Origin of the sequence: Providencia sp. PROV116, assembly GCF_028482485.1 — a bacterium.
In the GTDB taxonomy this organism is placed as follows: Bacteria; Pseudomonadota; Gammaproteobacteria; order Enterobacterales; family Enterobacteriaceae; genus Providencia; species Providencia rettgeri.
The window spans coordinates 57672-138861 of record NZ_JAMPQO010000018.1 but is presented as its reverse complement, the minus strand read 5'-3'; the positions used below and the strand labels follow the sequence as shown (position 1 = coordinate 138861).

At 39.7% G+C, this 81190-nt stretch carries 80 protein-coding genes, 1 tRNA gene and 1 pseudogene (1 of these 82 running past the window's edge); 30 read left to right on the top strand and 52 right to left on the bottom strand.

What is annotated here, in order from left to right; genetic code table 11:
* A pseudogene (locus PSE72_RS13335) lies at positions 1-531 on the bottom strand (signal recognition particle-docking protein FtsY); the annotation flags it as partial.
* A gap of 276 nt (positions 532-807) precedes the next feature.
* Between PSE72_RS13335 and rsmD the strand changes: the two are divergent.
* On the top strand, positions 808-1389 hold the full coding sequence (rsmD, locus tag PSE72_RS13330) for a 16S rRNA (guanine(966)-N(2))-methyltransferase (protein ID WP_164529175.1): 582 nt from the start codon (positions 808-810) through the stop codon (positions 1387-1389).
* Between the two features lie 10 nt (positions 1390-1399).
* Complete coding sequence (locus PSE72_RS13325) at positions 1400-1696, top strand: DUF1145 family protein (protein WP_004908141.1); 297 nt, start codon at positions 1400-1402, stop codon at positions 1694-1696.
* 5 nt (positions 1697-1701) lie between these two features.
* On the opposite strand, the gene PSE72_RS13320 is transcribed toward PSE72_RS13325, so the two are convergent.
* Positions 1702-2055, bottom strand: a complete 354-nt coding sequence (locus tag PSE72_RS13320) for a DUF2500 domain-containing protein (protein ID WP_115167944.1) — start codon at positions 2053-2055, stop codon at positions 1702-1704.
* A 121-nt stretch (positions 2056-2176) separates the two neighbouring features.
* Between PSE72_RS13320 and PSE72_RS13315 the strand changes: the two genes are divergently transcribed.
* The 3 genes from PSE72_RS13315 (at position 2177) to PSE72_RS13305 (ending at position 6509) form a co-directional block, all read left to right on the top strand.
* Entirely contained in the window at positions 2177-2806 is a 630-nt protein-coding gene (locus tag PSE72_RS13315) for a lysoplasmalogenase (RefSeq protein WP_004908138.1), read from the top strand.
* A 175-nt stretch (positions 2807-2981) separates the two neighbouring features.
* Positions 2982-5381, top strand: coding sequence for a zinc/cadmium/mercury/lead-transporting ATPase (locus PSE72_RS13310; protein WP_115167945.1), 2400 nt, complete (start codon positions 2982-2984; stop codon positions 5379-5381).
* Between the two features lie 198 nt (positions 5382-5579).
* Positions 5580-6509: an Rpn family recombination-promoting nuclease/putative transposase gene (locus PSE72_RS13305; protein WP_272690981.1), complete on the top strand. Its 930-nt coding sequence runs from the start codon at positions 5580-5582 to the stop codon at positions 6507-6509.
* Between the two features lie 51 nt (positions 6510-6560).
* Here PSE72_RS13305 and tusA read toward each other — a convergent pair whose 3' ends face one another.
* Positions 6561-6809 carry a sulfurtransferase TusA gene (tusA, locus tag PSE72_RS13300; protein WP_004908132.1) on the bottom strand — a complete coding sequence of 83 codons (249 nt, stop codon included), beginning with the start codon at positions 6807-6809 and terminating at the stop codon, positions 6561-6563.
* A gap of 168 nt (positions 6810-6977) precedes the next feature.
* Here tusA and PSE72_RS13295 point away from each other — a divergent pair, with 168 nt between their 5' ends.
* On the top strand, positions 6978-7646 hold the full coding sequence (locus PSE72_RS13295; protein WP_004908130.1) for a 7-cyano-7-deazaguanine/7-aminomethyl-7-deazaguanine transporter: 669 nt from the start codon (positions 6978-6980) through the stop codon (positions 7644-7646).
* 91 nt (positions 7647-7737) lie between these two features.
* Here PSE72_RS13295 and glpC read toward each other — a convergent pair whose 3' ends face one another.
* The 3 genes from glpC to glpA are packed head-to-tail and all read right to left on the bottom strand — an operon-like array spanning position 7738 to position 11868.
* Positions 7738-8931, bottom strand: coding sequence for an anaerobic glycerol-3-phosphate dehydrogenase subunit GlpC (gene glpC / locus PSE72_RS13290; protein ID WP_109911654.1), 1194 nt, complete (start codon positions 8929-8931; stop codon positions 7738-7740).
* The gene (gene glpB, locus PSE72_RS13285; RefSeq protein ID WP_115167947.1) at positions 8928-10223 is read right to left on the bottom strand and encodes a glycerol-3-phosphate dehydrogenase subunit GlpB; all 1296 of its coding nucleotides are present in this window, start codon (positions 10221-10223) and stop codon (positions 8928-8930) included. Before glpB ends, glpC begins: the two co-directional genes overlap by 4 nt.
* Complete coding sequence (gene glpA / locus PSE72_RS13280; protein ID WP_115167948.1) at positions 10213-11868, bottom strand: anaerobic glycerol-3-phosphate dehydrogenase subunit A; 1656 nt, start codon at positions 11866-11868, stop codon at positions 10213-10215. The genes glpB and glpA overlap by 11 nt, the downstream gene beginning before the upstream one ends.
* Positions 11869-12303: 435 nt before the next feature.
* Between glpA and glpT the strand changes: the two genes are divergently transcribed.
* Both glpT and glpQ read left to right on the top strand, forming a co-directional pair.
* On the top strand, positions 12304-13653 hold the full coding sequence (gene glpT / locus PSE72_RS13275) for a glycerol-3-phosphate transporter (RefSeq protein WP_109911651.1): 1350 nt from the start codon (positions 12304-12306) through the stop codon (positions 13651-13653).
* Between the two features lie 103 nt (positions 13654-13756).
* Entirely contained in the window at positions 13757-14830 is a 1074-nt protein-coding gene (glpQ, locus tag PSE72_RS13270; RefSeq protein ID WP_213942885.1) for a glycerophosphodiester phosphodiesterase, read from the top strand.
* 99 nt (positions 14831-14929) lie between these two features.
* Here the strand turns inward: glpQ and epmA are convergent, their stop codons facing one another.
* Positions 14930-15907 (bottom strand): elongation factor P--(R)-beta-lysine ligase, encoded by a 978-nt coding sequence (gene epmA / locus PSE72_RS13265; RefSeq protein ID WP_004908119.1) that lies wholly within the window; start codon positions 15905-15907, stop codon positions 14930-14932.
* 715 nt (positions 15908-16622) lie between these two features.
* Between epmA and frdA the strand changes: the two genes are divergently transcribed.
* From frdA to frdD, 4 genes are read left to right on the top strand one after another with little or no spacing between them, the layout of a single operon-like run.
* Positions 16623-18419: a fumarate reductase (quinol) flavoprotein subunit gene (gene frdA / locus PSE72_RS13260; protein WP_004258614.1), complete on the top strand. Its 1797-nt coding sequence runs from the start codon at positions 16623-16625 to the stop codon at positions 18417-18419.
* Complete coding sequence (locus PSE72_RS13255; RefSeq protein WP_004258616.1) at positions 18412-19146, top strand: succinate dehydrogenase/fumarate reductase iron-sulfur subunit; 735 nt, start codon at positions 18412-18414, stop codon at positions 19144-19146. The genes frdA and PSE72_RS13255 overlap by 8 nt, the downstream gene beginning before the upstream one ends.
* 14 nt (positions 19147-19160) lie before the next feature.
* On the top strand, positions 19161-19556 hold the full coding sequence (gene frdC, locus PSE72_RS13250) for a fumarate reductase subunit FrdC (protein WP_004258617.1): 396 nt from the start codon (positions 19161-19163) through the stop codon (positions 19554-19556).
* A gap of 15 nt (positions 19557-19571) precedes the next feature.
* Entirely contained in the window at positions 19572-19925 is a 354-nt protein-coding gene (gene frdD / locus PSE72_RS13245; protein WP_004258620.1) for a fumarate reductase subunit FrdD, read from the top strand.
* A 63-nt stretch (positions 19926-19988) separates the two neighbouring features.
* On the opposite strand, the gene tetR is transcribed toward frdD, so the two are convergent.
* Entirely contained in the window at positions 19989-20588 is a 600-nt protein-coding gene (tetR, locus tag PSE72_RS13240; RefSeq protein WP_217007806.1) for a tetracycline resistance transcriptional repressor TetR, read from the bottom strand.
* A gap of 81 nt (positions 20589-20669) precedes the next feature.
* Between tetR and tet the strand changes: the two genes are divergently transcribed.
* Both tet and PSE72_RS13230 read left to right on the top strand, forming a co-directional pair.
* Positions 20670-21866: a Tet(A)/Tet(B)/Tet(C) family tetracycline efflux MFS transporter gene (gene tet, locus PSE72_RS13235; RefSeq protein WP_272690980.1), complete on the top strand. Its 1197-nt coding sequence runs from the start codon at positions 20670-20672 to the stop codon at positions 21864-21866.
* Between the two features lie 78 nt (positions 21867-21944).
* Positions 21945-22526, top strand: coding sequence for a TetR/AcrR family transcriptional regulator (locus PSE72_RS13230; protein ID WP_198641661.1), 582 nt, complete (start codon positions 21945-21947; stop codon positions 22524-22526).
* Positions 22527-22665: 139 nt separating this feature from the next.
* Here the strand turns inward: PSE72_RS13230 and PSE72_RS13225 are convergent, their stop codons facing one another.
* From PSE72_RS13225 to PSE72_RS13205, 5 genes are all read right to left on the bottom strand, one after another.
* Positions 22666-23850 (bottom strand): MFS transporter, encoded by a 1185-nt coding sequence (locus PSE72_RS13225; RefSeq protein ID WP_272690979.1) that lies wholly within the window; start codon positions 23848-23850, stop codon positions 22666-22668.
* Between the two features lie 51 nt (positions 23851-23901).
* Positions 23902-24684, bottom strand: a complete 783-nt coding sequence (locus PSE72_RS13220) for a helix-turn-helix transcriptional regulator (RefSeq protein WP_198641663.1) — start codon at positions 24682-24684, stop codon at positions 23902-23904.
* A 321-nt stretch (positions 24685-25005) separates the two neighbouring features.
* Complete coding sequence (locus PSE72_RS13215) at positions 25006-25599, bottom strand: hypothetical protein (RefSeq protein WP_336298879.1); 594 nt, start codon at positions 25597-25599, stop codon at positions 25006-25008.
* 15 nt (positions 25600-25614) lie between these two features.
* Complete coding sequence (locus tag PSE72_RS13210) at positions 25615-26808, bottom strand: MFS transporter (RefSeq protein ID WP_213942887.1); 1194 nt, start codon at positions 26806-26808, stop codon at positions 25615-25617.
* A gap of 39 nt (positions 26809-26847) precedes the next feature.
* On the bottom strand, positions 26848-27609 hold the full coding sequence (locus PSE72_RS13205) for a hypothetical protein (RefSeq protein WP_109911642.1): 762 nt from the start codon (positions 27607-27609) through the stop codon (positions 26848-26850).
* Between the two features lie 206 nt (positions 27610-27815).
* Between PSE72_RS13205 and PSE72_RS13200 the strand changes: the two genes are divergently transcribed.
* A complete protein-coding gene (locus PSE72_RS13200) occupies positions 27816-28025 on the top strand; it encodes a helix-turn-helix domain-containing protein (RefSeq protein ID WP_004908101.1) in 210 nt (69 codons plus the stop codon).
* A 111-nt stretch (positions 28026-28136) separates the two neighbouring features.
* On the opposite strand, the gene sugE is transcribed toward PSE72_RS13200, so the two are convergent.
* The gene (gene sugE, locus PSE72_RS13195; RefSeq protein ID WP_004908099.1) at positions 28137-28451 is read right to left on the bottom strand and encodes a quaternary ammonium compound efflux SMR transporter SugE; all 315 of its coding nucleotides are present in this window, start codon (positions 28449-28451) and stop codon (positions 28137-28139) included.
* A 269-nt stretch (positions 28452-28720) separates the two neighbouring features.
* Here sugE and PSE72_RS13190 point away from each other — a divergent pair, with 269 nt between their 5' ends.
* From PSE72_RS13190 to PSE72_RS13180, 3 genes are all read left to right on the top strand, one after another.
* Entirely contained in the window at positions 28721-29629 is a 909-nt protein-coding gene (locus tag PSE72_RS13190; protein WP_198641666.1) for an EamA family transporter, read from the top strand.
* A gap of 339 nt (positions 29630-29968) precedes the next feature.
* The gene (gene cstA / locus PSE72_RS13185; RefSeq protein ID WP_004908095.1) at positions 29969-32062 is read left to right on the top strand and encodes a pyruvate/proton symporter CstA; all 2094 of its coding nucleotides are present in this window, start codon (positions 29969-29971) and stop codon (positions 32060-32062) included.
* A gap of 249 nt (positions 32063-32311) precedes the next feature.
* Positions 32312-32509 carry a YbdD/YjiX family protein gene (locus tag PSE72_RS13180; RefSeq protein WP_004908094.1) on the top strand — a complete coding sequence of 66 codons (198 nt, stop codon included), beginning with the start codon at positions 32312-32314 and terminating at the stop codon, positions 32507-32509.
* 78 nt (positions 32510-32587) lie between these two features.
* Here PSE72_RS13180 and efp read toward each other — a convergent pair whose 3' ends face one another.
* Positions 32588-33154: an elongation factor P gene (gene efp / locus PSE72_RS13175; RefSeq protein WP_004258667.1), complete on the bottom strand. Its 567-nt coding sequence runs from the start codon at positions 33152-33154 to the stop codon at positions 32588-32590.
* A gap of 43 nt (positions 33155-33197) precedes the next feature.
* Here efp and epmB point away from each other — a divergent pair, with 43 nt between their 5' ends.
* Entirely contained in the window at positions 33198-34226 is a 1029-nt protein-coding gene (epmB, locus tag PSE72_RS13170; protein WP_004908091.1) for an EF-P beta-lysylation protein EpmB, read from the top strand.
* A 44-nt stretch (positions 34227-34270) separates the two neighbouring features.
* Here epmB and PSE72_RS13165 read toward each other — a convergent pair whose 3' ends face one another.
* The 4 genes from PSE72_RS13165 to PSE72_RS13150 all read right to left on the bottom strand — a co-directional run bounded on the left by PSE72_RS13165 (position 34271) and on the right by PSE72_RS13150 (position 37701).
* On the bottom strand, positions 34271-34615 hold the full coding sequence (locus PSE72_RS13165) for a DUF4156 domain-containing protein (RefSeq protein ID WP_004908089.1): 345 nt from the start codon (positions 34613-34615) through the stop codon (positions 34271-34273).
* A 418-nt stretch (positions 34616-35033) separates the two neighbouring features.
* Positions 35034-36677: a chaperonin GroEL gene (gene groL, locus PSE72_RS13160; RefSeq protein ID WP_109911639.1), complete on the bottom strand. Its 1644-nt coding sequence runs from the start codon at positions 36675-36677 to the stop codon at positions 35034-35036.
* A gap of 51 nt (positions 36678-36728) precedes the next feature.
* Positions 36729-37022, bottom strand: a complete 294-nt coding sequence (locus tag PSE72_RS13155) for a co-chaperone GroES (protein ID WP_004908085.1) — start codon at positions 37020-37022, stop codon at positions 36729-36731.
* 163 nt (positions 37023-37185) lie between these two features.
* Positions 37186-37701, bottom strand: a complete 516-nt coding sequence (locus PSE72_RS13150) for an FxsA family protein (protein WP_004908083.1) — start codon at positions 37699-37701, stop codon at positions 37186-37188.
* A 436-nt stretch (positions 37702-38137) separates the two neighbouring features.
* Between PSE72_RS13150 and aspA the strand changes: the two genes are divergently transcribed.
* The 5 genes from aspA to PSE72_RS13125 all read left to right on the top strand — a co-directional run bounded on the left by aspA (position 38138) and on the right by PSE72_RS13125 (position 42952).
* Positions 38138-39562, top strand: a complete 1425-nt coding sequence (aspA, locus tag PSE72_RS13145) for an aspartate ammonia-lyase (RefSeq protein ID WP_004908081.1) — start codon at positions 38138-38140, stop codon at positions 39560-39562.
* Positions 39563-39706: 144 nt separating this feature from the next.
* Positions 39707-41029, top strand: coding sequence for an anaerobic C4-dicarboxylate transporter (locus PSE72_RS13140; protein ID WP_004258703.1), 1323 nt, complete (start codon positions 39707-39709; stop codon positions 41027-41029).
* Between the two features lie 634 nt (positions 41030-41663).
* Positions 41664-41957 (top strand): helix-turn-helix domain-containing protein, encoded by a 294-nt coding sequence (locus tag PSE72_RS13135; RefSeq protein ID WP_115167949.1) that lies wholly within the window; start codon positions 41664-41666, stop codon positions 41955-41957.
* 220 nt (positions 41958-42177) lie between these two features.
* Entirely contained in the window at positions 42178-42750 is a 573-nt protein-coding gene (gene dicD, locus PSE72_RS13130; RefSeq protein WP_419182204.1) for a division control transcriptional repressor DicD, read from the top strand.
* A gap of 126 nt (positions 42751-42876) precedes the next feature.
* Positions 42877-42952 (top strand) — tRNA-Phe (locus tag PSE72_RS13125).
* A gap of 60 nt (positions 42953-43012) precedes the next feature.
* Here PSE72_RS13125 and PSE72_RS13120 read toward each other — a convergent pair.
* From PSE72_RS13120 to PSE72_RS13110, 3 genes are all read right to left on the bottom strand, one after another.
* Positions 43013-44584, bottom strand: a complete 1572-nt coding sequence (locus PSE72_RS13120) for a fimbria/pilus outer membrane usher protein (RefSeq protein ID WP_272690978.1) — start codon at positions 44582-44584, stop codon at positions 43013-43015.
* 86 nt (positions 44585-44670) lie between these two features.
* The gene (locus PSE72_RS13115; protein WP_115167985.1) at positions 44671-45201 is read right to left on the bottom strand and encodes a fimbrial protein; all 531 of its coding nucleotides are present in this window, start codon (positions 45199-45201) and stop codon (positions 44671-44673) included.
* Positions 45202-45876: 675 nt separating this feature from the next.
* Positions 45877-47448 carry an AbgT family transporter gene (locus tag PSE72_RS13110; RefSeq protein ID WP_004907990.1) on the bottom strand — a complete coding sequence of 524 codons (1572 nt, stop codon included), beginning with the start codon at positions 47446-47448 and terminating at the stop codon, positions 45877-45879.
* Between the two features lie 457 nt (positions 47449-47905).
* On the opposite strand from PSE72_RS13110, the gene PSE72_RS13105 reads away from it, so the two are divergent.
* Entirely contained in the window at positions 47906-48286 is a 381-nt protein-coding gene (locus PSE72_RS13105; RefSeq protein ID WP_115167986.1) for a DUF1992 domain-containing protein, read from the top strand.
* Positions 48287-48463: 177 nt separating this feature from the next.
* Entirely contained in the window at positions 48464-48871 is a 408-nt protein-coding gene (locus tag PSE72_RS13100) for a DUF2628 domain-containing protein (RefSeq protein WP_115167987.1), read from the top strand.
* A gap of 81 nt (positions 48872-48952) precedes the next feature.
* On the opposite strand, the gene PSE72_RS13095 is transcribed toward PSE72_RS13100, so the two are convergent.
* The 20 genes from PSE72_RS13095 to PSE72_RS13000 all read right to left on the bottom strand — a co-directional run bounded on the left by PSE72_RS13095 (position 48953) and on the right by PSE72_RS13000 (position 64781).
* Positions 48953-49654 (bottom strand): helix-turn-helix domain-containing protein, encoded by a 702-nt coding sequence (locus PSE72_RS13095; RefSeq protein ID WP_115167988.1) that lies wholly within the window; start codon positions 49652-49654, stop codon positions 48953-48955.
* 80 nt (positions 49655-49734) lie between these two features.
* On the bottom strand, positions 49735-50040 hold the full coding sequence (locus PSE72_RS13090) for a type II toxin-antitoxin system RelE/ParE family toxin (protein ID WP_115167989.1): 306 nt from the start codon (positions 50038-50040) through the stop codon (positions 49735-49737).
* Positions 50033-50275 (bottom strand): type II toxin-antitoxin system ParD family antitoxin, encoded by a 243-nt coding sequence (locus PSE72_RS13085; RefSeq protein ID WP_004907981.1) that lies wholly within the window; start codon positions 50273-50275, stop codon positions 50033-50035. The genes PSE72_RS13090 and PSE72_RS13085 overlap by 8 nt, the downstream gene beginning before the upstream one ends.
* Positions 50276-50349: 74 nt before the next feature.
* Positions 50350-50685 carry a tRNA-binding protein gene (locus tag PSE72_RS13080; protein ID WP_115167990.1) on the bottom strand — a complete coding sequence of 112 codons (336 nt, stop codon included), beginning with the start codon at positions 50683-50685 and terminating at the stop codon, positions 50350-50352.
* A gap of 195 nt (positions 50686-50880) precedes the next feature.
* On the bottom strand, positions 50881-51207 hold the full coding sequence (locus PSE72_RS13075; RefSeq protein ID WP_004907976.1) for a DMT family transporter: 327 nt from the start codon (positions 51205-51207) through the stop codon (positions 50881-50883).
* 21 nt (positions 51208-51228) lie between these two features.
* Positions 51229-51657 (bottom strand): DMT family transporter, encoded by a 429-nt coding sequence (locus tag PSE72_RS13070; RefSeq protein WP_115167991.1) that lies wholly within the window; start codon positions 51655-51657, stop codon positions 51229-51231.
* A gap of 61 nt (positions 51658-51718) precedes the next feature.
* Positions 51719-52411: a hypothetical protein gene (locus PSE72_RS13065; protein ID WP_109912643.1), complete on the bottom strand. Its 693-nt coding sequence runs from the start codon at positions 52409-52411 to the stop codon at positions 51719-51721.
* 14 nt (positions 52412-52425) lie between these two features.
* Positions 52426-53070 carry a phosphate propanoyltransferase gene (locus PSE72_RS13060; protein ID WP_115167992.1) on the bottom strand — a complete coding sequence of 215 codons (645 nt, stop codon included), beginning with the start codon at positions 53068-53070 and terminating at the stop codon, positions 52426-52428.
* A complete protein-coding gene (locus tag PSE72_RS13055) occupies positions 53067-53504 on the bottom strand; it encodes a BMC domain-containing protein (protein ID WP_004907968.1) in 438 nt (145 codons plus the stop codon). The genes PSE72_RS13060 and PSE72_RS13055 overlap by 4 nt, the downstream gene beginning before the upstream one ends.
* 13 nt (positions 53505-53517) lie before the next feature.
* On the bottom strand, positions 53518-54468 hold the full coding sequence (gene cutD / locus PSE72_RS13050) for a choline TMA-lyase-activating enzyme (RefSeq protein WP_042851506.1): 951 nt from the start codon (positions 54466-54468) through the stop codon (positions 53518-53520).
* Between the two features lie 93 nt (positions 54469-54561).
* On the bottom strand, positions 54562-57993 hold the full coding sequence (gene cutC / locus PSE72_RS13045) for a choline trimethylamine-lyase (RefSeq protein WP_115167993.1): 3432 nt from the start codon (positions 57991-57993) through the stop codon (positions 54562-54564).
* Positions 57994-58051: 58 nt separating this feature from the next.
* Positions 58052-59182 carry a 1-propanol dehydrogenase PduQ gene (locus PSE72_RS13040; protein WP_115167994.1) on the bottom strand — a complete coding sequence of 377 codons (1131 nt, stop codon included), beginning with the start codon at positions 59180-59182 and terminating at the stop codon, positions 58052-58054.
* Between the two features lie 7 nt (positions 59183-59189).
* Complete coding sequence (locus PSE72_RS13035; protein ID WP_004259057.1) at positions 59190-59447, bottom strand: EutN/CcmL family microcompartment protein; 258 nt, start codon at positions 59445-59447, stop codon at positions 59190-59192.
* A gap of 26 nt (positions 59448-59473) precedes the next feature.
* A complete protein-coding gene (locus PSE72_RS13030; RefSeq protein WP_115167995.1) occupies positions 59474-61108 on the bottom strand; it encodes an acetaldehyde dehydrogenase (acetylating) in 1635 nt (544 codons plus the stop codon).
* A 70-nt stretch (positions 61109-61178) separates the two neighbouring features.
* A complete protein-coding gene (locus tag PSE72_RS13025; RefSeq protein ID WP_004259063.1) occupies positions 61179-61457 on the bottom strand; it encodes a BMC domain-containing protein in 279 nt (92 codons plus the stop codon).
* A gap of 15 nt (positions 61458-61472) precedes the next feature.
* Positions 61473-61757 (bottom strand): BMC domain-containing protein, encoded by a 285-nt coding sequence (locus PSE72_RS13020; protein WP_004907958.1) that lies wholly within the window; start codon positions 61755-61757, stop codon positions 61473-61475.
* Positions 61758-61777: 20 nt separating this feature from the next.
* Positions 61778-62056, bottom strand: a complete 279-nt coding sequence (locus PSE72_RS13015) for a BMC domain-containing protein (RefSeq protein WP_004249182.1) — start codon at positions 62054-62056, stop codon at positions 61778-61780.
* A gap of 715 nt (positions 62057-62771) precedes the next feature.
* A complete protein-coding gene (locus tag PSE72_RS13010; RefSeq protein ID WP_004907954.1) occupies positions 62772-63290 on the bottom strand; it encodes a FidL-like protein in 519 nt (172 codons plus the stop codon).
* Positions 63287-64129 (bottom strand): transcriptional regulator, encoded by an 843-nt coding sequence (locus tag PSE72_RS13005; protein ID WP_115167996.1) that lies wholly within the window; start codon positions 64127-64129, stop codon positions 63287-63289. Before PSE72_RS13005 ends, PSE72_RS13010 begins: the two co-directional genes overlap by 4 nt.
* A 79-nt stretch (positions 64130-64208) precedes the next feature.
* Complete coding sequence (locus PSE72_RS13000; RefSeq protein ID WP_115168321.1) at positions 64209-64781, bottom strand: TetR/AcrR family transcriptional regulator; 573 nt, start codon at positions 64779-64781, stop codon at positions 64209-64211.
* A gap of 301 nt (positions 64782-65082) precedes the next feature.
* Between PSE72_RS13000 and PSE72_RS12995 the strand changes: the two genes are divergently transcribed.
* The gene (locus PSE72_RS12995; RefSeq protein ID WP_115167997.1) at positions 65083-65640 is read left to right on the top strand and encodes an NADPH-dependent FMN reductase; all 558 of its coding nucleotides are present in this window, start codon (positions 65083-65085) and stop codon (positions 65638-65640) included.
* A gap of 241 nt (positions 65641-65881) precedes the next feature.
* Here PSE72_RS12995 and potD read toward each other — a convergent pair whose 3' ends face one another.
* From potD to potA, 4 genes are all read right to left on the bottom strand, one after another.
* Positions 65882-66931 (bottom strand): spermidine/putrescine ABC transporter substrate-binding protein PotD, encoded by a 1050-nt coding sequence (gene potD / locus PSE72_RS12990; protein ID WP_109912650.1) that lies wholly within the window; start codon positions 66929-66931, stop codon positions 65882-65884.
* A 159-nt stretch (positions 66932-67090) separates the two neighbouring features.
* Positions 67091-67879 (bottom strand): spermidine/putrescine ABC transporter permease PotC, encoded by a 789-nt coding sequence (gene potC, locus PSE72_RS12985; protein ID WP_004907946.1) that lies wholly within the window; start codon positions 67877-67879, stop codon positions 67091-67093.
* On the bottom strand, positions 67876-68739 hold the full coding sequence (gene potB / locus PSE72_RS12980) for a spermidine/putrescine ABC transporter permease PotB (protein WP_115167999.1): 864 nt from the start codon (positions 68737-68739) through the stop codon (positions 67876-67878). The genes potC and potB overlap by 4 nt, the downstream gene beginning before the upstream one ends.
* Positions 68726-69835, bottom strand: a complete 1110-nt coding sequence (gene potA / locus PSE72_RS12975; RefSeq protein ID WP_004907942.1) for a spermidine/putrescine ABC transporter ATP-binding protein PotA — start codon at positions 69833-69835, stop codon at positions 68726-68728. Before potA ends, potB begins: the two co-directional genes overlap by 14 nt.
* An 859-nt stretch (positions 69836-70694) precedes the next feature.
* On the opposite strand from potA, the gene PSE72_RS12970 reads away from it, so the two are divergent.
* Positions 70695-72341, top strand: coding sequence for a fumarate hydratase (locus tag PSE72_RS12970; protein WP_109912651.1), 1647 nt, complete (start codon positions 70695-70697; stop codon positions 72339-72341).
* Positions 72342-72482: 141 nt separating this feature from the next.
* On the opposite strand, the gene PSE72_RS12965 is transcribed toward PSE72_RS12970, so the two are convergent.
* The 6 genes from PSE72_RS12965 to PSE72_RS12940 all read right to left on the bottom strand — a co-directional run bounded on the left by PSE72_RS12965 (position 72483) and on the right by PSE72_RS12940 (position 78369).
* Positions 72483-73448, bottom strand: a complete 966-nt coding sequence (locus PSE72_RS12965; RefSeq protein WP_109912652.1) for a fimbrial protein — start codon at positions 73446-73448, stop codon at positions 72483-72485.
* Positions 73449-73460: 12 nt separating this feature from the next.
* Complete coding sequence (locus PSE72_RS12960) at positions 73461-73937, bottom strand: fimbrial protein (RefSeq protein ID WP_004907936.1); 477 nt, start codon at positions 73935-73937, stop codon at positions 73461-73463.
* Positions 73938-74022: 85 nt separating this feature from the next.
* Positions 74023-74751 carry a fimbrial biogenesis chaperone gene (locus PSE72_RS12955; RefSeq protein WP_004907935.1) on the bottom strand — a complete coding sequence of 243 codons (729 nt, stop codon included), beginning with the start codon at positions 74749-74751 and terminating at the stop codon, positions 74023-74025.
* Between the two features lie 11 nt (positions 74752-74762).
* Positions 74763-77258, bottom strand: a complete 2496-nt coding sequence (locus PSE72_RS12950) for a fimbria/pilus outer membrane usher protein (RefSeq protein WP_004907932.1) — start codon at positions 77256-77258, stop codon at positions 74763-74765.
* A gap of 77 nt (positions 77259-77335) precedes the next feature.
* Complete coding sequence (locus tag PSE72_RS12945) at positions 77336-77893, bottom strand: fimbrial protein (protein ID WP_004907930.1); 558 nt, start codon at positions 77891-77893, stop codon at positions 77336-77338.
* 239 nt (positions 77894-78132) lie between these two features.
* Complete coding sequence (locus PSE72_RS12940; protein WP_004907928.1) at positions 78133-78369, bottom strand: helix-turn-helix domain-containing protein; 237 nt, start codon at positions 78367-78369, stop codon at positions 78133-78135.
* Positions 78370-79660: 1291 nt separating this feature from the next.
* Between PSE72_RS12940 and PSE72_RS12935 the strand changes: the two genes are divergently transcribed.
* Positions 79661-80656, top strand: coding sequence for a nitrilase family protein (locus PSE72_RS12935; protein ID WP_115168322.1), 996 nt, complete (start codon positions 79661-79663; stop codon positions 80654-80656).
* A gap of 81 nt (positions 80657-80737) precedes the next feature.
* A protein-coding gene (locus PSE72_RS12930) for a LysR family transcriptional regulator (RefSeq protein ID WP_109912654.1) crosses the window boundary here: on the top strand, positions 80738-81190 show its 5' end (the start). It continues 453 nt past the right edge of the window; 453 of the gene's 906 nt are visible here — the first part of the coding sequence; the start codon lies at positions 80738-80740; its stop codon lies off the right edge, out of view.

Here is an 81190-nt window from a genome sequence, read left to right as displayed (position 1 = left end):
GGCGGCTTGAATTGCAGCTAACTCTGCTTGGCGACGCTGCTCTTCCGCTTCCTCTGCCGCTTGAATCGCAGTTAACTCAACTTGACGCTGACGTGCCATTTCTTCTTCAGCAAGACGCATTGCTTCCGCTTCTTGGCGTTCACGCTCGGCTTTTTCTTCCGCCAGTTTTTTCTCTTCGGCTTCTTGGCGTGCTTGTTCCGCTTGCTCTTCGGCAGCTTGAAGCTCTGCTAGTTTAGCTTCCCGCTCACGTTCTGCTTGCTCGGTTGCCGCATCAATCGCAGCTTGTTGTGCTTCATACTGACGCTGAGCTTCATCTTCTGCCGCTTTAATAGCAGCTTGCTCAGCTTGATGTTGACGTTCCGCTTCGGCTGTTGCGGCATCAACCGCAGCTTCATGGGTTGATTGGTTTTCGACGTCATTAACCACATCATTTTGTTGAGTTTGTTGTTGCTCTTGTTGCTGGGTTTCTTCTTCATTTTTACGCCCAAACCCCAACCATGAAAAAAAACCTTTTTTCTTGTCTTTAGCCATTTGCCACTACACTCCTCGCGGTAAAAATATGGCACTCGATAATCAAATCGCAATAAAATTATATGCAGTCTACCATTTCATCGCTCAGCAACACATATCTGAAAGAAAAATCCTGTCAATTTAATCTGAATTTTCGTGTTAAAACTGTGAAAATGAAGCACTATAATTGAAATACAGCCAATCAGAGATAACAACACTGCAACTTATCGCCTGACAGGTATACAATAGTAACAATCAAATTTAAGTACATAAACCCGTTAAGCAGCAATAAACATTATGGCAAAAAAACCACAATCCCCCTCTTTAGGGCAAATTCGTATTATCGGTGGAAAATGGCGCGGAAGAAAGCTGCCAGTTCGTGATAGTGAGGGCTTACGCCCAACTACAGACAGAATTAAAGAAACGTTATTTAACTGGTTGATGCCAATCATTCGAGATGCGCGTTGCTTAGATTGCTTCGCAGGCAGTGGCTCACTGGGCTTTGAAGCACTTTCTCGTTTTGCAGAAACAGTCACCTTTATTGAGCTCGATAAACACAACGCCCAATTATTGACTGAAAATAAAACTCGCTTACAAGCTGATAACGCAACCGTAGTGAATCACAACAGCCTAAATTTTTTAAGCCAAGCAGGTACACCTTTTGATGTCGTTTTCATTGACCCACCATTTCGCAAAGGACTGCTCAATGAAACCATTCAATTGTTAGAAAAAAATCAATGGTTAGCTGAAGAAAGCTGGATATACGTTGAGTCAGAAGCGGAGTCACCACTTACTGACATTCCAGCTAACTGGCAACTTCATCGCGAAAAAATAGCTGGGCAAGTCGCATATCGCCTTTTTATTCGAACTTCACTTTAGGGACAAAAACATGTTTATCAATATTGGACGCCTGCTCATGATTTGCGTTTGGGGTTTTATGGTCTTTAACCTCGTCCATCCATTCCCTAAGCCATTGAAATATTTTATGGATATTGCAATGGTGTTCATGGTATTTATGCATGCACTGCAAACTATTTTCCTAAAAGCAACGCTTCCTAAAGGGGAAAAAATCTCTGGTTTAGTTCAACTACGCATTTTCTTTTTTGGCGTATTCGAAATGTTAGCCATGCAGAAAAAAACCAAAGCCGCTTTAGAAGAAGCAAAGAAAAGGCAATCAGACCAGTAAAAACTTTATGATGCAGGCTCGAAACGAATAAACCGAGTTCCTTGCATCGTGAGTTTTCCTTCACTGCCTAACGCTACGCTTTGGTATTGTTCTTCTGTCACAATCGTTTTGATAATTTCGCCGCTTGAGCGCGTTTTGAAATAAATTTCATAGCGGAAGGTTTCAGGGGAAACAACATCTCGTTCACGAGAACGCATGTTAGGATAAGGGTAATCCTTTTTGTTATCCACCTTGACCAAATAGCTCACCGGCAAAGAGTTATCATTAATTTCATTTTGCTTGCGTTGGTCAAAAAAACGCTTAGTAGCAAGAACCGCAATAACCGCTAAAACAATAATCAATAGTATGGGCTTGTTCATAATGTATGCTTTTCACTTAAAAAATCCGTCATGATAGTTTATCTTATTTAACTAAACAGGACACGTTTCTAAGTTGCCAGACCACTGCCGTGTCATTCATTGAACATATAAGGATGTGTATATGATTAGTTGGCCATTCCTCGCAGTACTCTTTTCTGGTTGGTTATATGTCGATGCCGCCTACCGAGGACCTGGGTGGCAACGTTGGTTATTTCGCCCGATCACACTGCTGCTTTTATTACTTTGGGGGTGGAGTTCCGATGATCTTAACCTGCAAAACTACCTCATTCTTGCTGGATTGCTAGTTTCTCTTGTTGCAGATCTTTCTCGTATGCTTTCAAGTGAGCACTTACTAGCTTCTGTCGCATTGATGTTCTTAAGTTATTTGATTTACACCATCAGCTTCGGAATGCAACTAAATTTCGGGCTCTATCTACCTTGGCTAGCCGCCCCCCTGATTGTCGCTGCCATTACTTTAGTATTTATTTGGGGCAAACTTGAAAATCTTCAAGCCATTGTTTTTGCATCACTAATAATGTGTATGATTATGGCATGGGTTGCTGGTGACCAATATTTTGGTCTCGGTCGTGAATATAATTTTTCAATCATGGTTGGTGCATCTCTGCTATTTCTTTCTAACTGTGTTTGGCTAATTGCTCGATTCCGTCTTCCATTTAAAGCTTCAAAAGCTGTTGTTGCAGCGCTCTATTTCCTTGGGCAGTTCTTTATTGTGCGGGCAATTTACTTGTAATTACTACCTACTTGTAATTACTACCTGCAAAGACTAAGCCAATTGATTAAAAGTGCTATTTGAGAATTTTATCAATTGGCTCCCCCTTTTTGGTTTGACTCTGGAGTAGACTCCAGAGTGTAGACTTATCAACAATGAATGATAAAACGGATCATTGTTTGATAAGGGGGGGCTTATGCACTCACACTCTCATAAAGAAAATCATGTACATAGCAGTTCTTGTTGCTCTAGTAAAAGTACTTGCTCATCTGCTATCGCTGAAAATGACAAAAAAGTGAGTAACGACTCACATACTTCCGAGCACAGTACAGTGAAGAAAAACCCTGATGACGATGAAGAAGCTCATCATCATATCGGGGGCCATTCTGCGCATGAGCATGCAGTAAATGACAATCATCATGAGGGACATAACCACCAGCATGGTAATAGCTGTGGTTTAACTCCGGATGTCGCGAATGAAGTTGAGCCTACCCAAGCGGCTAGCCAGCGCTTTAGCTGGATAATCCGTGGTATGGATTGCCCAAGTTGCGCAAATAAAATTGAAACTGCAGTTAAGCAAATCAGTGAAGTAAAACAAGCCAAAGTATTATTTGCCACAGAAAAACTTGTGGTTGATGCCAACACAGATATTAGTGTGGCAGTTCGCTCTACCGTTGAAACTGCGGGTTATGAATTACTTGAAGTCGGTAGCAATAGTGCGGCAGCAGCTCCACCAAGCTTAATTAGTGAAGCTAAGCCTGTCATTATTTTAGCGATTTTAATGGCTATTAGTTGGGGGATTGAATTTATCAATCCACAGTTGGGTAATATTGCCTTTATTTTAACCACCCTGTTTGGGTTATACCCAATTGCCCGTAAATCATTACGCTTAATGCGAACGGGTTCACCTTTTGCCATCGAAACATTGATGACGGTTGCCGCAATAGGCGCAATCTTTATTCAAGCAACAGAAGAAGCCGCAATGGTTATCTTACTGTTTATGTTAGGCGAAATGTTGGAATCTTATTCTGCCGGAAGGGCCAGACGAGGTGTTAGCGCCTTAATGGCACTGGTTCCAGAAGATGCCGTTTTAATCAAAAATGGGCAAAAAACGACGATTCCCGTTGCACAATTGCAACCAGGAGACATTATTGAGATTGCACCAGGTGGGCGTTTACCTACAGATGCCGTGTTAGTATCTGGTTTTGCCAGCTTTGATGAAAGTGCATTAACGGGTGAATCTGTACCTGTCGAACGTAATATTGGAGATAAAGTGGCTGCAGGCTGCTTATCTGTTGATAGAGCCGTTCAAATGCAGGTGGTATCAGAGCAGGGTCAAAATGCGATTGACCGCATTTTACAGCTGATTGAAGAAGCAGAAGAACGTCGCGCACCAATAGAACGTTTTATTGATCGCTTTAGCCGTGTATACACACCAATCATCATGCTGATTTCCGCATTAGTGATTGTTATTCCACCTATTTTCTTCAGCGCACCATGGGAAACATGGATTTATCGCGGGTTAACACTGTTATTGATTGGTTGCCCTTGTGCATTAGTGATTTCAACCCCTGCAGCAATCACCTCCGCGTTAGCTACAGCCACACGGCGCGGTGCTTTAATTAAAGGGGGAGCCGCATTGGAGCAACTGGGAACTATCACGACCATTGCTTTAGACAAAACGGGCACACTGACAGAGGGTAAACCTCATGTCACTAACTTAGTCCCTGTTGAAGGCTTGTCAGAAAGTGAATTAGTACAAATCACCGCATCTGTTGAAGTGGGTTCACATCATCCCCTAGCAAAAGCGGTAGTAAATAAAGCTGGAGCGTTATCCCTAAGCATTACTGAAGCCCAAGAGCGTAAAACCTTATCAGGCAAAGGTGTTGAAGGTGTACTGAATGGTAAACGTATACTGGTAAGTGCACCAAACCGCCTTGATACGCCATTAAACAGTGAGTGGCAAAGTAAAGTAGAAACCTTAGAAGCAGAAGGGAAAACGGTTGTTGTCACACTCGAAAATAACCGTGTGATTGGTTTAACCGCACTGCAAGATACATTGCGCAAAGATGCTGCGGATACGATGAGCATGCTAAAAGCGCTCAACGTGAATGCCGTGATGCTGACAGGTGATAACCCTCGAGCAGCAAGTGCTATTGCAGGCCAATTAGGCATGGAATACCGCGCAGGGTTATTACCGGAAGATAAAGTCACTGCGGTTATGGAGCTTAACCGAAACCACAGCACGATGATGGTCGGTGATGGCATTAATGATGCTCCAGCAATGAAAGCGTCTAGTATCGGTGTTGCCATGGGCAGTGGTACGGATGTGGCATTAGAGACTGCCGATGCCGCGTTAACTCATAACCGTTTAACTGGGCTCGCAGAGATTATTGCGCTATCTCGCGCAACACGAAAAATCATTCGTGAAAATATTGCGATTGCCTTAGGGTTAAAAGCCGTATTCCTCATCACCAGTTTGTTGGGAATTACCGGGCTTTGGGTCGCCGTTCTTGCTGACTCCGGTGCAACAGCACTCGTAACAGCAAACGCAGTGCGCCTATTACGCGTTAAATTACCTCAAGTGAAAAAGTAATTTATATCAACTGATTTAAACGCCACAATAAGTGGCGTTTTTTCTTTTACAACCTTTCCAATAAACACTGTTATTACAATATGTTAAATACAATTTTAACTTAAGAATTAGGACTAACTTTTTCTCCATCAACCCCAGATTCCACTAAAATGCATTTTGAAAATCACTCTTTTGGCAAGGTATTAGCGGGTATTGGGTATGGTAAAAAATCACAGTTCAACGCCACATGACGCTGCATTTAAAGGGTTTATGTCTAAACTTGATAATGCACGTGACTTTTTTGATATTCACTTACCCAGCCATATTAAGCAATTATGTGATTTCAAAACATTAGCGATAACAAATTCTTCTTTCATTGATAACCAGCTACGAACTCGTCTTTCGGATATGCTCTACACTGTCGAGACACAGCAAGGTGAAGGCTATATTTATATGTTAGTTGAACACCAATCAACACCCGATAAGCTAATGGGTTGGCGGATGATGCATTATTCGTTCCTTGCCATGAATCAACATTTACAACAAGGCCATCATGATTTGCCACTGGTTGTGCCAGTTTTATTTTATCATGGAAAGGTAACGCCTTATCCATATGATGCTAAGCCGTGGACACACTGTTTTCCGTGGCCAGAAATTGCATCAAACTTATATAGTCAACCATTTCCGCTCGTCGATATTACTGTCATTGATGATAATGAATTCGTAAACCATCGCAAAGTTGCGGTTATGGAACTCGCGATGAAGCATAGGGACTTAAGAGATAACATAGAAAAAGTCACGCAGCTGCTAGCTGAAGCGATGAATCAAAATTATCATCATAGCGATGACATCATCACTATTTTCAATTACTTATTTATTACTATGGATTCACCTCACTTTGAAATAGTGGTTAACCAACTTATTGATCAAATTGAAAATAACCAAGAGGCGATTATGAACATTGCGCAACGATTAAAAAATCAAGGAATACAAGAAGGCATTGATATTGGTGTAAATAGAGGCATAGATATTGGAGCAAACAAAAAACAACATGAAGTTGCTCTGAAAGGTTTACAACTCGGTACAAGTATTGAGCTTATCTGTCAGCTCACTGGGTTAACTCATCAGGAAGTATTAAATCTACAATAAATCCCCCTGCCTTTTGGCAGGGATGGATACAATACAGTTAGCTAATGGCGGTTAACTCGATTTTTTACGTAACAAATAACGATACGGAGCATTCTCAGCCTCTACCGCTAATAAATCATGCTCCATAAAGCGGCAGAAACCAGGGATATCGCGTGTGGTTGCTGGGTCATCAGCAATAATTAACAACGTTTCCCCATCAGCCATATTACGAACTGTTTTGCGCACTAACATCACAGGCTCTGGGCATCGTAACCCTAGCGTATCAAGGGTTTTCGTTGGATTAGCAAATAAATCAGACATTAAAAAACACTTCTAAAAGGAATCAATAGACTAATTATATAATAAAACGCTCATTGATAAATGAACAGTTTTGCTTTTGTTGCGCAACGAGCGTATGATGCGCTGTTCCCAAATGTTGGGATGTATTTCATGGGTTCCCTCACCCCATTGTGACTAAAAAGGTACAATATGTTTAATTTTACTGCGCAGCAAAAAGCCACTGCGTTAATTTGGCTTTCGTTATTTCATATTTTAATCATTACCTCTAGTAACTACCTCGTGCAGTTGCCAATTAATATTTTTGGCTTCCATACCACTTGGGGTGCTTTTACTTTTCCATTTATTTTCCTTGCTACTGACTTAACCGTACGTATCTATGGTGCACCGCTGGCTCGCCGAATTATAACTGCGGTCATGTTGCCTGCATTACTGATTTCCTACGTTATTTCAGCGTTGTTTTTCCAAGGTGAATGGCAAGGTTTTACCGCTTTATCTGAGTTCAACCTATTCGTTGCTCGTATCGCCGCGGCAAGCTTTATGGCTTACGTACTTGGGCAAATATTAGATGTCAGCGTATTCAATAAGTTGCGCCAAAATGCACGTTGGTATGTGGCACCTGCCTGCGCTATGTTCTTTGGTAACTTAATTGATACTATCGCATTCTTCTTTATTGCATTTTTCCGCAGTAGCGACCCCTTTATGGCCGCAAATTGGGTCGAAATCGCGTTAGTTGACTATGTTTTCAAGTTACTTATTTGCATGCTATTTTTCTTACCTGCTTATGGTGTGCTTTTGAATTTTATCTTGAAATATTTCTTTGCAAACTCAGATAAAAAACAGTTAGTCAATCAGCACTAAACAAAAAAGGAGATAGCTAAATGCTATCTCCAAATAAGTTTAACTGAGCTAAAACAAAGAATAACAACCCTACAATTCAATTAATTACATGCTATAACGCTCTTGCTAGGAGTGAAATCGGGTGCTCACACTTCTTACTTGTCGACATCTCAATTTGCCACTTACAGGTTTCACAGTCAGTAATCACCATATCAGCGCCACTTTCTTCGATTTGGCGGAATAATCCTGCGCCAATCCCTTGAGAAACTTCATAGTTTTCTTTTTTGAAACCATATGTTCCAGCAATACCACAACATTGTGAATCCAGCACAATCAGCTCAACACCTGGTACACGTTTAATTAACTCTAACGTGTAGGAAGTCCAACCCATTTTTTCCATGTGGCATGGTGTGTGATAGGCCACTTTTAACGGTGTGTGTTTGAGCTTCAATTCACGCCCTTCTTCAAGTAGGCGATAGATATAACGTGTTGCCAGCTCAATGTTGTCACGCATCGCTGAAGTGTCGACGTCTAAAACATGGGTATATTCATCACGGATAGTAAAGGTACAGGTTGATGATGTCGCCACCACAGGTACATGTTTCTCAAGAATCGTTTCTTGTAATGATTCAAGATTAACATTCGCTTGGCGTTTCGCTTGTTTCATGAACCCATTGGCAATTAACGCAACACCGCAACATTTTTCGCGTTTAAGTAATTGAACGCCAATATTCATCCCATTGAAGACTTTGATCAGGTCTTTCCCAAGTTGAGGATGGTTATAGTTCACATAGCAACCATGGAAGAATGCAACTTGTTCTTCATATTTGGCTTGTTCAGCAGCTTGTTTTGCATACCAACGACGGAAAGTCCCAAACGAATATTTAGGTAATTCACGGCGATGGTCGATTTTCAATGCTTTATCAAGAATTTGACGAACCGGTTTTAACCCTGTAATGGTATTCACCACGGGTGCAAATGGTGTCGATAACGAGCCCATTAAATCCGTGTGGCTTAATATTGCATCACGAATTTTAGGTTTTTGCTGGCTATAAGTATTACGTGCGCGTGCGATAATATCACCGATTTTTACATCAGATGGGCAAGCCACTTCGCAACGCTTACAGTTAGTACAATATTTAAGCGCCTCGTCATATAACATCGGGTCTTTTAAGCGTAAACGCTCACCGTCAGGCCCTGCTTGTTTAGGCCCTGGATACAATGGATTAACTTTTGCGACAGGGCAATAAGTGGTACACACCGTGCATTTTATACAGCTTTCAAAGCTTGCATCTTGAATACTCATTGTGCCACCTCCGCCTGCATCGCTTTATTTTTACTCATTTCATTGATTATTTGATTCGCTACATATAATGCGCTAATCATTGATACGCCCGCACCACAACCTTGAGTAAGAGGATCAAAACCGCCTAATACGGCACCTGCTACATAAAGATTAGAAATGGCTTTTCCCTCTTTTTGTGCGCGTAGTTTTTCATCGGTTTTCACGCCAAAAGCCATATAAGGCTGGGAAGCGAAAAACTCTTTATTGGTCCATTTTGCACGTTCTGAAATTTCACACAGATCCAATTGCATCAAAGGCTCATAGACACGGTCAAATTCGGCTACCAACCCATTATTGAAAAAACTCCCTGTCGCTAGAACGAAATGCTTAGCTTTTAAAGAGATATCACCATGATTGCGAGTTTGTACCGAATCAATTACCCCATCGATACAATTCACTGAAGTGACTTTATCACCAGGCATCACAATACCGCCTTGGCGACGAAATTGACGCAATAGCAACTCATGTAAACGAATACCTAATAATGATGGCGGTAAAGTCGGCAGTAAGAATAAGGGTTTACCTAACCGTTTTTGTAACTCAATTAATGGCTCATCACTATCAAGTCCTACACAAGCAGGCATGAATATGGTGTCGGCATCAGCCACTAACGGGAGAATTTCTTCAACCATTTGCGCCATATTCTCCGGCCTATCCAACCAACGAGCGACATTAATTGCCCTAAATTCACTCGGATTTTCTCTCAAACGGTCAAGTAAAGGTAAATGAACATAATGAGAACTGGCTTCTATCCCATCACGCTGTAGTTCATCCGCCACCATTTGTGGTTGGAAATCTAAAAACCCTTCGATACCAACAACTGCAATTTTCCCCATTGCCATTTTTTGATGTAAGCCCACCGTTGGGACAGATTCAGGGCTGAGCCACGTCATGCGCTTATGGCCTAAAGGTGTAATGCGATAATGATTTTCTTCACAAGCGCCTTTTAAATGGACTCCTGCTTGCTGCAATATTGACTGTGCCATATGCGCTAGCTCAGTAACTTGCGATTTTCCAATTAAACTATAAGGGTGAGCTGGCGACTGTTCCTTTAACGCATCAAGCATTTCTAATGGTTTTTCAGCAGCTTGCCCATCCGGTAAGTGTGTGAGTAAATCTAATGAACCTGAAGAAAAATGCAGCGCATTTTGCCCAGCGCTAACAATTGCACAAGACAGGCCTGATTGTGTTAAACGAATACCACAAAGTAACCCTGCGAGGCCGCCGCCCATTACCACAGCATCATATTTCATTATCAGCCTCCTTTTGTGCATCCTTGCCTAGTATCGCTTCGTTCATGCCACATAATCCATGATATACCCAACTGGTAAATTCACTTTCACGCAGTGCATCCCCCCAAGCAATTGGACGTACACCTTTCCATCGCTCATTCAGGAAGTGGCCCAGTTGTTGCTCTGTTTCATGAGGCGTTGTGACATTAAAACGATTGAGTAAGCCCGCAGCCCGGCAAGCACATAATTCACCTTGGCAAGTTCCCATCCCCACTCGGGTACGACGCCTTAAATCAAGCAAGTTATTGACCGTCAATGAATTAACAGCATAACGTACTTCACCGGCAGTAACGGCTTCGCACTCACAGACTAAACTTTTATCGAGCCTATCCGTACTGAGAATGGCAGAAGCTCTGTCGCCATGACGGTAAACTGCTGAGCCACGAATAGGAGCAGGAATAGAAACAACGTTACGTAAGGCTTCTTCTGCGCTGTGCTGCGAGCCCGGTAACGGCGCTTCTGCGGTTGTACATTTGGCGCTATGACCCAGTTTTTCGCAAACTTTATCTGTAGCCCATTCCGCCATCAGGCGATAAGTCATCAACTTGCCACCCGTAATGGTGATGAAACCTTCTAAGCCATCACGTTTAGCGTGGTCTAACAACACAATACCACGGCTCACATTACGCCCTGATGGGTCATCATCACTGGCAACTAATGGTCGAACGCCTGCATACGCACGTAAAATGCGCGTTGTCGCAAGTGCAGGAGACAGCATTGAACCTTCGCGAATAAGAATATCCACCTCTTCAGGGGTGACATACATATTATCAATTTGATCATATTCAATATGAGTCGACGTAGTGCCAATCAGGGAAATCGTATCGCCGGGAACCAAAATATCGGCATCTGCAGGTTTACGGCAGCGGTTTATCACCATGTTATTCAAGCGGTGGCCTAAAATTAATAGTGCGCCTTTTGCAGGGAACATTTTAATTTTTAATTCGCCATACTCTGCGATTTTTTGCCCCCAAATTCCGCCTGCATTAACGACAATTTCTGCATAAATATCATACTGTTTCTTGGCATGGTGATCATAAACCGTCACGCCACGTACAGTATCACCATTCCGAATCAAACCAATGACTTCGTGATAAGTTAATACTTTCGCGCCATGCTCTCTGGCATCTAACATATTTGCTGCAGTCAAACGAAATGGGTCAACCGTGCCATCAGGAACACGAACCGCACCGATTAGATGTGGGTTAACGGAAGGTTCAAGGCGAATAGCCTCTTTAGGGTCAATCGCCGTCGCATCAATACCTGCAGCGTGGCAAGCCGTAATGAATTGTTGCTGATACTCTAAGCTGTCTTCGGGGAGGGTAATAAACAAACCATCTGTTCGCTCAATACAGTGATGCGCGATACGCTTTAAAATCTTGTTCTCTTCTATACATTCTCTGGCAGACTCACCATCAGTGACTGCATAGCGCGCGCCACTATGAAGTAATCCATGGTTACGCCCGGTCGCACCAGTCGCAATATCATGCCTTTCGAGTAAAACGGTTCTTAGACCTCGGCGAGCGCAGTCACGAGCGACCCCTGCACCTGTTGCGCCACCACCAATAATGATGACATCCGTTTCAGTCACAGATGAGCCATTCATGTCGCATTCCTCACATTAATAAACGTTTCTATAATAGATAAGTATAGGTTCTATTTTTATAATCTATTATTAAATATAGCCCAGAAACGCGATCAATGTTTGATAAGGAACAAAAACGAAAGCAATAGATCCATTTTCAGTGTTTTAAAGAACAAAATCGTGATGGAAATCACAAAATAATTAACATTTCTAGTTCCATTCCATTCACAAATGTCATTTACTATGCAACCTCATAAACAAAATCAATAATTGTGCGTTGGATTACAGATAAATTGTTTTTTAACGACTACAATTTAGAGCAATTAAGAAAATAAAGACTCTTAAATTACTCGATTATTTTCGTTTTTGTTACTTCACCAATAATAAACACTCAATATTTCTCTGAAGTAGAGAATGGAAGTGTAAATAAAAATTAGCATGCCATCGGAGGCGTATATGTTAAGCATTTTTAAACCAGCACCTCATATACAGAGGCTGCCAGCTGATAAGGTAGATCCTGTCTATCGTAAGCTTCGCTGGCAGATCTTCATGGGTATTTTCTTTGGTTACGCAGCGTATTATCTAGTCCGAAAGAACTTTGCGTTAGCGATGCCATATCTTGTTGAACAAGGTTTCTCTAAAGGTGACCTTGGTTTTGCATTATCAGGGATCTCAATTGCTTACGGATTTTCTAAATTTATTATGGGGTCGTTTTCCGACCGTGCAAACCCGCGTTATTTCTTACCAGCAGGTTTGATTCTCGCCTCCGCGGTGATGTTAGTCATGGGCTTCGTGCCATGGGCAACATCGAGCATCATGGTAATGTTCGTATTACTGTTCCTTTGTGGTTGGTTCCAAGGTATGGGTTGGCCTCCTTGTGGACGTACCATGGTTCACTGGTGGTCACAAAAAGAACGTGGCGGTATCGTTTCGGTTTGGAACTGTGCGCACAACGTCGGTGGTGGTATCCCTCCATTACTGTTCATGTTAGGTATGGCATGGTTTAACGACTGGAAAGCTGCGCTGTATATGCCTGCATTGGCTGCTATCCTTGTTGCAATCATTGCATTTGCGTTAATGCGCGACACCCCGCAGTCTTGTGGTCTTCCTCCAATTGAAGAGTACAAAAACGACTATCCAACTGACTATAAAGCATCAGATGAGCAAGAGTTAACTGCAAAAGAAATCTTCATGAAGTATGTTTTCCCAAACAAACTGTTATGGATGATTGCGATTGCTAACGTGTTCGTTTACTTACTGCGTTATGGTGTTTTGGACTGGTCTCCAACTTACCTGCGTGAAGTTAAACACTTCGCAATGGACAAATCTTCATGGGCTTACTTCTTATATGAATACGCAGGTATCCCAGGTACGTTACTGTGTGGTTGGATGTCGGATAAAGTCTTCCGTGGTAACCGTGGAGCCACTGGTGTGTTCTTCATGGTTCTGGTAACCATTGCAACTATCGTGTTCTGGATGAACCCAGCTGGTAACCCAAATGTTGATATGGCATGTATGTTGATCATCGGTTTCCTAATCTATGGTCCTGTTATGTTGATTGGTTTGCACGCCCTTGAACTTGCACCGAAAAAAGCAGCAGGTACAGCCGCAGGATTCACAGGCTTGTTCGGCTACCTCGGTGGTTCTGTAGCAGCAAGTGCTATCGTTGGTTATACCGTAGACTACTTCGGTTGGGACGGTGGCTTCGCTGTCATGATCGGTGGTTCAGCATTAGCGGTTGTTCTACTGTTTATCGTCATGTTGAGCGAAAGCAAACATAAACGTGAATTAGCAAACTCACAATAAACATTCATCAAATGTTCATTGTTAATCGCTAGACTCGTGGGCTATATCAAAAAATGATGTAGCCCATTTTTTTACCCAAATAAAGTGCCAAGGAGATATAATCATGAGCTTTCCATTAAAAACATTGGTGGCTAGTATGGTTTTAGTGATGTCAGTGTCTGCTGTAGCTCAAGCTTCAAGTAAAGTTGTCATTGCACATCGTGGTGCAAGTGGTTACTTACCGGAACATACCCTACCTGCAAAAGCAATGGCTTACGCACAAGGTGCTGATTTTCTTGAGCAAGATTTAGTTATGACGAAAGATAACGAGCTCGTGGTCTTACATGACCATTATCTCGATCGCGTGACAGATGTTGCTGAACGTTTCCCTGAACGCGCCCGTAAAGATGGCCGTTACTATGCGATTGACTTTACCCTTGATGAAATCAAATCACTCAATTTTACGGAAGGATTTGATATTGTTGATGGTAAAAAAGTGCAAAGCTATCCGAACCGCTTCCCAATGGGCAAATCAGACTTCCGCGTTCACACCTTCCAAGAAGAGATTGAATTTGTTCAAGGACTAAACAAATCAACGGGTAAAAATATTGGTATCTACCCAGAAATTAAAGCCCCTTGGTTCCACTTACAAGAAGGCAAAGATATCACCAAAAAAACACTCGAAGTCCTTAAAGAGTATGGCTATACCACCAAGGATTCCAACGTTTATCTACAGTCATTTGACCCTAATGACCTAAAACGTATCAAAAATACCTTGATGCCAGAAATGGGGATGGATATTAAATTAATTCAATTGATTGCTTACACCGATTGGAACGAAACTCAAGAGCAAAAACCTGACGGAACTTGGGTTAATTACAATTATGATTGGATGATGAAACCGGGTGCAATGAAAGAAATTGCGACCTATGCAGATGGTATTGGCCCTGATTATCATATGCTAATTAGTGAAGAATCCACGCCAACTAATATCAAAGTGAATGGCATGGTTAAAGAAGCTCATGATAACAAAATGGCAGTGCATCCGTTCACTATCCGTGTTGATAAGCTGCCAAAATACGCCAAAGATGGGCAACAGCTTTATGACATTATTTATAACCAAGCCGATGTCGATGGCGCCTTCACAGACTTCCCTGACTTAGGGGTTAAGTTCTTAGAACAGCAGAAACAAAAATAGTTTTCTGGGACAAAATAAGAATGCAGCCATTTGGCTGCATTCAGACTGCTGACAAACATATTATGTTTGGCAGCAAGTCTAATCGGTTTTGAAAATAAATTACGCGATAGTGACAGGGAATGCGATCACATCACTGATTTTATCTGCATTTAAAGCAATCATAATCAGCCTATCAACCCCAACAGCGACACCAGAACAATCAGGTAAACCATGCTCTAAAGCCGCGAGCAAGTGCTCATCAATAGGTGCAGTAGGTAGCCCCATTGCCGCTCGCTTACGGTTGTCTTGTTCAAATCGCTGGCGTTGTTCGCTTGCATCAGTGAGTTCATGAAAACCATTTGCTAGTTCCATTCCCTTATAATACACCTCAAAACGCTCAGCAACACGATGATCTTCCGTGCTAATTACGGCAAGAGACGCTTGGGTTGCAGGGAAATGATACACGACTGCAGGCTTTTCTTTACCAATATGAGGCTCAACGCCCATGGTAAATAGCAGTTGAAGTAAGGTATCTTTATCTTCTTCCTGATCCGCAATATTGCTCAAATCTAAACGGGCTGCAACCTCACGTAATTCACTTTTTTCAGCAGATAACGGGTCAATATCCAAATAGCGTAAAAACGCTTGTTGGTATGAAAGTAGCTCTGCACTCTCACATTCTAAAACTTGTTGCAGTAGGTCATCCACTTCATTGATCAAGCGATACATATCAAAATGCGGGCGGTACCACTCTAACATGGTAAATTCAGGGTTATGATGTCGCCCTGCTTCTTCATTTCTAAAGCTACGACCTAACTGATAGATAGGACCACTACCGGCCGCTAATAAACGTTTCATGTGGTATTCAGGGCTGGTCATTAAATATAAATTAATACCTTGCGCTGCACCAGGGCCCACAAAACGCGTTTCAAATGGAACAAGATGAATGTCAGTGACTGTTGCCTGACTCATTGCGGGGGTTTCGACTTCAAGTACACAACGATCAGTAAAAAAACGTCTGATTTCCGCAATTATTTTTGCGCGCTGTAACAGGTTAGCGATGGGGGCGGTTGGCTGCCAATTCGCTATATCACTCATTAAGATGACTCCAAAATAAACTTAGTCGTGCAGTGTACCCACCTCACAGGCAACACACAATGCATTTACACTGATAATGCATATTTATCTGAACGTAAATACTTGCAACTGTCGGCATGATGAGTAAGTAGAGATAGCCTGAAACATGATTAATTCTTATATTATGTGACATATCTGTTACTAAAAAAGCGAAACGATTCGCTTTCTCAATCTATTTTAAAATTTTCTGTTCAAAATTAAATTTATTCTAAATAATAAATAGTGAGACTCCTCGCAAATTAGCATTCAATATGAATTAAACTCTTCAGCTATAATAATAGTATTAATCACTTATTATTGATAAAACCTGAGTAATTCACTTGGTTTTATACACTAAAAGTCTATGTAAATTTAATGATAATCATTTGAAATTCCTTTTTATTCGGTGTTAACAGCCTAGAAAATCCAGTAATGTAAAAACAATTTATAAAAAGAAGATCTATCTCACACTTTATCGCTAAATTTGGCCAAAACACCCCTCTATATCAAATTTATCTTGAGGACTATTCGCTATAATTCACAGCATGATAAGTCATTATTAGCTATTATATTATTTACTATTAAAAAACAGATATTTCGTAGTTTAGCTTTAAGTTGAACTGAAAATGACGTAGCTAATTATCAAAAGTATTTAAAAGAATTTATCAATTTTACACTTGAACAATGGAGAAGCGCAGTGCAAACCTTCAATGCCGATTTAGCGATTATCGGGGCCGGGGGCGCAGGCTTACGTGCAGCAATTGCTGCCGCTGAAGCAAATCCCAATATCAAGATTGCTCTGGTCTCAAAAGTATACCCAATGCGTAGTCACACTGTGGCCGCAGAGGGGGGATCAGCAGCAGTTACTCAGGCTCATGACTCCTATGACTATCATTTTAATGATACTGTAGCTGGTGGGGACTGGCTGTGTGAGCAAGATGTTGTCGACTATTTTGTCGAACACTGCCCAACAGAAATGACCCAACTAGAGCTATGGGGCTGCCCGTGGAGCCGTAAACCAGATGGTTCAGTTAACGTTCGCCGTTTTGGTGGAATGAAAATTGAGCGTACGTGGTTTGCTGCTGATAAAACTGGCTTCCACATGCTCCATACCCTGTTCCAAACTTCATTAAAATATCCACAAATTCAACGTTTTGACGAACATTTTGTTCTCGATATCATTGTTGATGAAGGCCAAGTCCGTGGTCTTGTCGCGTTAAATATGATGGAAGGAACAAAAGTCCAGATCCGTGCTAATGCCATCGTGATGGCAACTGGCGGTGCTGGACGCGTTTATCGCTACAATACCAATGGCGGTATTGTAACCGGTGATGGTATGGGTATCGCATTCCGCCATGGCGTGCCGCTGCGTGATATGGAATTTGTTCAATATCACCCAACTGGGTTACCGGGTTCAGGTATCTTAATGACCGAAGGTTGTCGTGGTGAGGGCGGGATCCTTGTCAATAAAGACGGCTATCGCTATCTGCAAGACTACGGAATGGGGCCTGAAACTCCACTGGGTAAACCTGAAAATAAATATATGGAACTGGGTCCACGTGACAAAGTTTCCCAAGCGTTCTGGCACGAATGGCGTGCAGGCCGTACGATCAGCACTCATCGTGGTGATGTCGTCTATCTGGATCTACGTCACCTTGGCGCAGAAAAACTGCATGAGCGTTTACCATTTATTTGTGAATTGGCGAAAGCCTACGTAGGTGTTGACCCAGTAACAGACCCAATTCCTGTTCGCCCAACCGCTCACTACACCATGGGTGGTATCGAAACGGATCAACGCACAGAAACACGCATCAAAGGCCTATTTGCTGTCGGTGAGTGTTCTTCTGTTGGCTTGCACGGTGCAAACCGTTTAGGTTCTAACTCATTAGCTGAATTAGTTGTATTTGGTCGTCTGGCAGGTGAAGAAGCCGCTCGCCATGCTGCTGAAGCAACACCAGCCAATGCAAATGCTATCGAAGCCCGTACTCGTGATATCGAAGCTGACCTCAGCAAACTCATGAACCAAAAAGGGAAAGAGAGCTGGTCGAAGATCCGCGACGAAATGGGTATTTCAATGGAAGAAGGCTGCGGTATCTACCGTACCCCTGAATTAATGCAAAAAACCGTTGATAAAATTGCTGAGCTGAAAGAACGCTTCAAACACGTCGAAATTACCGACCATAGCAGCGTATTTAATACTGACCTACTGTACACCATTGAATTAGGCTTTGGCCTTGATGTGGCGGAATGTATGGCTCACTCTGCAATCAACCGTAAAGAATCACGTGGTGCACACCAACGTCTCGATGAAGGCTGTACTGAGCGTGATGATGTTAATTTCCTTAAACATACTTTGGCATTCTATAACCCAGAGGGCTCCCCTCGTTTAGAATACAGTGACGTGAAAATCACGAAATCTCAGCCAGCTAAACGTGTTTACGGTGCCGAAGCTGAAGCTCAAGATAAGGCGAAGAAGGAGCAAGCTAATGGATGATATGAAACACCTAAAAATGGAGATCATGCGTTACAATCCGGAAACGGATAGTGAGCCCCATTTGGTGACGTATGATGTCCCTTACGACGAGCAAACTTCTTTGTTAGATGCGTTAGGCTATATCAAAGATAACCTCGCTCCAGACCTGTCTTACCGTTGGTCTTGTCGTATGGCGATTTGTGGTTCTTGCGGCATGATGGTGGATAAAGTACCTAAACTGGCGTGTAAAACATTCCTGCGTGAATACCCGCAAGGTATGAAAGTTGAGCCATTAGGTAACTTCCCAATCGAGCGCGACCTTGTTGTTGATATGACTCACTTTATTGAGCGTTTAGAAGCGATCAAACCGTATATTATCGGTAATGACCGTAAACCTTCTGAAGGCCCAAATAAGCAAACGCCTGCACAGATGGCCAAATACCATCAATTTTCAGGCTGTATCAACTGTGGTCTGTGCTATGCAGCTTGCCCACAATTTGGACTGAACCCAGAGTTCATCGGCCCAGCCGCGATCACATTGGCAGAGCGCTACAATTTAGATAACCGAGACCATGGTGCGAAAGAACGCATGACCTTGTTAAACGGTGACAATGGTGTCTGGAGCTGTACGTTTGTAGGCTACTGTTCTGAAGTCTGTCCTAAGCATGTCGACCCTGCTGGTGCTATTCAGCAAGGGAAAGTTGCCAGCGCGCAAGACTTTGTTATCGCCATGCTGAAGCCACGATAAGGAGAATTGAAGTCATGACTACGAAACGTAAACCCTATGTCAGAGAAATGAAGGGCGACTGGTGGCAAAAGCTGGGTTTTTACCGCTTTTACATCATGCGTGAAAGTACCTCCGTCCTTCAGGTCTGGTTCAGTATTTTAGTCCTGTATGGGGTATTTGCGCTGAAAAGCGGTCCAGAATCATGGGCTGGCTTTGTTGGGTTCTTAAGTAACCCAATCATTCTTATCATTAACATTATTACATTGGCTGCGACATTGCTGCATACCACGACGTGGTTCAACCTTGCGCCAAAAGCCGTCAGTATTATTGTGAAAGATAAGAAAATGTCTGATGAGCCTATCGTTAAAGGCTTCTGGGCTCTCACGATTGTTGTTACGGCGGCAATCTTAGCAATCGCATTGTTATTTTAATCTAAGGAGAATCTGATGAATCTAACGCCTAAACGTTCCGATGAGCCGATTTTCTGGGGGTTATTTGGTGCAGGTGGTATGTGGAGTGCTGTAATTGGCCCTGCAATCATCATTCTGTTAGGAATTTTAATTCCTCTCGGTGTGGCACCAGAAATGCTGAGCTATGAGCGCATTATGGCATTTAGCCAAAGCTTTATCGGCCGCGTTTTCTTATTACTGATGATTATTTTGCCAGTTTGGTGTGGTATGCACCGTATCCACCATACGCTGCACGACTTTAAAATCCATGTCCCTGCGACAAAATGGGTTTTCTACGGTGGCTCAGCAATCATTAGTGTAATTGCAATTATTGGTGTATTTACTCTGTAAATAATGCAATCACACATTATTTTAATAAAAGGTATGACAGCACATTGTCATACCTTTTCTTTTTTAGGGCTTAAAGCCTCGAATAAGTGATTCTAAACCAAACAAAAATGCTTCTGTTCCATCATCATTATCCATGATTTGAATAGCTTCTTTTAATAACAATGGCATCGCTCCGTCTTGTTCAACATCTCTCTCACCCATTGCTGCCAAATGTTCTTGCTGCTCAAGTACTGAACCTAATGTAAAGTGCCCCACTGCACTCACTGCGTAAAGGCCACTTTTTAATGAAAAACCGCTATCAATCATAAACTGCAATTGTTTTTCCACCGTGGCGTATTGCTCTGCACTAGGCCGCGTGCCTAAATGTACCTTTGCCCCATCACGGTAGCTAAGTAAGGCACGACGAAAATTTAATGCATTATGGCGCAAGAACTCCTGCCACGTTTCACCTTCAACAGGTAATGGATGGCCATGATGTCGTTTTAGCATTTCAACCGATAATGCATCCAACAATGCGCGCTTGTTCTTCACATGCCAATACAGTGTGGGTTGCTCAACCCCGAGCTTTTGAGCCAATTTTCGCGTTGTCAGTCCTTCCATTCCCACTTCATTCAGCAAATCTAGTGCAGCCGTAATAATGGTTTCTTTATCCAATCTTGCCATCGCTTTCCCCTTAATTTTCTATTGACACTCTATCACTGATAGGGATACATTCCAAATCTATCAATGATAGAGAAATGAATAATGAATAAATTTGCGATCACTGCATTAACGATCACCGCCCTTGATGCTATGGGGATCGGTTTGATCATGCCTGTTTTACCAGCCTTACTCCGTGAGTATGTGACGCTAGAAAACTTGGCAAATCATTACGGTATCTTGCTGGCTTTGTACTCCATCATGCAGGTATTTTTTGCCCCAATACTGGGCAGATGGTCTGATAAATTCGGTCGCAAGCCTATTTTGTTGATCTCCCTTGCAGGAGCCGTACTGGACTACAGTTTATTGGCTTTATCGAGCTCACTTTGGATGCTGTATTTAGGCCGTTTAATTTCAGGGATCACTGGCGCAACAGGCGCCGTAGCGGCTTCTGTTATTGCCGACAACACTGCCCCACAAGAACGCACTAAATGGTTTGGGCGATTAGGCGCAGCATTTGGCGTGGGGTTAATCGCCGGCCCTGCGATTGGGGGCTTTGCAGGGCAATTTTCCCCACATTTACCTTTTGTTATTGCGGCTATTTTGAATGCGTGCTCTTTTGTCGTGATCTGGCTTATTTTTAAAAATAAAAATGCCATACAGAATGATCAAAATGAAACTGTAGAGCTGTCAGTTCCCTTCATACAGCTGATAAAACCCGTTATTTTGCTACTTTTTGTCTTTTTTATGGCACAGTTAATTGGTCAGATCCCTGCAACAACCTGGGTGCTATTTACCGAAAATCGCTTCCAATGGAATAGTGTGCAAGTTGGGTTATCTTTGGCGGGCTTAGGCGTTATGCATGCCCTATTCCAAGCTTTTATTGCTGGAGCCATTGACAAAAAATTCAATGAAAAGGTAACAATCATTGTCGGCTTTGTCGCAGACGGAAGCGCATTTATTATTTTGTCATTACTCACCGAAGGTTGGATGATTTACCCTACATTAATCTTACTCGCCGGTGGTAGTATTGCATTACCAGCACTACAAGGGTTAATGTCAGCTCAAGTTAATCAAGCTAACCAAGGTAAATTACAAGGGATTTTAGTCAGTTTAACCAATGCCACAGGGGTTATTGGCCCATTATTATTTAGCTTTATTTTTGGCCTTACACTGGCAAATTGGGACGGCTGGGTGTGGCTAATTGGCGCGATAATGTATATTTTCTTGATCGTATTTATTTTATCTTTTTATAGAAGTAGCAGACAGATAGTTAAAATAGTGACACGACCAGCAAGCTAAATTTTAGCATATGAATATTAAATGCTATGATATCCCTATCAGATTTGCTTTTGGTACATGACGTTAAGAGATATTTCAATGACAATACAGCCTAAAAAACCAAGAACAAAACCTGCGGAAGAAAGGCTTGATGACTTAATGAACGCAGCAGAAAACCTTTTTCTTTCCAAAGGTTTTGTCAATACTACGGTTAGCGAAATTGTCTTATCTGCGGATGTTGCAAAAGGGACCTTTTATCACTACTTCCAGTCAAAAAATGACATTATGGAAGCCTTACGCTCTCGCTATATGGATTGGTATCTAAGCCACATTCAATCTGCTTTAGATTCGCAAAAAAGTGCATCTGCCAAACTCAAATCATGGTGTGAAAATAGCATTAAATACTATGTTGAAAAACAAAATATTCACGACATGCTATTTCATGACGAATACCACGGACGCAGTAATGATCATGAAACTCGTGCAGTTGAACAGATTAAAGCTATTTTAGCTTTTGGTGAGAAAAACAAAGCATGGCCAGAATTGCCACATGAATTGATGGCGACAATGATTTATCACTCCATGCATGCTGCTGTTGATAATTTAGCCAATAGTACTGAGTATGATCAATATACTTTGGGTGAGATCCTATACCAGCGATTCAGCCAATTGATCAACTAACACATTTAATACTGGGTTTTATTTTTCATCCGAAAAATTTTTGTATACCCAATAGGGTAGCAATCTTATTTTCTATTACTATAGCTCTATAATTTATGATGATTTCCCCCCTAACGGGGGGATTAAATCATGGTTAACACTAAGCAGGATTTGGTTTTGGCAAACAAGCAGATACAAAGTAAAAAAGCCCACAAACCGCAATAAATAGCCCAACATAACCTAAGTTAAAGTGACTTAAATAACTGACAATTAGAGGGGTGATCCCACCGATAGATGCAGCTGCACTATTATAACCAACACCTAATATTGTTGCCTGTCCGTCAGATTTATCCATCAGTACCGCTGATAAATTACACAATATCATCGCTGAGTATGCAGACATAACGACTTGAGCAAAAAAAACTAGAAGCAAATTACCTATTTGTAATAAAAAATAAAGTGGCGCTGAAAACAATACCATCCCAATAACGCCTATATCAAAAACAAATTTAGCCGAACCATACTTATCTGTTAACCAACCACATATCATCATAAAAACTAGCAATAAACCGGATGAAAATATTTCATAATAATTTTTTATCTCATCTATCTTTAATTGTTGAATAATTAGTGAGGTTGACAAACTTTGAGAGTAAAAAGTGACAGTTCCAGGAATAGTAAATAAGAACACCAAAATTACACGATACCAACTAAATATCGTTTTTTTATCTAATTCATTTTTATAATTAGGTAATTTAGCTCTAAACCAAAAACTAATTAAAATATTAATTAAACCAATTAATAATGGGATCCTCCACCCAATTGACTGCATAGTATCTTCAGATAACGTATTCTTTAGTATAAAAACGATAGCTAATGATGCAATGACCCCACACAAAGAACTACCAACAATAATTGACGAAACTCTAGATCGAATATTTCCATCTAAATCCTTAAATAAATATGTAATTAGAGAGGGAAATTCACCTGCGAAGCTAAAAGAAAGAGCCAATTGTAAAATTAATATCACTAATGGCGTATAGTTCCCTAATAATTCAATGGGTAACAGTGCCATCATTAATGTTGCCGTACCGGTTATCAAGCTTGTTAATACTAGGGCTGACTTTTTTCCTACCGTATCAGCATAGCGGCCGATAACATATCCGCCTAAAGGGCGGATTAAAAAACGTAATGCAAAGATACCCCATACCATTTCTGTCGCTTGAGAATAACCTAATTTAGTTAATTCAATACTTAAATAAGTAGATATAGCTGCAAAAACTGCAATATCATAGTATTCCAAAGCATTACCAGCTACAGCACCCAACCTAAATTTCCATTTCATTTTTATCCCTTTTCTATTAATGACTTTCCTTGTAGAGAAATATTCTGTCCTTTAGGGATAACTCACCAGAGACTCCAAACAAGCAAGAGTAATACCATTTTCTTTTAAAGCCTTAAATAACCCGCTAGGTGAAGAGTAAGAGCAACCTAGTTTTTCCTTAATACGTTGAATACGCTTATTTTCTGTCGCTTCTGAACAATCTTGCATATAGCTAATTTCCTTTACCCGACAATGTGACAATAATAATCGGATAGTTATTATTTCTTTACGGGTAAAACGAATATTACCAAAGCGCATATAAGGGTGAATATCTAAAGGTTCAAGCTCTTGTTCACTAAGTTTGTTAATTATATTCACTGGGAATTTAATTTCTTCACGCAATGGTAAAATAGCATAATTATCTTTGTCTTTTTTCCATGATTCATATGCGAAATCTATAATCGTTGGCCTACATTTATAAAGTGATATCATATCATTTAGTGAAATTTTCTTTCTAGAATTAATGGACGTAATTTCATATACATTTCCATACTTAGCACAAAAATCAATTTTCAATTCCCTTTTCTTGGTTTTTGCTAATGTATTTACAAAGCTTTCCGAGTAATTACTCCAGTATTGAACCCCTGGAGATAACCGTTCACTTAAACGTAAATCTAAATCAGCATTCCAATAAATAAGCAGCCATTCGTAATTGTTTGACATAATACTCACTTGCTTATTGCTAAGATCAACTCTAGTTATGGATAAATCTATATCATTCCAATTGAAATACTTTGAAAAAAGGTTTGTTAAATTAGAACAGGATTTTTCTAATAAATTATTTTCTATATCCATACACTATCCTTAATTTGATTATTTTTTAAATTATTAGATTAAAATTAATACTTTTAAAAAACAGTATACTTATTAGCATCTGGAAGTTAATGAATTAAAGGCTCCACATCCCTACTCTCAATTAGGTTAATAATTCAATACGTTAAAATAGATATTTTAAATTAAGGGTAACTTACCAGAGACTCCAGACAAGCAAGGGTAATGCCATTTTCTTTTAATGCCTGAAATAAACCGCTAGGTGAAGTATAAGAGCAACCTAATTTTTCCTTAATACGTTGAATACGTTTATTTTCAGTCGCTTCCGAACAACCTTGGATATAACTAATTTCCTTTACCCGGCAGTAATCGGATAGTCATCATTTCTTTACGGGTAAAACGAATATTACCAAAACGCATGTAGTGGTGAGCATCTAAAATATCTCGGTTATTATCTTCAATTTTTTGAGATAAGCTTATGTCAGCCCTAAGTGGTAAAATAATATTTTCATTATCTTTCCAGGCATGTTGGGAGTAATCAGAAATAACTGCTCTTAATTTATAGAGTTCTAATAATTCATTACTTGTAAATTTTTTTCTTGAATTTATTGAGGTAATTTCATATATACCACCATATTGGGTACAAAAATCCACCTTCATTTCTTTCTTATCTGTTTTAGATAATGTTTTTTGGAATGCGGCAGAGTAATTATTCCAATATTGAATACCGGGGGTTAATCGTTCCTTTACTTTTTTATCTAGGTCATCATCCCAAAACATTAAAACCCACTCATAGTGATTTGAAATAACTTTTACCACGTTATTTGTTACATCCACTCTACTGTAAGTCACATCCATATCATTCCAATCGAAATATTTTAAAAACTTATCACCAAAACCAGAACAAGACAGTTCTAAGTGTTTATTTTCAATATTCATACATCCCCCTTAAATTTAAGCAGTTAATAACCTTTGTTTTTTATTCAATAAAAATGACGCAAATAGCGTTAACGAGCTCAATGAAACAAAAACACCCACCAAGGAAACATCAATGAGGACTAAGTAATTGATAATTAATGGCGTTAACCCACCTATAATCGTCGATGCAAGGTTATACCCCATACTTAACGTCGTAACTTGCCCATTGGCTGGTTTTGCCATCGCATAATTCCAATTGCATAACACCATCGCTGAAATAATAATAATTGACGATTGGGAGATAAGTACTAATGATAAAACCTTAGTAGACATTAGGTAATAAATAGGAATTGATAATATCGCAGCGAGCTTTACCCCTAAGTTAAACACCCGCTCAGAGTAATTGTATTTATCGGTTAGCCAACCAACTATTGCCATTAAAACCAATAATAACGTTGATGATATCATTGAATATATACTTTTAAATTCTTCGAGTTCTAACTCCTTAAGTAAAAATGAAGATGAAAAATTTAAGGTATAAAAAATAACCGAACCAGGAATAACAACCAGTAAGATATTAAATGCCTTAAGCCAATCTATTTTCTGGCGCCCATCATATTCAATTGGTTGGTCTGGTAAGCGATAGCGAAACCAGAAACAGATCAGTATATTACCTAAACCTAATAGCAGTGGTATTCTCCATCCCACTCTTTGCATGGTTTCAGGGGGTAATATATTTTCAAGAATTAACACAATTCCTAACGAGCCAATAACGCCAACAACCGCACTTCCAGTTAACAACGCTGAAATTCGACCTCGTTCTTGGGGTTTAGAATCTTTATATAAATAGGTAGACAGTGATGGGCTTTCACCCGCAAAACTAAAAGATAGCAACATTTGAAGAAATAGGATGGCTAAAGGTGTATATATCCCTAATAATTCAATAGGCAGAAATGCCATACACAATGTGGCACTACCGGTAAGAATGCTGACCAAAATCATTGCCGGTTTTTTACCGACTTTATCCGCATAACGGCCAATTACATACCCCCCTAATGGCCGAATAAGAAAACGTAAAGCAAAAATCCCCCACACCAGCTCCGTTGCTTGCTGATAACCTAGGCGGGTTAATTCTGCACTTAAATATGATGAAATTGCAGCAAAAATTGCAACATCATAAAATTCTAAGGTATGCCCTGCGACAGCACCAAAACGTAATTTCCATTTCATAAAATGATCCCATGTCCCTATAGAAAACCAATAGTTAAATTAATTAATAGGCATTAATTTTTCTAAACTTGTTAATGTAATGCCGTGACCTTCCATTACCGAAAAGCATTCCTTTTGAGAGACCATTTCACAGTTTAATTTTTTCTTGATGTTTTTAACTCTTATATATTCCACCTCTTCCGAACAGCCTTGAATACGGCTAATTTCCTTGATATTTCGGTGGGAAAGCAACAAGCGGATGGTTAATGCTTCTTTGTTTGAAAATGATAACTGACCAAAACGTATAAAATTAGGGGTTTCCTTACTTCTACAAATAATAGGTACAGGTTCATCTAATTCAATTTTTTGGCGTAACGGTAATGCCACCGTTTTATTTTCAGACCATTTTTCATATGCATAATCAGAAACTATTGAACGCCATTGATATAATGAAAGTAAGTACTCATATGAGACTTTATGGTTTCCATTGAGTGAAAATATCTCAAATAAATTATTGTACCTATTACAAATATCAATTTTTTTATTTCCTTTATCGAGTTTGGTTAATATTTTCTGGTATGCATCTGAATAATTACTCCAATATTGCACCCCAGAGAATAACCGTTCTTTTAATGATAAATCCATATCATGATGCCAATAAATTAACTGCCACTCATAATTACTAGATAATGTGTATATCTTTTCCTCATCAACATTAATAATCGTATAATGGATATCAATATCATTCCAATTAAAATAATTGCAAAGATCTAACTTTACTCTAGTGCTTATTTTTTCCATCTTATTGTTTTCTATATCCATAAAAATCACCTTATAGTTATTTAAATAAAAATAAAGATAATAAAAGCGTTTAACCCATATCTTTAGCACATAAAAATAAATATTCAAAGACCGAAATTTAAAGGGATTTAAAATTAAGAATTATTTTTTTATCTTGATATCTAAATTTAGTTCCAGCTAACTTAAATAATTTCAATTATATTTATATATTCACTATTGGAGATCGTATGAAACAAGATTGGCACTCGGCTGATATTATTGCAGCGATAAAGAAAAAAGGTTCTTCTCTTTCACAAATATCACGTTCAGCAGGGTTAAACTCATCAACATTAAATAACGCCTTGTCAAGACGTTGGCCTAAAGGAGAGCGTATTATTGCCGAGTTTTTGGGTGTTGCACCATCTGAAATTTGGCCATCGCGTTATAACGAAAAATAACATAAGAATAGTTTTCTTTATGCCAATAAAATATCAAGAAGATAAAGCGGGTAACTTTCTCTGTCGCCCGCTTATTATTCATTTTTAATTAAATAATAATTAATTTGAAAATTAACTTGATACTTTTAAACCAATTAACCCGGTAATAATCAAAGCAAGGCTTAACAAGCGGAACATATTTGCTGACTCACCAAGGAAAATAATCCCAACAATTGCTGTGCCCACAGCCCCAATCCCCGTCCAAATGGCATAAGCCGTGCCGACCGGTAAATCACGCATGGCGTAGGCTAACAACCCCATACTGGTAATAATAGCGACAATAGTAATAATACTCGGTGTTAAACGGGTAAAACCATGAGTATATTTTAAACCTACAGCCCATACCACTTCGCATAAACCTGCAAAAAAAAGAACGATCCAAGCCATGATTGCTTGCTCCCGTTAATTACTCGGGGTCGTCCCCATATTTAAATGACGTTGATTCAGGCCGTCCTGAATACGTATGATGTATAAATACATTATAAATATTCACAGACCCAGACTCAAGCAACGAAAAATAACAAATAAGCGCAAATCAACCATAAAATTTAACCTTTTTATACCGTTTTTTATTATTAAGCATCATAACCATCGCACTCAAAATTATACACATGTAAAGTAGATGTCTAATCTGGCAAGTTCATCGAGAAAATAGCATGAGTCTCAGAGACATCTTACTCGCCCTTTGTGTAGTCGTAATTTGGGGGGTTAACTTCGTTATCATTAAACTCGGCGTTACCGCACTTCCGCCATTATTATTAGGCGCATTACGTTTCATGTTTGTAGCCTTTCCTGCTATTTTTATTTTTAAGCGCCCCAAAATTCCGTTCAAATTATTGCTTCTCTATGGGCTCACCATCAGCTTTGGTCAATTTGCCTTCTTATTTTGCGCGATTAGAGTGGGGATGCCAGCGGGGATTACCTCTGTTATCTTGCAATCCCAAGCATTCTTTACTCTATTACTCGGCGCAATGATTTTAAAAGAATCATTACAGCCGACTCACTTTCTTGGTATGTTTATCGCAATTGCAGGGCTGACCGTGTTAGCCAATGGCGCCACTGCCGGCGGGCTAGATGATATTCCATTACTCGGGTTAGCATTTACTTTAATTGCTGGTTTATCATGGGCTTGTGGTAACATTACCAATAGGATCATAATGAAACAGGAAGGCGCTGAGAAATGCAGTGCCCTATCATTGGTCAGTTGGAGCGCGCTGATCCCAATCATTCCCTTTTTGATTAGTTCATGGGTTTTAGAAGGTGAAGAAGCCATTGTTGAAGGGCTATCAGGCTTTAATTGGTCAGTCTTTGGTGTCATTATCTATTTAGCTTATTTATCAACATTTGTCGGCTATGGGCTTTGGGGAGTCCTGCTCGGCCGTTATGAAGCTTGGCGTGTTGCTCCTTTTTCATTGTTGGTTCCAGTCTTTGGTTTAAGCAGCAGTGCTTTATTCCTTGGAGAGCATATAAATGGCGTACAACTTGCTGGCCTCGTTTTGATCATGTTTGGCCTAATTACCACGCTTTTTGGTAAAAAAATAATGCAACAATTAAGACGAGCCTAGTTAACCAATTAATAGTCGGGAGTTTTTTAGCTTCCGATTATTTTCTTTTCTTTAACCATTTTCGTATCAACAAAAACAACGCAACAGCTATTATTACTAAAAAACATCAAAAATCCAGATAAAAAACCAATTCATTAGATAATCGCTAGCTCAAAACCAGATAAAATCCAATAAATAATCCTAAATTAGTGATACTGGCAACAATTATTAAATTTATCTCAAATTTCAATTAGGTGTCTCGTTTTAGCTACTTTTTCTTTAACTTAACTATGGCTATATCTTCCTCAGTTTCACTTAAATAAATAACAAATATCATTCATTGAACAGATGGGGATGACTATGGGTAAACAATTTATTTGGATTGTGCTCGCTCTGCTCGGTGCTTTTTCACTTGGCTACATCGCTTTATATCGTGGCGAACAAATCAATGCCTTGTGGATCGTTGTCGCAGCCGTATGTATTTATCTGATCGCATACCGCTATTACGGGCTTTTTATTGCTAAAAAAGTACTCCAAGTCGATGCAACTCGAATGACGCCTGCAATTCGTCATAATGATGGCTTAGATTACGTACCAACAGATAAAAAAGTATTATTTGGTCACCATTTTGCCGCTATCGCAGGCGCCGGCCCACTGGTTGGCCCTGTTCTTGCCGCGCAAATGGGCTATTTACCCGGTATGCTGTGGCTACTCGCTGGGGTTGTGCTAGCTGGTGCCGTACAAGATTTTATGGTGCTGTTTGTCTCAACACGTCGAGATGGCCGCTCACTGGGTGAATTAGTCAAAGAAGAAATGGGCAATACCGCAGGGGTGCTGGCTTTAATCGCTTGTTTCATGATTATGGTAATCATCTTAGCCGTACTTGCCATGATTGTCGTAAAAGCCCTCACTCATAGCCCATGGGGAACTTATACGGTTGCCTTTACTATTCCTTTAGCGATTTTTATGGGTATTTATACCCGTTATATCCGCCCAGGACGCATTGGTGAAGTTTCTATTATTGGGCTCGTTTTTCTTGTATTTGCAATTATCTCAGGGGGTTGGGTTGCTGAAAGCGAAACTTGGGCACCTTACTTTGACTATACAGGTGTTCAACTCACTTGGATGTTAGTCGGTTATGGCTTTGTTGCTGCCGTTTTGCCAGTTTGGCTATTACTCGCTCCCCGCGACTATCTATCAACCTTTTTAAAAATCGGGACTATCATTGGATTGGCAATTGGTATTTTAATTCTCAATCCAAACTTACAGATGCCATCGTTAACGAAATATATTGATGGTACAGGCCCAGTTTGGGCAGGTGATTTGTTTCCATTCTTATTTATTACGATTGCTTGTGGCGCCGTTTCTGGCTTCCATGCACTGATTTCATCAGGCACCACACCAAAAATGTTGGCTAATGAAAACCAAGCTTGCTTTATTGGCTATGGTGGCATGTTAATGGAATCTTTCGTAGCAATTATGGCATTGGTTGCCGCTTGTGTGATTGACCCGGGTGTTTATTTTGCCATGAATAGTCCCATGGCGATGTTAGCTCCCGCAGGTACGCAAGATGTGGTCGCCTCTGCGGCCCAAGTTGTCAGTAGTTGGGGCTTCCAAATCACTCCTGAGCAGCTCAACAGCATTGCGAATGACGTGGGTGAAACCAGTATTATTTCACGGGCAGGCGGTGCGCCAACACTGGCAGTTGGGATGGCGTATATTCTTCACGGTGCGCTTGGCGGCTTGATGAATGTGGCATTCTGGTACCACTTTGCCATATTATTTGAAGCATTATTTATTTTAACCGCGGTGGATGCAGGAACCCGAGCAGCACGTTTTATGCTACAAGATTTACTGGGAGTGGTGTCTCCATCTTTGAAACGTACGGATTCGCTACCCGCCAACTTGATAGCAACTGCACTGTGTGTGCTAGCTTGGGGTTATTTCCTCCACCAAGGCGTTGTCGACCCACTTGGTGGTATTAACACCTTGTGGCCATTGTTTGGTATCGCGAACCAAATGTTAGCAGGTATGGCATTAATGCTGTGTGCTGTGGTACTGTTCAAAATGAAGCGCCAAAGATATGCATGGGTCGCTTTAGTACCAACAGCATGGCTGTTAATCTGCACGATGACTGCAGGCTGGGAAAAAACCTTCAGTGAAGATGCCCGCGTCGGTTTCTTAGCTGTAGCAAATAAATTCCAAGCGATGATTGATAGCGGCAATATTCCTGTTCAATATACAGAGTCTCAATTAACTCAGTTAATTTTCAATAACCGCTTAGATGCAGGGTTAACTATTTTCTTTATGATTGTCGTGGTATTACTGGCTCTATTCTCCATCCGCACCGCGTTGAAGGCATTAAAATCTGACCAACCAACTGCGAATGAAGTACCATATGAACCCATGCCAGCCAACTATGAAGAAATCGTGGCAAATACGCGCCATCATTGATTTTCGCGGAAAAGCTTGTCACTGTTTAGGACATATACTCTTTCTCCAAAATAATTCACGTTGGAGCAAGGCGGCCAAGAAGATAATCCCTAGGAGCATACTCCAGTATGTGACTAGGGTTAGCGAATGAAGCCAACGCAGCAACAGCGTGAAGTATTAAGGATAAACTAGGAGCATACATAACAGTATGTGACAGGGTTAACAAGTGAAGTCAACAACGCTGTAGCACGAAATATGAGGGAGAAAAAAATGTTTGGAGAACTGGGAAAAGCAGCCCGCTACCTAGGCCAAGCGGCAAAAATGATGGTTGGCGTTCCCGATTACGACAACTATGTCGCTCATATGCAAAGAACACACCCTGACCAAACGCCTATGACCTATGAAGAATTTTTCAAAGAGCGTCAAGACGCACGCTACGGTGGCAAAGGTGGGTTTAAGTGCTGTTAATCACTTAAAATAGACAAAAAAAGCCGTGGTCGAGTACCACGGCTTTTTATTTTTAACGATTCAGTATAGGATCAACCGTTATTTTACACGTGAAACATATTCACCTGAACGAGTATCAACACGGATAACTTCACCGATCTGAACAAACAGAGGAACCTTAACCACTGCGCCAGTGCTCAGTGTTGCAGGTTTACCACCTGTACCTGCGGTATCCCCTTTCAGGCCTGGGTCAGTATCGGTAATTTCTAACTCAACAAAGTTAGGTGGAGTTACCGCGATAGGACGGCCGTCCCACAGTGTTAAAATACATTCTGCTTGGTCAACTAACCATTTCGCGTTATCGCCAACGGTTTTTTCGTCCGCTGCTAACTGTTCAAAAGTTTCGTTGTTCATGAAATGCCAGAACTCACCGTCGTTGTATAGGTAAGTTAAGTTCATATCCATGACATCTGCACCTTCAACAGAGTCAGTAGACTTAAATGTTTTTTCCAACAGTTTGTTAGAAATCAGTTTACGGATACGCACACGTGCGAATGCTTGACCTTTACCCGGTTTGACGAATTCACTTTCTAAAACGACACAAGGCTCGCCATCTAACATGATTTTAAGACCTGAGCGGAATTCATTGGTACTATAAGTAGCCATGGTGATCCTCTAATTTATAAACTAAAAATGGCATAGCCAAAAAATGGTCGATATTGTAACTCAAAATACCTCATCCAGAGAAGTCTGGATACAACAACTTGCTGAAGCAATCACTAATCCAGATGAATTGCTGCAAATACTTAACCTAGAAAATCATCTTTTATCGAAAGAAGGCAGTGAGGCACGTAAATTATTTCCTTTACGCGTTCCAGTGCCCTTTATTTCCCGCATGAAAAAAGGTGATCCACTAGACCCTCTGCTATTGCAGGTATTAACTGCAAAAGCAGAGTTTGATATACATCCAGGTTTTTCTACTGACCCACTAGAAGAGCAGGATAATGAAATTCCAAGTTTACTGCATAAATACCACAACCGCGCATTATTGCTGGTAAAAGGTGGCTGCGCAGTCAACTGTCGCTACTGTTTTCGCCGGCATTTTCCTTACGAAGACAACAAAGGAAATAAAAATAACTGGTTGATGGCTGTGGATTATATAAAAAACCACACCGAACTCAATGAAATCATCTTCTCAGGTGGTGATCCGTTGATGGCAAAAGACCATGAACTTGATTGGCTCATCAGCCAATTAGAGGCGATTCCTCATATAAAACGCCTTAGAATTCACACTCGTTTGCCTGTGGTGATACCAGAACGCATCACAGATACGCTCTGTAAACGTCTTGCTAGCTCTAGGTTACAGGTCATTATGGTTACACACGTTAATCATGCTAACGAAATTGACGAGCCATTCACCAAGGCAATACAAAAACTAAAACTATCAGGTGTGACATTATTAAACCAAAGCGTATTACTGCGCCAAGTTAATGACAACGTGACGGCTCTGATGAATTTAAGTAATGCCTTATTTGATGCAGGTATTTTACCTTATTACTTACATGTATTAGATAAAGTTCAAGGCGCTGCGCACTTTTTAGTGAGTGATACCGAAGCTAGACAATTGATACAGCAATTACTGAGTAAGGTCTCTGGGTACCTTGTACCTAAGCTCGCTAGGGAAATAGGGGGAGAGCCAAGTAAAACACTGCTTGACCTTAACTTAAGACAGAACTAGAAAGCAAAACGCCCAAACAATTATTTGGGCGCTATGAATTCATTTTAGGGGCATTTATAAACTTGGCCAACCATTTTGCTATCTAATGGAATGAAGCTAGATAACACGGTTTCACTTGGGCTTGATGCACCAAAAATCACGTTACCGCCCATCGCCGCTGCTTTATTACGTAAATCATTTGCTGCACTGCGCATTGAGCTAGATTCATTGTTGACACCACTCAACCAGTTGCTTTGAGTCCCTGCAACCTGACCGAGAAGTTGGCAATCGCTTCCAGGTTGATTCTCAACAAAACGAACTTGTGAGCCTGCCGCAGTCAAATTAGTTGTTGTTGAACAACCTGCTAAAAGCAATAATGCAGCAGCACCAAGCAAGACTTTAATTCGCATGTTTTCCCTCATTTTTCATTGTGTTTTTGCAGCTGGTTTGAAAATCTCTTTAGTTCCAATAGCCTACTAATTGAAATATCTAGGAGGTGATTAACATACAGCGTCATAATTGCCGCACATCACCAGCCGAATAGAGTCTACCACAAATTAATCAAGAACCTGCTCTATTCTTTGCTAATTCAAACCACTTACCTTACGTTAAATATAACCTGCGAAGCAACATTGACGCAAAAATAAATCGCATAACGCATTAATTGTATCTTGTTTTGGGATATTACCTTCATCAATAATTAATGGTTATTTATTAATTAAAAACCAATAAAAAAACCGGCACCGCTAGAAATATAACGATGCCGGTCTTATGGTGGGTAGCCCTAACTTAGTTAGTAACTACTTGAGCTTGATGTCGCCAACTGGCTTACATCATACCGCCCATTCCACCCATGCCGCCCATACCAGCAGCACCTAAGTCAGGTGCATCTGATTTTGGCAGATCAGTGATCATCGCTTCAGTTGTGATCATCAGACCTGCGATAGACGCTGCGAATTGCAGAGCAGAACGCGTTACTTTAGTTGGGTCTAAGATACCCATGTCGATCATATCGCCATAAGTGTCAGTCGCCGCGTTGTAACCTTCGTTACCTTTTGCTGCTTTCACGTTGTTAACAACAACAGAGGCTTCTTCACCTGCGTTAGTAACGATTTGACGCATTGGCGCTTCCATCGCACGCAGAGCAACACGAATACCTACGTTTTGTTCTTCGTTTTCACCAGTCAGTGCTTCCAGTTTCGCTGCAACGCGAACCAGTGCAGTACCACCACCAGCAACAACACCTTCTTCGACAGCGGCACGAGTTGCATGCAGAGCATCGTCAACACGAGCACGTTTTTCTTTCATTTCAACTTCAGTTGCTGCGCCCACTTTAATTACTGCGACACCGCCTGCTAATTTAGCAACGCGCTCTTGCAGTTTTTCACGGTCGTAATCTGAAGAAGATTCTTCGATTTGTTGACGAATTTGAGTAACACGGTTTGCAATCGCAGACTCTTCACCCACACCATCAATGATAGTGGTTGTGTCTTTGTTGATAACGATACGCTTTGCTTGGCCTAAATCTTCTAATGTCGCTTTTTCTAACTCCATACCGATCTCTTCAGAGATAACAGTACCATTGGTCAGAATTGCGATATCTTGTAGCATTGCTTTACGACGGTCACCGAAGCCCGGTGCTTTAACCGCTGCAACTTTAACAATACCACGCATGGTGTTAACAACCAGAGTTGCCAGTGCTTCACCTTCAACATCTTCAGCGATGATTAACAGTGGTTTGCTTGCCTTAGCAACGCCTTCTAATACTGGCAGTAATTCACGGATGTTAGAAACTTTTTTGTCAACTAACAGGATGAATGGGTTTTCTAACTCAACAGCACCAGTTTCTGGTTTGTTGATAAAGTAAGGAGACAGGTAACCGCGGTCAAACTGCATACCTTCAACCACATCCAGCTCGTCTTCCAGACCAGTACCTTCTTCAACTGTGATAACGCCTTCTTTACCGACTTTATCCATCGCTTCTGCAATTAATTTACCCACGGTTTCGTCGGAGTTTGCAGAAATTGTACCAACCTGTGCGATTGATTTAGTGTCTGAACAAGGAACTGACAGTGCTTTCAGTTCTTCAACAGCAGCAACAACTGCTTTGTCGATACCGCGTTTCAGGTCCATTGGGTTCATACCCGCAGCAACCGCTTTTAAGCCTTCAGTAATGATAGCTTGAGCTAGTACAGTTGCCGTTGTAGTACCGTCACCTGCAGCGTCGTTAGCTTTAGAAGCAACTTCTTTCACCATTTGTGCGCCCATGTTTTCGAATTTGTCTTCTAATTCGATTTCACGAGCAACTGAAACACCATCTTTGGTGATAACTGGTGAGCCAAAAGATTTATCTAAAACTACGTTACGGCCTTTAGGACCTAAAGTCACTTTTACTGCGTCTGCCAGAACATTCACACCACGAAGCATTTTCGTACGTGCATCACTACCAAATTTAACGTCTTTAGCTGCCATTATCTCTTTCCTTCAAATTCTTTTCGTTCGTTGAGAAGTTTTAAGTGAAAATTACGCTTCAACAATTGCCAGAATGTCACTTTCGGACATAATCAGGACTTCTTCATTGTCGATTTTTTCAGCTTTCACGCCATAACCATCGTTAAAGATTACGATATCGCCAACTTTCACATCCAGTGCTTTGATTTCACCATTTTCGAGGATGCGGCCGTTGCCAACTGCAAGAACTTCACCACGAGTTGATTTGCTTGCAGCAGTACCCGTCAGAACGATCCCGCCTGCAGATTTTGATTCAACTTCTTTACGTTTAACGATAACACGGTCATGCAATGGACGAATTTTCATTAATAGTTCTCCTATAAATAAAGTCCATACTAGGTAAAAGGACGATACCAGCATGTCTTAAATAAACTAGTACCATGTTTGAGCAGATTGGGGCGAAGAAGAGGGACTTCAAGGGGGGAGATAAAAAATTTTTCATTTTTATCTCCCCATAAATAGGATGGTTTTATGGTTTAGGGCGATCGTCTTTATCTGACGAATCTGTTTTATCTGAATTATCGATTGTAAAAGAAGGATCGTCTTGCTTACGTTGGAATTCCCCCTCAAAAGTATCGCCACGTTGAAAGCCGCCATTTCCCGTTTGGTTAAAACCAGCACCTGGTTGGTAGAAACGAATATGAGGAATTAAGCGCATTACAATAAGCTTTTGAATTGGCGGTAGTAATAACAGTAAACCAATAAAATCCGTAAAGAACCCAGGCACAATCAACAAGAAACCCGCTAAGACCAATGCAACGCTCTTGATCATTTCAGCTGCAGGGCTTTCACCTGATGCTAACTTTTGTTGGATTTGCAGTACATTTTTCATGCCTTGATTTTTCACAAGTGACACACCTAAGCAGGATGTCAAAACGACTAAAATTAACGTCATTAAAACACCAACTTCAGATGCAACCCGCACAAAAATGACGGATTCAATGTAAACGAGAATACATATCAGAATGAGTGGTAACCAGCGCACAAGTTCTCCTTTATTTCAATAAGCTATCGATTATTTTACGCCCCTAGGGAAACCTTTGTGAACTGCATCTAAGAGACAACTATCAATATTCGCTTTTTTCTTTAGTATAGCCATAATAATTGGGGCAGATATAACGCTTTTCAACTCACAGATTTTTTTCATTAATGGCACTTATCTGTGATGAATATCACACAACGTGAAATCTGTTGCATAAATCAAACTATATAGTGATCTAGGTTCAAGGCAATAGATGATTAAAAGCATATCATCTACCCATAAATCAGTAGATCATAATGCTGACAACGTAGTAGACGGTGTTAATTGCTTGTAAAGTTTTACTTTGCAATATTAATCACCTGTGAATTTTGTTTTACGAAGTATCGATTTTTAAAGCGCATAAACGGACAGTAACTGTAATCTAATTAAGAAGGTTCTCATGTCAAACAATACTCGTATCGAAGAAGACCTGTTAGGTAAAAAAGAAGTTCCAGCTGATGCCTATTATGGTGTTCATACTCTGCGTGCGATTGAAAACTTTTATATCAGCGACCGCACCATTAACGATGTCCCAGAATTTATTCGTGGCATGGTTATGGTTAAAAAAGCGGCGGCTTTAGCCAACAAAGAACAGCACACTATTCCACGTAATATCGCGGATACCATCATCAAAGCGTGTGACGTTGTTCTAAATGAAGGCAAATGCATGGACCAATTCCCGGTTGACGTATTCCAAGGTGGTGCGGGCACATCACTGAACATGAATACCAACGAGGTTCTAGCAAACATCGGTCTTGAACTGATGGGTCATAAAAAAGGTGAGTATGAATTCTTAAATCCAAATGACCACCTGAACAAAAGTCAATCCACTAACGATGCATACCCTACAGGGTTCCGTATCGCAGTGTATAATTCTATATTGAAGTTAATTGAGTCTGTTGAATACCTGAAAAAAGGCTTTGAAGCTAAAGCTGAAGAATACAAAGACATTCTGAAAATGGGTCGTACCCAGCTGCAGGATGCCGTTCCAATGACTGTCGGCCAAGAATTCCATGCTTTCGCTACTCTCTTAAAAGAAGAAGAGAAAAACTTAAAACGCAGCATTGAATTACTACTCGAAGTTAACTTGGGCGCAACTGCTATTGGTACAGGCCTGAATACTGCTCCTGGTTACTCAGAACTTGCAGTTAAAAAATTAGCAGAAGTGACTGGTCTACCATGCGTTCCAGCAGAAGACTTAATCGAAGCAACCTCTGACTGTGGTGCTTACATCACTGTTCATGCAGGCTTAAAACGTCTAGCGATGAAACTGTCTAAAATTTGTAACGACTTACGTCTGCTATCTTCAGGTCCTCGCGCTGGCCTTAAAGAAATCAACTTACCTGAGTTACAAGCTGGTTCGTCTATCATGCCAGCAAAAGTTAACCCTGTTATTCCTGAAGTCGTCAACCAAGCATGTTTCAAAGTTATTGGTAATGATATCTGTGTAACGATGGCTGCTGAAGCAGGTCAATTACAATTAAACGTAATGGAACCAGCGATTGGCCAAGCGATGTTCGAGTCTATCTCTCTGATGAGCAACGCATGTCGTAACCTGCAAGAAAAATGTATTAGCGGCATTACTGTGAACAAAGAAATCTGTGAAGCATTTGTATTTAACTCCATCGGTATCGTCACTTATCTGAACCCATTCATTGGTCACCATAATGGTGATATCGTGGGTAAAATCTGTGCTGAAACTGGTAAGAGCGTACGCGAAGTTGTTTTAGAACGCGGTTTACTGACTGAAGCAGAACTGGATGATATTTTCTCTGTTGAGAACTTAAAACACCCAGCTTATAAAGCAAAACGCTTTGATGACTAAAAATTTATGTTTATCATAAATAATACTTAAAAATAAAGGCACGCCTCTCAACAGAAAGCGTGCCTTTTTTGATTAATACACACACAAATAATTAACATAACAGTTTCATAATTTTAATTTTCATTTTGTCGAGGAGTAAACACTATGTTAGCCGTAGAATTTATTATTGTTCTGCTGGCCATCTTTTTGGGGGCCCGTTTAGGTGGGATAGGTATCGGCTTTGCCGGTGGCCTTGGTGTACTGGTACTCGCAGCTATTGGCGTAAAACCAGGAACCATTCCATTTGACGTTATCTCAATTATCATGGCTGTTATTGCCGCTATATCTGCAATGCAAATTGCTGGAGGTCTGGACTATTTAGTTGCCCAAACCGAAAAATTACTGCGTCGTAATCCTAAGTACATCACCATCCTTGCACCTATTGTTACCTACTTTCTGACACTTTTCGCAGGGACAGGTAATATCTCGTTAGCAACACTGCCTGTTATTGCAGAAGTCGCTAAAGAACAGGGAGTGAAACCTTGTCGTCCATTATCGACTGCGGTCGTTGCAGCACAGATAGGTATTACAGCATCACCAATTTCTGCGGCAGTGGTTTACATGGCATCCGTCATGGAAAATCCAGCAATGGTGGGTGCAGGTAACACAGTCAGCTATATTTCGCTTCTAAGTGTTCTATTACCTGCGACATTCCTTGCTATCATTTTGATGTCATTCATCATCTCTTGGACGTTTAACTCTAAATTATCTGATGACCCTATCTACCAAAAACGTTTAGCTGAAGGTTTAGTTGAACTGCGTGGTAGCCAAGTTAAAGAAATCAAAGCGGGCGCTAAGTCTTCTGTACTGCTGTTCTTGCTTGGGGTTGTTGGCGTTGTCTGCTATGCCATCATTAACAGTCCAAGCTTAGGGATTGTTGAAACACCATTAATGAACACCACAAATGCAATTTTGATTATCATGCTGACTGTGGCGACATTAATCACTATTTTCTGCCGTGTAAATACTGATGCTATCTTGAACTCAAGTACCTTTAAAGCAGGTATGAGCGCATGTATTTGTATTTTAGGTGTGGCTTGGTTAGGTGATACTTTCGTACAGCACAACATTGACTGGATCAAAGAAACTGCGGGTGATTTAATTCATGAACATTCTTGGATGTTAGCAGTTATATTCTTCTTCTGCTCCGCTTTACTATACTCACAAGCCGCAACAGCGAAAGCTCTGATGCCAATGGCATTAGCGCTGAATGTTAGCCCATTAACTGCTATCGCATCATTCTCTGCGGTTTCTGGCCTATTTATTCTGCCTACCTACCCAACACTGGTTGCAGCAGTACAGATGGATGACACAGGGACAACGCGTATTGGCCGATTCGTCTTTAACCACCCATTCTTTATTCCAGGCACTATCGCTGTCGCATTAGCTGTTTCATTCGGCTTCTTATTTGGCGGTATGATCCTATAGTTTATATTAATTACAATTAATCTTATACAGGCCCGTGCAAATAGCACGGGTTCTTTATACCTACCTATAACATATTATTTTTGTTATCCCATATAAAGTCACGTAGGCAATTATAAAAATACAATAACCATTTAGATAAAAAACTCAAACTATTTTTTAATAATATGTATTTAAATATATTACTTTAGATTATAAACAAATCAAAATAAGAATTTTTCTAATAATATATATTAAGGCTATACATATAATTGTAACAAATAATGACTACAATTACGCAATAATAAGTTATCTCATTTTTTCCTTACAATTACCAGATAGAATATAGATTCAAGAATAAAATAAAAATAAATAAAAATTAGAATAAAGTTCTGATATTTACTCCTGAGCAGGTAGTAATGCTAATCCATCTTTCTTGACACATGAATTGAAGGCACCAAAGATAGAAATAATCTATCAAAAATTTAAAATCAATCCGCCATAAATATTGGTAATCATTAACTCATCCTTGTTTAATAACACCCGAAAAATCTGATAATGATAATTTAATTACTCGGAGTAATACGAATTAAATATCAAGAACTTTTCAATAGCAAAAATAATTTATTTTAACAAGATTTATATATTTGGAGGAGGTATGCTAAATACTCAACGAAATAAAAACACAAATGTAACCGTTTATATTGGAACCTTTTTAAAGCACCGCAGAAAAGTGGTTGGTTTAACTGGTGCACAATTAGCTTCTCGCCTAAGAATCAGCCAGCAGCAAGTTTCCCGTTATGAAAGAGGTAAAAATGCCATTACTATCCAAGGTCTTTTGGACATTTTACAAGCTCTCGAATTGCGAAGACATGACATCGATGACTTTATGAAAAAAGTCTTTCAGTATTACTATATCGATGCAGCGTTAGAAGCTAAATTGATCAATTAAAGCCCGATATAAACCCATGAAGTTCGTTCCAGGGGGGTTCTTCCCCCTCCTGTGTGCTTAAAACTCCCCACTTTAAAATACCCATTCAATTTCTTATTTGATTTTATTTCCCCTCAGAAACGGCGCCTCATGATAGCACTGCAAACCGCTATAATTCACAATTGAACATTGTTATGATGGAGAAAAATCAGACATTATTGTGATGGAGTTAACAATGCCTATCCAACGTGAAATTATTTTAAGTCATGCGTTAAATCAATTGGAAATCCAAGGGTTATCCGCATCTACAGAAAATTTACTCAGCGAAATTGAATCTGATTTCTCTACTATTCGGCAGTTTTGGCCAGACGATGAAGCTCTTGTTTATGATTGCTTGCGCTATCATAGCCAGCAAATTGAAGTATGGCAGCGCCAAACCTTACTAGATGAATCCCTAACCCCGCAACAAAAATTAATGGCCCGTTACCAACAATTGTCTGAAAAAGTCAGTGAAGGGCGTTTTCCGGGCTGTTTATTCATTTCTGCATGTAATTATTATCCAGATGCAGAACACCCTATGCACCAATTAAGCCGCCTACAAAAAGATAATTCGTTTCATTTCACAAAAAGCCTATTAGATGAGCTAGATATTGAAGACTCGGAATTAGTTGCTAACCAAATGGAATTAGTGCTCGAAGGCTGTTTAAACCGCTTATTAGTACAAAGGGACATTCAAGATGTCGAGATTGCACAACACCTTTCTGAGGATATCCTGACAATCGCACTGTGCCGTAAAAAAGGAGCGTTAAGCTAAAAAACCAATTAACGCATACTAAACACACACCTTTTGTTGAAAAAGAAAACACTCAGTAAAAAAAAGTGTTTTTTTATTAAAAATGCATTGACGCAAACGGCTGAATACGGTTTAATGCGCCCCGTTGCCCGGATAGCTCAGTCGGTAGAGCAGGGGATTGAAAATCCCCGTGTCCTTGGTTCGATTCCGAGTCCGGGCACCACTATTTAAAGAACCCGCCCAAAAGGCGGGTTTTTGCTTTTGTATTTTCAAACACTCATACTTAGCTAACTAGGCTAAAATAGTTATTTTGTTTGCCGTTCCAATAGGTTTTGCGTGATGCTGTAATATTCGCACTCGCATTCATAAAATGTAATTGCTGTGCATATGACAGTGAAAATACATGTTTATCTTTATCCAATTCACCTTGCGAGTTATCACTAAAGTTCTTTTCAACAAAATTAGATAATGAATTAAATGTACGGTCAGCAAAGCGGTAACCAGTTAAAGTTAATTGCCCATCAATACTCGGTAAATTTTTAGCGTAATTAATACGATAGCTCTTTCCTGTTTCTCTTGTACCCACATCGGCATATGATTGAGTTACATCAACAGAAAGAGCACCTATGAAACCTAAGTTTTGACCAACACCAAGGTTGATTGCTCGATATTGATTGTTTGATGTAGCAACCAAGCCACCAAACACTGAAGTGTTGTTGAGAACCCCGATAGAACTTTCAACTGTTATAAAATTCTTATCGATATTTTCATTATTTTCTGGCGAAAGTTGCCCTAAATTCATGGTATAGCGCACTTGGCCTTTACGGGTCAAAAATGGAATATTCGTGGTAGTGTATTGGAACCTGGTTTCTTTACCATTATCTTCAATCACAGTAACATCAATTGTACCCATCACAGACTGGCTCAAATCTTTAATAACAAAAGGCCCTGCGGGTACTTTAATTTGGCTAATAATTCGCCCATTTTGAGATAAAGTCACGGTCGCATTCGATGCTGCAACACCAGTTATTTGCGGTGCATACCCTCGGAGGTTAGGTGGCATCATACTTTCGTCAGTAAAGACACTGATCCCTTTAAAGCGTACACTATCAAACAAATCAGATTTAATATAAATCTCGCCGACAAATAATTTTGCCGATAAACTCGCCATATCTCTGAATGCATAAATTTGCTCCCATTCAAAGCGGCTTTTTTTATCATTACTGCTGTCAACTAGCTTATTTTCATATTGATAATTCGCACGTAAACGCCACTCAGCAAGGTTAGCACCCACATTACCAAATGCGCTGAGGTTATTACGATTACCAGAATCTTTTCGGTAAAAATTATTATCACTAACCGTATAATCTAAAATTAAACCAGCAATACCGTAGTCACGTAGCTCAGGACTAATCCAAGATGAATACACCGCTACAAGGTATTTTTGTGGAATAGAGATTGTCAGAACTTGATCGCTGTCATTAAAATCGACAGTGACATTTTTATCCAACGCACTAATATTGATACAATGGTCTTCTTCCGAAGATAGTAATATTTCTTTTGCATCTTCAGTTAATGGAAAGCGTTTAATAACACTCGCTGTAATACAAGGTTCAATTATTCCATCATGGCTAATAAATTTAATTTTTTCGCCACGTAAAATTCTCTTTCCATTTAAAACAATATCTGTTTCATACAAACCTTCACTAAAGTTATTTTTTTCAAAATAGCTTAAGTCAATATTATCATCAACAGATAAATTCAGTGCATTTATATTAAATGTTTCTGCATTAGAGTATCCACCACATACAAGAAGTGAAATGATATAACAAATATTTTTTTTCTTAAAATACATGATTTCACTCTTTTAATTAAAAAATGCAGAGAAAATGCTTTACGCCAAAACGGCGTAAAGCAATTGGCAAGTAAATAAAGATGATATTACTCGTAGCTTAATACATAGTTCGCAACAGAATTAATACTACCGGCTGTCGCTGCACCTGTTGATTCTACTTGGGCAGATAAAATAATTGTTGTTTCTGCTTCTTTTAATTTTTGCTCTAAAACATCACCAGGCTTGATTGCTTTTCCATCATTATTAAAGAATGCTACGGCAATATTATCTGCACTACCTGTATTTGCCCATAAAGTTGATTTAGTTGCATCTGGTTGTCCATTAAATGCAATTTTAACTTTAGAATAAGGCGTTCCTGGTGTACCTGAATCTAACTGGCAATCTTGTAATTTTAATTCAAAAGCATTTAGTGGACCTGTTTTACCTGCAGCTCCTAAGTTTGCAGCTGAAATACTACCTAATTGAACTTCTTTATTTATATCTGAAGGTGCGATAGTACATGCACCACTATTAACTGTACCTTTAAATGTAATTTTACCTGAACCAGCATCCGCAGCCATTGCAGAAATAGAAGTTGTTGTTAGTGCCAAGAAAACTGCGATTAATGTTTTATTCATCTTGCATACCTTATTAGTTAATAATTAATTTCTAGGGATTTATTTAATTTCTGAACGAGATGAATAATACTCATCATTCGAGTTAAACAATACAACTGAAATGTGTATTTAACTTGTAGAGTGTAACCAAACATAACCACTATAACTAATTGAAATTTAATAAATAATGAATTTACCCCCTTCCAATTTAAAGTTAAAATCCTGATGATCACATAAAAAAACACTAACAACACAGAATTAAAATCTGAGAAACTAAAAATAAAAGGAATTAAATGTCGACATAAATAAAAACAAAAGAATTTAAATAAAAAAAGAAAAAACACAAACTAAAACATCATAAATACTCTTAAAATGCACTTATAGAGACATTTATTTACATCCATTCAAGGTTCTGTTACCAATTCAATAAAAAATAAAGTATCAATCCATCCACATATAAATAAATCATTTATATAACAATAAGCTAAATTATTATTAAATATTTCAATACACCCTCTTTTATAATTTACTTTAAGCTATTTTCGCAAAAAAAACTCGTTCATCCTCTTTTTTATGTGAAAATAAAAGTAAAAAATCAATTAATAGAATGAGATACTGACATTTTATCTTAATCATAAAAAAAAGCTGCCTTAATAAGCAGCTTTTTTAGTTTTATATAAAGAAAATAAACTGTACTTAACTTCCCGGCGTGAAGTAAATCGGGGAGCCTGGGCCGACAGGGATACCCAACACAAATACCCAGACAATAAAGAACAATGACCAGCCGATCAGGAAAATGATTGAATATGGCAACATCATTGAAACTAATGTTCCTATTCCTGCATCCTTCTTATATTTCACAACAATCGCCATAATTAAGCCAAAATAACTCATCATCGGCGTGATAATATTCGTGACCGAATCGCCTATACGATATGCAGCTTGAATAGTTTCCGGTGCATAACCCGCTAACATTAGCATAGGAACAAAAATAGGTGCTGTTACCGCCCATTGTGCGGATGCAGAGCCGATCATTAAATTAATAAATGCACAGATAAGAATAAAGCCAATAAACAGTACACCACCATGAAGGTCAATACTATTTAAGAAGTTGGCACCTTTAACCGCAATAACTTGCCCGATGTTTGTCCAACCAAAGAAAGCAACAAATTGCGCTGCAAAGAAAATAATAACCAAATATAAGCCAAGCGTGCTCATTGCGCCAGCCATTGCATCCACGATATCCTTATCAGAGCGCATGGTTTTAGCAATATAGCCATACACAATACCGGGGACAGCAAAGAAGACAAAAATAAAGACCACGATCCCTTTTAAGAACGGTGAGTTACTCACTAACCCAGTGTCTTGGTTACGTAATATTCCATTTTCTGGTACTACCATTAACGCCAAAAGTGCTGCCAATCCCCAAAAAGTCACAGATGCCCAAAATAAGGCTTTTTTCTCTAACGGAGTGACATTTGCCGAGGCATAGAGGCTATTTTCATCATCATCTACTGCACCGCCTGTGTATGGGCCAAGCTGTGGCTCAACAATTTTTTCAGTGATCAAATAACCTAAAATAGTGATTAAAAACGTACTGGCAAACATAAAGTACCAGTTTGCTTCTGCGCCCACGATATAAGTTGGGTCAATAATTTGTGCGGCTTGTTGAGTGATACCCGACAATAATGGGTCAACCGTACCTAATAATAAGTTTGCTGAATAACCACCGGAAACCCCAGCAAATGCGGCCGCGAGGCCTGCTAAAGGATGACGACCTAATGAATGAAAAATGATAGCTGCGAGCGGAATAAGTACCACATAACCTAACTCTGCCGCGGTATTTGACATGATCCCAGCAAACACGATCGCCATTGTGGTTAATTTTCGAGGGGCTTTGGTGACAACCAAACGCATGGCAGCGGAAAGTAAACCTGCTCGTTCAGCAATCCCCACCCCTAATAATGCGACGAGTACCGTTCCTAACGGTGCAAAGCCTGTAAAATTGGTGACGACATTCGCAATAATTTTTCGGATCCCTTCGGCATCCAATAAACTCACAATATGAATAATACCATCTTCTGCGCGCCCTTTTGCACCTTCTGGACGAGGGTCTGGCACACTTACACCGAAGTACTGACCAATTGCTGAGGAAACTAATAAAATCGCAATTAAAATAATAAATAAAATAACAGGATGTGGTAGAGCATTGCCTAGCCACTCAACCGTTCTTAAAAAACGGCTTCCCTCTTGCTTTTTTTGTTCCATATTTTCTCCTTATAAACAAGAAAAACGGACATTACACAATGTTTTTGCTTTTAGCTATTTACAAATAGATAATTCCAAATCAACAAAATCGACACAAATCAGACATAAAATTCAACATAATTAGGACTAACTCATTTTTATCAGCTATTAATATTATTAATTTAGCTAAAGAAGATAATTACAACCAAAATAGTTTTAGTAAATTAATTTCGATAAGTGTGGTCAACATAACAATTTTCATATTATCTATGGCTTTTTTTCGTCATTTATCACTAATTAAATATCATTTTTTAGCAGTTTTATTTTATATAAATCGGAAAACCCTTATTTATCAATGCTCGATAAAACCTTACTTATAACTCGGAATAATAAGCCTAATAAAGCATAATATGCCAACTTTATTTACACTGTCATGGAAGGTTATAATGTCAGAAAATTAACTCATGGAGCCTCTATAATGTCAGTTATCGACCTTTGGGCTGAACGCCACATACAAGAAGCACTAAGCAGAGGAGAACTTACAAATTTAGCAGGGGAAGGTAAAGCTTTGCAGCTTGAAGATGATAGCCTGGTTCCGCCTGAACTCAGGGCTGGGTATCGGATATTGAAAAATTCAGGTTATTTACCCGCAGAATTACAGCAAAGAAAAGATGCACTGACACTTAGCCACATGTTACAAAGCCTATCAGTGGATGACCCCAATTATACATCAATGAATAAGCAGCTGGCTTTGCTTGAATTAAAGCTCAAGCAAGCCAATGTCAATACCGATTTTTTACATGGTAATTATGCAGATTCAATTTCTGAGCAAATAAATAATAAACCAAATAGCAAATAAACTTATATCAAATAGTAACCGAGTAAATATACGAGTAATTTGCCATTTTCTATAGTTTCTTAACACTTTTTTAAGAAAGCTCCGCAATAATCATATTAAGACTATTTCCCCCTATATTTATGTGAACATCTCAGTATTATCAACCTCGACTTTATTATTAATAGACAAGGGATAAAGATGGAACAGAAACAATATTCTAGTAAATGGCAAAAACGTTTTGATTTCTTTGATAAGTATGGTGCACCTAATACACCTGAATTCAAAGCTGCGTTAAAAGCCGCCTCTTTCGGTGAGCGTATTCTCATTAATATGAACATTTTTGCTTTCTTCTTCGGTATTATTTACTTCCTAATTTTAGGGCTTTGGAAGAAAGGGTTAGTGATGCTTGGTATCACTATTGGAGTTGGTCTGGTTTTGAATATTATTGATTTTATGATTGGTGGAACTATCCCAAATGCAGTTTATACAGGGGTATCTGTCGGTATGTCAGCAATGTGGGCAATGATTGCTAACTATGCTTATTATATTAAAGAAACCAAAGGATTGGATAATTGGAACCCATTTGAAGGGATCCGCATGCTCTAACTCTAAGTAGTAAGATGATAAAAATTGGCTGTTGGCAAGGCGGCTAATTTTTATCTGATAGCAAACGTCCCCCTGAATAACCTACCGTAAATGGCTTCCCTGCAAACGATATTCATTCGGCGTTTTGCCATAAAATTGGCGAAATGCGTGACTAAATGAGGAATGTGAGTCATAACCCACTGCTAATGCAATTTGTTCTATTGATGTGTTGGTTAATAACAAGCTCCCTGCCGCTTCCATACGTTTTTGTAATAAAAATTGCATCGCTGTTAATTGTGCTTCTGCCTTTATTTTTCGTTGAAGCGTACTCACTGACATACAAAAAGCGGTCGCCATATCTTCACAACTAATAGGATGATGTAAACGCAGCTCCACCCATTGAGAAACTTCATCAATCCATTTTTTTTCAGGTTTTAACTGGGCCAATAACAAACGGGCAACAGTAAAATTATGTTCGGGAGCTTGTGGAAAACTTTGCAGCCAATTCAAAAGACCGACTGCTGCAGGTGTCAGAGTAAATTCCGTCATTTTTTCACTTAATGCCCATTGTGCTGTGGCTGGCATTTCTAATACATAATTTTGATTGCCGACCTGTCCACTAAAAGCGTGATTAACACTTGGCGGGATCACCATCCCCTTGCCTGCATTGAGTAAAAAATGCTGGCGATACATATTGATTTCCATTTGCCCAGATAACGACAGAACAACTTGCCACTGCCCATCATGTTGATGAGAAATGACTTCGTCCGAATATTGGCGAAAATGAAGCTCAGGCAATCGCAAAGGGTTATACTCCCACAGTCAATGAATAGTAAGAGTATAGGGCTATTGGCAGCAATATAGCTATAGAAGAAGTGACCAGCCTATTTAGTAAATTCATCAAAATAGAAGTGTTTCAGCGGTTCCATTTGCTGGTGAAGAACACGTATAACAAAAATATCGTTGGTTCTATGTCGATAAAAAATGACATGCTTAGAATGATTATAACGTCTAATTCCCACTGAAATTTCCGCACACTCCAGTCCTATCAAAGGATTGGAGCTAAGCATTTCTAATACGCAATGTAAACTTTTTGTATACTCATCCGCTTTCCTGACACCAAAATTGATTAAAGTATATTCAAATATTCCTTCAAAATCTTTAGCGGCTAAGTTAGAAAGTTTATACATTATGTGCATTCTTCACTTTCTTGGCGATATCGTGGAGTGTTAATGATGATTCACCGCTTTTTTCACCGGCATCAATTAGCATCTTTAATGCTGCCGTTTGTTTTTCTTGAGCTTCAAGTAAACGCAGTGCGGAGCGAACGACTTCACTTGTAGAGCCATACCTTCCAGACGAAATCAGTTGATTTACAAATTCATCTAATTGCGCTCCGATTGTCACACTTGTGGTACGAGCCATAGGATCACCTTTGTGTTAATTATTAACACAAATATTTTAGTGGGTTATCGCTATAAAATCAATCCATGTAGTCATTAGGCTAGAAGCGCACCATTCGGCAAAGGTAAGTTAAACTCTGCAAGGACAATTGCCCCTGTTTCATCGGGAGCCCCGGTAATTAATACTTCAGACTTGATCCCCGCGATTCGCTTAACCTCGAAGTTGCATACACATAGCACTCGCTTACCAATCAAATCTTCTGGCGTATAATTGACGGTGATCTGTGCGCTTGAGCACTTGATACCCAATTCACCTAGGTCGACTTCCATCACATAAGCAGGCTTTTTGGCTTTACTGTTAATTTGTGCACTAACAATCGTACCCACACGCATTTCAACACGAGTAAAATCATCCCATTCAATAATTTGCATAAATTTATTCCTGAATTAAATTGCTTATGTGTCATAAGTTAACATACAACAGATTTTGCGTTTTATCGCCAGAACGTCATTTTATGTAGCCAGACCACCATGAGTTAAGAAGATAAGCAAAAAATAGCCCTCATTAGAAATTGAGGGCAAAAGATACAAGACAGGAAATAGGTTGAAATAAAAATTTCTTGTTAATTACATTGTTGAAAATGTATTCATAATGATCCCACCAGAGATAATTAATCCCATCGCAAATACCGCTGGAAAATCCGGTTTTTGTTTATATAAAATCATAGAAACTAAAGTTACACCGACAATACCAAACCCACACCACAGTGAATACGCAACACCGACTGGGATATAACCCATTGCACGAGTTAAGGCAAAATAGCATAAACAATAAGCAATAATAACTAATACCGATGGACCTAATTTGCTAAAGCTATTAGTCTTTTTAATCATTGAGGTGCCCGTTATTTCAGAGCCAATAGAAAGCGCTAACCATAAAAATCCAGTAAACATAATATTCCCCTTAGCGTTGAATTAATGAGCAGTGTTATTTTTTGCAGATATTAATGAAGACTCAGTTTCATCTTTCGATAATTCTGTTTCTTCCGGGTCATCTGAGCCCATCTTGGAGAATAGATTCATGATCACAATACCACTTGCAATCACCGCCATTCCAATTATGGCCGCAGTATCTGGATGTTGACCATAAAACAACATGCCCAGCGTAGAAACCATTAAAATTCCTGTACCTGACCATGTAGCATAAGCTAAACCAACAGGGATATATTTTACTGCGCGAGAGAGTGAGTAATAACAAATAACATACAGTACAACGATTAATGCTAATAATAATGATTTGGTCATACCTTCACTGTTATCAAACATTTTTAAGGTCGATGTGGCTGAGGTTTCAGAAATAATAACCGCCAGCATCCAAAGCCATGACTTTGCTTTAGGGGACATAGATAATACTCCTACGATAAATAGAAAGATTAAAATTAATTTTTAATTTGATTAAATAGCTTTATTTTTTAAGAGACTTTAAATAATCGATTGCTGAATCCGTTAATTTATTTTCATTCGCACAGTACCCCCTAGGGTTATTCATTACTTCTTTTAAAGTAATATAGCGACTTGGGTGTTCATTATTTATTTCAGGTTTTAAACATTCAGAAAGTTCATTCGTTGATATTTTCTTTTCTATTTCATTTAATGAATCGAAATGAATACCTAACTTGATAGCCTTACTAATATTTTCTTTAATCAGACGATTATAATTTTCATTTTTATTTAAACCTAAAACCTGACTTAATTCACTTTCAGGGCAGCAATGGTATTTCAATGCCAATATAGGCATGTTTTGTGATAAGGCACACAAGACTAATTCACTTTCTTCACTGGCAAACAAACCATTGGCTATCTCACCAACTACTTTTGCATCAATAAAAGGTAAAAACAGGCTGTCATAATGACTTAACCCATTTATTGATAAGGTGTTTTTATTTATAACACTTCCCAGTTCAGCCCATTTTTCAACTTGGGAAGACTGAAGCATGGATGCGGTGGCATAAAAGGAAAAAGCCACAGACTCTAGCTGTGCCAGCCTTTGGTAAATGGCTTGCTGGTACCCCTCAACTGGCGATAGCACAACCAAAACTTGTCGCTTTAACTGACGTAAAACTTGCTGCACAATTTGTTCAATCAGTTTTTCGTTCATTTTGCCACCATCCCTTAACCCGCGATGAATACGCTATCGTTATTACGTAATCCCGCAGCATTCGCCTCATCAGTATCGATATGAAACTCAAGGGAAAATCGCTCATCAACCCTCACGACAACCTCATCGAACACCAAGCGACGCTCACCTTCTGTACGGATATTCACTTTTTGCCCATTCACCACATTTAAGGCTCTCGCATCCATCACACTCATATGAATATGGCGCTGAGCACAAATGACTTGTGATTCAAGATTGACATGCCCTGCGGGGCCAATCAGTAAAGCATTGCCTGAACCTGCCATGTCACCAGACTCTCTTACCGGCGCTTTTATACCAAGGGCAAAGCAGTCGGCCTTAGACACTTCGAGCTGCGTTTTTGGGCGAACGGGTCCCAATACTCTGACTTTGCTAATCGACCCTTTTGGACCCACCACCATGACGCATTCTTTCGCAGCAAATTGCCCCGGCTGTTTTAAATCTTTGAATGGCGTTAGCTGATAGCCTTGGCCAAACAACGCTTCAACGTCCTGCTGTGAAAGATGAACATGGCGGTTAGATATTCCGACAGGGATAGCAATATTGGAAACACCACCTTGTGCAGGCGTGTATGCTGAAAGTCGAGCCAGTATTTTCCCCATCAATTGCTCATTCATCATGATTTTTTCCCTTTACGCGGGTCATTTTTGACGTCTTTCGCATTGATGTCGGTTTTGACTTCAGCCACTGGTGCTTCCGTTTTAGTTTCAACGACCACTTTTTCCACTAGTTTTTCGGCTTTCACTTCCGGCTGAATACTTTTCTCTAATTCGCCTTTTTTGCTTTTCACGGTAAGCAGTTTGCTGATAACACTTTCTTCTGGGCGAGCAATGACTAATGAGCCGACTAATAGTTGGCTATTCGCGATGACCTCAATGCCGTGGTCAACCGCAGTACGAACCGCACTGATTTCCCCTTGAAAACAAACGGATACCAGTCCAGAACCTATTTTTCGATAACCTACAATTTCTACGCTGGCTGCTTTGCATGCCGCATCTGCAGCCTGTATAGCGGATGTCAGTCCCCGAGTTTCAATTACGCCTAAACTTTTCATCTGTCTCTCCTACTTAGTGACGAACCAGTCGAATATCGAAATCAAATTGTTTGAAGAATGCTTCAAGTTGGTCTAATTCTTCTGCACTATAGGTTGGGTCTTGCTTAACGGGATAAATCATATCCAGCTTGTCGTATTTACCACGCCCCAACTGGTGATAAGGCAGAATATCGATGCGTTTTACATTGCCGCGTTTGGACAATTCCATCGCATAGTGAATCGCCCCCGTGATGGCATCAAAGGAGTCGTTATAACCACGAACGAGTGGCATTCTGACGACGACGTTCGCGCCGAGATCAACCAGTCTTTCGAGGTTGCGGCGAACATTTTCATTACCAATGCCGAATAGGTTTTTATGCTGAACAGTATCAATGTGCTTAATGTCATAGAGGAACAGGTCGACAACTTCAGATAACTTTTCATAATTTTCTAATGATGTCGTCCCTTGGGTTTCTATCGCCGTATTGATCATCATTTTTTTACACTCACGCAGCAGCGCGACGGCAAAATCGGTTTGTAGGCTCATTTCGCCACCACCGATTGTTACGCCACCACCAGAAGAAATATAAAAATCATAATCTTGCATAATGATGTCCATCATTTCAGCTACCGTGACATCTTTCCCCATGATGTCTAACGCGCCACCAATACACACCTCTTCGCATTTACGACAGCCAATACAGTCAATGCTGCGATTCACACGGTGAATTTGTTCACCTTGGTCATTAATGGTTTTGTAGTGGATCCCTGTAGGGCAGACATCAACACATTTCCCACAATTGACGCATTTATCGTGGGAAAACATCACTTGGAACTGGCTGCTTAACCCTTCAGGGTTAGCACACCACGGGCAACGAATATTGCACCCTTTTAAGAAAATCAGCGTCCGAATACCGTCGCCATCATAAATCGAGTATTTTTGGATATTAAATATCCGACCTTTAATTTCTGCCGCGCTCATCATTGCACCTCTAAAATCAGTTCAAAATTTATTATTGTTGTTATTAATTAGCCGGTAAGACATGGCAGGTATGAAGCCATACCTGCCAGCGTTGATTTAGAACTTCTCAATCACAGTACGGCTAATAATTTCATCTTGAACCTCTTTACAAAGTTCGACGAAGTAGGCACTGTAACCTGCAACACGAACGATTAAATCACGATATTTTTCAGGCTCTTGCTGGGCTTTTTTCAGCATTTCGTTATCGACATAGCTGAACTGCATTTGGCCATTGCCTAAGATAGACGCGGTTCTCAGCAAGGTAATTAAGCCATGACGGCCTTCTGGGGTGTCCAATAAACCTTTTAAGAACTTAAAGTTATGCACCATGCCAATGTTCATCGTTTCAACATTCATTTTACTGATTGATTTAATGATGGCGGTTGGGCCTTGTTTATCTGCACCTTGTGTCGGGCTGATACCATCTGATAACGGCATCCAAGCCAAGCGACCGTTGGCACTCGCGGCGGTTAACTCACCAATCGGCGTGTTGTTAGAGATGGATAAGGTTCCGTGGCTCAGTGTTGAATACAGCATGTCGTACTTACGGCACTCACGCTCTGTCCACTCCGTAATATCCAGCGCATATTGGTCAACGTAGTCATCATCGTTACCAAATTTAGGTGCATTTAAGCAGTCACGGCGTAGTTCGTCGTAGCCTTCAAAGTTTGCTAATAAGCCATCACGAATTTGCTCAAGTGTGTAGCGGCCATCTTCGTAAACCAATTTGCGAATAGCGACAATCGAGTCAACATAGGTCGCCAGACCAGAGAAAATCAGCCCTGGGCCGTGGTTGATCATCGCCCCACCTGCCGCAACGTCCTTGCCTTTTTCCATACAGCCTTCCACTAGCAAGGACATTAATGGTTTTGGTGCCACATCACGGTGAACACGTTGGCTGATGACGGTACCGATAGCGGATAAGCGAACAATATGAGCTATCTGCGCTTTCACAGCATTATCAAAGTCTTCGAATGTTTTTAGCTCACGTAAGTCACCGGTATCTAAACCTTGATAGCTATCGAATAACACCATGCGGCCACGGTTTAATACGAATTCAATCGCAATTGGCCATTGGGTGTAACCCGTTGAAGTCCATTGATAAATACGGCCAGATTTCTGTGGCTCTACACAGCCCATCAAGCAGTAATCACGCGCATCTTCAAAGTCAAAACCTTTACGCAGCATCATTTTGATGTGGGAATCATCGAAGTGACAGGCAGGGAAGCCCATACCGGCTTTCACCACATCAACGATTTTTTCCATGTATTTCTGTGGTGATTGGTTATGAATACGGCAAGCCAGAGATGGCTGATACACTTTAACAAAGCGAACCGCATCCATAATTAAGTAGGTTAAGTCGTTACATGCATCGCCACCTGAACGTTTTTGTCCACCCACTGTTAAGTTGATAAATGGCTGATAACCTGCGAAATATTTCGCGCCTAATTCACTCGACATCCACATTAATTCCGCACATTTGATAATAAATGCCTGCATCATTTCTAATGCTTGGTCTTGGGTTAAGCGGCCTGTTTTAATGTCATTTTCGTACATTGGTAAGCAATATTGGTCAAGACGTCCCAAAGAAAGGCCAGTTTGGTTTTCTTCGATTTCAAACAGTGACTCAACTGTCCAAATGCTTTGTAATGCTTCTTGTAACGTCACCGGCGGATTCGCTGGCACGTTTTCGTTGACTTGTGCGATAGTCAGCAATTCTTCACGGCGTTTTTGGTCTGACTCCAGCACAGCTAATTCGCGAGCATGGGCAGCAATGCGGTGTGAATACGCAATCACCCCTTCACAGGTTTCAATTGACGCTTTATAGAAATAAATGCGATCAATATCATCAGGGTTTTCCATGCTTAATTCAGCCAGTTTCGCCTGAGCATCTGCTTTGATGCCATTCATTCCTTTGGTGAATAACAACACGTCATAACCGGGGCAAGTATCCCCACCGCCATTGATTTGGTGATAAGACAAGTCACTGACGAAAGTTTCACCACTGAATTCCCAGACTCCCGCTTCACGGTATTGAGCTTCACAAATTTCATCCAGTGAACGGCCTTCCCAGAATGGAGCGATTTCCTCGCGGATCACTTTTTTATCTTCTTCAGAGATAACAAACGGATCTTGTGGACGTGTGCTCATTGTATCGAGTTCTTCAACTACCCAGCGCCATGCGATATCCGGTGAGAATGCACCTGCGCGGGCTTTACCACATGGATGCCCCACAATCAGCTCTTCGGGTTGAATTAAGATTGGTGCAGTTTCACAAGCACGGCGGAATGCTTTCGCACGCAATAAAATTGGCGGTAAACCTGGGTTATTTTTGACAACTTCAGTAAAAGCGAGTGCGCGGTAGATAGACACGCTTGGGCGTGCTTCTAAGTAACGATTACGCAAGCGCTGTAAGCGAGGTGTTAAACCTTCCATGACTTTGAATTCAGTTTCAGCTTGAGCTGCCGGCGCAACATAGCTGGCATTTGGTGCTGCATATTGCGGCTGAACGCTATTTTTTCCACAATATAAACGGACTTTCAATCCATTATTGATAGCGCTGATGTTTTCATGTGCGGATAACATCATGGCTGATAATTCGTTAAGGCATACGCGTGGGTCATTCAGATAAATGCCGTCTTTCAATGCATCAAACATTGGGTAGCCATCAACTTGCTTGGTTGAGCGAACTTCAGAGAGTTCAGCCAGTTTCAACCATAAGCTTTCTACAATTTCATAAGCTTGTGCTTGGGTCAAACGGCCTTGTTCAATATCACGTTGGTAGAATGGATAGACCGCTTTATCGAATCCCATTGGGTTAACGGCATAGCTACCATTTTCTAAATGCAGGATTAATTGAAGTAAGTAGAAAGCTTGGCACGCTTCTTTAAAAGTTTGCGCCGGTTTTGCCGGTACATTGCGTAAAATCGCTGCATTTTCTTGTAATTCTGCACGACGGTATTGATTAGATTCTGCCGCTGCCATGCTCTCTGCTTTAGAAGCTAAAGCTTGTGCAAAATGAATGGCCGCATCACATGCGTAAATTGCCGAACGGCAGTTATTTGCCTCATCAATACTATTGCGACTGACCGCACTACCAATGTTTCTAACTTTGTTCTCTAACTGTGCTTTGATAGCTAAAAAGCCGATGTTTAATACCGCTAAGTAATCTGGCGCATCGATGGTGCTATCGCCAGCTAAAAAGGTATAAATACTGTGGCTATTGATTTCATTTTCAGTATGAAAAATCGCTCCGCGAGGGGTCGATGATTGGCTACCAATAATCAGCTCATCTTGAGCAATAAATGCCGGAAAATGACGGATAAATTCATAAAAACGTTGGGCAGGTTTAATCGCCTGCGGTGCGCCAGACAGTTGGTTGCCAAGCGCTTCTAAAATATTGGCACGTTCAGTAATAATTGAGCTGTTGCGGGCACTTAAGCGTTCAGCCAGCATTTTTACGCGTGGGGTCAAAGCATATTTATTCATGTTAGCCTATCCTGATGTTCTTTCTAGTTTGTTGTTCATCACATAAAAGCGTTAACTGTTAAAAAGACTGTCTATACAGCACTTCCAGTTGCACCTTGCTCACATCCCGTGGATTGGTCGGAGTGCAACTATCGCGCAGTGCTTGCCCAACCATTTCCCCTAAACGGGCGTTAAAATCGAATTCATTAGTGCCGGTTGCTTGAATGCCTTTTGGCATATTCATTTCATCTTTCAATACGTTGATTGCCACAATTAGGCTTTCAACACCTTCACGTATTGTTGAGGCAGGTAAACTTAAATTTTTTGCGAGATGGGCATAACGTTTTGCAGCTTCGTTATCGCATCGCCCTTCTAAATCCGCATTGAAAGCCACGACTTGCGCCATCAACAACGCATTGGCACGGCCATGAGGAATATGGAATACGCCGCCTAATGCATGGGCTAAGCTATGCGTTATTCCCAATGAGGCATTGGTAAAAGCCATTCCCGCAATACATGACGCGTTATGCATTTTTTCGCGAGCCACTAAGTTGCTACCATCGCGATAGCAGTTAATTAAATGGCCGAACACTAATTGCACCGCTTTTTCAGCTAAGGCATCAGAAAAGTCAGATGCAGTGCGAGAAACATAGGCTTCTAGCGCGTGGCATAGCACGTCCATACCTGTGTCTGCCGTAATAGAAGCGGGTACTGACTTCACCAGTGCAGGGTCTAAGATAGCCACATCTGGCAGCATGAACTCATCAACCAAAACCAGTTTTTCAGACTGGGATTTGATCACTGAAAACGACGTCACTTCTGAGCCCGTCCCACTGGTAGTTGGGATGGCAATAAACTGTGGTTTAACGCGGCTGACGTCTTTTTTTGTGTGCCAGAGGGAGTAAATAACAGCTTTCGCAGCATCAATAACCGACCCACCACCGAGTGCAATCACCACATCTGGATATTGCATATCCATGATTTTCATACCGTTAACAATGGCTGAAATATCAGGATCTGGCTTAACATCATCGTAAATTGAAAATGTGATGCCACTTTGGGTTAACCTGCGAGTGACTTCATCGGCTAAGCCAAACTTCACCATCGCTTTGTCAGTGACGATAAAGGCATGGTGAGCACTCATGTGTGAGATAAAGTCCAATGCATTCGCACCGAATTGAACTTTAGGTTTAATCAAAAACTGGTTCATGCTGTTTTTACTCCTTGGTATAAACCTTCTCAACAATGGCAACCACTGACATGGCTTTGTAATTGTCTTTATTCAAAGCGAAGTAAGCTTCAGCTAAAACAATGTCGTTAATACCTGCGCCAACACTGTCGACTGCCACATACGTTTTGTTTTTCAACGGTTCAAGGTCATCCCCTAGCTTGGTTACCATCAATAAGTTACTGCCGCTAAGTTCTTGGCATTTCTGCGTTGCAACAACATGTCCAACTACCTTTGCGAGGATCATGGTTTATACCGCCTTATTCCAATAAGTTACTTATTTAGGCGCCCGAGAACGGCCTTGATGATTTGCTCAACATTTTCTTCAGTAATATCACCTTGAGAAACCACTGCCTCAGCAATCGCAGCCGTCGTTGCCGTACTGCCAAATCGGTCGTCGCCTGTTGGGTTAGCAGTCACCGCTGACGTTGTCGCTGCAACAGGGTTACGGAAGCGGTTATCATCAAAAATGCTGACTTGCGGTTGATTGCCAGCTGCTGATACCGCTGGCTGGGTAGAAGTACAAGACTGGGCGGGCTGTCTTAAATCATCAATGGAACGTACGCCATAACCGACTTTACGGATGTTCAGCAAGTTCATCGGGCCGACGTTATCGGAGCTAGAGCCACCACCTACTGCGCCACAACCCAGTGTTAACGCTGGCGTGATATTGGTCGTTGCGCCGATCCCACCCAATGCAGCCGGTGTATTAATCAAAATGCGATTAACGGGTTTTTCCAGAGAAAATTGACGAATAACATCTTCGTTTTGTGTGTGAATAACCAAAGTATGGCCGAGACCTTCATTGGTCAGTAAGTCAACTACACGGTGACAAGCTGACTGCCAGTCTTCCTCGATATACATCCCTAAAATTGGGCATAATTTTTCCCGGGAGTATGGGTTTTTCGGTGATACCGTGTCTTGCAGAGCAATCAACACACGCGTATTAGCTGGAACAGTGAAACCTGCACGCTGGCTTAATGTGATGGCATCTTTACCCACCACTTCTGGGTTGATAGTGCCATTCGCTCTTAGCAGCATGGATGCCATGCGTTTCGCTTCGTCTTCATTCATGAAGTAAGCGCCTTGAGCGAGCAGTTCACGATGAACTTCGTTGTAAATGCAACGTTCTACAATGATGGATTGTTCTGAAGCGCAAATGACACCGTTATCAAAAGTTTTACTGGTGATGATGTCACTCACCGCTTGTTTGATATTGGCGCTACGTTCAATAAATGCAGGGCCATTACCTGGACCGCCACTAATGGTTGGTGTACCGGATGCGTAAGCTGCGCGTACCATGCCTTCACCTCCCGTTGCCAAAATTAAAGAAACGTCTTTGCTGTGCATCAGTTCTTTCGTTGCTTCAAGAGTCAACATCGTGACGCCATCCACAATACCCGCTGGTGCCCCTGCTTCTAATGCGGCTTTTTTGACAATTTCTAATGTACGAAAACTACAGGCTTTCGCATTTGGGTGAGGGGAAAAGACAATGGCATTACCTGCCTTCAAGGCAATCAACGTTTTGTAGATGATGGTAGATGTTGGGTTAGTAGAAGGTACTAACGCCGTGATCACACCAAGAGGGACACCCACATCCATAACTTTGTTGATTTTGTCATCATTAATGATGCCAACGGTTTTGAGATCTTTAATGTGTTCATAAACACGCATTGAAGCAAAAGTGTTCTTCAGGACTTTATCTTGCCACTTACCGAACCCTGTTTCTTCATTGGCCATTTTTGCCAGCTCTTCTGCATGAAGTGCGGACTCAATCGCGATGTGCTTAACAATATTATCGATTTTTTCCTGCGAAAATGTCGCAAACTCTTTCTGCGCTTGTTTCGCGTTTCTAACTAGCTCTCTTGCCAGTTGTCTGGATTGCAGATCTTTATCTAATGCAACCATGTCTTCCCCCGTATCGGAGTCAAAAATTAACTCATTAACTTGTGGTTTTATTTACTAATCAGCCAACAACTTAGGCTTTGTGTTGCTGTGCAATTTTGCCAATATCATTGTGTGGTCTTGCAATAACACGTGAAGTCACCACAGTTCCGATACGTTTTGCCGCCTCAACACCAGACTCAACAGCAGCGTTAACGGCACCGACATCACCTTTAACCATTGCTGTTACTAGCCCTGAACCCACATTTTCATAACCAATTAGCTCAACATTCGCGGCTTTACACATGGCATCAGCAGCTTCAATACACGCCACTAAACCTTTGGTTTCAATTAGACCAAGTGCTTCTTTCATAAGTAATTTCCTGTTTTATTCCGTGACTTTATACTGGGAGACGATTTTTTGGATATCGTTATGAGGGCGTGCGATAACCAAAGATGTCACGACGGTGCCAACGCGAGAGGCAGATTCAACACCTGAATCTACGGCAGCTTTCACTGCGCCCACATCGCCCTTGACCATGGCGGTAACTAAACCTGACCCAACATTTTCATAACCAATCAGCACAACGTTTGCGGCTTTGCACATCGAGTCCGCAGCTTCAATACAAGCCACTAACCCTTGAGTTTCAATAAGACCTAATGCGTCACCCATGTTTTTTCCTCCGGAAAAAGTTATGCCTTATGTTTAATAACGATTTTGTTGATATCGTTGTGTGGACGCGCAATGACCAGTGAAGTCACGACTTCGCCAACACGTTGAGCTGACTCAACGCCTGAATCGACAGCCGCTTTGACTGCACCCACATCGCCTTTGACCATCGCAGTCACGAGGCCTGAACCGACATTTTCATAGCCAATTAGCTCAACATTCGCCGCTTTGCACATGGCATCCGCCGCTTCAATACAAGCCACCAGACCTTTAGTTTCAATAAGACCTAATGCATCACCCATTGTTGTTTCCTCCGAAAAGCCTTCTTTGTTTTTCTTTACCGCTGATGCTTCAAGTTGATGTGTCCGAGTACATGTCCCTTGAAGAATCTGGGTAATCATTTACGCCAATGGTGTCTGCGCGGTGATTTATTGAACGCAGCCTTTGGCTTCAAACTCACTATAGAGCTGAAAAATAAAAACAAAATATAAATCCACGCATTCATTATAATTAGTTTTTTACTCTGAAAATTAGAGTGATTTAGTAGTCGATTCATATAACCATGCTAAAAAAAATAAAAATTCACGTATCTATCTGGAGAGTGAAAATGGATAAAAAACAGAATTGATGTTAATCAATGGAATTGTTAACAAGATATTATCGAGCTGATAAGTGGGGGTAATTTAGAGAGTAATAACTGTGGGGCGGCTCACCTGCTTATAAGCTTTGCTAAGCCGTTGTTGATAGAATAGTTGATTCTCTGTTGCAGGATATCAGAACAAAGCACATAAATGCGGTTGGGCTAATGACGGTAAAAAATGTAACACACATCTAGGTGACAAGACTAAATTAGCGCCGTCAGTCGTAGTACAATTTGATGTATCGTGCAAATATACAAGGCGGCTAAAGCTGTATCGTGTCACAATAATTTAAGTTCATGGAGGAAGGTAAATAGCCTAGATAACTCAGGAAGGGATCAATAAAATACCTCGGTCTCGCCTTTTAATCATCCTGCGATTAATCAAACTTACTGCCCGGCTTGAGTGTACAAATATAAAGAGGGGAATTGATTGAGCTTAGTAATAAGGCTTTGTCATTGAGCTTTTGCGCATTAAGAAACAAACCGTCATGGCTATCTGACATTTCTCGCATAAAGTAATCAAATATTACATCGGGAGATTCATCAATAGAAGAAGCACTCGCTTCCCATTGGCTAATATTATAGTGTCGTTCAGTAGGCGAAATGCGCTTTGTCGTATAGTTAAATTTCACATAGCGTTGTAAATACAACCATCCCGCTTTGGAGTCGGTATAACCTTCTACTACAATTGATCCTTTTCCATTCGCGCCAAAATTGAAGTGAATATTGCCATTAACGTTTTCATCTTTCATGTTTTCAAAACGCATGATGCCTTTCGTGGAACACACCATTAAACCATCTTGTTTATTTGAAAATAAAACCGATTGAGTGTAAATCACTACAATAATAAATAGTAAAAAGCTCAGTAAGCATAATACTTTTCCTGATATCTTCATGATGGTTTCCAAGAATAGTAAAAGTAATTATCGCAATAGCTAAAGGGATTGTCTTCATTGACTGCGCAATGCGCTAGGAACACTCGCCCCAGTCCATTTGTTTGCAGTTTATCGCCATAGAAAAAAACAAATCGTTCTTTCTCAACACATTCTAGATTTAAGTTATCTCTTACTTTATCAAAGTTTTGTACATAGTTTAGTGCTACGGTGTTATTGATCATTTTTTCATTCGATAACACATCACAATTAGTATGCTCAAGTACCGTCATGTTAATCGGCACTGACGGTTGGTTTGATAAATAAGCCATCGTCGCGAGTAAAACAGAACACAATAAAAAAGCACCACTAGCGAGATACCAACAAATTTCTTTTTTTTCTGGCGTCAATGTTGATTCTATTCTTTGGGGATCTTTAGGGACAGAAATGGGTTTGGGAATTGGAGATAAAACAACCGCTGCTGCTTCTATTTCACTTAAGCTAGTTATTAATTCAGTCTGAGGAATTTTAATATCATCAATTAATTCAAGGGAAACATCGGAATTAAATTCTAATCGCCCACGAGCAACTGTCACAATAATATTTTCAATACCATATGGGCGAAATGCTTTTCTTAATATACTTAGGTATTGGTTTAAATTACTGTTCGATGAAACTAATCCATTATCATCCCATACCGCTTTTAATACCTCATCTCGAGAAACAACGCCTTTGTGTTGAATAAAATAAAATAATAATGCATTGGCAGTTATCGACAGCTGTGTATCCACCTCATCTTCTTTTAAAGATAAAGTGCCATCAACTGCATCATATAGAATGAAAGCATTGATTTTATATTTCACTGTCGCCTCATGTGCTTATTTTATGAATAAAATTGCACTACCGTTATTATTACTATTTTTACTTATGTACTGTTTTTACTTATGGAATTTTTTCAAATGATATTGCCGTTAGCCGACTAACAATCGCATCACGTTCTTGCTGTGATAATGTTTCTCCCTCAGTCAATGACGAAAGCCATAACCCATCAGCCGCATAACGTACTAACGCCCCTAAATAACTGTTATCAAACTCATCGCCCTTCGCTAAATGGTTGGCTACCCAATCTCGCCAACACTGGCGTAATACAGGCTCAGTTGGCATCGCTAAGGACAGTAAGGCAAGTTGAAAACTTTCATCTGACTCTTTTAACTCACCGATGTAATGCAAATACGCACGAGAAAAGCGGCCATAAGTGTTTTGGTCATTCTCCATAATGATATTTATCCGCTCATCCATAATTTCCAGCAATTGAAGGAAAAGGGCATGAATAAGCTCTTGCTTCGAGGGAAAATGGTGCATCAATCCACCTTTACTGACACCCGCTTCTCTTGCTACTGCATTGAGAGATAACGAAGAAATCCCTTCTCTACCCGCAATAATACGAGCAGCTTTCAGTAGCTCCACTTGAAGCTTGATTGGGTCTTTTTTTCTATGCTGCGCGGATTTGTTCATGCGATGAATGATACCGACCAGTCGGTATGTTTCATTTTGACTAAAATCAAGTAACCCTGATTTGTTCATGGGTAAATCTAAATAGTGGAAGAGGACTCACAATATCGAATTATGAGCTGTTGTATCCCCATAGTTAATTTTAAAATATCAATTTTTTTGATGCTCATTGACTTAATTAATTTAACTTAGTTTTGCACACATTCAGATTATGATGTTTAATGATAACAACGAAATAAAATTCTGAAGAAGTAATATCGGTTTGCAATATTCCTAATTAACTATCCGTGAAAGAGGTTTTATCATGTCAAATCAATACAATATTGGCGTTATTGTTGGTAGCTTACGTGCTGATTCTTACAATTTAGTTGTCGCTAAAGCCATAACTAAATTATTCCCCACGAATTTCACGTTTAACTTTATCAATATTGGTGAACTACCTCTCTACAACCAAGATGCAGACCAAAATGTGCCCTCAGTTGTGGCCAATTTTAAATCTCAAATTAAAGCTTGTGATGGCATTATTTTTGCCACCCCTGAATATAACCGTTCAATGCCTGGCGTATTGAAAAATGCAATAGACCAAGGTTCTCGTCCATGGGGAGATAACTCGTGGGATGGTATTCCAGCAGGCGTTTTAGGTGTTTCTATTGGTAATATCAGCACAGCAATTGCCCAACAGCACTTACGCAACAGCCTGGCATTTTTAAATATGCCGACCATGAACCAGCCTGAGTGTTTCCTAAAATGGTATGACGGTATGGTCGATGAACAAGGTAACATCTCACCAAAAAGTAAAGATTTCCTACAACCGTGGGTAGATACCTTTGTGAAATTTGTTGGCCATAATGCCAAACATTAGCCATTAAAAAAGCATCACGATTGTGATGCTTTCAGACTGCTGCCAAACCTATTATGTTTGGCAGTAAGTCTAATAGGTTTTGAAAATAAATTAGGAAAATCAATTTATTGATTTTCAGCTGATAACACAAAGCGGGAAAAACCACGCTTTTATCGCGCTTTGTCAACAACCTCAAGGCATCACGATTGTGATGCCTTTGTTTTATCTTCAAACACTATTTGGCTTACTACTAAAACAGCAATTAACGCCCTGCTTTGAGCTTTTGGAAATACTCTTCATACAGGATATTGGTATTCCCCACATCGCTTTGCCATTCGCCTTTTTGCAGAACTTCTTCACTTGGATAAAGTGATGGGTCATTGGCAATCTCAGCAGGTAATAATTTTTTAGCGGCTAAATTTGGTGTTGGGTAACCAATAGATTCAGCCACTTGAGCCGCAATTTCTGGACGCAATAAGAAATTAATTAGCTTATGAGCCCCTTCCACATTTTTTGCATTGGCCGGAATCGCTAAGCTATCCATCCAAAAAATTCCGCCTTCTTTTGGCCATACCACTTCAATTGGTAAGCCTGCTTGCCGTGCAACGAACGCAGAGCCATTCCATAACATACCGACATCCACTTCACCTTCAATAAATGGCGTCGCTGGGTTGTCAGAGTTAAAGGCTAGAATATTTGGACGTAATTTTTGTAGCTCTTTATACGCCTCTTCAATTTGTTTCGGGTCAGTGGTATTACCTGAATAACCTAACTTGGTGAGCGCAACTTGGAAAACTTCCCGTGCATCATCCATCATCAGCAAGCTATTTTTATATTCAGGTTTCCAAAAATCCGCCCATGAGGTGACAGATTGTGGGTCAACCGCTTCACCGTTAATACCAATCCCTGTAGCTCCCCAAATATAAGGTACAGAATAATCATTATTCGGGTCGAATTCTTTATGAATTAAGTTTGGATCAAGATTTTTAAAATTGGTCAGTTTGCTTTGATCAATTTTTTGTAGCATCCCTTCTTTACTCATTTTGGCAATAAAATAAGTCGAAGGTACCACCAAGTCATAAGCCCCTTCTTTATAGGTCTTTAACTTGGTATACATACTTTCGTTTGATTCATAGGTGGAGTAAATCACCTTGATGCCAGTTTCTTTGGTGAATTGCTCTAATAAACCGGGGGGAACATATTCTGTCCAGTTATAGAAATACAGTACATCTTTGTTATCGTCAGCGGCAGTTGCCGTGCCAATACTTGCAGCCATTAACCCTGCTGCCAGTAGGTAGGACCATTTTTTCATTACTGAGTTTCCCTCAACAAAGTGTTTTTTATCCCTATATACATCAAGTAACCACTTGAGTTATTTAGGGCATATATCTTATAGGCTAAATGAAGCCCACCCTCTCGCCGCATGGCATCAAAAAGGCGCTGTTATAGAAAAACCAGCGCTACCAATCGTTTATGATCTCGCTTTTTTCGAGTATTTATCCCGCATCACCCATTGACTTAAACAAACAAGTAGCAAGGACATAATCAACAACACTGTCGCCAAAGCATTTACTTCTGGGGAAACCCCAACTTTTACCATTGAATATATTTTCAGTGGCAAAATTTCATAGCTTGGCCCCGTGACAAATGACGAAACCACCACATCGTCCATCGACAATGTAAAGCTCAGTAACCATCCTGCCACAACCGCGGGTAGCGCTAATGGCAAAATGATTTTTCTTAAAATAGTAAACTCACCCGCACCAAGGTCACGTGCCGCTTCTAGCATTTTTACATCAAAATCCTTTAACCTTGCATACACCGTCACCACCACAAAGGGTAAACAGAATGTAATATGGGAAAAAAGCAATGACCAAAAACCTAACGAGACCCCAAGGATCATAAATAGAACCAATAATGAAATCGCCATAACGATATCAGGGGACATCATTACCACAAATAACATACCACCGACGAATGGTTTCCCTCTAAAACGATAACGAAATAATGCGACAGCCGTTAGTGTACCAATGGCTGTTGCGAAGGTCGCCGATAAAACTGCCATGGTTAATGAATGCCCTGCGGCTTCTAATAAGCTATCGTTATTACTTAGTAGCTCATACCATTTGGTCGAAAACCCTTGCCACTGAATACCAAAACGCGATTCATTAAAAGAATTAACAATCAAAATGATGATTGGAATATAAAGATAAGCGTAGATGATGGCCATAAAGCCACCACGCAGAGTACGTCCGATCATTCTTCATATGCCTTTTTATTCAGAAGCTTAGCTGCTCGGTAATACACATACAGCAATAATCCCATCATCGCCGTGAGGAAAATGCTTGTTGCTGCCCCGAATGGCCAATCTCGAATATTTAAGAACTGGCTCTTAATCACGTTACCAATCAGTAGATTTTTCGCACCACCCATTAAATCCGCCACATAGAACAGCCCCATTGCAGGTAATAAAACCAGCAAGCAACCTGCAATAATTCCTGGCATCGTTAAAGGAATGATGATTTTCACGAACCGTTGAAATTTATTCGCTCCGAGATCCTTTGCAGCTTCTATATATGACTTATCCAACTTTTCAATACTTGAATACAGTGGCATCACCATAAACGGCAACAATATATAGATAAGGCCTAATATTACGGCCTCAGGTGTATACATAATTTTCAACGGTTTATCGATAATACCAACCCACAGTAAAAAGTCATTTAAGTACCCTTTGGTACTGAGAAAAACTTTTAACCCGTAGATACGAATCAATGAATTGGTCCAAAATGGCACAATTAACAAAAACAGCATCAAAGGTTGTATCCGTTTCGGTAACCTTGCCAATATAAAGGCAAATGGATAGCCGATAACTAAACAAAAAAAGGTTGCTATCACCGCCATATTGAGCGAGTGCAACATGACCTCTGCATACATCGGGTCAGACAAGCGAATATAGTTATCCCATGTAAAAACTAAGTCAACTAAGTTGGTGTCGCTACGCGTCAAAAAGCTAGTGCCAATAATCATAATATTAGGCAAAAAGACGAACAGCAGCAGCCAGGCGACCACCCCGGTGATAATAACGTTCTGCAAAATTTTATGCTTACGAATGATCATCCAGAACTACCTCCCAACTTTCAACCCAAGTTACAGCAACTTTTTGGTTAAGGGAGTGGTCGACATCGGGGTCATCTTCATTGAAGAATTCGCTTACCATGACAATTTTGCCATCTTCCATTTCAACCACTGAATCTAACGTCATGCCTTTATAGTTACGCTCACGAACGTAGCCAATCAGCCCCGGATAGTTATCTGCATCATTCACCTCTTCAACACGTAAGTCTTCAGGACGTAATAACACACTAACGTGCTGCCCTTCTTTGACAGAGAGCTCGGTAAAAATATCGCATTCGTGGCCTTCAACATTGGCACGAATACGTTTATCATCAATGCGATACAATACTTTCGCATCAAAAATATTAATTTCACCAATAAATTGAGCAACAAACAGGTTTTTTGGTTCCTCATAGATTTCACGAGGTGTTCCGTCTTGCTCAATTTTCCCTTCACGCATCACAATGATTCGATCAGACATGGCTAAGGCTTCTTCTTGATCGTGAGTCACAAAAATAAACGTGATCCCCAGTTTTCGTTGAAGCGCTTTTAGCTCATTTTGCATTTGTTTGCGCAGTTTGTAATCAAGCGCAGACAATGATTCATCCAGTAATAGGACTTTCGGGCGATTCACTACCGCACGGGCTATCGCCACACGCTGTTGTTGACCACCAGACAGTTGGTTGGGTCTACGCTCAGCAAAATCTTCTAGCTGCACCATACGTAAGGCTTGATCGACACGTTTTTGGATTTCAGCCGCAGGCGTTTTTTGCATGCGTAGGCCAAATGCCACGTTGTCGAAGACTGTCATATGAGGAAATAAAGCGTAGCTTTGGAATACGGTATTTACAAAGCGGTTTTCCGCTGGAATATCCGTAATATCTTGACCATCAAGAATAATTTGACCATCATCGACATCTTCCAGCCCAGCAATAAGACGTAAAACCGTCGTTTTACCGCAACCAGAAGGCCCCAGAATGGTCAAAAACTCACCGTTCTGAATGGTTAAGTCAAGCTCAGAAATAATTTGTTTGCCATCAAAACCTTTACTTAAAGATTTTAATTCAATGAGTGGTGTCAGAGAGGTTGTCTCAGTCATTTATTATACACTCTATCCCTAGGAATAATGCAGATAGAACCGCCACCGTTAAAGACTGTATAAGCTTGTCGGAGGTTTACTCTGTCGACTTAAGTAACATGAGTAACTAATTTTCCCCAGCAAAGCCCAAAACCAGTAGCGCCATTTAAACTTCATAAGGCATGCATGATAAACACTGTTTTTGCAAATTGAAAGCCATTTTCGCAACTTCGTTTGCCTTTCATTATGAATTATCAATAAATAAAACAGATTTTTTAGAAAAATAAGCGACATAGCGATCTATAGAATCAGTCTGTCTATATCTATAGATTTACATGAAAAATCGGAAGGTAAAACTTAAGTCAAATCCAATTAAATTCATAGAGTTAAAATGATTCATAATAAAAATAATAATAATTATGGAATTAATAGTTTTTATTAATTTTAAATTTTTAATTCATGTATTGAATGATATAAGCTTTAATTCAAGTTTTTATGATGATTATATCTGCTAGATATATATCGTGATTACACATGAAAAAAGCTAATAACTGGCAACATCTATAACAAATAATTAAAGTCGTAGTTAATAATATTATTATGTGATTTAAATCTAATTTTTATTAATCCTTGTTTTTTATCTCAATAAATTTAACCAACATCATATTATCCTTTGCATCCCTTTGAATATAATAATCAAATTGATATAATTTCAAGCTAAACTGTAACTTTTAGTGACTTATTTTGTAATTTTTGTTTCATTATTACACCTATAAATTTTACTTTGTATCTTTCGAGTTAAACCAATTAAAGAATAAGCATAAACCTACGGGTGATTATTTTTGGAAATTCCACTGAAATTAATATGTGAGTGAGCAAAATGGCCAATAAAGCGTTTTTTTACCAAGAACCTTATCCATTATCTGAGGATAAAACCGAGTATTTCCAAGTCTCTGATAAATATGTTTCTGTAGAACAATTTGCAGGCAAGCAAATTTTAAAGATTGAACCTGAAGCATTAACTCTTCTTGCGGAACATGCAATTTATGAATCCCAGTTTTTTTTAAGGGCTGCGCACCAAAAACAAGTCGCTGCTATCTTACAAGACCCAGAAGCCAGCGAAAACGACAAATATGTGGCATTGCAATTACTTCGTAATGCTGAAATTTCTGCAAAAGGTATTTTGCCAAACTGCCAAGATACCGGCACCGTTGCGGTTGTTGGGAAAAAAGGCCAACAAGTTTGGACAGACTGTGATGACGAAGAGTACCTGTCACGAGGGATTTACAACGTCTTCCAACACGAAAACCTGCGTTTTTCGCAAAATGCACCGCTAGATATGTTTAATGAAGTCAATACAGGTACAAACCTGCCAGCGCAGTTTGACATTTTTGCGACCACTGGTGATGAGTATCACTTCCTGTTTGTCAATAAAGGCGGCGGTTCTGCAAATAAATCAGCACTTTATCAAGAAACAAAAGCAACCTTAACACCAGCTAAGTTAAAAAATTTCTTAATTGAAAAAATGAGAAATTTAGGAACAACAGCTTGTCCACCTTATCATATTGCTTTCGTTATCGGTGGCACCTCTGCGGAAACAACACTGAAAACAGCCAAACTCGCCTCAGCGAAATACTACGACAATCTGCCAACCACGGGTAATGAATATGGCCGAGCTTTCCGTGATATTGAGCTAGAAAATGAGTTATTAGAAGCGTCACGTCATCTTGGCTTTGGCGCCCAATTTGGTGGTAAATATTTTGCTCACGATGTGCGTGTTATTCGTTTACCTCGTCATGGCGCCTCTTGCCCAATCGGTTTAGCCATTTCGTGCTCGGCTGACCGAAATATTAAGGCTAAAATCACCAAAAGCGGTTTATGGCTTGAAAAAATGGAGCATAACCCAGCCCAATACATTCCTGAATCTATGCGTCACCAAGCTGAAGGAAAAGTGGTGCATATCGACCTCAACCGTCCAATGAAAGATATTTTGGCTGAGCTAAGTAAACACCCTGTATCGACCCGTGTTTCCCTCAGTGGCCCACTGATCATCGCTCGAGATATTGCGCATACCAAGCTTAAAGAACGTTTAGATAACGGCGAAGAATTACCACAATACTTTAAAGACCACATGGTCTATTACGCAGGGCCAGCCAAAAAACCGGAAGATATGGTTTCTGGTTCTTTAGGCCCAACAACGGGTAACCGAATGGACCCCTACGTTGACCTGTTCCAATCCCACGGTGGTAGCATGATAATGTTGGCGAAAGGCAACCGAACTCAAGCGGTAACCGATGCATGTAAGAAACACGGCGGTTTCTACTTAGGTAGTATTGGTGGTTCAGCAGCAATACTGGCGCAAGAATATGTGAAAAGCTTAAATTGCCTTGAGTACCCAGAATTAGGCATGGAAGCAATTTGGAAAATGGAAGTTGAAGGGCTGCCAGCATTCATTCTCGTTGATGACAAGGGCAATAACTTCTTTGAACAAGTCCAAAATGAGACTTGCAGTAAATGCGTTAAGTAATATTTGCCACTCTAGCGCAATGGAATGCGCTAACTTTCGTTAGCCTGTATGATTATGTTACATAGTCATACAGTTACATAGTAAAAGAGCAGGCCAAAAACCCGCTCTTTTATTATCACTCACATCAATGCATAACTAACATCAATAATAGTTAATTCGAACAATGGTTGAGGCGTTAAATCCTCCCGTTTTCACCGTTCCTGCCTTTTTAATGGTTGCACTATAATCACGCGTTACTGATGTGCTTCCTTGCGGTAAACTGCCGAAAAATTGGAAGTAATTGAATTTTATCTGATTACTTTTATCATCCATAATTGTCAAATTGGTTCCATTTTTCAAATCAATCGCATATTCGCCATTTAATGGATCGGTTGTTTCAAAATTGATATTCATCGAGAAGTTATCAAGACAACCTCTTTTCACTGCTTGAACTTGAAAATCTTTTTTAAATTCTTTCCCTTGATTCAATTCTGTGATCATTAACTGGCCAAAATCAATTTGCTGTGATTCTGGGAAAACTTTAATATCCGCACCACATTTTAAGAAACGAATCCCTCGTAACCCAGATATCGAATAGCGTAAGTTTTTCGCTCCCGGTGTCGTATTGATCCCCCCGCTCCCATCAAATTGGAAAACCGTAAATTGGTTATCACCTTCATAATTCCCAGACGGCGGGACCGTACCTGTTACCTTAATATATAAATTAAATGTGACAGTCACAGTAACGCTTTGCTTGCCACTAATTGGCGGTGTTCCCAAGCTGACTTTTTGTTTATCACGCTCAAGTTGTTCACCTTGGTAGTTAGCTCCAAGTAGTAATCCTGTCCCTAATTTTTGTGATGTCGGGTTAAAATACATATGAACAACGTCAACCATATTACCGAGTACGTTATCGCAATAAACAGTGACTGTTAATGGGTCAGATTGCCAAATAACCGTTCCCGCAGGTGTATCTGAAGGAATCGCTAATTGCCCAACCGGTACCGCAGGTTTAATGACGACTCCAGTCCCAGCTTCAACACAATCTAAAGCAAATGTTTTTGGGCTAATAAAAACGAACAGAAATAAAATATAAAAACCATATTTTTGAATAAACGTGTGTATCATGATTTATACACCTTATATGTAAGTAATATTTAAGGTAATTTGCGTTTTAATATTACCCACTGTTAATTCATTTCTTGGCAGATAACTCTCTAGCATGGAATAAATCGTAATTTGCTGGTTATCATCAAAATAGATGGGATAACTGCGGTATTCTCCATTAGGAACAATATTGCCATCTTTGTCCATTAAACGAATGCCATAGCCATTTAGAATGGTTTTACCACCAAATAAATTGCGGTCTGTACTTTCAGTTGGCTCTGAAATAAACATGATCCGGACAACCGGATCTCTATCATCGCGATCACGTTTTGGGAAAATGCAGTCATCAAATTTCAATTTGATTTCATGCTTAGGGCTTCTGTCCCCAATTTCATTAAAGTAATTCAGAGATATTGGCCCTAATTCAATATTTTGATCTATCGAGTAAAATGAAATCTTACAAGGCAATGCCACCACATTTCCCGTAAAATTAAGATCACCTCTCATCATGCTACTATCTGCATAAGCTTGGCTGGTGCATAGCGATAGCATAAAAAGACATATTGAAAAGTAGCAATTTCTCATATCTAAAATCCTATTGGCTCTCTTTTGACAACTGGCAGGTTGATGCAGCGCATTGGTAAGTCAACATTTTCATACCACCGTAATCATCCATATACCCGGTATATAACTGATTAAAACTGCTTGATGGCACGGGGACACTTTCTTTAGAAAACGGGGCTATCATGACACTTTCAAAACCAGGAAAGTTTTTCTGGTTGGTATTACTCAGGTAACCAAGAGTCACGTAATATTTAGTTGGATTTTCAATTAATAATTGCCCACCTGTATGTGTATATTTCAGCTCTTTAGCCCATACTTTGTCGCTATTATTTTCGATTTGAGGTGGACGATAAAACATTTTTAGACGACTTTGAATCGCAATCTGGACAACATTTTCCTTATCTGCAACAGGGGGAATTTCGCGCACATTTAAATAGAACAGCGATTCTCTATCTTGTGGAAGAGCGTCAATTCCCTCCGTTTTAATAATTTTTATCTGGTTTTTAGCATTCGGTTCGACACGTTGCATTGGAGGTAAAACGGTAAAAGGTTCAGAAATCTTATTCCCTTTTTCGTCTTCCATCCAAGATTGAGCTAAGTAGGGCATTGTTTTACTTTGGTTGTTAATAACCAAACTCATTGATTTATCTTTGCCTGGAAAAATAATCCGTGTACGGTCGATATTAATCGCAGCAGACGCAACTTGCATGCCGACAAAAACTAATGAAAATCCTAAAGCTACTACATACTTTTTACTCATACATCATTCCTTTATTGGCAAGGGATCAGGACTTTACCCTGATTTTTTTCGGCAATATTAGGTAAATTCAAACTACATTGGTTTGCGCCAGCGGCCCATTTCACTATGTAGCTTTCTTCTGGAACCACACCCGTTAAATAAGCAACGCCACTATCAGCAATAATTCCGACTTCTCTTCCTGTGCCTACTTCAATCACACTGGTACCAAGCGGTGGATAATTTCCATTATTCAAACGGATAATTGCTAGAATACGTTTTCCTTGGTTCGCTTTTATTCTCTGATAACCAATTGAGCCCTCAGTCAATGTTTTACCAATAATGTTGTCATTGACATCCACATCATCAGGTAATGTATTCATATCAATGTAAACATCTGAATTAGAAAAACTATTTAAACTTGTCGCAACACCAATACCAAATCGGTTCGTGACAGATTCTCCATTATCAATAGAAATTCCTGCGACATTATCACTATCAATCATTACCCGAGGTTCGTTGTTAGTCCCGTTACGGTGCATGGCCGCACCGTATTTTGTTGCAGTCATGGAGCCATACCAACTACCGCCGACAGCGCGATATGAATTCACATTTTCTGTCGCATTAACATTTAACACGCCATAAGGCGATGAATATTGATAACTACCACTGATATTTGGCTCTGCACGCCCAAGTTTGTGCTGGTCACCGCCCACACGCATACTCCAGTAGTTGTTATTCTCATTTGCACTGTAATAACCCACTGACTGGCCAAAGCTATGGTCACTATCTGCATATTGTGCGTCATAACTCACTGAAGCCCCGTTTTCGAGTGGCACGGAGAAAGACAGATAAATTTGGTTATCATCCGTCTCTTCATATTTAATTTTATTAAGAGATAATGTGCCGGAAATATTTTTAATTTGCCCAATACTGAATAACTTACTAAAGCTCATCCCAAAGTTTGTTGTCGATTCGCTATTCCAAAATTGACGATGAGAGGCATTAAAATAAACCGTTAAATCCAATGGGCTAATGTATTGATTAAAAGACGCGGTATAGACGTTTTTGTCACGCCTAAAATCAAGCACACCATTAGCTGCATCAATGTATTGAGGCATTGTTAAGAATTCTTTTTCAGAAAACTTATAGCCTGCAAATGTCACCTGCGAATTGGTAGATTCAAAACGTTTAGAATAATTTAAACGGTAGCTGTTACCTGAATAAGAGCCAAAATTATCTAAATTTGCATGGGTACGAGTAATATCAAGGGAAATAGCACCAAACATATTCATGTTTTGCCCTATTCCCAAGTTCATCGCTTGATAATTGTTATTATCGACCGTGGCAATTAACCCGCCGAAAATTGATGTGTTACCAAATAAACCATAGGAGACTTCCCCGACAATAAATTTAGGGTCAATTTTCTGTGAGCGGCCAAATGGGTCAGATTGCCCCATGGTAAATTTATAAAGCAGCTGCCCCTGACGGGTTAAAAACGGCAACGATGCTGCTGTTACTTGATAAGTGGTTTTTGAACCGTCTTCTTCCTCAATAGTTACATCTAAAGTACCTTGTACTGCTTCGGTAATATCTTGAACATTAAATGGCCCGGGAGCGACTTTAACTTGCTTAATCACACGCCCATTCTGTGAAATAATCACCATCGCATTTGTTTTAGCGATACCCGTAACCTGAGGTGCATAACCACGCAGTGAAGGCGGAAGCATCCGATTATCACTAAAAATAGACGCCCCTATAAAGCGAAAACTATCAAATAAATCAGTCTTCAAATAAGACTCACCAAGTAAAACCTTTGCCCCCATTTGAGGCAAAGCACGAAAGGCATATAACTGAGTCCAATCAAACCGTTCATTCGTTTTACCTTGAGAACGATTATATTGATATTGATAGTCCGCACGGAAACGCCAAGCACCTAAGTTAACGCCAGCGGTACCGTTACTACTACCACTGAATGTTTCACTGTTATTTTTAGGCGCAGAATAATTAGCAAACAGGTTATAGTCGAGAAATGCTCCCATAATCCCATTTTCCCATTGGGAAGGTGGAACCCAATACGGATCATCGTATTCAAGCCAAGCTTGAGGAATAGAAAATAAGATATTTTGATTCGCTTTATCAAAGCGATAACTAATATCTAAATTTTTAGATAGTTCAACACACTGGCCATTATTATTTTGCAGAAGCTCTTCCTTTATCTTCTTTTTTAATGCAAAAATATTTACCATCTCTGGTGTAACACAGAGTGTTGAAGTATCTTTACTCTCTTCAATGAACTTAATTAAATACTGCCCTGATAGTTTTCTACCATTTAATGTAATATCCGTTAGATATTCGCCGGCAGGAATAAAGTCAGGGTTTGAAAATTGACTCAAATCAATATTATCTCTGTCCTTAGCATCAATAATATTCATATTAAATTCCACTGCATTTGATATTCCCGAAACGGAAAATGCCAACGCAATCGAAAATAATATTTTATTTATTTTAAACTGAGGCAATAGAGACATGATGTTCCCTGTCAAAAAATAAAAGCTAAGAAAGGAAAATAACAGGCAAATATATGCCTGTTATTTTAAATAAAAAATTACAGGTAGTTTAAAGCATAAGTTGCTTGAGAAATGATGCTACCAGTTTCAACTTTACTACCATTTGCTTCAACACGTGCACTGAATGCTAATTTATTTGGACCATCCGCTAATGGCAGCTCAACACTGGTGTCACCAACTTTCATTGTTGCACCATCAGCGTTGATTAAACGAACACCAACACCTTTAGAAGTACCAGTGTTTGCCAGTAATTCTTTAGCTGTAGTATCTGGAGTACCCGTGAAAGTTACTTTAACTTTGCTAACTGCAGGGAAGACAACTACATCGCTAGAATCTTTAACTTCACCTAAATCACAGTTTTCTAACTGGATATTGTATTGAACGCTTTGGCTATATTTGTTACCAGTTTCTAATACTTTATTTGCAACTTGGCCAAGGTCAACGTTAATTGTACCGTCACCTGGGATTGAGCAAGGTGCATTAATAACTTTACCAGTAAAATTGATGATACCACTTCCTTGATCTACAGGTGCTGCGTTTGCAATACCGAATGAAGAAGCGATAATTGTAGCTAATGCAATTTTAGTTAATTTCATTTATATTTTCCTATAAAAAGACGACATACGTACCAATCACCTAATAATCAATAAATTATTAAGTTGATATCTATTTGCTGAGAATTTAATGATAAAAAACATAAAGATTAGGTTTTTATTAAGAAAAATAAAAACGCTATATCTTTATTAGATTAGATGTTTTATTAATTTTAAAACATATTATTTATAATTATCTTATTAATTTCGATTTATAATTAGATTATTCTTAATATTTTAAATTAATTATTTTCTTTATTGATAAAAACATCATCGATAAAAAAACAAATCATTTCAGTTTCTAACGCATTAGCAAGCACGTGCAAATTTTCAATATTGATATTGCACTCACCTCTTTCATAGCGTGAAATTTGTTGCTGACTTACACCAACAAGATTCGCTAATTCAATACCAGAAAGCCCTAAGTGCTTTCTTCTTTTTCTAATCTCTCTACCTACTATCCGATTTACATTTATCATCAACAATAGCCCAAAATAACCTAAAATATTAAATGGCTAAATTATATTACAAATCAAAACCTTTAACATAATAAACTGTACTGCTTATACAACCAAATCAAAGTAGAACAAACTAATTAAAACACGAAATTTGAGTTAATTATAGTTTTCAACATATAAAAGTAAAACTGTTTGTAACGATCAATAGAATAAATTAAAGCCATTGAAACCTATCAATATTTCATTATTTTAGTTTTAATTATCTTATAAGATAAAAAACACATTATTCATATTAGTTACTATATTAGTAAAAATGATTTAATCCAGCATAACAAATTGATTTTAAAGAAAAATAATTTATTACCATCAACAATGGTAATAACAGAAAATATGGATGAACTTTAATCAATAATATAACCGAGGCATTTATCGTTAATTTAATATGGTATTCATTGATTAATAAGTATTTTTATATACTTATTTTTTATATATTAATTTATTTTTTACATTTTTAATGTTTGCTTCAAAAAAACAACTGCCAATGGTTTTTTTATTTTTATTATTTATTTTAATTAAATTAACAGAGGTTTTTGCTTACTCGCAATAAGAGTTTAGAATATAAAAAATGGTGATTTTTTTTTAATGGCCACGATCTACTCACAAGTAAAACAAATTATCCGTAATAAGAGTAATATCAATATTGATAACCTTCAATAACCCTCATATTGAGTAAAAACCAACAGACCACAACAAAAATACCCCTTAAATAACAATGTGTTACATTTATTTCCAATTGTAACAAATCACAAAAGTATATTGCAGACTTATAGGATAAAAATGAAATATAACAAAAATAAAACATAATAATTATAGCTTCAGGCATAATAAAACGAGTAAAACAAGTGTTTTACCTCGCCTTTTCCCAAGAAAATAGTCAAAACGACAAGAAGGAGGCATGTGAATATTGTATTTTGCTCATATAGCTTAGGTTAAATTTATGCTTTTAATTCGGAGAATAAGGACTACTTGCATACCTAATTCACTAAATAAGAGTATTTATTGAAGAATAATTGACACAGATGCCCTTTAAATAAAGATAGATAATATAAGAGTATCACGCTTAATGTGAGGTTTTATTTCGTATAATATAATGCAAATCTATCTTTTTACGTTAATTTGCGTATAAAAAAACTATTTTTAAGTGTTCTTAAAGCTTTATTCAATAACTAACCGTTATTGAATAAGAAAATAACTCATTATTTTTTGTTTGAACAACATGGTTTGATCTCCTTAAACCAAGGAGATCAAAATGATGCCAACACAATCACAGCTTCGTGTTGCAACTGTACAGTTCCAACACCGTCCTAGCGACAAAACCTATAATTTAGAACGTATCCATGACTTTATTACTCAAGCTGCACAACAAAAAGTGAAAATACTGGTGTTACCCGAAATGTGTATCACCGGTTATTGGCACGTGCCGAAGCTACCAGATGACGCCGTTTATGCATTGAGTGAAACCTTACACGATAGCCCTTCATTAGCATTGATCCGCCAACGTGCGATTGAATTAGACATGATTATTGGTGTTGGATTGATTGAAAAAGGGTTAGATGGCAAATGCTACAATACTTGGGTCGCTTGCATGCCAAATGGACAATACCATGCTCACCGTAAATTGCATGCGTTTGAACATCCTGCCATTCATAGTGGAGATAGTTACACGGTATTCGATACACCATGGGGGGTAAAAGTTGGTATTTTAATTTGTTGGGATAATAACTTAATTGAAAACCCACGCATAAACGCACTACTTGGCGCAGATATTATTCTTGCTCCCCACCAAACCGGTGGAACTCATTCGAGTAGCCCTTATGGAATGAAACCACTCAACCTTAGTCTCTGGGAAAATAGAAAACAGAACCCCCAAGCACTATTGGAGTCATGCCAAGGTGAAAATGGGCGAGGATGGCTAATGCGCTGGTTACCTTCAAGAGCTCACGATAATGGCGTTTTTTATCTGTTTAGTAATGGCGTTGGCCTAGATGATGATGAAATTCGCACAGGTAATGCAATGGTGATAGACCCCTATGGCCGAATTGTCAAAGAGAGTTTATTGGTTGAGGATGATGTGGTCATTGCAGATCTTGACCTTAGTTTGCTTCCTACCTCGAATGGGCGGCGTTGGCTTACAGGTAGAAGACCTGAATTATACCGCATTATGACTGAAACTCTGGGTTATGAAACCGATATTCGTAGTGTTCGCTTTGCGGAACAGAATTCCCCTTATCATAAAGAAAAGCCATAATAGCTAAAGTCAATGACACGCCATAGCATTCATAATACAAATACTATGGCGTCTTCTACTATTAGGAACTGGCTAACCATCATGGATACTCGACTACTCCGCGCATTTATCGTTCTTGCAGAAACAAAAAATTATCGCGAAGCTTCATCACGTTTATATATTAGCCAGCCAGCCTTAACGAAACAAATTCAATTACTTGAAAAACAACTAGAGATGACTCTGTTTGAGCGTGGACGTCATGGCGCTGTATTGACTCCACACGGTAAAATACTATTTCCCTATGCACAGCAAGTGCTTGCTCACACTACTGAGCTTTTACGTCAATCCGCAATACTTCGAGAACAACCTCCTGTAAAACTAACTGTCGGATTTGGCATATCAACATTTCACGAAGCGTCCTTATTTGTTGCACGGCTGCGTGAAAAACTCCCTGATATTCCAATTCAGCTGGATGACATGCCTTCTCACGAAATGGAGAAACAGCTACAAACTCATGAATTGCATATTGCTTTTACTCGCCAATTTGCATTTAAA

Excerpts from the sequence above, each read along its gene's own strand:
- glpB (WP_115167947.1), bottom strand. The coding sequence starts at position 10,223 with ATGAAATATGATGCTGTGGTAATGGGCGGCGGCCTCGCAGGGTTACTT.
- PSE72_RS13030 (WP_115167995.1), bottom strand. The coding sequence starts at position 61,108 with ATGGTTGCATTAGATAAAGATCTGCAATCCAGACAACTGGCAAGAGAG.
- PSE72_RS12955 (WP_004907935.1), bottom strand. The coding sequence starts at position 74,751 with ATGAGTAAAAAGTATGTAGTAGCTTTAGGATTTTCATTAGTTTTTGTC.
- glpT (WP_109911651.1), top strand. The coding sequence starts at position 12,304 with ATGTTAAGCATTTTTAAACCAGCACCTCATATACAGAGGCTGCCAGCT.
- PSE72_RS13025 (WP_004259063.1), bottom strand. The coding sequence starts at position 61,457 with ATGAAAGAAGCACTTGGTCTAATTGAAACCAAAGGTTTAGTGGCGTGT.
- tet (WP_272690980.1), top strand. The coding sequence starts at position 20,670 with ATGAATAAATTTGCGATCACTGCATTAACGATCACCGCCCTTGATGCT.
- epmB (WP_004908091.1), top strand. The coding sequence starts at position 33,198 with ATGGTCGATATTGTAACTCAAAATACCTCATCCAGAGAAGTCTGGATA.
- potD (WP_109912650.1), bottom strand. The coding sequence starts at position 66,931 with ATGAAAAAATGGTCCTACCTACTGGCAGCAGGGTTAATGGCTGCAAGT.
- PSE72_RS13085 (WP_004907981.1), bottom strand. The coding sequence starts at position 50,275 with ATGGCTCGTACCACAAGTGTGACAATCGGAGCGCAATTAGATGAATTT.
- glpQ (WP_213942885.1), top strand. The coding sequence starts at position 13,757 with ATGAGCTTTCCATTAAAAACATTGGTGGCTAGTATGGTTTTAGTGATG.
- PSE72_RS13210 (WP_213942887.1), bottom strand. The coding sequence starts at position 26,808 with ATGAAATGGAAATTACGTTTTGGTGCTGTCGCAGGGCATACCTTAGAA.
- rsmD (WP_164529175.1), top strand. The coding sequence starts at position 808 with ATGGCAAAAAAACCACAATCCCCCTCTTTAGGGCAAATTCGTATTATC.
- sugE (WP_004908099.1), bottom strand. The coding sequence starts at position 28,451 with ATGGCTTGGATCGTTCTTTTTTTTGCAGGTTTATGCGAAGTGGTATGG.
- glpC (WP_109911654.1), bottom strand. The coding sequence starts at position 8,931 with ATGAGTATTCAAGATGCAAGCTTTGAAAGCTGTATAAAATGCACGGTG.
- PSE72_RS13060 (WP_115167992.1), bottom strand. The coding sequence starts at position 53,070 with ATGATGAATGAGCAATTGATGGGGAAAATACTGGCTCGACTTTCAGCA.
- PSE72_RS13190 (WP_198641666.1), top strand. The coding sequence starts at position 28,721 with ATGAGTCTCAGAGACATCTTACTCGCCCTTTGTGTAGTCGTAATTTGG.
- PSE72_RS13065 (WP_109912643.1), bottom strand. The coding sequence starts at position 52,411 with ATGAACGAAAAACTGATTGAACAAATTGTGCAGCAAGTTTTACGTCAG.
- epmA (WP_004908119.1), bottom strand. The coding sequence starts at position 15,907 with ATGAGTGATATAGCGAATTGGCAGCCAACCGCCCCCATCGCTAACCTG.
- PSE72_RS13320 (WP_115167944.1), bottom strand. The coding sequence starts at position 2,055 with ATGAACAAGCCCATACTATTGATTATTGTTTTAGCGGTTATTGCGGTT.
- PSE72_RS12960 (WP_004907936.1), bottom strand. The coding sequence starts at position 73,937 with ATGATGAGAGGTGATCTTAATTTTACGGGAAATGTGGTGGCATTGCCT.
- potA (WP_004907942.1), bottom strand. The coding sequence starts at position 69,835 with ATGACTGAGACAACCTCTCTGACACCACTCATTGAATTAAAATCTTTA.
- PSE72_RS13115 (WP_115167985.1), bottom strand. The coding sequence starts at position 45,201 with ATGAATAAAACATTAATCGCAGTTTTCTTGGCACTAACAACAACTTCT.
- PSE72_RS12995 (WP_115167997.1), top strand. The coding sequence starts at position 65,083 with ATGTCAAATCAATACAATATTGGCGTTATTGTTGGTAGCTTACGTGCT.
- cutC (WP_115167993.1), bottom strand. The coding sequence starts at position 57,993 with ATGAATAAATATGCTTTGACCCCACGCGTAAAAATGCTGGCTGAACGC.
- PSE72_RS12970 (WP_109912651.1), top strand. The coding sequence starts at position 70,695 with ATGGCCAATAAAGCGTTTTTTTACCAAGAACCTTATCCATTATCTGAG.
- PSE72_RS13035 (WP_004259057.1), bottom strand. The coding sequence starts at position 59,447 with ATGATCCTCGCAAAGGTAGTTGGACATGTTGTTGCAACGCAGAAATGC.
- potB (WP_115167999.1), bottom strand. The coding sequence starts at position 68,739 with ATGATCATTCGTAAGCATAAAATTTTGCAGAACGTTATTATCACCGGG.
- PSE72_RS13205 (WP_109911642.1), bottom strand. The coding sequence starts at position 27,609 with ATGGATATAGAAAACAATAAGATGGAAAAAATAAGCACTAGAGTAAAG.
- PSE72_RS13100 (WP_115167987.1), top strand. The coding sequence starts at position 48,464 with ATGGAACAGAAACAATATTCTAGTAAATGGCAAAAACGTTTTGATTTC.
- PSE72_RS13110 (WP_004907990.1), bottom strand. The coding sequence starts at position 47,448 with ATGGAACAAAAAAAGCAAGAGGGAAGCCGTTTTTTAAGAACGGTTGAG.
- aspA (WP_004908081.1), top strand. The coding sequence starts at position 38,138 with ATGTCAAACAATACTCGTATCGAAGAAGACCTGTTAGGTAAAAAAGAA.
- PSE72_RS12965 (WP_109912652.1), bottom strand. The coding sequence starts at position 73,448 with ATGATACACACGTTTATTCAAAAATATGGTTTTTATATTTTATTTCTG.
- tusA (WP_004908132.1), bottom strand. The coding sequence starts at position 6,809 with ATGTCTGATTTATTTGCTAATCCAACGAAAACCCTTGATACGCTAGGG.
- PSE72_RS13105 (WP_115167986.1), top strand. The coding sequence starts at position 47,906 with ATGTCAGTTATCGACCTTTGGGCTGAACGCCACATACAAGAAGCACTA.
- PSE72_RS12945 (WP_004907930.1), bottom strand. The coding sequence starts at position 77,893 with ATGAAATTAACTAAAATTGCATTAGCTACAATTATCGCTTCTTCATTC.
- PSE72_RS13135 (WP_115167949.1), top strand. The coding sequence starts at position 41,664 with ATGCTAAATACTCAACGAAATAAAAACACAAATGTAACCGTTTATATT.
- PSE72_RS13120 (WP_272690978.1), bottom strand. The coding sequence starts at position 44,584 with ATGTATTTTAAGAAAAAAAATATTTGTTATATCATTTCACTTCTTGTA.
- PSE72_RS13075 (WP_004907976.1), bottom strand. The coding sequence starts at position 51,207 with ATGTTTACTGGATTTTTATGGTTAGCGCTTTCTATTGGCTCTGAAATA.
- efp (WP_004258667.1), bottom strand. The coding sequence starts at position 33,154 with ATGGCTACTTATAGTACCAATGAATTCCGCTCAGGTCTTAAAATCATG.
- cutD (WP_042851506.1), bottom strand. The coding sequence starts at position 54,468 with ATGATGAGCGCGGCAGAAATTAAAGGTCGGATATTTAATATCCAAAAA.
- frdC (WP_004258617.1), top strand. The coding sequence starts at position 19,161 with ATGACTACGAAACGTAAACCCTATGTCAGAGAAATGAAGGGCGACTGG.
- PSE72_RS13055 (WP_004907968.1), bottom strand. The coding sequence starts at position 53,504 with ATGAAAAGTTTAGGCGTAATTGAAACTCGGGGACTGACATCCGCTATA.
- PSE72_RS13255 (WP_004258616.1), top strand. The coding sequence starts at position 18,412 with ATGGATGATATGAAACACCTAAAAATGGAGATCATGCGTTACAATCCG.
- PSE72_RS13315 (WP_004908138.1), top strand. The coding sequence starts at position 2,177 with ATGATTAGTTGGCCATTCCTCGCAGTACTCTTTTCTGGTTGGTTATAT.
- PSE72_RS13090 (WP_115167989.1), bottom strand. The coding sequence starts at position 50,040 with ATGTATAAACTTTCTAACTTAGCCGCTAAAGATTTTGAAGGAATATTT.
- PSE72_RS13140 (WP_004258703.1), top strand. The coding sequence starts at position 39,707 with ATGTTAGCCGTAGAATTTATTATTGTTCTGCTGGCCATCTTTTTGGGG.
- PSE72_RS13305 (WP_272690981.1), top strand. The coding sequence starts at position 5,580 with ATGGTAAAAAATCACAGTTCAACGCCACATGACGCTGCATTTAAAGGG.
- PSE72_RS13200 (WP_004908101.1), top strand. The coding sequence starts at position 27,816 with ATGAAACAAGATTGGCACTCGGCTGATATTATTGCAGCGATAAAGAAA.
- tetR (WP_217007806.1), bottom strand. The coding sequence starts at position 20,588 with ATGGCAAGATTGGATAAAGAAACCATTATTACGGCTGCACTAGATTTG.
- potC (WP_004907946.1), bottom strand. The coding sequence starts at position 67,879 with ATGATCGGACGTACTCTGCGTGGTGGCTTTATGGCCATCATCTACGCT.
- frdD (WP_004258620.1), top strand. The coding sequence starts at position 19,572 with ATGAATCTAACGCCTAAACGTTCCGATGAGCCGATTTTCTGGGGGTTA.
- PSE72_RS13180 (WP_004908094.1), top strand. The coding sequence starts at position 32,312 with ATGTTTGGAGAACTGGGAAAAGCAGCCCGCTACCTAGGCCAAGCGGCA.
- PSE72_RS13020 (WP_004907958.1), bottom strand. The coding sequence starts at position 61,757 with ATGGGTGACGCATTAGGTCTTATTGAAACTCAAGGGTTAGTGGCTTGT.
- PSE72_RS12950 (WP_004907932.1), bottom strand. The coding sequence starts at position 77,258 with ATGTCTCTATTGCCTCAGTTTAAAATAAATAAAATATTATTTTCGATT.
- glpA (WP_115167948.1), bottom strand. The coding sequence starts at position 11,868 with ATGAATGGCTCATCTGTGACTGAAACGGATGTCATCATTATTGGTGGT.
- groL (WP_109911639.1), bottom strand. The coding sequence starts at position 36,677 with ATGGCAGCTAAAGACGTTAAATTTGGTAGTGATGCACGTACGAAAATG.
- PSE72_RS13010 (WP_004907954.1), bottom strand. The coding sequence starts at position 63,290 with ATGAAGATATCAGGAAAAGTATTATGCTTACTGAGCTTTTTACTATTT.
- cstA (WP_004908095.1), top strand. The coding sequence starts at position 29,969 with ATGGGTAAACAATTTATTTGGATTGTGCTCGCTCTGCTCGGTGCTTTT.
- PSE72_RS13230 (WP_198641661.1), top strand. The coding sequence starts at position 21,945 with ATGACAATACAGCCTAAAAAACCAAGAACAAAACCTGCGGAAGAAAGG.
- PSE72_RS13310 (WP_115167945.1), top strand. The coding sequence starts at position 2,982 with ATGCACTCACACTCTCATAAAGAAAATCATGTACATAGCAGTTCTTGT.
- PSE72_RS13040 (WP_115167994.1), bottom strand. The coding sequence starts at position 59,182 with ATGAACCAGTTTTTGATTAAACCTAAAGTTCAATTCGGTGCGAATGCA.
- PSE72_RS13000 (WP_115168321.1), bottom strand. The coding sequence starts at position 64,781 with ATGAACAAATCCGCGCAGCATAGAAAAAAAGACCCAATCAAGCTTCAA.
- PSE72_RS13015 (WP_004249182.1), bottom strand. The coding sequence starts at position 62,056 with ATGGGTGATGCATTAGGTCTTATTGAAACTAAAGGTCTGGTGGCTTGT.
- PSE72_RS13225 (WP_272690979.1), bottom strand. The coding sequence starts at position 23,850 with ATGAAATGGAAATTTAGGTTGGGTGCTGTAGCTGGTAATGCTTTGGAA.
- PSE72_RS12935 (WP_115168322.1), top strand. The coding sequence starts at position 79,661 with ATGCCAACACAATCACAGCTTCGTGTTGCAACTGTACAGTTCCAACAC.
- PSE72_RS13080 (WP_115167990.1), bottom strand. The coding sequence starts at position 50,685 with ATGCAAATTATTGAATGGGATGATTTTACTCGTGTTGAAATGCGTGTG.
- PSE72_RS13165 (WP_004908089.1), bottom strand. The coding sequence starts at position 34,615 with ATGCGAATTAAAGTCTTGCTTGGTGCTGCTGCATTATTGCTTTTAGCA.
- PSE72_RS13220 (WP_198641663.1), bottom strand. The coding sequence starts at position 24,684 with ATGGATATAGAAAATAATTTATTAGAAAAATCCTGTTCTAATTTAACA.
- PSE72_RS13295 (WP_004908130.1), top strand. The coding sequence starts at position 6,978 with ATGTTTAATTTTACTGCGCAGCAAAAAGCCACTGCGTTAATTTGGCTT.
- PSE72_RS13215 (WP_336298879.1), bottom strand. The coding sequence starts at position 25,599 with ATGAATATTGAAAATAAACACTTAGAACTGTCTTGTTCTGGTTTTGGT.
- PSE72_RS13070 (WP_115167991.1), bottom strand. The coding sequence starts at position 51,657 with ATGTCCCCTAAAGCAAAGTCATGGCTTTGGATGCTGGCGGTTATTATT.
- PSE72_RS12940 (WP_004907928.1), bottom strand. The coding sequence starts at position 78,369 with ATGATAAATGTAAATCGGATAGTAGGTAGAGAGATTAGAAAAAGAAGA.
- PSE72_RS13155 (WP_004908085.1), bottom strand. The coding sequence starts at position 37,022 with ATGAAAATTCGTCCATTGCATGACCGTGTTATCGTTAAACGTAAAGAA.
- PSE72_RS13325 (WP_004908141.1), top strand. The coding sequence starts at position 1,400 with ATGTTTATCAATATTGGACGCCTGCTCATGATTTGCGTTTGGGGTTTT.